Genomic DNA, 115,343 nt, shown 5'->3' with positions numbered 1-115,343 from the left:
AATAGGATGATTAGCGCCAGGCCTGCAAAGCATACATCGAATATACGTTTAGCCAAGCCGGTATGATAGATTGATCTGGTGTGAACCGGTAATTCTTTAATTAGTGAAGTCCAATTCCGGATAAAGAAAAGCACACGTTTTTCTAAACGGTTTTGTTGTAAAGGAAGCCTGAACACATCAGAAATGCCTGCTGTGAGTGCTAATTTTCTTAAATTGGAATTGAGCTGCCTTAAAATTAAAAAAAAAGGTACCGGGGGCATCTTCTTGTTTTTAAGGGTCTCTATTAAGGAAAGGCCACCATTGGATAATATTTCGCTATGGCAAATAATGGCTGCTATTGCCAGTTTTTTAGCTTCCCATTCTTGCACCAATATCATTCCGTTATCAAAATGAACCAGCTGTCTGCCCTCAAAGTCATAATGATCCAGAAAAGAATGCAAGAAATCTTGATCAAAGCCTACAAGTGCTATGATTTGAAGATCAGCTTTTATGCTACCAGGATTTTCCATTAGCTTGTACTTTTTCCGGCCCGTCTTAATACCATCTTTATTCTTGCCTCTAATTCTGCCGGGTTAAAAGGTTTAACAACAAAATCATCGGCACCTGCATCAAGACACTTAATCCGTTTATCGGAACTTTCTTCTCCAGATAAGATCATGATTGGAAGAGAACTAAAAAAATCACTTACTTTGAGTTGCTCTATTAATTCAAGTCCATTCATATTTGGCGTGTTCAGATCTGAAATAATCAGGTCTGGAATGTTGCCACCCTGTAGGAAAGCCAATGCACTTAAGCCATCGGGTCTTATATCTATGCGATAATTTACGTTAAGAATTTCGTCAAGTACGGCTTGCATGAACTCATCATCTTCTACAAGGAGAATGTGTATTTTGGGATTATTATTTTTACTCATTTGGAAAGACGTGTTATAGAGATTTTTTCTAGGTAAACACCAAAAAGTTTAGTAAAAAATAGTGATTAATGCTACGTTACACAAAACTGATCTTAATTACCTGGATCACCTAAATGAGTAATATATATAAATACATTTCAAATCCGGGAAATCCTATCAAATGTTTACTGGTTACGTACAATAATAAGAAAAAATTAATCGTCAATCTCTGCGTTATTCCCTTAAGGAGTAACATATTTTGAATGTTTTCATTATGATGACCTATCGGCAAACCTGCTTAGCAATTACAAAGCTTAAAGTGGTATGTGTAGGATATTTTTTATACAAAATATTTTTAATTGGTATTTTTATGGAGACATAAAACAATAAATTTTGAAGGTCATTAATTAACAGATGTTAATACTCAAATCTAGTACGAGGCTGGTTTAGCAGATCAAGATGAAAAAATGAGAAGTAAGGAATGAATAAAATGGTTATTAACCTGAATTTAAATCTCTGTTAGCCTTTAGAATTGCTTAATCGCGAATAATATCGTAATACTGAGGCGACATTATTTTATTATGGACATTTAATTCTGATTTTATGGGTATTTTTATACATTTAGGTATATTATAACCATCAAATTAATGGAAACCAATTTTTTGTCTTTCGGTATTGCCCAGTTAAACAGGCTTTTTCCTTGCTTTATATTGTTGGATACCAATATGAATATCACACAAATGGGTGAGGTATTGAAAAATATTTGTGGAGATTGCATTGGAGAAAATTTTTATGCTCATTTTGAGCATTTCGATCGAAAAGATAGTCTTGATCCACAAACTTTTGGAATAAGCACAGACATTAATCTAAAAGTTGTAGATGGATCGGTTATTGGAAAGTGGGAGGAGATTGGTTTCCAAAAATCATTTTTATTTGCCGGAGAAAAGGTTTTGCTAAAGAACAGCCAACTGCAAACACAAGAGCTGATCAGCGCAAAAATAGATACGGAAAATACTCCAGACATCAAGGAGCTGTTTTTGGTAAATATGAGCCATGAGATTAGAACGCCAATGAATGCAATTATTAGTATGGCCAATCAACTTTCCAGAACCACGCTTACTAATGAACAGGATTATTTCACTCAGACCATACAAACGGCCTCGAAAAATTTATTGGTAATTATTGACGATATTCTGGATATCTCCAAAATTGGTGCTGGAAAATTAGATCTGGAATACATTGGTTTCAATCTTACTATTATTCTTTCTGAGGTAATGCAGTTGATGATGCACAAAGCTGAAAAAAAGGGCTTAGAGATCGACTATATTCTTCCAAAGGACATTCATATTTCACCAGTATTGATGGGTGATCCTCATAGAATCAATCAAGTGATATTGAATTTATTAAGCAACGCCATTAAATTTACAGACAAAGGATCTGTATTATTAACCGCTGTTGTTTTACAAGATGACGAAGACAGCCAGGAAATTCAAATTTTAGTCAGGGATACAGGAATTGGAATGGATCCAGAATTTGTAAACCGTCTTTTTGAGAATTTCAGCCAGGAACATGAATCTATATCGCGTGAATATGGCGGGATCGGGTTGGGGATGAGCATTTCACAGAAATTAGTTAGTCAAATGGATGGGCATTTCAAGGTGGAAAGTGAAAAAGGAGTTGGTTCAGCGATTTCTTTTGTAATTAAACTTAAAAAAGGATCTAATACCGACCTCCCAAAAGCGGTAAAAACGACTTACAATGAGGAGTTATTTACAGGGAGAAAAATTCTTATTGTTGATGATAATGAAACGAACAGATTGGTGGCCAGTACAATTTTGCTGAGCTATGGTTCGCAGGTGCTAAATGCTGAGGATGGGGATATGGCGCTGGAAATGGTTAAGGAAGATGCGTACGATATTATCCTGATGGATATTCAAATGCCTATACTTGACGGATACGAAACGACCAGAATGTTAAGACAGAAGGGATACTCCGGCACGATCATCGCCCTTACTGCTTCTGTGGTTGCGGGAGAAAGGGAAAGGTGTATTGCTGCGGGTATGGATGACTACCTTACCAAGCCTATTGATGAGGAGCTTCTTATCGATGTGATTAATAGTTGGATGAATAAGAAACCTGTTCCAGAACCTGAATTGAATCAGCCTTTATATAGTTTAGAAGGCCTTAGATTGATTAGTAAGGGGCGAGAAGATTTCGTAACTAAAATGATCGAGTTGTTCTGTGGGCAGGTGCCCGATGCATTAACTAATCTTAATGCTTGTTTCCAGGAAAATGATCTTCTTCAGGTTTCGAAATTGGCACATAAATTAAAATCAACTATAGATCATCTGGAAATTAAATCGATTCAACGTACCATCAGGAGTATTGAGGCGGTAAGTGAGGAAGGAAGTAGAGCTGAGCTGATTCCTATGATTGATGAAGTTAATCGTGTGCTTAACCAGGTAATGAAGGAGCTTCAGTTAGAAATTGAAGAAAGAAACCAATAGATTAAATTAACTTCCTAACCTTCGATTATTATTTACTGCTCTTTACACCCCGGTCTGCGACCACCCTTTTTCGAAGGGCTATCTTGTTGATGCTATTAATTTATAAAGATTTTTTGCCCGCTCTTTGCCGCGGAGGCATGGTAATTTTTCACAGTTAATATTGTTTTTAGCGGTGTTCAAGAATGCTGCGCATTTTGGAGCGCCAAAGTATCCAAAGCGCTTTGTCAATCCAGCTATGGGCCTTTCGCATATCCCACACACATCAAAAAAACAGCGGGCACTTCGTTTTGTGTTCATATTCTTATAAGCTTCGAACCTGAAATTATGAACACAAAACTACTGCGTTTAAGGTTTGTTAGTGCTGTTATGTACTATTGTACAACTGTTTTTTTGATTTCCCTGGCCCTTTGGATTGACGGCGATCTTCGGTAAAGCTTATGCTTTATTAAAGTTAGTTAGCAAAATGCATAAAAAACCATTCCTGGAAAATGTTTTTACTTGATAGTCTTTCAGGGGGAATGGCGATTGCTATAACTAATTAGCAAGGCCAAACCACTGTTTCTTCGTTCTGCTTTTGGACCGGCATGGTCAATTTTTCGGGATGGCACTGACCGAGCCTACCTACTGACTTAGATAGAAAAATTGCGAGCCGGCAACTTTGCTTCTTTGGTTGCCCAAAGAAGAGAGGCCGTCCGGCTAGGACTAGATAAATCTCTTCTAATAAAGATAATAAGGTAAATCAATGCTTTATGGTGACCAACCCCGCCTTTCAGGCACTCCTTCAACGGATTACCATGTTGACACCATAGATTTGTAAAGATTCTTTTCCCGCTCTATGCCGCGGGGGCATGGTACTTTGGAGCGCCAAAGTACCCAAAGCGCTTTGTCAATCCAGCTAGGGGCCTTTCACAAAACCCCACACACATCAAAAAAACAGCGGGCACTTCGTTTTGTGTTCAAATTCTTTTTAGAAATTGAATCAGCATTCATGAACACAAAACCACTGCGTTTAAGGTTTGTTAGTGCCATTTATACTATTGTACAACTGTTTTTTTGATTTCCCTGGCCCTTGGGATTGACGGCGCTCTTCGGTGAGGCTTATGCTTTATTAAAGTTAGTCAGCAAGATGCAGAGAAAACCATGCCTAGAAGTAGCCTTTGTTGTGGGAAATACTTCGAAAGTTTTATGAGATACTATCGTCAAAACTTACGAAATTCTTCAGCGCACAGGCTTTTGAAATTTCGTAAGTTGATTGATAAAGTTTTTCGTAATCCTTAACTCCGAAGATTCCGGTAGTGTTTAGCTAAAAAATCAGAAACTCTTTTACCTAATAATAAGTTGGCCAATTTGCCTATCGGGCTATAAGTGGAATGCTGTAGCCAGGAGGCTGCGAAATGGTGGATGCTATACGTATTTTCAGTGATATTTATTTTTAGCGTTTTCCAACTTTTCGGACTGAAATAATCACTTGGATAAATGGTACAATAGTTTGGTAAGACTTGTAAAGTATTATCCGTTTTGAGGGATTTTTTTGCTTTCATGAATGCGGTTATGCTCTCCGTATTTGGATTAAGATCTAACTTTCCATTCGCCAGGTAAAAGCTTCTGTTTTGATAATAAGATAATAATTCATTAATCCATTCGCTCTCGCTGACGCTTCCCATAATAGCCGAAGAGAGTAAAAAATTATCTTCGAATCCTGTAAAAGCGACATTGGCAAGCATCGCATTATCTAATGGTTTCAGAAACTCTACGTCAGTATCCAGATAAATACCGCCTATCGTTTTAAGTGCATATAATCGGCAAACATCAGAAACGAATGCAAACTTACGTTCATGGTATGCTTCCCTGGAATATTGATATTGGTTAACATCGAAGTTTTCTTCATTCCAAACTTTAATTTCGTATTCTGGCAGATAACGATTCCAGGAGGCCAGGCACTTTAATACCAGATCAGGCATTTCTCCTCTTCCAAACCAGCAGTAGTGTATAATTTTTGGTATCATCTTATCGCTTTACTTTTTATCCTCTTATAACCTTCATATAACTCTGTACGTTCAAACTTCATGAATAAGGAAATTATTAAAAGTATCAAACCGATCATAAAACTATTGGTTAAAAAGGTAATCCAGGAATCTATGGTAAACAGATTGAGTCTCTTCCAGCCATAGGCAATTAATAAGAGTAGCATAAATCCGGCAAGACCTTTAATCATTTTGACGAAAAAGTACCATCGTTTTTCTTCCAGGCAATACGCTGCATATAATGGCGTAAATGTCAGGTGGCTAAATACACCACTAATTAAGGCTGCCACTGGTATGGCATATACACCCAGGTTACTATACAAGCAAAGTATAATCACTAAAACGTAATTCAAAATAGAGATAAAAATTCCCCATACGGAGGCCATTTTTAATTTATTGGTGATTACAAAAACGTGATATACGGTTTCAACCGTTCCATGAACGATAAAGGGCACCAATGTAATAATAGAAAGTAGGTGCAGTCCTTTGGCATCTTGAGTTGGCAACCACAGATGGAAAAAATCTTCACCATAAACAAAGAAGACGGCTAAGGGGACTAAAACCACCAGGAATATTGCTTTAAATGATTGATCTAAAGTATGTTTTAATTTCTCCATATCGTTTCGGGCATAAGCCTTAAACATTTCTGGTAAAAATATGGGCACAATGATCCCGAGAAGGATATAGATTGCATTAGGGATGAATTTGGTAAGGGACAAAAAACCCATACCAGAGGCTCCAAAAAAATGATTGGCGATCAATAAATCTAATTGGGTGTTAATTACATTCGAGAGGGCCATGATGGAATTCCAGATTCCGGCACCAACAACTACGGATAGTGTGCTTTTAGAAAAAAAAGCCCAATCGATAGCGATTTCGGGCAATAGTTTTTTGGTAAGCCTGTAGTTTGCAATGAGGGTGTAAAGTGACAGGACGGCTGTAACTAAACCGAGAAAGTAAATTTTAGGGGTGAAGAAATAAAACAGCAGTATGATAGTGCCCAGTTTTATGATGTTAGAAGCAATATTGATGTAGGCTAACTTGTCAAATCTATTCAGGGCAAATGCCGTTACGGAAAAAACTGCCGAGGAGACATTAATGATTAGGCTGATAAACATGAAGATGAAGAGTAATCTTACATCTGCAAACAGGTGGCTGGGGATATCGAGAATGTTACTGATGAAATAGCAGAATAATGCGCTCACCAGAATGAAAAAGAAAGAAATCAGCAGGTTTCCGAATAGTATCGAATTGAAATAGGTATTTACTTCTTTAATTTCTTTTTTTTCTAAACTAATGGTAATGTACCGACTCGACATTGAGTTTAAGGCAGTGGTTATAATGCCTGCGTACATGATGAAGTTATTGGTTAATGGAAAAAAGCCATAAGCTTCTTTACCCAAATGCTCTACAATGTATGGGGTTAAAAAGAAGGAAATCCCTATGCCAGAAAGGGCACTAAAAAGATTGGAAACCAGGTTAATTACAAAACGTCTTCTATCCATATAAACAGCCTGACTAAAGTAAGGTTTTTATTTAATTTATATAACCGCTTAAAAGGTTTGTAATAATTTTCTATTTTAGTCCTCACGCATCAGATTTTAAAATAAATCACATTGGAACCACTCGTATCGATTATTGTACCCTGTCATAATTCTGCTAAGTTTATTACGGAGACCTTGAATTCAGTAGTTGCTCAGGATTATAAGTCATGGGAATTAATCATCATCGATGATCAATCAAAAGATGATACCTGTGCCATTGTAGAAGTGTTTGCCAGCAAGTACAGCAACATACAATTTATTCCTTTGCCGGGAAATAAAGGGGTTTCAAATGCCAGAAACCTTGGGATGACCAAGGCCAAAGGTAAGTATATCGCATTTTTAGATAGTGATGATATTTGGCTGGAAAATAAACTGAGCCGCCAGGTAGCCTACATGGAAGATAAAATGCTCCCCATGACTTTCTGCGCCTATAATAGAATTAATGAAGATGGAGCCATCATTTCGGGAGTAACTCCGGCTCCTTTTACTTATAGCTACCATCAATTGTTATCGCATAATATCATTATATTTTCAACCTCAATGGTGTTGAAAAGTGCTATCGGAGATATACAATTTTCGCCGGCAGGCCATGAAGACTGGATTTTTTTTCTCCAGTTATTTAAGAAATGTAAGCTGGGATACGGAATTAATGAGCCGCTGGCTTTGTATAGAATCAGAAAGGACTCGCTGTCATCCAATAAACTGAAGGCTGTTGTTAAAACCTGGAAGATTTTAAGGGAAAGTGAGAAGATTGGCTTGGTGATGTCGATGTATTATTTCAGCAGGTATGCGGTTTTAACCGTTTTGAAAAGGTTAAGGTAGATTGAGTTACTTCTGTAAGTTGAATCCTAAAATCTTGCTGTTCTTATGATGGGTATAATTCCATAACAGGCCCTTTATTACCCATTTTGCCAGATGAGATTGATGATTAAATACATATTTCAACACAGCTTTCGGACAAGCAATGAGCGTATAATAGATAGAAAAGAGAATGGTATTGATTAAACCTGTATTCTTCCTGATGAAGAGCATTCTGTTGCGGGTGTGGAAATAGATTTTCAAAGGGCTGTCTATACCAACACTTATTGATTCTTTGTGGTATACCTGGGTTTTGCCCGTAAACCAAACTTGCTTACCAATTCTTTTAAATCTTTCGCACCAATCCAGTTCTTCGTAATACAAGAAATAGCCTTCATCCATTAATCCTGCTTTAAGCAGATCTTCTTTACGGCACATCATTGCAGCACCATGGCAATACCCGGTTTGATAACTTTTATTATCGTATTGGCCTTCATTTTGGTCCAGTTCTCCAATGGTGGAATTTCTACCAGTGAGGTGATTTACAGGTGTAAAGCCTGCATACTGAATCACATCCTTTCGGTCAAAATACAATAGTAATGGCGACAAGAGTCCGATATTTTCATTATGTTCGAATTCAGCGCAAAGGGTTTCGATACAACCGGCAGGCAATTCGGTATCGTTATTTAATAAAAAAATATAATCGCCACTGGCTTGCTTAATCCCTAAATTATTGCCGCCAGCGAAGCCCAGATTTTCTCTGGATTGGATATATTTAATATTTTCGAAGTGAGGTTGAAAAATATGTTCCTGATTTTGCTCAGCCCCGTTATCTACAATGATCACTTCAACATCTTTTCCGTTATAAGATTTACCAATCGACTGGAGTAGTGCAATCGTTACGGCTTCCTGATGAAAATTGACAGTGATAATGGATGTAGTAAGCATTCTTTCTATGAAATATTTATGTGATTCTGATTGGTAAAAATTAATCGAAATGCTATGGGATAGGTTCTAAGGTTTCAACACTAAATTTATCTCCGCTGACCACTTTCCACTTCATTTATGGCTTGGTAAATGTCTTCGGCATTTTTTTCCCAGGTATGGGTACGTGCAAAGTTAATTCGTTCAGTGGCCAACGCTGCACTATGCTCAATCAATGCTTTTTCTGCCAATATCACATAGTCTTCTTTTGTTTCTGCCAGGTATACATGTTGCTCGAAAATACTCATGGCTTCTGTTTTTGTAGCTATAGTGGGTTTCCCCATCGCCAGATATTCGTCAATTTTTCGAGGGTAATTGCCTATGGTTAGCGGATTTATCGCCTGTGGATTTAAACAAACATCAAAACCCTTAATATACGCAGCCAGTGTTTCAGTACTCTTGCTTCCTAAAAAGTGTACGTTGCTTAACTGATGAAGTTCACTTCTTTTGAAATCATCATCTTCTGGTCCAACCAGTACAATACTCCAGTCTGGCCGTGCTTTTGCCAGGTGTAAAAGAATCTCTTCATCAAGTCGTATCAATAAGATGGCACCCACATAGCCCAGTATCGGACCTTTAATTGCTGAAAGATCATCAGGTATAGGGATCTGCTTATCATTTTTAAAAAGCTTGAAGTCACAACCCTGCCCAACATAAAAAGAATTCGGATTATATTTTCTGCAATAATTAGCCAGGAAAACAGAATTTGCTACGCAGAGATCACTTTTTTTAATTAACTGTGGCTCCATGTATTTGCCATGATATTGCCAATAGGGGGTAGCAATAATATAGTCTCTGGAATAATAAACACTTATAGCTGGATTTAAAAGTTCTTTTAAATGGAAACTCCTGAAGATATCATTGTCATTGAACAAGATAAAATTATCAAAGTTCAGTGTTTTTGAAGCAACATTAATATCTCTGGCAAATTTCTGATTGTTTAGTTTATTTAACCAGCGAAATACGGGCATGACTTTGATCCAGTTAATGGATTCAATTATAATTTTAGGGTAATAAACCCAGAGATTCGTCGATACCTGTTCCAAACCTTCTTCTTTACCGGCAATAATGCGCAATCGTTTCTTTACCGTTTCTGCATTTTTTTGTTGCAGACTCGTCCTTCTGTCTAAAGGTGCGTTGACGTACAAAACCCGGTTGTTTTTGCTAAACTCCAGGGCGAGATCCTTGCAATTACTGCCAATAGCGGTATCCCAGGGTTGTTGGCCAACGATAATAATGTCTCTGTTCTTTAAAATCGACATTTCCTACTTTTTTATGGTATGTTTTGAAGTGTTAATTCCCCTGATGAAACCGAGGATTCCAAACAGGATGCCTATGATGGCGAGCAATTCTATTGGCATGGTTAGTTGTTGTCTTTTACCGTTTTATTATGGTGTGGAGTAGCCATAAAAGATTTTTTGGCTTTGCCAATGCTGAATAATGCGATTACCATTCCGATCATCGCCCTTGGGATTTGTAATATGGCCAAATAAAGCCGCTTATCTACGTAGAATCTTCTGGGTACAGCAATGAGCAAGGTGAAGCAAAGACTTAGGAATAATGTTATCCAGAATTCATTGCTGGGTCCGATAGGGTTAAAAAATGATTGGGCGGCCATGATAAACAGGAATGCCAGCAGCAATATTCTTGGCACTAAAAAAGTTTGGAATGTTTTATTGAAAAATTCTATGTTTCCCTTAAATAACTTCACCAACCCTTCCAACGCATATTCTTTTAGAAATTCGATTTGAGATGCAATCCACCTCGTCCGCTGATTGGTAAACACCTGGGCATTCTCTACCTTTTCGTCATAAACAAATACATCATTTAAATAAGCCACTTTGATTTTATCATTGGCCATAATAAAATCTATTTTTTTATCTTCTCCAACAGTTTCTCCGACATCATCTAATACTTTATGAAAATATGAAAAATCGAAAGCCATTCCTGAACCAATAAGTGTGGCAGATAAGCCCACAACCGCATGGCCTTTGCGATAAATCTGGTTATTCACTTCTTCATTACAAGCATCTAAAAAGGCAAAACTGGTGTCTACATCTTTAGCCGTGCGGTGTACCTGAATAACCTTGTTTCCTTGTTGAAACGAGTTATTGATGTAATGTAAACAGTCTGACCCTAATACATTATCAACATCTAATACCATTGCAATATCGAAACCTTTATCCTTAAGCTTTTCCATTGCAAAGCGAAGCGCCTTACCTTTGGTACTTTTTTCAAAAAAAACCTCGATGACATTTGCACCCATTTCTTTTAGCATGGCGTTGGTTTGCGGCAGTAAGCCATCGGAGATTACAACAACCTCAAACAATCCATTATATTGATGCCTTAGTGAAGATTTTACGCTTTCGATAATGACACTGTTTTCCCGATAGGTTGGAAACAATAAGGCAAACTTTTTATACTCGCTGGCATGTTTTTGCGATTTAGGTAAAGCAAACAGACCAGCAATGGCGAAAAAAGCCAGATATAAACAGTTTATAAGTAGGTAAATGCCTAAAATCCAGAATAATATGTTTAGAATATTAATTATGATCAGTTCCATCAGATCCAGTTTGTTTTAGCTTCTTATCTAACCATGGTGCAATATACACAAAGGACCATGACATAAACATAATTACCGATGAAGGCATTCCATTCATCACTTCGTTGCCATAACTACAAATAAAACAGGCAACCGTTCCGGCGGTGAGGGCAATCATCTTCGCCTTTAATCTGGGGTCGTGAATCTTCCACACAATACCACTACATTTACCAATAATATAGGAAGTGATGGCAAACCAGATGATGAGGCCAACGATTCCGTACATGGCCCAAACTTTTACCCAATAACTATCGGGTTGTATATTGGCTATGGCTTTATCAGCATTATAGGTGGTTCCATTCATTCCGCTCATTCCTAACCCTGCACCAAAAGGCAAGTCTTTTAATATAGATTTTAATTTTACTTGATTATCAAGCCGCACTTTAAAAGAAGCATCTGCCGGATTTAATGCGCTGCGTAAACGGCTGATCTGAAATATATTTTCGCCAATGGTTGTATACTTTAACACCACAAAGCCACTTAAACTAAACAAAATGCCTACAATTAATACCTTAAAATTCTTACTTAAAAATAAGGCAGTTGCTATGCCGGCTGCTAATGCAAATAGTGCACCCCGGGTTCCTGAAATGGCCATTCCATAAATAAACAGAAGGGTGGCTAAAGCGAAGATTATTTTTTTACCAAAACTGAAAGGGCCAGTGAGCAAGGCCATTGAGATAACAGCCATAATGGCTTGTGAAGCGCCGAATTGACCCGCATCAGAATAAATGGAAAATACCCTGAGTTTACCTTTGATCATATGGGTGACTTCGTTTCCCATACCCATCCATTGTTGCTCTCCACTGGTGAGCCCAAAATAAAGTTGTTTTACGCCATATAAACAGGCCACAGCTGAAAAAAACAAAATGAATGTAATAAACCGGTTTAAGTCTGCCGGTTTGTTAAACATTAAAAATACCAGTGGCGCTATGAGTAACCAGCTTAAAGCAACAAACCTCAGTTCGTTAAACCAGCCGACCAAGCTACCACCATTGGGGTTTAAAATTTGGAGAAAACTGATGGCAAACCAAATCACTGATAATAGAACATGGTCATTTTTTAAGTTTTGCCAGTTGAATTTGTTCATATTGATCAGGATGCTGCACCAGGTGAGCAGCAGGATTGCTTCCAAAGCAAGTCCCACCGGAATCTGCAGGAAGGTTTTAACCAGAAATCCTAAACAAAAGCAATAGGCAAAATAGGCCCAGAAAGCGAGCCGGGGATCTTTGAAAGCAGACACTAAAAATGTACCCAACCCTGCTACAGCTACCGCACAAAATGGCCCTAGAAAACCAAATTTGCTGATGGAGCCAGCAACAACAATAGAGAGGCACATGGCAATAATAAAAAAGATGATCTTTTTTTTATTGTCAATTAGCCAGGTGTTTAGTATATCAAGCATTGGCCTGCTTATTAAGCTTTAACACCGCTAATGATCCATCCAGCAAACTTCTTATCTTCATTCAATTGCGCAAGTTTTTCCTGTTCCAGGTTGTCAATTGAATCGCCGGCCATAAATAAAGCAACGTATTGATCTGTAAAATAGATCCATTCTTTGATGGCAGATAAACTGTTAACCGGATCTAAATACACAAGAATTAAATCAAACTCTGTGCTAAACGCATTAAATATTTGATCAATACCTTCCTGATGTCCCTTTTCCAGTAGCGACTTACCACCCAAATCATTGCTTAAAAAAGTAATGGATTGGTCTGCTACAATTGTTGATCCTGCTAAAACATTGCCAATAGACTGATTAGTAGAAATTTTTAACTTTTCCAGCTCCAGGGCTATTTCAGCATTACCAATTAGTAGAATTTTTTTGCCTAACGAAGCAAATGAGTAGGTTAGGCCAATTAGGGTAAAAATTGGAGATCTGGATGACTTTAAACTGGTGATTCCTAAAACTTTTTGATGCGCTGTGGTGAGCGAATGATCGATTTCAAAGCGTAGCGTTCGCATTTGATCCTTAAATAAGGAAATTCCTTGCTCTGGATGTTCCTCTTCCCAGATTTTGGCAATATCTCTGTTTTTAGGTTTGATGAAATTTAACTCACCAATCACTTTGCCTTTAGTAGCCAACTTTAGTTCTTTCGCATTATTAATAGAATGATCTAAATAGTAAATCATCAATAAGAGGAAGAAACAAATCGCGAAGCTGGCCACCATACTCAACGCCATGTACAATGCTTTTTTCGACGATTCCGGTATGGTAGGCACCCCTTCCTGTACCAGTTGTAATCGCAAACCGATATTTTTATCCAGGCTGGTTTGGTTGTATCGACTTAATATCTCAAGATATTCTTTGGTCGCTACATCGGCATTGCGTTCATAGTTCTGAACCCCTGCATCAAAAGGAACCATTCCGGTAAATTTTGCATTTAATTTATCTAATTCGCGGTCGATGTCTTTTATGCCTGCTGTTGTTTTTTCTAAGTCTATCCCCAAAGATATGCGTCGTTGAACCAGCGTTTGCTTCGCTACAAGCGGGTCGCTTACGTAGCGGTCATTTGATTTTAGCAATTTTGAGCTCAGCAAAAGTTGTAAGGAATCTACTTTCTTTTTATCAGTAGCTTTATAGCCTCCATCCAGATAAATGTTCTCTGCAACCTCGATTTTGTTTTTTAAATTAATGATATCCTGATTATCTGAGATGACTTCGGCCCCAAGATATTTATCACTGTAGCGACCATCTAACTTTTCGTTTACACTTTTTAATGCAGCTAATGCAGCTTGCCTGTCAATTAAAGCCTGGCTTTTTTTATTTTCATTATCTGTAATTTGCTGATAGATAATTTGCGATTGCTTATCAAGATTCAATACCCCGTTCTTAATTTTGTAATCTTTTAACTGTCGTATCCGATCATTCATCACCGCCTCTTTTTTCTGCAGGAGCGAATCTAACACCAGGATGGATGTATTTTTATTGCTGATCTGATCTAAACTGTAGTTATTAATAAAATCGTTGGCGAGGGTATTCACCACAAAAACTGAAAGTAAGGTATTCTGAGAAAGAAATTGTACTGAAATAAAATCACTGTTTTGCTCATGGGATATACTCAGCTTTTTGTTCAGGCTTTCTTCATCATAGGCCATAGATTTAACCAGGTCATAAAGCATTAACCTGCCATTATTATCCAAAGGCGTTAATACCTCTCTTTTAATCAAACGGCTTTCGAATAAATTAATGGCCTCTTGTTTTTGGGCAGCACTTAGGTTTTTAAGATCGGCACTTAATGGTTTGAAAGGTGCTTGCGGATTTTTGAGGTCGTGTAAAATCAATCTATAAGACAGAAGACTCATGTTCTTCGGCATTCTCATGACATCAATAATAGTAGTGAACTGTTGGTTCAGTTTGATGATGATATCGGGTCCAGAATAACCTTGCAACTCGGATGCCACCTGCCGGGATGGATCTAGCAAACCGGTAGAAATCTTTGCTTCAGATTTATATTCTTTCGGGAGATTTTTGACGAAGAAAAACGTGATAATTAGCGTTAGGGCAGGGACTGAAATAATCAGCCACCTGTATTTTCGCATGAGATTTAAAAATTCTTGAATGTTCATACTTGCTTATTTCACGTTTTCTAATGACACACCAATCAATGCTTCTAAGGATTCTTTGGCTTTTAATAAATTAAGCTCTGCCAATAACCGCTCCGAATTGGCATATGATGTGATCGTCTTCGCTTTGGTATAATCATCCAGACTTGTTTCACCTTTCTCAAATCTATATCTAAGCCCATCACTGGCCGCTTTATTATCTGTATAGGTTTGTGCCTTAACTTTTAGGTCTGCAGCTTCACGCAAATATTCATAATAGGTTTTCTTTACTTCAGAGGTTAACAATATATCGTACTCCTGGGCCTGGTAAAGCTTCTCGTTATGTTCTTCTTTTGCTTGTCTGACAAATGCGGGTGTTCTGAAGATAATCCCTATGTTGAAAAAAATACCTAGCTGCAAGCCATTTAATGTATAATTATTAGTGGTGTTGATTTTAGATGCATTGGTTGGACTATAATTATAAGAAGCGGTAAATGCATCTAAATAAGTAGCCCTCGCCACTCCAATTTTAGCTTTTGCACTCAGCTCACTGGCTTTATACATTTTTCTTTTGGGATAATTTTGTTTGGCCAATTCAACGTACTTTTCCAAAAGCATATAGTTAATATTTCCAATAAAGCTCTCCTGTGCACAGGTACTTAATGAAATCAATAGAATAGTGAAGAATAGGGAAATTCTGATCATTTGTTGGTATTCTACCTTTTTGTTTGGGGATGTAAAAATTTTGATAAAAATCGAATCTCAAATCTAATCAATTAGAATATTCTTTTCTAAAACTAAATATATTTATTCCGCTTAGTTGTAAGATTTTAATTGTCCTGAATTTGGTGAGTAAGCGACTGTTTAAAACCGTACGTTTTAACAGCTCACCATCAGAAAATAGTGGATGATTTTAGGTTTGTTAAGGCGTTAGGAATAACAGATAATCGGCTAAATAATCTTTACAAATTTTAGCTAATGGGATAGGTAAAAGGGATTATGGAAGATGGAAAAGGGATTATGGAAAATGGGATGGGTAAAATGGATTATGGAAAATGGGAGATAAAACCTTCTGGTGTATATCAAGGTTCAGAAATGTTTGGTGATTTGCTTGCGCGAATAAAAATAATTGTTTACCTATAGTAACTTGAGTTTGCCATTTAATGAAATGTTTTAACATAAAAATATTTCATTAAATCTTATGCGAATGCAGATTATTAATTGAATTCAGTTTGGCAACTATTCGGTTTTTCCAATCACCACTAAATCTTCGTCTTTATTGATGGGTGGGGTGTTGATGATCATCAAGATTAATCCTTCTTCCGGGGCATAAATGCTTTGAATGGTCTCACCAAAATAATCAGTTATATGTCCCAACTTCATGCCTTTTTTAACGAAATCTCCAGCTTTTTTTGTGGGATAAAATATTCCATCAAATTTAGCAGACAGGTATATTCTATTGGTAATCATCGTATGTGAATGGGTAACTGCTTTTTTTGTATCAGGCAGGAAATGAAGGTGATGGAGCAGGTTTGAAACGCTTTGCTCTACTTTATTTATTTTATCTTCTTCTATAATACCGAGCCTACCGCACTCAATATCTATAGATGGAATACCTCTTTTAAATGCCTCAGCTGTACAATACAAGCTCTTCTCACTTTTTTTAATATAATCTTTCTTATCAGTGTCAAAGTTTACGATATAATCGAAGCCAAGAGCAATGGCCATTTCCTTCCCGGTTGAAGAACTTTCCGGCATTTTACTGTTGCTATAATATGCTGCATAAGAAATGAGATCTTCGGGTGCGTCTCCCGAGTGCATATCTAAAAAATAGTTCGATTTAGCGATGATTTGTTCGGAGATGAAATTTGCAACTTTTTCTGTATTGGTGCCATTACTATTACCAGGAAAAGACCGGTTCAGATTTTTTTTATCCACCGGACTAACATAAGGCGATCTGCCCAGAAAACTTTCCAGGCCCGCGATCTGAACCAAAATGACTACACCTTGTAATTTCTGCGGATCAATAACTTTAATTAATCTTTGCGCAGCTAAAATCGGTGTATACTCATATCCATGTACGCCAGCGGTAATGCCTAAGGTTTTCCCGTTTTTGCTTCCGTTAAATATCGTAATGGGAATTAAGGTAGAGTCTTGATTTGTTGCAATTGGGATCATAAAATGCTGTTTAGTTCCAGATTTGATCTCCTTGCCCAGAAAATAATAGGGTGATTGTGCTATAGTCACTTTTGAAAATGATAACAGCAAGAATATTGAACAAAGTATTTTAATCATTTTTGACGTTGATTCTTTTTGTAGAAAGGCAAAAGTATGAATACCTTAAATATTCTGCAACAATGTTGCGAAATAATGGATTTGTGTATTGCTCTGATGCTATCCGGAAACTATTTAGTTTATCAAAAAAGTAGCTGAAAAATGCATACTAAAAGCCTATCCCAATTCCGCCACTAAACATGCCGTAACCGCCAGAAAAACCATAAGAACCATAAATTCTCAGCACTGGAAGTTTCACCTGAAAGCCAACGTCTCCACGGAATGTTCTTAAGTATGTCCGTTCTAATGCAAATGGATTTGAATAGGTGATGTAGGCAATTTTTTCATCTCTTATGCTGTTCGCGATTGGGTAATTTCCTCTTAAGCCCAGTTGTGCTTTGGAAATGCTATATCCCAGTGAAACAAATGGTGTAAAGAAAGAAAGCTCTTTGGATAGCGTGGCTTGAATGAGGTAATTATCAAATTTAGCGTAAACCTCCTGGGTTGTAAAATCTGTAACCTGATCCTCATTTTCAGGGATCATCCCATCTAATGGAAGCAGTTTTAAATTCCTACCATATTTCACAGTATTAAATCCGGCAAGTAAAGAAAAATCAAAGGGTATTTTTTCTCTATCCTTCGGGAAAAAGTCTTGAGCCAGGTTATGTTTGATGCCGAAACCCAGCAAAGATACTGAACCAAAACGTTCTCCCAGCCTAATCTTCGGTGCTGCCCTAACCATCACTTCCGTATTGGCAAATAGCCCCACATTGAGCTGAAGTTGAGGCGTTGGCACCACCCTTTTTATCACCGCACCCGGTAGTTCAAAACTGATGAGTTTATTATTATTTGCATCGAAAAGATCCATCCACGGCCCATTGTTCTGGGTATCTCCGGTAAATGTGGGGGATAATACCCTGGAAGGATCTGAAGGGCGAAGGTTAGGGGAAAGGCCTATGCCGGATACATCAAAGGTTTGTTTCGAGGTGGGTACTACTGATCCTGTGCCAATAACCCGTACATCAAAATGTAATGGTTTCAGTGCCTGGGCGGTATTGGTCCAGCCACTGTTCATACCTAAGCCAAAGCCATAAAGAAGGGGGTTGGCATAGGCTTCTACCAGTTTTTCTGCATCAGCCGGACCTGACCTGATTAAATTTTCAAAATTTAATTGTGCATGTACAATTTGTGGTGCTTGCAGAAGGAGAAAAGAAAAAATGGTGATGACAGTTTTCATGAATTTAAGGAGCGGCATGTTCTACAGATATTAAAACCCAAACCTTGGTAAACTAAAAAAGTTTGGTGGTTTATTGATAGATAAACTTCAGTAACTGGCAAGGATAAAAGCTTTTTTAAGTATGTTGATGCAGAATCGGGCGTCAGTTTAATAAAGATCCAACCTATTTTTTGATAAATAAGTTGGATCGAATTGTACTCATAAGTTAAACTTAAAATGCTTGTAAACTATTTTGAAGCGAGGATAGCAATCTTTAATGCTTCCAAAGCATCTTCGATGGTTATCTGTAACTCATGGTCTTTGTTTTCTATTTTTTGAATCATATCAGATAGAATTGACTGCACGCACTTACCATATACTTCACCTTTGGTTTGATGAATTTCAAAACTGCCAGACACTAATTCATCAACCTGGTAAACGATCCCGCCACAATATATTAATTGGCTATCATCCGGATTGGAAGGGTCAGCATCACCCCAGCCTTCCGGACGGGAAACATCTTTAGATTCATTAATCCTTTCAGTATCGGTAACTTCCCAGCCTGGAATGCTTTTTAACTGTTCTTTGGTTTGCTTATTTACCAGCGCCTTTACCGTTCCCTTTATTGGCATCCAACCTTCAATTACCACTCTACCCAAATCATAAGCTAAATTAATAGTCGTTTGCTCAAATAAACCCGGACCTGAAAACGCATGGTAATAACTGGCGATCAAACCTTCATCATACATAACCATAGCGGCAACCCGGTCGCGTTGAGATTCATTCCGATGATGGGAGCAGCCATATACCTTGCTGTATTGCTGTCCGCTAAGCGCATTAACGATATCGAAAAAATGTACACCGTGTTCTATGAAAATGCCGCCAGACATTTCTTCATCCCAAAACCAATGATGTGGTGGCAGGGAAGCATCCTGAGCATAATTGTTTACCACTACATGCCTAAGTTGACCCAATGCACCACTTTTGCCTAATTCCATTAAATTCTGGATGATGGGATTATAGCGAATCATATGATCAACAGTAATCACTAAACCAGTTTCCTGCTGCACCTGTAAAATTTGCTGGGCACTTTCTTCGGTAATCGCCACTGGCTTTTCGAGCAATACATGTTTTCCTGCTTTCATCGCTGCACAAGCCATTTCGGCGTGCATGCCTGGTGGTGTAACTATACATACTAGTTCTACTTCCGGATTTTTGAGTAGCTCTTTCCAGTCACGATACGACGTACAATGCTCATCACCCTTGAAATGATTACCAGAATCAGAAATAGCATTGACTTCTACGTTCTCCATTTGAGCAAACCAATGATGAAGAAATTTTCCAAATCCTCCATAGCCAATAATTCCTACTTTATATTTTTTCATGTTAATTAATGTATGGTATTGCTTATTTAATTACCTGGTTTATTTTATAGTTACGAATATAACAGCCCTATAGCGGGATGGTTTTAGCTAAAAGTATAAGCGTTGTCGCGACAAGTTAGTGGTTTTTAAATAAGCATTATCACTATGGGCTTGTTAGCGCTAACCAGGCGCAGGAATGAAGGGTTTTAGTTTGTAGGGATCAGAGCATGTTCTCGGATGGATGTTCAAAGAGCAGAAAACTAAGGCGCTAAACTAACCCGGTTGTCATTAAGAGGCACTAAGGAACCTTAATGCAATCGCTATATGAGTTGAGTCGTAGCGAGACGCTACAACCAGATTTTTTAAAAGATATCTTAATACGATCGTCATTGCGAGAAACGGTTTTTCTCCGTTTCATGGCAACCTCCTTGCTGCCTATGCTATAGTAAATAGGAGATTGCCGCGAACATTACCGATGAAGGATCGGAAGATGTTCTCGCAAGGATGCTCGAGGGGGAACTAAGGTTTTAAACTTACGAAGTTTTGCGTCGCACAGGCCAACTAAACTTCGTAAGTTGATTTACCGTCACCTTTAAAGATTAATGAAACCTTACTTTACGATTTCTCTATTTTCCTTTATCCCTATCTTACTTTCTGCTTAGTGAACGCTTTGCCTTTAATAGTAGCATTTCCCCGGGTAGCGTTTTTCGTGCTTGCATGGAATCAAAAGCAACATCCGGGCGTTAAATATCAACTTTATCCTTTTTCTCTGGCTCTTTATATTGCGCCATTGCAGTAGAATTGATCAAGATACGCTGTAATTGATTAAGCCCTGTAAGCTTTCAGAAATGGGGCTGTTCGGCTGGAAGGATGTTGCGCAAGTTCTTCAGGTGTTCCGGTAAAAACAATCCTGCCGCCCTGATTACCAGCGCCCGGACCAATGTCGATAATCCAATCGCTTTGGGCAATCACCTGCATGTCATGCTCCACTAAAATAACGGTATTTCCTGCATCTGCCAGTTTATTAAGCTGGATAAGCAGCCGTTCAACGTCTGATGGATGGAGTCCGGTAGTTGGTTCATCCAGCACATAAAGGGAAGATCCCTTTTGGCTTTTTTGGAGTTCGGTAGCTAGTTTAATTCGCTGTGCTTCTCCGCCAGAAAGTTCGGTAGCCGCCTGCCCAAGTCGCAGGTAACCCAATCCAACTTCTCTTACAATATCCAATGCCCGGTAAATTTGTGGATCTTCATCAAAAAAGTTGCAGGCTTCTTCTACCGTCATCTGCAAAACCTCCGAAATATTTTTTTCTTTATAGGTTACTTCCAATGTTTCTTTTTGGTATCGTGTGCCGCCACAGGTAGGGCAAGGGGTGTAAACACTGGGTAGAAAAAGCAGTTCGACCATTACAAATCCTTCTCCCTGGCAATGCGGACAGCGACCTTTAGCTACATTGAATGAAAACCGGCCTGCATCGTATTTCCTTTTCTTTGCCAATGGTGTGTTTGCAAAACGGCTTCTTACATGGTCGAACAAGCCGGTGTAAGTAGCGAGATTTGATCTCGGCGTCCTCCCGATCGGGCGCTGATCTACCACCACCAGCCGGGAGATTTTTTCAATTCCGGAGGCGATTACTCCACTAATGGGAAGGATATCGTCTACAAGTGGAGCGTCGCTCTGGTTATCGGTTTCTGGTTCTGCTTTCTGCCCGAGTGAAGCGGCAAGTAACTCTACTAATACCTGGCTAACCAGACTGCTTTTTCCCGAGCCAGAAATACCCGTTACGCAGGTCACTACGCCCAACGGGAAATCTACATCTACGTTTTTAAGGTTATGTCTGCTTGCGCCGCGAAGGCTAAGCGTTCCAGCTGGTGTTCTTAAAATATGATCCAATGGTTTTTCCTTTTGGTAAAGGAAGGTTGAAGTATGAGAGCCTTTGGTTTTGCTAAATCCCTTCAAAGGACCATTGTAGAGGATGTGTCCACCTTTTTCACCGGCTTCCGGACCTACATCTACAATCCAGTCTGCATGCCGGATCACTTCAAGCTCATGCTCCACCACAAAAATCGAATTGCCTGCATCTTTAAGTTTATCTAGGATCTGAAGAAGTGCCTGCGTATCGGCCGGATGCAAGCCTGCTGAAGGTTCATCGAGTACGTACACCACGCCAAAAAGGTTGGAATGTACCTGCGTAGCCAGTCGCAAGCGCTGTAATTCTCCGGGAGAAAGGGTGGGCGTGGTTCGTTCCAGACTGAGGTAACCCAAGCCAAGATCAAGCATCACCTGGATGCGGGCCTGTATATCGGAGGAAATTCGTTGTCTGATGATATTCTTTTCAGACTGCTTTGAGCCTATTGATGTCTTCGCATGTTTGCCGAATATTTCCGCAAGTGATGACATTGGCAGGCGTGAAATTTCAGCAATGTCCTTTCCTTCAAAAGTAATGGAGAGTGAGTCTTTTTTAAGGCGTTTGCCATTACAAAGCGGGCAGGTGGCACTGATCATATATTTTGAGACCCGTTTTTTCATTAGCGCCGACTGCGAGGTAGAAAATGTTTTGAGAACATAAGCCTTTGCGCCGATAAAGGTTCCCATATAATCTGGTGGTTGATTTCTGGCAATGGCTTTGGCCGTTTGTTCTGGCGAAAGTCCGGGATAAACTGGTGCAGATGGGGTTTCTTCAGTAAAAAGTATCCAGTCCCGCTGCTTTTTTGGAAGTTCCCGCCAGGGAATATCAACATTATATCCCATCGAAACCAATATATCCCGTTGATTCTGCCCCTGCCAGGCTAACGGCCAGGAAGCTACCGCACGTTCACGGATGGTGAGGCTGTCATCAGGAACCATGGTCTTTTCCGTCACTTCAAAAACACTTCCCAATCCATGGCATTTTTCGCATGCACCTTGTGGTGTGTTGGGCGAAAAACCTTCTGCATAAATGATAGATTGATTTTTCGGATAATCTCCCGCCCGGGAAAAAAGCATGCGTAAAAGATTAGATAAAGTGGTTACACTTCCTACAGAAGAACGGGTAGAGGACCCACCACGTTGTTGCTGCAGGGCAACTGCAGGTGGAAGGCCATCAATTGAGTTAACTTCGGGAACACTCATCTGATTAAAAAGCCTTCTCGCATATGGCGATACTGAATCCAGATAGCGGCGTTGCGCTTCTGCATACAGCGTTCCGAAAGCGAGCGAGGATTTTCCAGAACCAGAGACACCCGTAAATACCACGAGCTGATCTCTCGGAATATCCAGGCTAACATCCTTTAAATTGTGTGTATTTGCTCCCCTTACCCTGATCATTTTATTGTCTTTGCTCATTGCCATCTTGCTTCGCGCCTGTTTTTAAAGATTAAAGTTATGCAACATTCTAACGGGTGCTTAAGTTTTTATTTGTATAAATCTCACCATAGGTACTGGTAATGTATTTAAATTTCAAATGTATAAGGCGTTTTTTTGACAAAGAAATTTTTCGTATTATCAACCACCGAAAAAGAATTACAGTGAAAAAGCTACAGGAATTTAAAACATCATTAAATGCAGAAAGTCCCGAGAGTGGGATCTCTATACAATTAAAGTCACTCTGGTATGATGGTAAAGGCGATTGGGAAAAGGCACATCAGGAGGTTGATCATTTAAATGACCAGGCATCTGCAAGAATCCATGCGTACCTCCACCGCAAAGAAGGCGACATTTGGAATGCTGATTATTGGTACAGAAGGGCAGGAGCATCCCGGCCAGATTGTTCCCTTAACGAAGAATGGGAAGAGCTGGTACTGCAGTATTTGGCTCATTGATCGTGAGGTAGGTTTAATGGCGTAGATAAAACTAATAGTCATTAAATAAGCTAGCCAATCAGGTTAAGCGTTCTGTTTTGAGTTTTGTAAGCGCCTGGGGTAAGCCCGGTTAATTTTTTAAAAACCCTCGAAAAATATTGGGCATTGTCAAAGCCAGTCATTTCGGCAATTTCATCCTGTTGCTTATTGGTGGTAATGATCAGGTATTGCGCCCTTTCTATTCGTTTCTGGAGAATGTAGTTGAGTGGACTCCGACCAGTGTAACGGTGGAAAACCCTGGAAAAATAGTCTGTATTGAGGTTCGCCCGATTGGCAAGCTGGCTAATTTTTAAAGAGGAGCCAAGATTTATCTGGATGAAAGCGATCGCATCTATTACCACTGATGGCGTAAGTGTAACCTGATCATTCTGGAAAATCTCTGGCTTGAGAAATTTCGAAATTAACTGAAGAATAATGCCCTGTGTTTCATATTGTACCGAAATACTTTGCTGGTTGTTTAATTCGGTATACTCCTTATAATAAATGTCTTTTTCGTAAACTTGCGGATTATCAGAACGATTTATCCCTCTGCCTGGGTTAATTGCAATGATTTGTTTAAAATTTGCAATATCATCGGGATTTGCTTTCACTTCCAATATTTTTCTGCAATTGGAAAACAGGGAAATTCCATCAGGAGATTCTTCGAAAAACTGAATGAAGTACTGGCTCAGAAACAGATCACAAGAAAGGTTACACAAAGTAAAACTCGGAACGATATAGATAAAACCCGGGCGTAAATTTAAACCACCATTCTGGTCGCCGATAAATCCTTCGCCCTCATCTATATAATATAACCTGTAATACGGACTGATAACATTCCTGAAGTTCCACTTTTTATTGAGTTTAACATAGTCTGCATTCAGTAATTGAAAAGAATGTTTAATAAGCCCCTTATTCACGTTCGAGTTGCATCATGGTTTTCTTAGCTGATTTTTAAGGGATTGGCATACGAAGCGGCGGGTTTTTCGGCAGGAAAGTAGACCTTTAATCCATCGGTATTTCTTTCAAATTTCAAATTCTGCCCTGTGGCCACCAGCTGTACGCTATTTATTTTTTCAGGATAGTGGGTACTGCCATCCTTTAAGCTCGTAATTAGTACCAATCCGTTGGCTGGCCAGGCCATTACCGTTGCAAAAAGAACTTTGTCTTTAACCGCAAAGCGGATATCGCGCTCTCCAAACGGAGCACCTTTACCTTCATTAAATCCCTGAGCGGTTAGTGCTGCAGATTTATTTTGAGCAGGTCCTTCACCAAAGATTTTCCAGGGCCGAGTGGCGTAAATACTTTCACTATTTGCATTCATCCATACACCAATATCCTCCACAATCTTACATTCCAGTTCATCAATAGAACCATCGCCACGAACGGGTACATTTAACATTAAATTGCCGTTTTTGCTCACTACATCCACCAGGGTGTGGATAATTTTTGAAGCACTTTTGTACCCTTTACGGTTGTAAATGCCACGATCATAATGCCAGTCGCCAAGGCAGGTGTCTGTTTGCCACGGAAGCGGCTCAATGATGTTGCTCTGGCCCCGCTCAATATCCCAAACCATTGCTTTCCTTTGTTCCTCATCCAGGATTTTCCCAGTAATCACCGCAGTGAGTTTCCCTTTTTCTTTAATGCTTTTATTGTACAGGTGTGCGGCAATTCGAAGACCGGCATCGCTAACGGGCCATAAAGGAAACTGAGAGTCATCGAAATAAATCATATCCGGATTGTATTTATTATTTACCTGGTGGAGTAACGCCATTGCCCCAATTCCACTGTTTATGAATAACACCATCATCCAGGCTGTTTTCACTTAACTGATGATTTTGGGCGTAAAGCTCTTGTGGATCAAGTCCATCCCACCATTTACCTTTACCATCTTTCTTTGTTAATTTTCCATCATAAGGTACGCCAGCCAATGGTCCATTTTTATCAGCACGCTGGGCTGTTTCTAACCAGCTCCAGGTATGTGCCGCATGTACACTTACGGCAAAAGGAAGGTCGTGTTTTTTTGCAGCAGCAGCCCATCCTCCAACAATATCTTTTTTCGGTCCCTGTTTTGTTGAGTTCCAATCTTTCTGGTATTTGCTATCATAGAGGTCGAGATTATCGTGGTGATTGGCCAAGGCCATAAAATATTTTGCACCGACACTTTTGTATAACGAAACCAAGGCTTCAGGGGCCCATTTTTCTGCTTTCCAGGTATTAATCACATCTTTAAAACCAAACTGAGAAGGATGACCATATTTTTCGAGATGAAATTTATACTTCCTGCTTCCTTCCATATACATTTCACGTGCATACCAATCTCCGGCTTCTGGCTGGCATTGTGGCCCCCAATGCGCCCACATTCCAAATTTTGCATCTCTGAACCATTCTGGTGTTTGATAGCCAGATAAAGATTCCCAGGTAGGTAAAAAAGGACCAGCTAAAATTTTCTCTACAAATTCTTGTGCGGCATCTTCATTAATGGAGCATGCAAAAAGCTTACTGGAAAAAAATAGTGTGGGTAAACCAATGGCAAGGCTTTGAATGAGTTTTCTACGATTCATATACATTTGGTTAGCATGTTCTAATATAGAAAACAAATTTATTAGTGCAGATCTGAAGATCTTTATATTAAAGAGACTTCTTTTTGTACAAATCAGACTTTTATGGTGTGAAAATTAGCATTTGCTGATCAGCTCTCAGGGTAGTGAGTGAAACTTATTAATCAATATTAAATGTCAGAATAATCAGTTGGATAAATAAACCTGGTGTCGTTTTTAGATACATTGTTTTGATAGTTCTGCATTGCAGAAAGTTTTTTCCAATGGTCATCAGCGGAGAAAGCCTTCCAATGTGCATCACGATCGGCCTTATTTTCAAAAGTAGTTAAATACATCAGGTTGGGCATGTGGTTACCTGCAAGCACCTCACCATAAAAAACGGCATTGAAACCAAGTCTTTTAAACAGGCCGATTTCATCGCCTTTATTAAACATATCAACTTTATTCTGAAAATACTTTTCGGTAGGTGCCTCATAACTTCGCAATTCATAAATCCGTTCTTTCATTGGCGATTTTAATTTCGGTAACATGAAATTCGGCGCATCAGCGAAAGCTTTGAGCACGATAGATTCCAACCTTTCATAGGGTTCGTCATTATATAGCGCATCCAGATATGCTTTGCCATCAGCAGCATACTGCTTATCTTTAACGAGATTCTCATTCAAAGCCAAGATGCTGTTAAAAGATTTTAACGGGATGAAAACATAAATCAACTTTTCAGTAGGCATAGCCGGATCACTCATTACAGGCTTAAAAACACCAACCTTTTCAATTCCGAAGCGATGAAGTGCTGGTAAATAGGCTTTTTGTAAATAATCATCTACTACTTTTTCCTGTGCATCAGATTTTAAATGGTAAATCTTAATCTGATAGAAATCCCGTTTAGCCGCTGTGGCATTAAACAAATTCGTTAAAAAGATTAACGAAAACAAAAGGGTTGTTTTAATTCTTTGCGACATGTGAATAGATAATCAAAATATTTATAGGTGATGTCTAAAATAGGGATTTATTCAAATTATCCGGTAAGCGACTATTTTTAAAAAATGATTTATGTTTACTGAATATGTTTGCCAACATATAGGTGTGAAGGAAAGAATTAAATCCTAGTGAACATTCATCTTATTAATTATCTCCGATTGTATCACTTCGTAATTGTCAATCTCACTGATGATTTTCTTTTGTAAATATTCCAGTACGCAGGTTCTTCTGATGGTAACTTCAACCATGTTATCGTGCGCCTCAACAGGCAACTTCAAAAAGTTTTTATGCAAAAAGGGCTCAAAAATTTCTTTATAAGTAATTTCGTCCAGCTGTATTTTATATGTATTAACCATCTCTATTTCAGTCTTATTAATTAAATAACTGAATGGTTATTGTTTTTGTTTTGGAAATTCAGAAAAAATAATGTATTGCTCTTAGCTCTTAAAAAATAAGTGGGAAGCATGTATCTAGACAAATCAAATCATTAATTAATGAGGGACCAGAAATCACTATTCTTCACTCCCTGAAGTTGAATTGACTTCAGTTCAAACGATTTAGCATGGTGAATGTTAATATAAAAAAGGATATTAATTTGGAAAACTCACGCCCGCATGACCTGGCCGTTCTGGTATACGATAAGCTCAGGCTAACCAAGCAAAAATTCCCGCTTCCAGAACTTCAGGTACTTGATGATTTTTTTGATTGCCTGTTTTTTTTGAGCATGTGCAAGGAGGAAAGCGATCTGATCAGGGTTACGGTAACCTTTATCGATCCTTCCAATCCAGATCCGGCGCCTCCAAAACATATCGTTCCAGAAAGATGGAGTTGTATTGCTTTCGAACAGCCGATAGCGATGAACACCAAGGCTTTGGCTAAACTTTCTAAAGCTGCTGATCCGGCAAGTTCCTCGCTCGCAGTTTATTATGATGAAACAGGCAGTCTTTTCATTTGGGGAATGATTGATCAGGCCATGCACTATCAAAATTTTTTAAATTATGAATCTGATACTGGTTCAGAGCAACCCGGCCTGTTTCAGGTTTCGGTGAGTGATATCGGCACACTCCATGTGCTATTTGATTATGAACTCCTCGCCACGCTGAAGCAAAATGTGCTTGTAAAGCGCTATCTGGATGTGTTAACCATAGGGCCCATCTCAAAAATCCTTCGGAAAAATGCGGAATTTTTAAAAGTCAACTTGCGGAATTACATCGAAACGGCCCACCCCAATGAGCAATATGGTGACTGGGAAGATTTTTTAGATGGCCTTTGGATCCAGACATTCTCCAGGTTGTTACTTAAAATTCAAAACTACCAGCACGGTGGAGCGATTTTGATTGCCGATGATAGTATAGATTTAGACGTGAAATACAGAATTCATTATGAGCGATTAACCCTTTCAATGGTCGCTCATGCGAAGGCAGCCATAGATAATTTCGTTTCGGAAAGTACGATTGAAGGCGGCATACACGCAGGAAAGAGATCTATTAGTAAGGCGCTTTATTTAAGAGAGTCCGGGTCTTTTTACGATAAGCAAGGCACGGGCGATGAAATTAAGGGAGCCATTAACTTTATCGCTTCGCAAACCTGTGTAGATGGTGTGGTGCTTTTCAATAGAAATATGGTTACTAATGGCTTTGGGGCAGTTTTGAGGTCGAAAAAAATGCCTAGAAAAATTTATGTTTCTTCCACAGCTACAGCTACGTCAAAATCGTTGGCCGCTCATGATCCCAGGCATTATGGAACCAGGCATAGGTCTATGATCGCTTATTGCTGGAATCATCCTACCTCACTTGGCCTGGTAATTTCGCAAGATGGAGACATCAGGGCTTTCTCTAAAATTGAAGATAAATTAATTATGTGGGAAAACATCAAAACCCAGCAATACCTTACAGATCGGTCTCAAAACCGGAAAAAGTGACAAAAGAGGGGATGGGATTAAGTAGAATTGTTTGGGGAATGGTGTCTCACTACCGAAAGATTTATACGAGTAGATTCTATTTATTAACAGATTGACGAGATAAAACTTAGGCTGGTTGGTGATATACCAGCCAGTAGGTTAATCAGCAATGAGGTTGCCACGAAACGGAGAAGAACCATTTCTCGCAGCAATGACGACTTGTTGAGAATATCTTTTAAAAAATCTGGTTGTAGCGTCTCGCTACGACTCATCGTGCATAGCGATAGCATTAAGATTGCTTCGTACCTCGCAATGACGATTCCGCGAGAGATGTACTAAATAAATCCTCATGCTGACCTGTAGCGCAGCGGAAAGCTACGCAGTAAATTTATTTCAGCATCTCACTATGATAATATCCTGAATCAAGTTCAGGAGGACGATCCCTTAATAAAAAATTGTTCTTGAGAAAACATTCTCCGATCCTTCATCGGTAATGTTCGCGGCAATCTCCCCTTTGTTTTTACACTTTTCTAATCGCAATGCGGTTGCCACGAAACGGAGAAGAACCGTTTCTCGCAATGACGACCGTGTTAGTCAAAAGAACTGTGTTAAAAAACGAATCGGTTACAGTGGTAAAGAAATATAAAATGTACTTCCTTCGTTAATTTTGCTTTCGAACCAGATATCGCCATGGTGCGCTTCTACAATTTGTTTGGAAGTGGCAAGACCGATACCAAAAGAATGTTCTCCTGAGGTGCCTACCCGTCTGGCGTCAGTAAAAATATCAAAAATTTTGTCCCTGTGTTCGATGGGGATTCCTATTCCTTGATCTTTAATTTTGATCGTAACTTTATCTTGTGTTTTAAACATTTCAATTTCAATATTTCCGCCTATCGGGCTAAATTTAATAGCATTAACAATTAAATTGCTTACCAACCGCCAGATTTTTGCAGGATTTGCCTTAATTGTAACATTTATGCCAGAGAAAATTAAATTCTGCTCTTTTGCTTTTGCCTTAAATTGAAGTAATTCAATACAGTACATAATTAAAGATTTCAATACAACAGATTCTGTTTTTATATCATTAGCATTGGTATTGATGTTTAATAAATCGGCAATCATCTCCAGTGAATGAGTGCAAGACGTTTCCAGCAAATCAACCATCTTATGCTCATCTGTTGTAAGATCAGCATCTTTGAGTAGTGAAGTAATGCTAATGGCCGCAGCTAATGGGCTGCGAAGGTCGTGCGCAACAATTTGCATCATGCGCGTGTTTTCATACTGACTTAGCTCCAATGCTTTGAGTAGCTTCTGCATCTGAATATTTTGTTCAGTGGTTTGCCGATTAAGCATTTTAAGTTTTTTCCTGCTATGAGATAAAAAGAACAAAGTGATAATAATAACGACTGAAAAAACAATTAGTGAAAGCAGGTAGTTCTGTTGTTTTTCTTTCTCTTCACTTAAGGAATTTAGCTTATATTGTTGCTCATTGTTTTTGAAAAACATATCTATATCACTCGCTTTAAGCGCCAGACTTGCCTTATTGAAAGAATCCTGCTTGTTATAATAAAGTTGCAGGTTAGCATACGCCTTGGGGATATTCCCTGTTTTATCATAATACATCCACTCCAGCTGATACAACTTTAATTGGGTCTCTATCGGCATAGCCTTCTCAGAATACTTGACAGCTAATTTTCGCCTCAACCCTTTCAACACACGATCAGTCTTTTGTAAATGATTAAAGTTGAGGTAAAGTTTGGCCAGTTTAATTTTTGCTGTTAGGGCATCCACTTCATCAAATTCGGGCCGGTCATTAATAGCAATACTTTTTTTTAAGTAGTATTCTGCCTGATCATATTGACCTAATTTAGCATATACTCCCCCAAGATTGCCGTATACTATACCCATAGAAGTAAGAATATAATCCTCTTTTAACTGATGCATCTGTGGATATTGGTTGATTAAATTTACAGCCTTTTTATAGTAAAGTGTTGCACTATCTAACTTACCGATAAGTTCATAGCAAATGCCGATAGAATTTAGATAGTTGTTCTTCGATAAGTAAGTGTTGTAGAGTGTTTGCTTATCATTACACTTTTCACTATCATGATAAGCCTGTTTAAAGAAATGAATGGCCTGCTGATACTGCTTCTGTTTATATCTAACTTCACCAAGGCGATAGGTGAAACCATAAGCATGGCATTTATCTAGATTTTTGGCAGCAAAGTACTGGGCTTTGTAATAGTAGTGAAATGCAGTATTAGACTGTTTATTCATTAATGTGGCATCGCCTTTGGCAAATAGCGCATCTATGTACTCAAGCTTATATTGGTTTTGCCAATTATTTAAAAGAGCCAGCATACTATCGGCATATAAATTTGTTTTTGCAGCATCTTCCTTTGTTGTACGATAATGCATGAATTTAACGTTTAGCCGCTCAAACAAATCCTTTACACTGGGATTTTTTATGGTATGATAGGTAGAATCAAGATAATTTATTGCTTGATCGCTCATCTTGTAACGCCTCATGGTATCTACTTTTCCTAATATTTGTTTTGCCTGATTGGATAAACCGGGATCGGTTTGTTGGGATGGTTTTCTGTTGCAGGAAGCAAAATAACAAAGAATGATTAGACTAATTAAGATTTTATGCATAGGGAGTTTATCTGGGGATGGCAGTTATCTATAAATTCTTATTGGCACTGGTAAATGGGTCAGATTCATATTTAACCATGTAAAAAATGGCTACATAAAAAAGTATTTATCTGGACTTTAATAATGCAATATTTGTTGAAAAAATAAATCTATAAGGATCAAATTGTTTGGGCGGAGCATTTAAACTTATCTACATTATATGGTGTTTTTTTTTGTCTAAACAATTGCACCTGCATAACCAATTTTTAAACCTAGCTTAATAAGTTGTTTAGGCGTGGTGCAAATTTTAAATTATTGATCTTTCTTAAAATGCCACATTTTCGTATCCTAATTATAAAAGGTAGACGGGGAAAGGTTGTAGAAATCAACCATAATGTTCTTTGCCCCTTATAAATTTTAGCAATACTTAAAACCTTTGTTCGTTCAGTGTGCGGTTCAGTCAATTCAAGCTTGCTTTGTGCAGGTTTTTTGCCTCGTAACCTCATGGGCAATGTTCGTAGCAGTCTACAAATGGCTATAGCATTAACTGCAATGAGGGTGCTTCTAAACGGAGAAACCTCTCTTTCTTTTAATGACGGAACCAATTAAAAAGTTTAGTCGGCCTGTGCGACTGAAAACTTAGTAAGTTTAAGTCATATTCTTTCTCCTTGAACGTCCTGGCGTGAATATTTTTCAATCCTTCACCGATAATGTCTGTAGCAATCTTCTATTTGCTATTGTACTAACAGCAATGAGCTTGCTTCGTTTTACCTCCTTGCAATGAAATTCAGAAGTTTTTAATTCAACGGACAAAATCCCTATTTTATGGAGTGATAATGCCTTTCTATCTATTGGCTATTCTTCATCATATTTACTTGTAATACATTCGTTGCAAGAAAAAAATAAACGGCTTAACTGGTCTTTTATCTGAACAAAAATTTTTCAACTATTATATCATTAACGCTATTAACCTTCCTTAATACTTTGCAATAATTTATGCCAAAGATAATCAACAAAATACTGCCGTATTTAAGATTGAAATATATCCTAATGATTTATGTCATTAAGATAAGTATAAACAGATGCTGAATACATCAAATAAATTAACATACTAATTCACCAATGAGTAGAAATAAGTGCTTAAAAAACTTTGCTTTTACTTAGCCTAAATATCATCAATACCCATCAGGATCGTACCCAAGTTTAATACTGCATTAAATATGAAAAAACTTTACCCGTCTTCATGCACCAAAAAGGATCTATCGATCTGCCAGATATTTTCAGGAGAATTACCCCTTAAAATCCCTCCAACTAAAGAAAATAAATCTTCCTTTGATTTTATGATGAAACTGGCATTCTTATTTTTGCTGGTTTTTGGCATGCAGATAGGGTTTGCACAAGCGCAAACTAACCTAGCCCTGGGTAAAACGGTAACCTCATCTAGCAATTTAGATGCTTCACAATATCCTAATTCAAACCTTGTAGATGGGAGTTTCAGTACTTTTGCGAATACTAATAATACATTTAACCCCACCAATGCAGAGTGGTTTATGGTCGATTTGGGTTCTGATGTTTACATTAATAGTGTGAAAATCGGAGACCGTGCGGGTTCTAATCGGGCGCGTCGTTTTATGATTGTAACCTTTCCGAGTATAGTAGCTACCCAGAATCCAAGTCTCTTTCCGGCACAAGGTGGTGCAGTTAATCCAAGAGACTACATGGACGGTTCCAATTCATCCCTTTATAATCGCCTTATTTATACCGATGCATCTACTACTTCGAATACTAATTTTTTTGGAGGACCTGATGGTGGTACAATACCAGGGCCTGCTGGTCAAAATTTGGGTCCAGTATTTCCGGGAAAAACAGCAAGCGTAGGCGGACAATTGTCGCTAAATGTGGGTTTGCATAAAGCCCGCTATGTAATGATCATCAATCTACAGGATGACTACTTTGATCCGACAGAATTACAGGTTTTTGAAGCGGCATCACCTTTTATCCGTGCCTTTGTAAACGGAAGTTTTGAACAAGGTAGTAATAGTTCAGGAGCTGGGAGTCAGGTAAGAGAGAATCTTGTTCCTGGCTGGAGTACAACGGAGGCCGTTGGTATGTCAAAAGACAATGGACAGGATTCTCCAACGAATGGTAGCTTTATAGAGTTTTGGTCATCAGCATCTGGTGTCCCGGCTAAAGCAGGGAATTATTTCGTGGAGTTAAATGCCTTTACCAATGGCATGCTGGAGCAGAGACCGATTTGTGTACTCAATGGAGAAACCTTTACCTGGTCTTTTGCCCATAGGGGTAGGGGCGGGGTAGATGTAATGAGTTTGCGGATTAATGATATAGACGTTGCTAATTTTTCAGATAACAACGCTGCTGGCGGAACACATAGCGCCAGTATATTAACCCCGGCTAACACCACTTTAACCTCCCAGGCAACAGATGCCAATGGCTGGACACAGTATACCGGTACCTGGCGAAATACTACGGGTTCCATTCAAAAGGTAAGTTATGGTTACCGGGCGGTAAGTTCAGCAGGTGGAAATTTATCAGCGGGTAACTTTATAGATAACGTCAGCTTAACTTCTTTATCAACTTTTGTATCAATAAGTTCTGCAACTGCCACAGGACCGGAAAATACACCCACGGCCAATTTACCAAGATTACTAATTTCTGGTACTACTACTACGGCCACTACTATTGAGCTTATCGTGAATGGAACCGCTACAAGAGGTTCAGATTATACCACGCCAACGGCCTCAAGTGGCAACATTACAGTCACTGTCCCGGCCGGTACTTATGATGGTACAACGGCAACCGGGATTAGTCTGGCGCCTTATCTCAGGGTCAGCACCGATCTGGTTTCACCAGAGCCTGATGAAACCATTACGCTCACTTTAGCTAATCCATCTTCGGGATTAGCAATCGGTGAATTAAGTAGTTGCACAGATGGGCAGTCTACTTCTACCTATACCATTACCGATTCTTGTATTCCGGCTACCGTAACCGGCCCGGCCTCTGGCTGTGTGGGCGGTTCTACGCTTCAGCTTACAGGATCAGATACCCCAGCTACCAATAATCCCTGGGTATCTTCAAACCCTGGTGTAGCCACTGTTGATAATACAGGTTTGGTTACGCCAGTTTCTGCAGGTAATACCACCATTACTTATACCAATAGCACAGGTTGTACCGCTACAATTGTGATTACCATAAATCCCCAACCCACCATTACCGGCACCACCAGTGCATGTATCGGGTCAACTTCGAAACTTACAGGTTCTGCTACGGCAGCTACCAATAACCCATGGGTATCATCTAACACGGCAATAGCCACGGTTAGCAATACGGGTTTAGTTACCGGGGTTGCAGTAGGAACAGCGGTTATTACTTATACCAACAGCAATGGTTGTTCGCAGCAAGTCACTTTTACCGTAAATGAATTGCCAACTATTACCGGCACATCAACTGTGTGTGTAGCTGGTACTACTCAACTTACGGGCTCTGCCACAGCAGCCACTAATAATCCTTGGGTATCATCTAATACTGCAATTGCTACGGTAAACAATACGGGTTTGGTTACTGGGGTAGCTGCGGGTACAGCCACCATTACCTATACCAATAGTAACGGATGTACTAAGCAATTAACAGTTACTGTAAATGCCTTACCAACCATTACCGGAACAACAACTGTTTGTGTAGCTTCGACTACGCAATTAACAGGTTCAGGCACGGCAGCGACTACGGATCCATGGGTTTCATCCAATACTGCAATAGCCACGGTAAATAACACGGGTTTAGTAACTGGAATAGCCGCAGGATCAGCTGTAATTACCTATACCAATAACAATGGCTGTACCAGGCAGGTAACGATCACCGTAAATGCCTTACCAACTATCACTGGAACAACAACAGTATGTATTGGTGCTACTTCGCAACTTACCGGATCTGCTACAGCAGCCACCACAAATCCTTGGGTGTCATCCAATACCGCTGTAGCTACAGTGAGCAATACTGGTTTGGTCACCAGTGTATCGGCAGGCACCACTACCATAACTTATACGAATACGAATGGATGTTCGCAACAGGTAACCTTTACGGTAAACGCGCTGCCCTCCATCACCGGAACAACCACTGTATGTATAGCTTCAACTACTCAATTAACAGGTTCAGGTACGGCAGCAACCAATAATCCATGGGTATCATCCAATACGTCAATTGCCACAGTAAGCAATACAGGGTTAGTAACTGGTGTGGCCGCTGGAACAGCAACCATTACTTACACCAATGATAATGGATGTACCCGTCAGGTAACCATTACCGTAAATGCTTTACCAACCATCACCGGAACAACACGAGCCTGTGTAGGAAAAACCAGTCAGCTTACTGGCTCAGCTACGGCAGCAACCACAAATCCGTGGGTATCATCAGATACCGGAATTGCAACTGTAAGCAATACAGGTCTGGTAACCGGAGTGTCAGCAGGTACGGCTACAATCACCTATACCAACAGCAATGGCTGTTCTAATCAGGTTACTTTCACCGTAAACGCTTTACCTTTAATTACCGGAACAACGGATGTTTGCATCGGTTCTACCACCCAGTTAACGGGATCGGGTACACCAGCCACTTCAAATCCATGGACTTCATCGGCAACATCAATAGCCACCGTAAGCAATACGGGTTTAGTAACCGGAGTAGCTGTGGGTACAGCAACCATTACCTATACCAATAATAATGGCTGTTCACAACAAGTAACGGTTACTGTAAACGCCTTGCCAACCATTACCGGAACAACAACTGTTTGTGTAGCTTCAACTACGCAGTTAACAGGTTCTGGTACGGCAGCCACTACGGATCCATGGGTATCATCCAATACTGCTATAGCCACGGTAAATAACACGGGTTTAGTAACCGGAATAGCCGCAGGATCAGCTGTAATTACCTATACCAATAACAATGGCTGTACCAGGCAGGTAACGATCACCGTAAATGCCTTGCCAACTATCACCGGAACAACACAAGCTTGCGTTGGAAATACAACCCAACTTACGGGTTCAGGTACACCAGCCAGTACTAATCCATGGGTATCTTCAAATACGGCAATAGCCACGGTAAACAATACCGGTTTAGTAACTGGAATAGCTGCTGGAACAGCAATTATTACCTATACCAATATTAACGGATGTAGTTCAACTACCAATGTAACTATTAATGCGCTGCCAGCTGCGCCAACCGTATCTGCCGTACAGCCAACCTGTACCACTGCAACAGGCACGATTACGGTAAATGCGCCAACAGGTTCGGGATTAACTTATAGCATTGATGGTACGAACTATCAGGCTTCCACAACTTTTAATAATGTAGCTTCGGGTACCTATTCGGTAACGGTAAGAAACAGCAATGGCTGTACTTCTGCTACAACCAGTGTAACCATCAATCCACAACCTGCAACACCAGCTGCGCCAACGGTAACCACTGTGCAGCCAACTTGTACCACTGCAACTGGTAGTATTACGGTAACTGCTCCAACAGGATCGGGATTAACGTATAGCATTAATGGTACGAACTATCAGGCTTCCACAACTTTTAATAGTGTAGCTTCCGGTACTTATTCGGTAACGGTTAGAAATAGTGATGGCTGTACTTCTGCTGCAACCAGTGTAACCATCAACCCACAACCAGCCACACCAGCTGCACCAACGGTAACTACTGTACAGCCAACCTGTACCACTGCAACTGGTAGCATTACGGTAACTGCGCCAACAGGATCAGGATTAACGTATAGCATTAATGGTACGAACTATCAGGCTTCCACAACTTTTAATAATGTAGCTTCGGGCACTTATTCGGTAACGGTAAGAAACAGCAATGGCTGTACTTCTGCTGCAACTAGTGTAACCATCAATCCACAACCTGCAACACCAGCTGCGCCAACTGTAACCACTGTACAGCCAACCTGTACCACTGCAACTGGTAGCATTACGGTAACTGCACCAACAGGATCGGGATTAACGTATAGCATTAATGGTACGAACTATCAGGCTTCCACCACTTTTAATAATGTAGCTTCGGGCACTTATTCGGTAACGGTAAGAAACAGCAATGGCTGTACTTCTGCTGCAACCAGTGTAACCATCAACCCACAACCAGCCACGCCAGCTGCGCCAACTGTAACCACTGTACAGCCAACCTGTACCACTGCAACTGGTAGCATTACGGTAACTGCACCAACAGGATCAAGTTTAACTTATAGTATTGATGGAACCAACTACCAGGCATCGGCAAGTTTTACCAATGTTGCTTCGGGTACTTATTCAGTAACGGTTAGAAATAGTGATGGCTGTACTTCTGCTGCTACTAGTGTAACCATTAATCCACAACCTGCAACACCAGCAACTCCAACGCTTGGTACGGTTGTTCAGCCTACCTCATGTACACCAAGGGGTAGTTTTGTCATCACAAATTATAATGCAGCTTATACTTATACCGTAAGTCCGTTTGCTGGTGTAACCATTACTGGTAACCAGGTAACGGCCCCTGTAGGAACCTACACCGTTTCAGCAACACTTGGTTCATGTACTTCTGGTGCGTCAGCTAGTGTAACACTAACACGTCCGGCTACTTTAACAGCCGTGATCAGCTCTTCAAATAACGTAAACTGTTTTGGGGCAAGTACAGGTAGTGCAACCGTTTCAGTAACCGGAGGTACCAGTCCATATACCTATTCATGGAATTCTAATCCGGCACAAACCTCTGCGACAGCAAATAATCTGGCAGCCGGTACCTATACGGTAACCGTAACGGATGCCAGTGGTTGTTCAACCACTCAGGATGTAACCATTACACAACCTGCTGCCGGATTAAGTATTACCGGAACAGTAATCAATTCAACCTGTGGAGCCACTAGTAATGGGTCTGTTGATATTACACTTTCAGGTGGAACAACGCCATATACTTATCTATGGGACTCAGGCGAAACCACGCAAGACATCAGCAATAAAGGAGCTGGTACTTACACGGTAACGGTTACTGATGCTAAAAGCTGTTCTACATCATCATCGTTTACAGTTACAGCAGGTAATTGTCAGCCAATTGCAGTTAATGATTTCGGAAACACGACACCAGGTGTTCCAGTTTCTGGAAATGCATCAACAAATGATACGCCAAGTGGTGATGGTGGTAACGTATGGTCTTTAATTGGTACCGATGGTGGCGCAACGCTAGGTTCGGTAACGATGAATACAGATGGATCATTTACCTATACACCAAAACCAAATACCAGCGGAACAGATACCTTTACTTATCATGTATGTGATGTAGACGGGGATTGTTCTATAGCAGTGGTGACCATCACCATTGATGCATCTACGCTAAGCATCAGCACAACAGGTACAAATGTAAAATGTTACGGAAATACAGATGGTTCGGCTACAGTAACTGCAACAGGCGGTACAGCACCATATACTTATTCATGGAACACCTCTCCAATACAAACTACTGCGACAGCAAATAATCTTGCAGCTGGTAGTTATACCGTTACGGTTACCGATAACGTTGGTACCATCAGAACGGAAAATATTACCGTTAGCCAGCCATCAAGTGCATTAGTAGCGAATGTTGATATTCCACCTGTAGATGTAAAATGTTTCGGACAGAATACGGGAAGTGCAACAGCTTCAGCTAGCGGTGGTACTGGCCCATATACTTATTCATGGAACACTTAGCCAGTACAAACCACTACTACTGCAAGTAATCTTGCAGCAGGTACTTATACCGTAACTGTTACTGATGCAAATGGTTGCACCAGCAGCAAAAATGTAACCATCGCACAGCCTTCTGCTGCATTAAGCATCAATATCATATCGCAAAATGTAATTTGTTACGGTTCTAATACAGGAAGTGCAACTGCTTCAGCAAGTGGAGGTACCAGTCCATATAATTATTCATGGAATACCAATCCGGTACAGGCGTCGGCAACGGCCAATAACCTTACTGCAGGTACCTATACAGTTACTGTTACAGATGCAAATGGCTGCTCAACAACTCAAGATGTAACCATTACAGAGCCATCTGGTCCGGTGCCTGCTCCAACGGTTACCTCAGTACAACCAACCTGTACCAGTGCTACGGGCAGCATTTCGGTCAGTGCACCAACAAGCTCGGGTTATACCTATAGCATTGATGGTACCAGCTATCAGGCTTCAACCACTTTCACAGCTGTTGCGCCAGGTACTTATCCGGTAACGGCAAGAAACAGCGATGGCTGTACTTCTGCCGCTACCAATGTAACCATCAATTCACAGCCGATAACACCTGCTTCGCCAACAGTATCGGCAATACAGCCTACGTGTACTACCGCAACAGGAACAATAAATGTTACTGCACAAAGTGGAACAGGAATAACTTATAGTATAGATGGAATAAATTATCAGGCTTCAACCAGTTTTACAAATGTAGCATCAGGCACCTATTCTGTTACAATAAGGAATAGTGATGGTTGTACTTCTGCAGCTACCAATATAACCATTGATCCACAACCAGTAACACCAGCTGCGCCTACGGTGAGCGCTGTACAACCAACCTGTACTACTGCAACCGGTACCATCACCATTACCGCGCCAACAGGTTCAAATTTGGAATATAATCTTAATGGAGGTACATATCAGGCTTCAACAGTATTTAATAATGTTGCGGCTGGTAGCCATACTATCTTATCTAGAAATACAAATGGTGGTTGCGTTTCTTCACCAACAACTATTAATATCGATATAGCTAATTGTCCTGCTCTCCGCTTGACTAAAACCGGAACATTCGCTGATGCAAACAATAACGGTAAGGCCGAAATAGGAGAGACCATTACTTACACCTTTAAAGTAGAAAACACGGGTAACGTAACGGTGAGTGACATCCAGATCACAGATCCGAAAGTTACAGTTACAGGTGGTCCAATTACTTTGGCTTCTGGTGCAGTAGATAATAATACCTTCACCGCTTTATACACGATTACGCAGGCTGATGTGGATGCAGGCAGAGTAGACAATTTGGCTACGGCTACAGGTAAAGATCCAAAAGGTAACCCAGTTACTGATGATTCAGAAAGCGGTAACCCTGCAGATCCTAATAACCCAGCTAACCCAACTTGTCCGACCTGTACGATTACACCATTAACACCAAGCCCTGCTATCCGTTTGACAAAGACTGGAACATTCGCCGATGCGAATAATAACGGGAAAGCAGAAGTAGGTGAGAAAATCACTTATACCTTCAAGGTAGAAAATATAGGTAACGTAACGGTAAATGACATCCAGATCACGGATCCGAAAGTTACGGTAACAGGTGGCCCAATTACTTTGGCTCCTGGTGCGGTTGACAATAATACGTTCACTGCTTCATACACGGTTACGCAAGCCGATGTTGATGCAGGCAGGGTAGACAATTTGGCTACGGCTACAGGTAAAGATCCAAAAGGTAACCCGGTTACTGATGATTCAGAAAGCGGTAACCCTGCAGATCCTAATAACCCGGCTAACCCAACTTGTCCGACCTGTACGATTACGCCATTACCTTCAAGTCCAGCCATCCGTTTAACAAAAACCGGAACATTTGCTGATGCGAATAATAACGGCAAGGCAGAAGTAGGTGAGACGATTACTTATACCTTCAAGGTAGAAAACACAGGTAACGTAACGGTAAGTGATATTAAAATCACGGATCCGAAAGTGACCATCGTTGGTGGACCAATCACGCTTGCACCTGGTGCAACTGATAATACCACTTTTACTGCGGCTTATACGATTACGCAAGCTGATGTTGATGCAGGTAGGGTAGACAATTTGGCTACTGCTACAGGTAAAGATCCAAAAGGTAATTCGGTTACTGATGATTCAGAAAGCGGTAACCCTGCTGATCCTAATAACCCGGCTAACCCAACTTGTCCGACCTGTACGATTACACCACTACCATCAAGTCCAGCTATCCGCCTGACTAAAACCGGAACATTTGCTGATGCAAATGCCAACGGCAAAGCAGAAGTAGGTGAGACGATCAACTATACATTCAAGGTAGAAAATACCGGTAACGTAACGGTAAGTGATATCAAAATCACGGATCCGAAAGTGACCATTGTTGGTGGTCCGATCACTTTGGCACCTGGTGCAACAGATAATACCACGTTTACTGCGGCTTATACCATTACACAAGCTGATGTAGATGCGGGAAGAGTAGACAACATGGCTACGGCTACAGGTAAAGATCCAAAAGGTAACCCGGTTACTGATGATTCAGAAAGCGGTAACCCTGCAGATCCTAACAACCCGGCTAACCCAACTTGTCCGACTTGTACAATCACGCCATTACCATCAAGTCCTGCTATCCGTTTGACAAAGACTGGAACATTCGCTGATGCGAATAGTAACGGCAAAGCAGAAGTAGGTGAGAAAATCACTTATACCTTCAAGGTAGAAAATATAGGTAACGTAACGGTAAGTGACATCCAGATCACGGATCCGAAAGTTACGGTAACAGGTGGCCCAATCACGCTTGCACCTGGTGCAACGGATAATACCACTTTTAATGCGGCTTATACGATTACGCAAGCTGATGTGGATGCGGGAAGAGTAGATAACCTGGCAACAGGTAAGGGTAAAGATCCAAAAGGTAATCCGGTTACTGATGATTCAGAAAGCGGTAACCCTGCAGATCCTAACAACCCGGCTAACCCAACTTGTCCGACTTGTACGATTACGCCATTACCTTCAACCCCAGCCATCCGTTTAACAAAAACCGGAACATTTGCTGATGCGAATAGTAACGGCAAAGCAGAAGTAGGTGAGACGATTAACTATACGTTCAAGGTAGAAAACACAGGTAACGTAACGGTAAGTGATATTAAAATCACGGATACTAAAGTTATGGTAACAGGTGGTCCGATCACTTTGGCACCTGGTGCAACAGATAATACCACTTTTACTGCGGCTTATACCATTACGCAAGCTGATGTAGATGCGGGAAGAGTAGATAACCTGGCAACAGGTACGGGTAAAGATCCGAAAGGCAACCCGGTTACTGACGATTCAGAAAGCGGTAACCCTGCAGATCCTAATAACCCGGCTAACCCAACTTGTCCGACCTGTACGATTACACCATTACCATCAAGTTCTGCTATCCGCCTGACTAAAACCGGAACATTCGCTGATGCGAATAATAATGGTAAGGCAGAATTAGGTGAGACGATTAACTATACGTTCAAGGTAGAAAATACTGGTAACGTAACGGTAAGTGATATTAAAATTACGGACACGAAAGTCACGGTAACAGGTGGCCCAATCACGCTTGCACCTGGTGCAACGGATAATACCACTTTCACTGCGGCTTATACGATTACGCAAGCTGATGTAGATGCGGGAAGAGTAGATAACCTGGCAACAGGTAAGGGTACAGATCCAAAAGGCAATCCGGTTACTGATGATTCAGAAAGCGGTAACCCTGCAGATCCGAACAACCCGGCTAACCCAACTTGTCCGACTTGTACGATTACGCCATTACCATCAAGTCCTGCCATCCGCCTGACTAAAACTGGAACATTCGCTGATGCGAACAATAATGGCAAGGCAGAAGTAGGTGAAACAATCAATTATACATTTAAAGTAGAGAACACAGGTAATGTTACGGTAAGTGACATTAAAATCACGGATCCTAAAGTTACGGTAACAGGTGGCCCAATTACTTTGGCTCCTGGTGCGGTTGACGCAACGAGTTTCACCGCTTCATACACGGTTACGCAAGCAGATGTTGATGCAGGTAGGGTAGACAATTTAGCTACGGCTACAGGTAAAGATCCAAAAGGTAACCCGGTTACTGATGATTCAGAAAGCGGTAACCCTGCAGATCCGAACAACCCGGCTAACCCAACTTGTCCGACCTGTACGATTACACCATTACCATCAAGTCCTGCGATCCGTTTAACAAAGACTGGAACATTTGCTGATGCGAATAGTAACGGCAAAGCAGAAGTAGGTGAGACGATTAACTATACGTTCAAGGTAGAAAACACAGGTAACGTAACGGTAAGTGATATTAAAATCACGGATACTAAAGTTATGGTAACAGGTGGCCCAATCACGCTTGCACCTGGTGCAACGGATAATACCACTTTTACTGCGGCTTATACCATTACGCAAGCTGATGTAGATGCGGGAAGAGTAGATAACCTGGCAACAGGTAAGGGTACAGATCCAAAAGGTAATCCGGTTACTGATGATTCAGAAAGCGGCAACCCTGCAGATCCGAACAACCCGGCTAACCCAACTTGTCCGACTTGTACGATCACGCCATTACCATCAAGTCCTGCTATCCGTTTGACAAAGACTGGAACATTCGCTGATGGGAATAATAACGGTAAAGCAGAAGTAGGTGAGACGATTACTTACACGTTTAAAGTAGAAAACACGGGTAACGTAACGGTAAGTGACATTAAAATCACAGATCCGAAAGTGACCATCGTTGGTGGCCCAATCACGCTTGCACCTGGTGCAACAGATAATACCACTTTTACTGCAGCTTATACGATTACGCAGGCTGATGTAGATACGGGAAGAGTAGATAACCTGGCAACAGGTACGGGTAAAGATCCAAAAGGTAATCCGGTTACTGATGATTCAGAAAGCGGTAACCCTGCAGATCCTAATAACCCGGCTAACCCAACTTGTCCGACCTGTACGATTACACCATTACCATCAAGTCCTGCGATCCGCCTGACTAAAACCGGAACATTTGCTGATGCGAATAGTAACGGCAAAGCAGAAGTAGGTGAGACGATTACTTACACGTTTAATGTAGAAAATACAGGTAACGTGACGGTAAGTGACATTAAAATCACGGATCAGAAAGTAACCATCGTTGGTGGCCCAATTACTTTGGCTCCTGGTGCGGTTGACAATAATACGTTCACTGCTTCCTACATGGTTACGCAAGCAGATGTTGATGCAGGTAGGGTAGACAATTTGGCTACGGCTACAGGTAAAGATCCAAAAGGTAACCCGGTTACTGATGATTCAGAAAGCGGTAACCCTGCAGATCCTAACAACCCGGCTAACCCAACTTGTCCGACCTGTACGATTACACCATTACCATCAAGTCCTGCTATCCGCCTGATTAAAACAGCTGCGTTTGCTGATGTAAATGGAGACGGCAGAGCGCAGGTAGGTGAGACGATTAACTATACGTTTAAAGTAGAAAACACTGGTAATGTAACGGTAAGTGGTATACGTATTACTGACGCCAAGGTTACCGTAATAGGAGGTCCAATAACACTGACACCTGGTGCAACTGATAATACCACTTTTACTGCGGCTTATACGGTTACGCAGGCTGATGTGGATGCGGGAAGAGTAGATAACCTGGCAACAGGTTCTGGTAAAGATCCAAAAGGCAACCCGGTTACTGATGATTCAGAAAGCGGTAATCCTGCTGATCCGAATAACCCAACTACGCCTGCTTGTCCAACCTGTACGGTAACACCATTGCCATCAAGCCCAGCTATTCGTTTGACCAAGACCGGATCATTTGCTGATGCGAATAATAATGGCAAGGCAGAAGTAGGTGAGACCATTAACTATACATTTAAAGTAGAAAACACTGGGAACGTAACGGTAAGTGATATTAAAATCACGGATACTAAAGTGACCATTGTTGGTGGCCCAATCACTTTGGCACCTGGTGCAACAGATAACAGTACCTTCACAGCAGCTTATACGATTACGCAGGCTGATGTAGATGCAGGAAGAGTAGATAACCTGGCAACAGGTACGGGTAAAGATCCGAAAGGAAATCCGGTAACTGATGATTCAGAAAGTGGAAACCTTGCTGATCCGAACAATCCAGCGACCCCAGCTTGTCCGACTTGTACCATTACGCCATTACCTTCAAGCCCGGCCATCCGCCTGATTAAAACAGCTGCGTTTGCTGATGCAAATGGAGATGGCAAAGCGCAGGTAGGCGAGACGATCAACTATACATTTAAGGTCGAAAACACGGGTAACGTTACGGTAAGTGACATTAAAATCACGGACACTAAAGTGACCATTGTTGGTGGCCCAATCACTTTGGCACCTGGTGCAACAGATAACAGTACCTTCACAGCAGCTTACACGATCACCCAGGCTGATGTTGATGCTGGAAGAGTAGATAACCTGGCAACAGGTATGGGTAAAGATCCGAAAGGAAATCCGGTAACTGATGATTCAGAAAGCGGTAATCCTGCAGATCCGAACAACCCGGCTACCTCGGCTTGTCCAACCTGTACAGTTACACCATTACCATCAAGTCCGGCCATCCGCCTGATTAAAACAGCTGCGTTTGCTGATGCAAATGGAGATGGCAAAGCGCAGGTAGGTGAGACGATCAACTATACATTTAAAGTAGAGAACACAGGTAACGTAACCGTTAGTGATATTAAAATTACGGACACGAAAGTTATGGTAACAGGTGGCCCGATCACGCTTGCACCTGGTGCAACGGATAATATCACCTTCAAGGCGATATATACCATTACACAAGCCGATGTTGATGCAGACCGTGTAGATAACCTTGCAACAGGTTCTGGTAAAGATCCAAAAGGGAATACGGTTACTGATAATTCAGAAAGCGGCAATCCTGCTGATCCGAATAACCCGGCTACCCCGGCTTGTCCGACCTGTACGGTAACTCCATTACCTTCAAATCCGGCCATCCGCCTGATTAAAACAGCTGCGTTTGCTGATGCAAACGGAGATGGCAGAGCGCAGGTAGGTGAGACGATTAACTATACGTTTAAAGTAGAAAACACCGGTAATGTAACGGTAAGTGGTATACGTATTACTGACGCCAAGGTTACCGTAACAGGAGGTCCAATAACACTGGCACCTGGTGCAATGGATAATACCACCTTCAAGGCAATATACACCATTACGCAAGCCGATGTTGATGCAGGAAGAGTAGATAACCTGGCAACAGGTAATGGTAGAGATCCAAAAGGAAATCCGGTTACTGATGATTCAGAAAGCGGCAATCCTGCTGATCCGAATAATCCGGCTAGCCCGGCTTGTCCAACCTGTACCATTACGCCGCTTCCACAAATTAGTAGCATTGCGCTGGTTAAAACGGTAACGAATACAGGTACTGGCTTGAACGGAAGTTTTGTGCTCGGAAATAGTATTGAATATTCATTTACCATCACCAATACCGGAACTACTGTATTAAACAATATCGTTTTGAATGACCCAATCATAACAAATACAGCAATTAATATACCTGGAGTTTTGGCTCCAGGTGCTGCTGTAACGGTTAAACGAACTTATTTGGTTACATCAACAGATATTAATCGTGGAAACGTAACAAATACGGCAACTGTAACTTCAAAAGATGGATCAGGTAAAACGGTTACTGATGTTTCTGGATCGGGTGTGAATAATGATAATCCAACAGTTACCCAACTAGAGCGTCCACCGGTTGCCACGAATGATAATGCGGCCACTAAACAAGGTGTTCCGGTTACGATTCCAATATTGACAAACGATACGCCTGGAAGTACACCGCTGGATCCGCTTACCGTAGTTATTGTTACGCCTCCGGCACATGGTACTTTAACCATCAACAAAGATGGAACAGTTACTTATGTTCCAGATCCTAATTATAGCGGACCGGATAGCTTTGTTTATACTGTGAAAGACCAATCTGGTGTAACATCAAACCCAGCAACAGTAAACATCACGATTACAGCTACTATACCTGTTGCAGTTAATGATGTAACTAAAACCGGGTTTAATACGCCTATACAAATGGATATATTAGGTAATGATAGCGGAAATGGCGCTACAATAGACCGAAGCAGTATCCAGATTATTACCCAGCCAAAAAATGGTACGGTAAGGGTAAATACCGATGGTACAGTATTGTATACGCCTAATCCAGGTTTTACAGGAGTAGATACTTTCATTTATCGTGTAAAAGATGCCAACGGAAACTGGACTAATGATGCTATCGGAACCATCACCATAGAAGGGTTCTTTATTCCAAATGTTTTCACACCAAATGGTGATGGTAAGAATGATACCTTCTTCATTGTAGGGCTGGAAGCATTTGATTCGGTAGATATCGAAATCTACAATCGTTGGGGTAACCAGGTTTACAGAATGAACGGATATAAAAACGACTGGACAGGTTATGGGCTTAATGAAGGTACTTACTTCTATAAGATTACGCTTAAAAAAGGGAACGATTCACAAACAGTTGCCGGACCGGTTTTATTAAAAAGATAATACTAAACAGAATCAAAAATGAAGAAGCCTGTTATAAAAAAAGCCTTACTTGCAGTAGCGATAGTTTTATTGATAAAACTGCCGGTAATGGCGCAACAGAACATCCAGTTTACGCAGTATATATTTAATTCTCTTAGTGTAAACCCTGCCTATGCAGGTTATAAGGAAGAACTCTTTGCACAACTTGCGCTCCGCACACAGTGGACGGGGCTGAAAGGCGCACCGCAAACGGGACAGCTTTCTTTGGATGGCGTAACAGAGAGTACAAAAAAGAATGTTGGTTTAGGTGTTCAGATCACTGCAGATAAACTAGGTTCACAAACGGCCAATTCCATTTATTTAAATTATGCCTATAGAATAAGGTTAAATGGTGATGATACCGAACGACTAAGCTTCGGCTTAGGTGCCGGAGTAACCAATTATGCTATTGATGGTGCATCTCTACGTCCTGTTGAGGTGGATGATCCTACGGTTACCAATGGCAACCTCAGTAGTTTTATCCCTGATGCCCGATTCGGTGTTTATTATAGTAGTCCCCGGTATTATGTCGGGGCCTCTGTAATGGATTTGTTCTCTGGTGATGTATCCAATGATGTATTTCAATGGGATACTGCAACGCAACAAAACATTAAGCGCAAACGCCATTATTACATCATGACAGGAGCCTTGTTTGAACTTTCTGAAGGATTAAAACTAAGACCGAGTTTGCTATGGAAGGAAGATTTTAAGGGGCCAAGTAGTCTGGATTTGAATGCGATGATCGTATTTGCGGATAAGTTTTGGATTGGCGGCGGATTTCGCACAGGTGTAAACCTATGGGATAAGGATTTCAGACGCGGTCAAACATTGAGTAATTCCAATTCACTGTCGGGTATTGTACAATTTTATGCTTCCAATCGGTTCAGGATAGGCTATTCTTATGACTATATCACCAGCGGATTGAGTAGTGTACAAAATGGCTCACATGAAATTACCCTTGGCTTAACCTTCCCCTCAAAGTTGAACCGCTTGCTTAGTCCACGCTTCTTTTAATTCTGTATAATAATAAGATACGTCATGAATATAAATTTTAAATATATCTTACTGCCTCTTTTTGCAGCCATGTTACTTTGTAATGAAGGCAAAACGCAGGAACAACTTTCGCTAAGGGAAAGGGCCAAACTTAAGTATGACAGTTATGATTATGCTCAGGCCATTCCTGCCTATCTTAAATTGGTGGATGTGAAAGTTCCAAGAATGGCAGATATTGAAAAACTGGCTTACTGTTATACTCATATTAATGATTATGAAGCAGCCGAAAACTGGTTTTCACGATTGGTTACCTATCCGGAAAGCAAGAATGAAAATCTGCTGGCTTACGGTGCAGTACTCAAATCGAATTTCCGTTACAAAGAGGCTAAAAAGGTATTTGAAACCTACGCACAGAAAACAGGCGATGGTAAAAAAGTGCTTAATGAAATAATTGGATGTGATTCAGCACAGGTATGGCTCTCCAAACCTACCGCACATGTCATCAAAAATGAAGCGCTGGTTAATACGGAGAATTCTGAGTTCAGCTTATTTCCGATTACTGGAAATGCTTATTATACCGGAGAGGCGGAAACAAAAGAATCCGTTAACATATCGGGTAGAACAGGTCATTCATATCTGCGGATATTTAAGGCCGATAGGGTAGAAAATAGTACACTAAGCTTACCTACGTTGGATGTTGCTTCGTATAACAATGGAAGTTACCATATTGGGCCCATAGTGAGCAACAAGGCTGGAGATATGCTTTTTGTTTCGCGTACATATGTGGGCAAAAAAGATAGTGAGATAGAAATAGTAGGCAAAAGAAAGTTCAGAACAAACAACATCGAACTTTATATCTATACCGCAAAGGATGGTAAATGGGAGATGAAGCCCTTTGCCTATAATAATGTATCAGCCTATTCGCTGGGGCAAGCTAGCCTGAGTCAGGATGAAAAAACACTATATTTCTCATCTGATATGCCGGGCAGTCTCGGTGGTACAGATATCTGGTACAGCATCTTACAAAGCGATGGCAACTGGAGCAAGCCTGAAAACGCAGGGAAATCTGTTAATACCAGTGGTAATGAAATGTTCCCCTCAATAGGAGTAGATGGTGTGCTGTATTATTCCAGTAATGGTTTACCAGGCATGGGCGGACTTGATCTGTTTGTAACCCAGGGTGAACGAAATAGCTGGACTAAGCCCGTCAACCTGCATTACCCCATTAATTCTCCAGGCGATGATTTTGCATTTATTAAAACGTCTTTACCTTCAGCAGATCTCGGTACAGGTTACCTGTCATCTAACAGGAAGGGTGGAAAAGGAGGCGATGATATTTACAGTTTCGGCAATCAAAAACCAAAGATCATCCTCGCTTTAAAAGGGATCTCATTTAATAAAACCACAGGAGCTATACTTCCGCTAACCGATGTAACACTCCTGACTGAAGAACGCCGATTAGTTGGAAAACAACTTACGGCAGATTCTGGTAAATACTTCTTCGAACTGGATCGAAACATGAACTATACCCTGCTGGGGCAGAAAGCACGGTACTACAGCGACTCTGCAACTGTAACAACTGTTGGCCTCACAAAATCTGATACACTGGAAGTAAACCTCTATCTACAGCCACTTTTTGTAGTTGGAACTAAGATAGAGATCAAAAATATTCATTATAATTTCGATAAAGACAATATCAGGCCAGATGCTGCCAAAATACTTGATGAAACAGTACGTATTATGCGGGATAATCCCACTCTGGAAATTGAAATGGGATCGCATACAGATAGCCGGGGCTCAGATATTTATAATATAGATCTTTCTCAGCGGCGTGCACAATCTGCTGTTAATTATCTGGTTAGCCGGGGTATTGAAAGAAGCCGCATGAAAGCTAAAGGATATGGAGAAACGCAATTGCTAAACAGGTGCAAGAATGGTCTCGCCTGCTCTATTGCCGAGCATCAGGCAAACAGGCGAACGGAGTTTAAAATTGTGAAGTATTAATTTGATATGGGGAAATCCGGCCGATCAAACAGGCAGACAGAAATAATATTCTGATTACTGAATGGTATGATCTTGCATCCGGGTGGCCCCATATTAAAGCTAAGTATTAATCCTTTAGGAGAACCTTCAAAGAAGATGAATCACTTTAACTAAAACTCAATCAACAGATCATCAAATAGTCGCTAAAATCAAATTTTCCTATTTTAAAAATTAAAGAATAATCTGATTAATTTCTGCGATCAGATTGTTTTTACTTAAGTTATGACCTTATTTTATCATACTGTTTATGTATGTTTATAATACGTCAGCAGGAACCATTAGCATATCCTGTTGAGGAAATAAATTTACCATAGATTTGTGCTTATATATTCTTTTGTTATAACCGTATTTTGTAAGTTAGTAGGAAAAAAATACGCTTAATGAACTGCCTGATTGTTGATGATAACAAGATTTTTAGACTCCTGATTAAAAAGTTAATATCTCTGGATACCTCACTTATCCTGGTTGCAGAATGTGAGGATGCCATCGAAGCACATCAGCAAATCATGGAAAATAAGATCGATCTTATCTTTTTAGATATTCTGATGCCCGGTATGAGTGGACTGGAACTGGCGAAAATTTTGGAGGATAAACCACCCTTAATTATTTTTACCACATCTATAGCAGAACACGCTGTTGAAGCCTTCAGTTTGAATGTAGTCGATTTTTTGCTCAAACCAATTTCAGCTTCGCGGTTTTTAAAAGCCATTGAAAAAGCTAAAGCCATTGCAATTAGAAATCAGAACACTCAAGAAGTTAATTTTCCTGAATTCATATTTATCAGAGATTCTAATATTGTTCGCCGGGTGAAAGTTATTGATATTTTATATTTTGAAGCCATAGGCGATTATGTAAAAATCCAATTGGTTGGAAATGTTGATTACTCTATCCATTCTTCTTTAAAAAATATTGAACATAAATTACCACAGCAGTTTTTTTTACGGATTCACCGGTCTTTTATTATCAGTCTGAGTAAAATAGACGGTATTGAAGGCAAAACGCTCATCATAGATAAGCACCTCGTTCCTGTTTCCGATAGTTACAGGGCCAATCTCAACAAATCTATGAAGTTTTTATAAGGGAACGGTTGTTCACCCTATCTAATCCATGTAGAAAAGTGCTGATTAATATTTACGACCTGCATTGGTTAGTATTATCCTTTTTATACACCGCACCGGTTTTCAATAAAAAAGTTAGGATGATCACAATTAACATAAATTCCTTCCAGCATTTTACAGATAAATACGGAAGCATTTAACGGATACGGCATATCTTCTAAACGCTCTTTCAATCCTTATTCATTATGATCATATAAATTAAAATGATTTTTTTTGTAAACGACTTCACTGTAATAATATACAGATTTGATTTTCATTTATTTGGTTTGGATTGAAAACTAATACGTTTTTAATCTGTTATATGGTTGTCACCAAACAAATGTTTGTTTAAATCTAAGTATTCTATTTTAGTATTGAAACCCCGGCTTTGTTTAATGGGCAGTTTACAATAAATGATATTATTCATACATTTAGTTTTTAACAAAAAATGAATGGCTAAAAACACTAGCAAGTCCAGGTCTGAATTAATGACTGGCATTTCAAAAACCCGAACAGGAATATCAGGTCTAGATGAGATCACATTAGGAGGTCTTCCGTCAAATCGTCCCACACTTATTTGTGGTGAGGCAGGATCTGGTAAAACACTTTTTTCCATCGAATTCATCGTTAGGGGAGCATTGGATTATAATGAGCCTGGTGTGTTTATGGCATTTGAAGAGAAGGCCGATGAGCTTAAAACAAATGTAGCTTCTCTCGGCTTTGACCTTGAGCAACTGGAAAAAGATAAAAAAATTCGCATTGATTATGTGCATATCGACCGTTCGGAGATAGAAGAAACCGGGGAGTATGATCTGGAAGGTCTTTTTATTCGCTTGGGTTATGCCATCGATAGTATCGGAGCTAAACGCGTTGTACTGGATACCATAGAAAACCTTTTTTCAGGATTAAATAATGATGGTATTCTTCGTGCCGAAATCAGAAGGCTTTTCCAATTTTTGAAATCAAAAGGAGTAACAGCTATCATCACTGGTGAAAGGGGAGAGAAAAGTTTAACAAGACAAGGATTGGAAGAGTATGTTTCAGACTGTGTGATTCTTCTCGACCATAGAATTATTAATCAAATTTCGACAAGAAGACTAAGAATCGTTAAGTACCGTGGTTCTGTACATGGCACCAACGAATATCCTTTCCTTATTGATGAAGAGGGAATTTCTGTGTTGCCCGTTACTTCACTCGAACTCAACAAGGAGGTTTCATCGAAATGCATTTCATCCGGCATTCCGGCTTTAGATAAAATGCTTGGTAATAAGGGATTCTATAAAGGGAGCAGCATTCTCGTTTCAGGTACAGCAGGAACAGGTAAGACCAGTATTGCCGCCAGCTTTGCCAATGTTACCTGTCTTAGAAAAGAGAAATGTCTCTTTTTCGCTTTCGAAGAATCTCCAAAGCAGATCATCAGAAATATGCTATCCATTGGAATGGATTTGCAAGCTCATATAGATAATGGTTATTTATCGTTCTATGCTTCAAGGCCAACACTTTACGGCTTAGAAATGCATTTGGTAGCCATCCATAAGGCAATTAAAAAGTTTAAACCAGACGTTGTTATTCTTGACCCGATCACAAACCTGATCACGATAGGTTCTGTGAGTGAGGTAAGAACGATGCTGGTTCGTTTGATCGACTTTTTACAAGCTGAACAAATTACAGTAATGTTCACGGCGCTTACACTTAATAGTATTGTGAATGAACAAACCGATGAAGGTGTTTCCTCATTGGTTGATGCCTGGTTGCTGATCAGGGATATCGAGAACAATGGCGAGCGAAACCGGGGTTTGTATATCATGAAATCCAGAGGGATGAAACATTCTAATCAGGTTAGGGAATTTGTGATTACAGATGATGGTCTTGATCTGGAAGATGTCTTCCTGGCAGAAGACGGCGTATTAACCGGATCTGCACGTGCCACCAGGTTATTGCTGGAGCAAACGAGTGAGTTGATTCATGCTCAGGCCATTAGCCGGAAAGATCGTGAGTTAATTCGTAAGAAAAAAGTTTTAGAATCTAAAATAGATAGTCTGCGATCTGAATTTGAATCCGCAGAAGAAGAATTAAATAAAGTTTATGTGGAAGAAGCCTTAAAAAAACAAATCATGGGTGATACCCTATCGAAGATGACCGATTTACGCGGAGGGAATACAGGCTTTTCATCAAATGCGCTGTCAAATAAAATAAAAAAATAGTGGGTAAAACTTATGAGCTGCGACTTTATGTTGCGGGCAAAACGACAAAGTCTGTTGTTGCCCTGGAAAACCTTAAACGAATTTGTGAAGACCATCTTGCAGGGGAATATAGCATTGAAGTAGTCGATCTGTTGGAAAAACCACAACTTGCTGAAGGAGATCAGATTCTGGCGATTCCAACCCTGGTTAAAAAGGTGCCTGAACCTGTTCGAAAAATCATCGGCGACCTCTCAAATGTTGAAAAAGTGTTGGTTGGGTTAGATATTCGTCCCAAACCAACAGTTTAGTTAATTTAAGATACGGGAGACAATTTAAATGGAGCAGGAGCAGGGTGAATATTTTATTTTAAGACTTTTTATTGCCGGGTCGTCGCCGGTTTCGGTTCGTGCTATAAAAAATCTGAGGGAAATTTGCGAGGAATTTCTGAAGGATCGCTATGAACTTGAAATTATCGATGCGCACCAGCAACCCTTGCTCGTACGAGATGAAAATGTAACTGCAATCCCAATGTTGCTGAAGAAAAAACCAGATCCTTGCAGGCGGATTATTGGTGACTTCTCCGATCGGGAAAAGGTTTTAAGGGGCTTAGGCATTAGGATTAAGTAAATGGAAAAGTCGAGAGAAGTTCTTCAACTTGAGGCAGCTAACCGCGAATTGCAAATCCAGCTTGAGGAGGCCAATGATATTATTCACGCCATCCGCACTGGTGAAGTAGATGCCCTGGTGGTAAATGGCAAAGACGGTCATCAGCTTTTTACCCTAAAAAGTGCCGATCAAACTTACAGGATTTTTATTGAGCAAATGACTGAAAGTGCGTTGACACTCGATCAGGATGGCCGGATTTTATATTGTAATTCGCGTTTTGCAGCACTGTGTACCGTTCCACTTGAAAAGGTAATCGGGATGAAACTCCTTGATTTTATTTTGAAAGAAGATTGGATTTTCGCTCAGGAGGTGATTGATGCAGCCTGGGAGATTGACACCAGAACAGAGTTGAATCTAGTTAATCGTGAGCAAGAAAAAATCGCTGTACAACTATCGCTAAAAGTCTTAAAACTTGATGAGGGCACTGCATTAAGTATCATCATAACAGATTTAACAGAACTTAAAAAACATCAGTTACTACTGCAGATTAGAAATGAACAATTAGAGGAGGCCAGACAAATTACAGATGAACTTAATAGCAACCTGGAAAATATTGTAAAACTTCGTACGGCTGAACTGGAATTAAAGAATGATGAGTTGAAAATGGCGAATGATTTTCAGCTAAAGATGAATACACAGTTGAGCATTGCGCTTGAGGGGTTAAAGGAAAGTGACGATAATCTTCAGTCGGCATTTAATGCAGGCGAACTGGGAAGCTGTCGGGTGGATCTGAAGACAGGTAAGGCAGATATGTCTCCACGGTTTAGGCTGCTGTATGGTTTGCCTGAATTTGGAGATATTGACTGGCACATGGTAGTGAGTGCGATAGAGCCGGAATATGTTGCAGAGGTAAACCAGGTGCTCGAAGCTTGTGCGAAATTAGGAACACCATTGGATACTACTTATCCGATTAAACACCTTACCTCAGGAGAACGTAAATGGATGCGTGTTGTGGGTAAAGTGAAAAAGGATAAAGAAGGTAATTTTGCCAGTGTATATGCTGTGATTATGGATGTAACGGCCCAAAAGCAGGATGAGCAGCGTAAAAATGATTTCATTGCGATGGTGAGTCATGAATTAAAAACGCCACTCACTTCTATGAAAGGATATATTCAGGTGATGCAACTGAAGGCAAAAGGTAATGATAATGGATTTGCAGTAAAGGCGCTGGATGGAGCAGAACGGCAGATTACCAAAATGACTAACATGATTAACGGCTTCCTGAATATCTCCCGGTTCGAATCCGGGAAGATGTTTATGGACCTGCAGCGCATAGAATTATCTGCAATAGTAGAAGAAATTATCGAGGAGTATACAACCACCGGATCTAACCATGAAATTTCCTATAAGGGTCAGCCGGGGCTATTTATTAATGCAGATCTCAATAAGCTCGGCCATGTGATTAATAATCTGATTGGAAACGCAGTCAAATATTCTCCCATAAAGAGCAAAATATTTATAGAATGTCTGGCTTGTGATCAGAACGCAATCTTTATGATAAAGGACCAGGGCATGGGGATTCCGAAAGATGACTTACCTAAACTTTTCGAAAGGTTTTATCGGGTAGAAAGTTCACAAATGGCTACTGTTTCTGGTTTTGGTATAGGGCTTTACTTATCCTCTGAGATTGTTACCAGACATAATGGTAAAATCTGGGTTGAAAGTGAAATGGGGATCGGCTCAACTTTTTACTTTAGTATTCCGCTTGATCAGCGTTAATTCAAACTGCGCAAACTTTTTATCACTGTTCCATGTCGCTGTCTTCCTGAACCGATTCAGGATCTTTTCACAAATTATCTTTCCGATTCCAGCAACTTTACCGTAGCTGAGTCAATCTGATCACTATAAAAATGATGTAATATTTCCTTAAAAACTGTAGGTGCATCCTCAAGGCTGGAAAATAACGTCATCGAAGATTGAAGTTTCAAATCATCGGGCGATCCCAGAATTGCGTAAGCACTTTTGTCTTGATGTTTTAATAGTGCAGAAGATATTTCTTCCAGCCGTTTCCCAAGTACAGGATGTTTAAGATACTCTTTGGCTTCTTGAGAATTAGCAATACTGTAATATTTGGCCATTTCACTTTTACCTAATCCGGAGAGCTGAGGGAATACATACCACATCCAGTGCGTTGTTTTTCTTCCATTCGAAATTTCAGCGAAGGCATCTGCATAATTAGCATCCTGCGCTTTTAAAAATCTCTCTAAAGTATTTGTTTCCATGGCTAAATATAGGATCTTCCAAACAGCGTTTTAGTTTTTATCTGGCATTTTTAATCTTAAGGTTAAAAAAGCATTGCCCATATAGTTGATTTGAAATTCTCAAAAGGCAAGAATCTCGTAATTTCTGCTACTGCTTCTTATAGATAAGTTAGTAAGTTTGTTTTTATGCGAATTAAACTTTTAATGGTGTTTCTGCTGCTTAATTTTGTACGTGCGCCAATGGTGCAAAGTCAGGATTTAAAACAAAATATAAGTGCGCACGATCCGGTAATGATGCAGCAAAACAATCGCTATTATTTGTATTGTACCGGTAAGGGAATTACAGTATGGTCATCTAAAGACCGGATCAATTGGAAGGCTGAACCACCTGTTTTCGATACTGCACCCCAATGGGCGGTAGATGCTGTGCCGGGTTTTAAAGGTTACATCTGGGCGCCCGATATCTCCTTTTCAAATGGACGTTACTATCTGTATTATTCTGCATCAACCTTTGGTAAAAATACGTCGGCAATTGGAGTAGCGACCAATGTTACCCTTAACCCTACGGATTCCGGATATAAATGGGTAGACCATGGTATGGTAATTCAGTCTAAGGTTGGTAAAACCAATTGGAATGCTATAGATCCAAATTTTATTACCGATAAAAACGGCATTCCTTATTTGGTATTTGGATCTTTTTGGGATGGGATAAAAATTATCCAACTTAAGGCCAGCCGATTGGAGGTTGAGGGTTCTACACAAAATTTAGAGACTATTGCTAGTCGGGGAGATAAAGCCAATGCCATTGAAGCGCCGTATATTTTTAAGAAAGGGAATTATTATTATTTATTTACCTCGATCGATTATTGTTGCAGAGGCAAAGAAAGTACTTACAAAATGATTGTTGGGCGATCCAAAGTGGTGACTGGACCATATCTTGATGATCAAGGGAAATCTATGGTAACGGGTGGTGGAAAGCTGGTTTTGAGCGGTAATGAAGATTGGTATGGCGTTGGACACAACGCGGTGGCTACTTTTGAGAAAAAGGATTACCTCATATTTCATGGCTATTCTGCCAAACAGAATGGTGCTCCAAAGTTATTACTCCGACAAATAAGCTGGAAAAATGGCTGGCCCGTAATCGAAAAATTATAGGGGCTTAACTTTCTTGAAAAGATGTTCGGTGAGGAGGAAATTAATCCGCTAAACTAATGCGGTCTTTATTAGTTTTTTCCGGTTTTTTTTGGAAATAATGGTTTGATTAACTGCTACAACGGCCATTTCCATCAACCTTAAACTGGATTCGTATCCGGACTTAAAATAGCCTTATCACTTTATTGAATGCACCTTTTCTGACAAATGCACCTATTTGCTCAGAATGTTATTTTTTATAGATTTTTTGTTAATATCTTGCCCTGCGGTAATGTGTTTTGAAAGAATCTCAGCCATAAAAGAATAGAAAAAAATGAAATCTGAAAGAGAAAAGATGCTTGCTGGTGAGCATTACAACATCAATGATCCTGAATTGGTTGAAATCAGATATCAGGTGAGGGAGCTTGTAGATTTATTTAACAATACTAGTCCGAGAGATACGAAAACCAAAGAAAACCTGCAACGACAAATATTTGCAGAAGTTGGAGATAATGTTCATATCGAAAAAGCGATTAGAATTGATTACGGATGCCATACCAAAATTGGCAGCAATGTGTTTATCAATTTCAATTTTGTGCTACTGGATTGTTGCCCCGTAACCATCGGGAATAATGTTTTTATTGCGCCGAATGTTCAGATTTATACGGCCAGCCATCCGGTTAATCCGGTAGATCGAAATAAGCACATTGGTTTTGCCAAACCTGTCACCATTGGAAATGATGTTTGGATAGGAGGGGATTGTATCTTGCTTCCTGGCGTAACAATTGGTGATGGTTGTTCAATTGGTGCAGGAAGTGTGGTTACCAAAAGCATTCCACCTAATTCTTTGGCAGTAGGTTCTCCTTGTAAAGTGGTTAAGCAGTTAGATTTTCTAAAATAGAGGTATATTTTGAACTTGTGTAAAGCACATCCCTATTTCTACAACTGGAATGTATTTAACTTTAATACTAGTTTAGTAAATTTCTGAAAACCATACCCGTTACTTTTCCTGCCGGGTTATAAAATTATGGTTTTATAATCTCCAACTTATTAATGTAAGTAAGCTTGCAATTTTCATTTACGTGGCTCTGCTTTATCTTGAATTTTCTTAATTCTAATAAAGTAATTTAAAATATTACTTAACTTAAATGTTTATTTAAGTTTATTTATATATCTATTTATAAGGTAATTATGTATTAATACTAACTTAATGTCAGTCTTTTATCTTTATTGAATGAATTACAGTACCTATTAAACATTTTTTTATTTTATGATAGTTAACAAAGAAGATATTGATGACAGTGATGAGTTTAGCTTATGCCCATGCGGCAGAGGTGATAGCTTTGATCTTCAACGAATCCCACGCACCAAGCTGATGAAAACTATATTATTTTGGCTGACGATAAAACGCTACAGGTGTTATCGTTGTATGCGGAACCGATGGATTTTAGGTTGATCAGCAATATAGTTTAGTTAGTTTTGATCTTCTTTAGTTTATGACCTCATTTGTTAAAAAAAATGGGGATTGCCGATGTAGCTTCCCCATTTTTATAATATAATTTTTTACTGAAAATATTGAGATAGATCAGTCAACTCTCCAGATAGAGCAGTGCCTCTAGGCGTAGTGGTTATCAAATTGTTTTTATCTCTTATCAAGAACAATTTAGATTTACCTGCCTCAAAAGTAAGTGTTCCAAAACGACCGTTATTCGCAACAAAAGGAAACCCGGAAGTAATTAACGGAGTAGTTAAACTAGAATAGGGTACGGTATTGGTGCCTTTTTCTAAAATATCAAAACTGTAAATATAATTTGTGCCTGGGAGAGGTGGAAGTTCGATGGTGTTAAAACTTCCATCTTTAGCTAGTGTTAACCTTATTTCAGGAGAGATTTTAGTAGCTACTTTTGTGGTTTGGTTATTGGCATAAAAAACAATATCCACATCAACGTTTTTAAATTGAGCCGGGTATCTGGTTTCGAACTTAGCACTAATCATCATGTTGGCCGAATTTGCGGGAGGATCTAGTTTTACATTATCAACGATCTTTACGCCATCGAAAAAGAACTGAATATTCTGTTGTTGAATATTTGATGCTATTGTTTTTTTAAATAAAACGGTAGTTTCACCTTTTTTTCGAATCTGAATTTCTCTTGAAGTACCTTTATTGATTAAAATAGAAGATCGGTTATCTACCACTCCGCTTTTAGAAAGGATGATATTTCCATCCAATAAAAATTCAAGCTCTCCAGTTAAGGCATAACCCTTAATCAGTAAGGAAATGGCCTGATCATATACTTTTAGGCCATCGTAAAAAATAGCGATGTTTTGGTTGAAGGGGGCAGGCATCACATCCTTGCTTAGTATAATTTCTGTACTTCCTTTTTTTCTAACTAAAAGCTGGGCATTTTGATCTTTTACTGAGAGTAGTGTTTTAACATTTATACTACCAGTACCGGCTTTAGTTGTTGCAATTACACTGTCTCTGTAAAGGTATTCCAAATCTACAGTAGTACTTCCGGTCACCGTAAACTGAATTACTTTTGGTTGTTCAGGCTCCAGAAGTTCTGCCTTGCGACAAGATAAACTTAGTAAAAGAACTAAAGAAAGAAACGAGAGGGTAAAAATTTTAAGTTTCATATTTAATAATTAGCATTTAAAACAGCGTAATACTGTGTTTAATAAAGAAACTATACCCAATTGGGTATAGTTTCTTTTGTTAAGAGAGAAAATTAGAATTCAAGTTTTGTCCAGCTACTAGCCCAAGTTGGAAGTGTAACCGTAGAAGGAGAACCCGGAGTATTGTACCATGGTTGGCTAACACCAAAAGCATCAGCATTAGAATTCACAACAAATGAATTGCCGCCACCATCATTAAAGCTACCTGATGCCACAGTTACGGCATTAACGAAGCCATGAACGGAAGTGTTGGTAATTGTAGAAGGACCAGCAGGGGCATCTGCATCAAATGCGATACCTGTATTGTAGCCAGATACAATTACATTAGCCAATTCAACCTCAGAACCTCTACGCTCACGGATACCATTACGATAACCTGAACCTGCTATATTACTCGTGTTTTCGGTTCCGAAAATGCTCACGTTAACTAAAATCGGGTGGGTTTTTGGAGTTAAACTAAAAGATCCGTCTTCTGCAGGGGCATTGTTGTCAGATTCGATACCGTTTGAATCGCTATTACCACCACTAACGCTATGTGTAGAATTTCTATCAGCAATGGCTACTGCATCTGCCAATACGCCTGTAAAACCGTTGTCAAAATCAAACTGATCATCATCAGATGCCAATGCCACCAAATTGCTTGGGCTCACTGTTCCACCAAAGAATTCAAATCCATCATCAAGGCCATAAGAAACTTGAACGTGATCGATTGTAGTTCCACTACCTACGCCACCCATTGTTAAACCATTAACTTCAACGTTAGGTGCCAATTGAAAACCTGCATACTCAATACGTACATATTGAAAGTTACCACGGTTATCTGCATCATTTGTTCCTCCGTAATGAAACTGAGGCTGATCAGCTAAACCTTCAATTAGTTTATCACCAACATTGATTGTGGCATTACCTAAAATAATCACACCACCAAAATCACCAGGGGCGCCTGTTGTGCTGGCATTGCCATCTAATAGGTTACGGCTAGTAAATACGATTGGATTTGATGAATTACCAACAGCATTGATATTGCCATCTTTTGCAATTACCAATACACCATTTTGTACACCTGCTGTGTTTACGCTTGATTTGATATAAGTACCTGGTTCGATGGTTAAGGTTGCACCACCTCTAACCGTTACTATACCGCTTAATTCGTAAACGTTTCCTGCTGTCCAGGTAACAGAGCTGGTAATGTCTCCGCTAACAGCAACCACTGGTAAAGATGATTGCGAATAATCTGCTGCTGAAGTGCTGCGGTTGTTAAATGAAGCTGATCCACCTTCATTTTTTTTACAAGCTGTAAAAGAAACAGCAACAACTGATAAAAGACCGATTAATTTTTTAAAATTTTTCATGGTTTTTGATTTTTTTCAAAGTTGATGAAGCAATCATGATTGATTTATCTTATTTGATGATAAAGAAAATATCATGATGGTTTCGTTTTTCACAGGACCTTTTCAGGATCCATATTTATAGGATGATTTTTTTTACAAACATTCAGGTGTACATAGCCACGCTATTTCTTTATTGATCAAAATAAAAGCCTGTTTATACCCAAATGAGATGATTTTTTTTATCTTAGCATTTTAGCTAAGAACAGTCTGTTAATACCCCTGGGGTTTTAACAGTATGATCAGATAGATTTCAGGGTTATTCCTGGATGCACGCCGACTTCCCACAAGAAATTATCGGTATAAACGGAAGGTTCTAGTACAACCTTTCGTTTTTTTTGCATTTAGGAAATGATTATTTCTCCTTTCTTTTTAAAATGTTCAACCATATTTATATTTCGCATTTTTTAAAAATTATAGCTAATAGAGGTGCTATAGGTACGACCGAATACTTGTCTGTATCTAAGTTCATCGCCCTCTTCAAATTTATTGGTAAAACCTGGCTTTAAGCGCAACCGTTCACTAATGTCATCTCTTCCGGCCGCGTAATCAGGATTGTTTTCATAACTGCCTGTATTTATATAAAAAGCAGATGCCCTGTTAAGAAGGTTACTTGCATTTAATTTGATTTCGAGTTTTTTCTTCAAGAACCTGTAGCTAATCTGCAAATCAATCTGCGCACGTGGCTGTTCGTATTCTATCTGGTCGAAATATGGGCTCACGATATAGGTTTTGTAGCCAGATTTGTTATAAATAATATTGAGGCCCAGGAAGTCTCCGGTATACTGTAAACCTAAATTAACCAGATAAGGCGACTGGCCATACATGGGCCTGCTTTGTTTCGTTGGAACGGAAATATTTGGCAAATTGAGCCCATCCGGGTTAGTGATTTTATAGGTGCCCACCACGCTGGATTTTTGTAAAGTCACATTGCCATAAGCAGTAATCTTGCTTAAAATCTGGTTGTCGGTAATAAAATTTAAATTCTTTCTTAATTCAAATTCTAAACCATATACTTTAGCCTGATCTGCATTTTTGATGTAATAATTGATATTACCATTCACCAGGATAAAAGTTAATTCTGTTGGCTGATCAAAACGTTTGTAAAATGCACCAGCTGAAATAATTTCTCCTAATCCTGGAAACCATTCTGCTTTAAGGTCATAGTTATTGATTTTAGTACTCACCAACCCTTGATTACCAAATAGCGAACCCAGGTTTGGATCATAACGGAAAAACTGACTATTATCCATCAGCTCCGGTCTGATTACTGTACTGGAAGCCGCCGCTCTGATGTTTAGGTCTGTTATCGGACTATAGGTTAAATTTGCAGAAGGCAACCATTGCCATTTTTTTTCGGTTGGCAGAACAAATTCACTTCCACCTCTGATATTGATGTCGTTTCTAAGTTCGGTATATTTATAATATTCACCCCTTACTCCCCAAACCAGCCTGATTTCATCTGAAAAACGGTCATCGAGCATGATATAACCTGCATGGGTTTTGCTGTTTCCTTCGTATCCATTCAAGAAATAAGAATTAATGGCATAATTGTATCCATTCGCACCGAAATTTGCTGGATTTGCCATTTCACTAATAGGAATATACCTCAAGCTATCCGCCAGGTTAGCGCTATTGGCAAGTGCAGCAATCTGCCAGTTAAAAGTGCCTTTCTTGGTTACACCGAAATAGCCAGTTTTCAATGTATTTCTTAGCTTCCCGATATTAAATGGTGTTGAAGCATCTACGCTCCAGGAGTAATTACGTTCGCTATTGGCATAATTATGACGGGAAGTAGGTAAGATATTTCCCTGGATAAAGGGAGAAGTATCATAAAAATACAGGTATTCATTGCCAATTAATCTTGGTACACTTGTAGCAATTCCAATATCTTTTTCTTTCCGTTCTATTGCCGTCCGAGCCAGATTCCACTCTAATTTTACTTTGCCAAGCTGATGCTGACCATTTAATTTATTTTGTAGAAGATCGGTAAATGTAGGGTCATCTACTTCTTGTATTCGGCTCGGTGGTATCCCTGCCGAAATAAAATTAGCCCCGTCATTATTATCATACCCTGTTATTCTAAGCAACTCATTATTGTAAAAATGGGTATACGTATTACGCAAACTAAAACGGTTGCTGCCCAGTTTTAAGCCGACATTAAGTAATGCACCTAAGGTGGTATTAAAGATGTATTTAGCGCCAGCGTTATTATAGTTTAAATACCAATCGCTTCTACGTACCTGATCAATCTGATTAATGGTTTGCGTATTCCTGTAGGTAACTGATCCAATAATGCCTAATCTGTTCTGATTAGCGGTATCCAGCTTAATAAGCCTGCCGATACTGAATTGATAATTTTGTGTTGGCGCCGTTTTATATTTATAGATACTAAAGTTATCGTTCTTAAACTTTTTACTTTGATCATCTATCTTTTTCTGATAGTCTTCATTTGATAAATTGGTATTAGGTGCCGTTCCTCTGTCAGTTTGTTGCAAGCCTTCAGGAAAATCACGTCTGCCATCATCAAAACCTAAATAATCGTATTTGCCTCTTTTATGGCTGAGGAAATCTTTTCCAGTACTTTGGTCGTTGTAGGATGTACCTGCTGTAAAACCGATAAAGTTCTCTGCCGGTATATCTTTGGTGTTAATCTGAATAAGACCGCCACCAAAACTCGTGTTCATATCAGGCGTTGCTGTTTTGCTTACAACCACATTGTCTACCAAATTGGAAGGGATCAGGTCAAAAGAAAAATTGCGGGTTTGTGCTTCAGTGCTTGGAAGGGTAACGCCATCTAATTGTGCGGAATTATATCGCTCACCAATTCCCCTTACGATTACAAATTTATTTTCTACCGTGCTCACTCCACTAATGCGTTTTAAACTTTCGCCAATGTTTCTGTCGGGTGTTCTTGAGATTTGTTCGGCACTGATTCCATTACTGATCTCTGATGCATTTTTCTGGCGGGTTAATAAGCCTTCAACTGATGCCTTTTTATAACTGGCGGTTACCACAACTTCTTGTAAACCCTTCGTATCAGGTTTTAAGGAAATATCTAAAGGCGTGTTTTTATCGGCCCTTACATTTACATCGCTAATGCGTTGAGTAGTAAAAGAAATATAACTAATTTCCAGTGTATAGTTACCCGGCTCAACACTTAAACTATAACTTCCATCGCTGGCGGTTTGAGTAGCTTTACCTGTTTCTATTACCTTAACTGAGGCACCGGGAAGGGTTTCGCCCTTTTCATCGAATATTTTACCTGATATCAGACCAGGTTTTACCGGATCTGGAAGTTTGTAAAGTAAGATGGTTTGGGAATCTGCAAAGCGGTAAGCTACCCTTGTACCCGAAAGGATTCTTTTCAGAATAGGCTCAAAGGCCATGTTTTTAATATCCAGGTTTATTTTATCTTTCGGACTAAAGATTGATTTATTGTAGTTGATTAAAAAGCCTGATTTTTTTTCAAGCAAAGCAAGGGCTTCCGGAATGCTAAGTTCGGTTATTTTAAGACTTAAACTTCCTGATGTGGCGTTCTGTGTAAGTCCTCTAGCCGTTGCCAGATTAAAGCATAAGGTAAATAGCAGTAGTGTTGCCAATCCTTTACTGTAATTCAGGTTGATAATATATTTTTTTATATTTTCGTAAAATCCTATTTTAATAGGATCAAGATGTTTTTTAATTCTCACGGGTTAAAAACTTTTGTTGAGGGGCTGGGTTGTTCGAGCAATCCGGCTCCTTATTTATATTAAGAGATTTAATTTTTTCGTAAATATTTTCTAGTCAGTTTTGCGCATTTCTATTGCGGCTTTTAAGTAGTTAACTCATCATTGGCAGCCCTTCCCCCATACGGTAATTGTTTTAGTATTGTTGTCTATTTTATATTTAATGTGTTTTCCACTCATGATGTGGATTTCTTCCATTACATCATTAATGCTTTTGTTAGAAAAGGTTGCATTGAATCTGCATTTAGAAAGTTGGTTACTCTGGAGTTCAATGTTTACATTATAATACCTTTCTAATGATCTGAGTATGTTTGGAAGGCTTACATCTTTAAACACAAAGCTATTTTTGATCCACGAATTGATATCTGCAATGCGTTCGGAACCTACACTATAATTTTGCTTATTTAAATGGTAGAAGAGTTTCATACCAGGTGTAAGCAGTGAAAGTTGTTTCAATTTGCCCTGGCTATTGGCAGAAACGCTTACTTTTCCGGTGCGTACAGCTACACTAAAGGTATGATCCTGAGGGTAGGCATAAATGTTAAACGAAGTACCCAGTACCTGTGTCTGCATTTGTCCGCTATGTACAACAAAGGGGCTGGTAGTATCACGTTTCACCTCAAAAAAAGCTTCTCCCTCCAGCCGGATGTTTCTAAGGCTGCCTTTAATAAAATGAGAGGGCCAAATCAGCTTACTGCCGGCGCTGAGGTATACGATTGAGCTATCTGGTAAGATCAGTTTTACTTTTTCACCTTTTAGGGTCGTTTTTGTGAGATAGGCGATGGCGATTTGTGTTGGCTTTTGTACTTTTTGATAATTATACCAAGCCAATGCAGCAGAAATGATTACCACAATAGCTGCGGCATATTTGAATATGGCCGATAGTGGGAGGCTTTTGTGTTGGCGTTCTTCTACCTTCGACCAAATTTGTACCAGACCTTGTTCTGCTTCTGCAGAATGATCGGTTTTTTTAGCCTGCTTATCCCAAACCTTTTCCATTACCTGATGAAATTCGCTGTCTTCATTTGCCTGATCGGCCAGGTAATCCAGCACAATTTTTTCTTCCTCCAGATTGGTTTTACCTTCCAGATAGCGTTCAAATAATATTTTAATATTTTCTTTTTTCACTTTTAATCGTAGTTCTTTAACGCCTTATATGCTGTGCACTATGGTATATATGTTTGAAATGCTGGATACAGCTATACAGAATGTAATTTATTTTTAAATAATAAATAAAATCTTGTTTATCAGGTGTTTATTTTTTTTTATTAGGCTGGTTGTAAATGAAAAATGCCCTGAAGGGCATCGCATATCATCAATCAATATAAAGATCAGTTTAGCAGTAAATGAAAGCGATTAAGGATAAAATCGTTTCCGGAGAATAAGTTTTAAAATATTTCCTCATGATGCTTAATGATTTTTTGAGGTGGTTATTGACGGTGTTTTTTGAAATCCCCATCAGTTGCGATATTTCTTCATGCGTATGATGGTCATCTCTGCTCATTAGGTATATTTTTTTTACCTGTGGAGAAAGTGTTTCTATCGCGTTTTGTGCTATCCGTTTAGATTCTTTGGCATTTAGTTCATCTTCTATAGCATTGAAGGATTCCTGCTGGCATAAGTTCTCATTGCTATAGGCTTTTTCCCTTGCTTTTTTGCGAAGTACCATTAAGAAATTGTTACGAACGAGGGTATAAAGAAAAGCATCAAAATTTCTTTCCGGATTTATTTTAGCCCTGTTCTCCCAAAGCCTTACAAAAGTATCCTGTGTAAGTTCTTCTGCCTCTTCCTTACATCGGGTGAAATGATGCGCATAACCGTATATCTTTTGGCGATACTGGTAATAAAGTTCATTAAAAGCAGCTGAATCGCCATTTTTGACATTGTTCAGGAGTTTTATAGGGTTAAAACTTTCCAACTTTTCCATGAGTAGCAGTTATGGGAGGCAAGTTAGCCGTCGTGTTTAAAGTTAATGTTAACACAATGAAACCTTTTTCCTTAACTTACTTATGGGTAATGGCTATGGTGTTTTGTGTGGATTGGAGTCGCGAATCCATTAAAATATTTCCAGCTTTAAAACCTCCTGTATGGGCATTGTTAATGCCTATACCATTTTTAGTAATCTTTCCTGTTATTCTGTTTATAGCCGTTTGTATGAGCAGATCATTAGGATCGCCTAAAGGAAGTAATGGTAAAGTATTAATCTCATTAATTTCCATATCTGGTTTTATTCCATCGCTATATGATCCATTTCCCTGTGCGTTAAATAGTTTATAAACAATGGGATGCATTTCCCAATTTACCTGTTTTGGGCTCCGGGTATCAAAGATCCTGAATGAGGCTTCGTCTTTACCTCTTGTTTTTTCACCAATCTGTATCACCTGCATAAAGGGTTTCAGGTTATTGATGATGATTTCTGCCGCAGATGCCGTAGTTTTAGTAGATAAAACATAAACCCGGTTTAATCCAAGATTCTGTTGAATGAGGGTGTTAAAGTTTGCAGTGCGATCAAAAGTGGAAGCAATACCGATGGATTCTGTCTTGTTGCCTCCATTTTTATTGCCCTTATAGGTAATAAAAGGTTTATCGTAAGTGATGTTTTGAGCAATCATTGCACAAATTCCTGCTGCTTCCGCTACCTGTCCGCCCGCATTATAACGAAGATCAAGGATTAGATCAGAAATACCTTGTGTTTTAAAATTGTTAAAAACCGAAGTGAGTGAAGAGGCCAGACCTGCATTGAAATCAATAAAAAACAGGTATCCAATTTTTTTTCCATCACTTTCTATTATCCTGCTGATTTCTTTCTGATCAAGGATTATACCTTTATTGATTTCAATTGTTCGGGTATCTGTCCAGGTATTATTATTTGGCTCTGCCAAGGTCAGTGAGAAGCGGTTGCTGCTTAATATTTCGTCTTGGAGGGTTTGAGCATTGACTGATGTTAGCGTTTTACCATTGATTTTCCCGACATAATCTCCACGTTTTAAACCTGCTCTCGAAGCTGGAGAATCTTTTAAAACGACTTTTATAATGCCAATCACTTTTGTGCTGATCTGGTCGCTAACGCTGGTGTAGTCAAATCCAAAATCTCTGTTGGCAGGCGTTATGGTCGTGGCATCACCTGGCAGGTTAATATAAGAGAAGCGATCCGCTGGAGTGCGAAGAGCATTAAAAAAATCTTTTGGCGGCAAGCTGATGTTGATGTCTGCACGTAGCTGTTCATTCCAGTAATAATACCGCTTAAGGCTATCCAGTATCCAGGTGTTGATGTTTTCATTGCTCCCTATAGGGTAATCTGGCCTTTTCTGATCTTTCTTGCAGGAAGAAAGCACCGCCAAAAATAGCAGTATTATACAGGTAGAGTAAAAAGCCGTTCGTTTTAATGGGTTGGAGCGTTTTATCATGATGGTTTTGGATTTAACATCAAAATTAAGCGTACGCTTGTTAACTCTACATTAAATATCAGCAAGTTATCATAAGTGGAGGGATAGGCTTGTTGCCAGATGCTAAAATTGGCTAAACCCGCTCTATTTTGCAGATATAACAACAAGCCTCGGCATTTCTGGCATGTAGATAGTCGATTTCCGGGTGTTGATCAAAAATTTCACCAATTAAATGATCAACATCCGCATTGCCCACCAATTGGGTATACATCATTTGCTGATCTTTAGAATAGCCAATTAACGATAATGGAAAATTGTTTTTATCTGCCTTGATTTCTGGCGGGAATTGATAGATATTACCATAGGGTTCAACATCTTTTTGATGTATAAATATTGGGCCAGGTTGATTAAAGACATTATCAATGGTAAATGGGCTATGGCTAAATAATAACCGGATATCCTTTCCAACAATGAAAGGTTTTAAAGAAATGCGGCAAGGACCAAAACCAGTGGCTACCTGTTCAATCACTTCATGACCAAAATCATCTTTTAAAGTTTGTTTAATTTTATTTGCGTATGCCGCAGAGATGGGAACAATTTTAAATTTATTCATTTTATAACTTGAAATACAAATAAATTGAGTTTTTAGCTTGCAAACAATCCGAAACTTGCTGATTTATTGAAATAACTACCTTGTTTTTCAATTAACATTCTCAAAACATAAAAAAGTAAGATTGCTTTCCTGCTTCTAAGAGTAGGGATCAGATTGACCTATATTAGTATAAGTTCATGGACCTTCAAGGGGGGGCTTCTCCTCCGGTAAAGACATATAGAACCTTCAATATGTGATTTCGGTCTCCAAAGTAGCGCTTTCTTTTATCAAATTTACTTAACTTATTGGGAATGTTTTCCTAAATTCATAAGCAAAAAAAAATGGACAATCTGAATTGCCCATTTTAATTTATTTATTAAATCTTAAAAATCTGTATTTTAAGATTATCCTTCATTAATGTGTCTGTGCATATATTCCTCAACATTGATCAAGTCATTGTCAACCTGTTCTTTTGCTGTCATAGAGTTGTAGTGCAAAGAATCTTCATCAAATTCACTGAGTAAAGTAACTTTTAATTCTTCTTCACCGGTGGTTGATTCAACGGTTTGGCTTTGACCAACAATCGTACAGATACCTTCTATACCATCATGTACGAAACTATATTTCACTTCGAATTTACTTTCATCAGTCACTGGAACTTCGGCGATCTCAGTATACTCACGGTCTTCTACGGTTTCTAAGCCTTGTTTTAATAATTTGATGGCTTGTTGTCTTTTATCTTCTGTCATTATTTTAGGTATTTGTTTAGCATACTAACAGCAATCGGCAAGCATAGTTTTAAATATAATGGCGTAGTGCTGGTTGTTGTGCCGGTTGTTAATCTTTCTGCTGCTTAAACGATTCTTTATCAGTATCTTTTCTAAATGCCAATTCAATCTTTCCTATTACTGATCTTTGATTTAATTATTTTCTAAACCCTGCGTACGGCAGTTAAAATAAATTTGTTTTTTTGATGAGCTTTGACAGGATAATTAAATCAAAGTTGTTAAAGCTGAAAATAATGAAATAGTCATTATTGCGATCGTTCAAATAAGTGTGCTTAGTTTCAAACATACACCTAACATCTTTGTTCCATACGCGGTGAATCAAATTTAATGTTACCTCATGAATGAACCTAGCTTAGCCATCCGTTCGATATTGAAATCGGAACATGCCAGCGTTTTGCAGCTTTGGGAGGAATCGGTGAGGGCGAGTCATGATTTCATCACCGAAAAAGACATTGATCATTATAGGAAACTGATTTCTGATAGCCTGGTTAATCTGGATCTTTTCGGTGTGGAGGAAGCAGATCAGCTGCAGGCTTTTATTGCACTATCTAATCACAAAATTCAACTACTTTTTGTTCGTCCGGATGCCTTTCGTAGAGGCTTCGGCAAATGCCTGATTCAGTTTGCTGTTAAGGAACATGGAGCGTGGCTGGTAGATGTAAATGCTCAGAATGAGCGGGCGCTTTCGTTTTACCTGAGTTTGGGTTTTGAAGTATACCAAAAATTCCCACATGATAGCGCGGGCAAGCCGTATCCGGTCTGGAGTTTACGGCTCAGCAGACATCTTGCAGGCAGAAAAAAATGGATGGGGTGGCGAAATATGTTTTCTTCCCTTTTTAAGACCTAACAATTTTTTATGTTTACGGTTTAAATTTCACCTTACCATAATTAACCTATGAAATTATTACTTACAGTGCTCACGTTAACACAACTGGCAACAGCTAGTTTAAGTAAACTCATCCCTCAGGAAGACGAAGTAAAAGTTCCCACAGCATTAAAAAAATACATTCCGGCAGGCTTTGAAGCGTTGAATTTAACCAAAGGTGACCTGAATCGGGACGCTTTTGGAGATATCATATTGGTATTAAAGAAAAAAGGCGAGGAGAAAACTTCAGATGTAAATGACCATCCTGAAAAAAGGCCTTTGCTGATCTTATTGGGCCAGGCAGATCACTCCTATAAACTCGCAGCCAGGAGTAACAACAGTGTATATTGTGTGGATTGCGGTGGCCAGATGGGCGATCCATTTATGAACATCACCATTAAAAATGGTTATTTTTCTGTTGAACATTATGGCGGGAGCGGCCAACGCTGGACGAGGATTGTAACATTTAAATATTCACCTGCCGATAAAAATTGGTTCCTGTTTAAAGATGGAGGTGAACGTTTTCATGCTACAGCACCCGAAGAAGTCAAAACAGAAGTGAAAACAGCTAAAAATTTCGGTAAAATTTCATTTCAGCAATTTGATATTTATAAGGAATAAAGCAATTAAGTTTATCAATAAACAGGAAATATATAAATCGATATTTTAAATCCATATAAGATGATCAAAAAAATAATTAGTTGCGCTTTATTAATATTTGCCGCTCATAATACTTTCGCTCAGGATGAATTTAATGTGGAAGTGCCGAAGGATATCATTATTGTTAATAGTACTAAGGATTATAAGCTGGCCTTATCGACTGCAAAAAAAGCATCGGCTTCGCTTCACAAAAAACTAGATCTACGAGGATTAATGCCAAACAACAAAATTGGCTTATCCATGAGTAAAGGTGATTGTATGGAAGATGCTGGTGGAGATGAAACCGGTTATCCATGTTATTATGCACGCGGCGACGGCGCTGCTATTAATGATGATTATATTTCTGTAGAATATTCCAATGCATATAAAGGATTTACAAAAGGATATTACATTGTAGTTGCCGCCATCACAGATGTAAAGTCACAGGATATGGAAAATAAGCTGGCCGCCATTAAGAAAAAATATCCTGATGCTTATGCAAAACGTACCTTCATCTGGAGGGGATGTATGCATTAAGTGTGTTGAATAGGCAAGAGAAAATGGGAAATAGAAATGGGAGATGGGCAGTAGGAAATGGGAAATGGTTTGTTCGTGAATAGGTGGCAGCGTAAACCCGATGTTTGGATAAGCATTGAGGCAAAAAAAAGTAGAATTAATATTTTCAGTACTGTTCTGGTATAATAAATTTATTTAATGAAGTAGTTTAATTTAATATTGAGTTAATATAGCGCTGTTAATTTTGTGCTAAATCTATTCTCCTAACAAGTTGTCTTTTAATCTGATCAATTTAAAACCTTTATGGTAAAGTACCAGTTCAAAAACGATTCATTGGAAGACCGAATAATTTTCGATCAGATTTACGTTCATTATCACCAGGTTATTTACGCCAACATATTCAAACTGATCAAGGATACGGCCATTGCAGAAGATATTCTTCAGGATGTATTCTTTGCGCTTTGGGAAAACAGGGCCAAAATAGATCCTGAGCAATCAGTATCGGCATGGCTCTTCGTTGTCAGCTATAACAGGTCTGTTTCTTACCTGAGGAAAAAGCTTAAACAGGGCATTCAGTATGTAGATAGTTATGATCCTTTTCACGCTGTTGCGGAAGAAATTTTTCCAGATAAACGCCTGATCGAGGCTGAACTTAATATGTTGGAGGAAGCCATCAATGCATTGCCTCCGCAAAGGCAAAAGGTATTTAAGCTCTGCCGTTTCGAAGGTAAATCTCAAAAAGAAACTGCACAACTTTTAGGCCTTTCGATAGAATCGGTGAAGGATTATCTCAAACAATCTAAAAATTTCATAAAAGAATACATCATGTCCAGACATTCTTCCGGCGAGATGATCTGCATTCTGCTTTTGGTGATAATGATGAACCTTTAATTTACTTAACGGTAAGTTAATGTTTTAATAACACATAACGGCACCCCCAAAAGATAGCTTAGGGCGTATTTATAATCAGATGAACGAAATTAAAGAACTGATTAGTAAATTCTGGGCAAAACAAATAAACCCTGAAGAACAGCGCAAACTTTATGAACTGATCAATAAAGAGTCAGATGATTTCAAAAATGCATTACAGCAGGAATTTGAAAGCGAAAGTCATCTTCATAAAGAAGAAATTTCGGAGAAACGTTTTCAAGATCTTTTGGAAAAGCTTCATGTCCGGATAGCCAGGCAAGAGCAAAAACCACCGATGAAAACCCTGGTGCTTTATCATTGGTTAAAATTAGTTGCCGCTGTATTGGTGCTTGGCCTGGGAATAGTTCTTTCCATCAACTGGCTGCATACACACCCTAAACAAGAAGTAACGGTCAGTAATTTAAAACCTGCAACACAAACCCTTCATCAGCCTTATAATTCAGGGAAAACGGAAATGAGGATCTCCCTTAAAGACGGTTCGATCGTAACCCTTCAGCCCGGCAGTTCATTAAGCTATTTTGAACCTTTTAGTGGTAAAAACAGGAGCATTAGTATGGAAGGGGTAGTTACGTTCAAAGTAGCTAAAGATAAAAAACACCCGTTTATTGTAACTGCCAGAGGTTTCACCACTACTGCTTTGGGTACAGCGTTTACCATCAACACCACCAAAAAGGATCGCATACTAGTAAATTTGCTGGAAGGAAAAGTAGTGGTTAAATCTACTTCAAAAAGTGGAATGGATTTAAAGGATGTTTACCTTGTTCCCGGACAGCAACTCGCCATCAATACAAGGCAGAAGGAACAAGTGGTCACTCATTTCAATACTACCAGAAATTCTGCCGAAGTGAAGCCAGCTGTAAAAATGCCCGTACCTGAGCCATTAATATTTAACGAAGCACCATTAGATCATGTTTTCGATCGCCTTGCCAAACGCTATCACGTTCAGATCAGCTATGAAGGGATGGATGATGCTGATCTCCAGAAGCTATACTTTACCGGCACATTTGGTGGCACGGAAAAACTGGAAATGATGCTACCAACCATCTGCAATATGAATGAATTAACCTATAAACGGAACGCAAATAACATCGTCATAAGCAAACTAAAATAATTTTAACGATCAGTTTTTAAACAACCAGCTATCCTGAAAATAGGATAAGGGAACACTATTGCCTAATTTTTTTAACTATATCATGCAAACAAACAAACTTAAAAAGACACTTAAAAGGTTAAATTGCTTCATTGCATTTGTACTGCTGAACATTATTGCCTTAACTGCACAAGCACAGCAAACGGCTTCCGTTAAAGGAACGGTGGTTGATGAGAAAGGCGCAACCTTGCCTGGCGTATCGGTACTGATGATGGATCCGGCCACGAAAAAAACCGAAAATTCAGTTACAGACACAAAAGGGATTTTCGTTTTCAACAACGTGAAGGTAGGCAACCGATACGACTTCACATTCAGTTATATCGGTTATGAAAAGAAAACATCACCAGCTTTTTTAATTAATTCTGGTGCCAATAATTCCATCCTGATCAGAATGGAATCCAGTTCTTCCGGTTTAAACGATGTAGTAGTGGTGGGTTATGGTAGTCAGAAAAAAACCAAAATTACGGGTGCCATTTCCCAGGTAAAATCAGAAGAGCTTAACAAATACAGTGGAAGCAATTTCGCACAGCAGCTTGCCGGAAAAGCAGCGGGTGTGGTTATTAATGATGCTTCGGCACAACCCGGAACCGATCCTCAAATTGTAATCCGTGGCATTGGTACCCTTACCGCTGGTGTAAGCCCTTTGGTGGTGGTTGATGGCTTTCCACTATCAGAAGGAAGCTCTCTGAATACTGTTAATCCACAGGATATTGAAACCATTGACATTTTAAAAGACCCTGCATCAGCAGCCATTTATGGTTCTAGGGCAGCAAATGGTGTGATCTTGATTACTACTAAAAGCGGCAAGTCGGGCAAAAATACAGTCTCATTCGATTTTTACACCGGGGCACAGCGCCGATCGGATGGTGTAGATCTGGTAGATGGATATCAATTTGCACAACTAAATACCGAAGCCCGGGATTGGGGTTATGTCTCCAGAAATCCTTCCCTTAGAAACGTAGCAGATGATTATGCAACGCGGGTTGCCAAAGGTGCGAACAAGAGAGATTTGAGATTGAACTATATTCAACCTTACCTGAACAACCAGCCAGGTTTAACCAATACCGATTGGCTCGATGAAATTTTCCGTACGGCACCCATTAGCAGTTACAATGTGGCAGTTTCAGGCGGAAATGAAAAATCGAAGTATTATTTCTCTGGTAATTATTTTGATCAGGATGGAATTGTGGTGGAAACCGGCTTGAAACGGTACAGCATGTCGTTCAAATTTGATACAAAAATTTCCAAATCTTTTGATATCGGTTTAAACGTTAATCCGAGTTACAATATGCAGAAATTTTTCCAGAATGATGCCAGCAGGAGTAGCGATGCCATTGGGTCTGCACTGATTATGTATCCTTTCTTCCCAGCCAGAAATGCCGATGGTTCTTTAGCCATCAGTCAGCAGATTATAGCCAATACAGCAGAAGATGGAGCGCTGGGCGAAAATCCGGTAGCCATTATGGAAAAAACAAAATTTAACAAAAATCTCTTCCGCACTTTTGGAAATGCCTATGTAAATTTTAAACCTGTGGAGGGGTTAACCTTTAAATCATTGATAGGTGGAGATTACAGCAGTAATTTTGTAGATTTCTTTACACCATCTGATGTTGGTGAATACCGCACCGCGGCACCAAAACCTGCCAGAGCCAGCGAAACAAAAGGTTCGGTAATTAATTACCTTTGGGAGAATACCTTAAATTATGAAAAGACTTTTGGTAAACACGATTTTAACATCTTAGCCGGAACAACTTTTCAAAAAGAATCGGGTAACAGTACAGTGGTTTCCGGAACGGGAATACCAGATAACAATATCGATAATATTGCAGGTGCTTCGTCTTTTGCTGTGGTTCCAACCCGCTACGTTTGGACACAACTATCTTACCTGGCCAGGTTGCAATATGCTTATGCAAATAAATATTTATTCTCTGCAGCCATCAGAAGAGATGGTTCTTCTAGATTTGGGCAAGATGCAAAATGGGGTAATTTCCCTTCGCTAACCGCTGGATGGATTGTGAACCGGGAAGACTTTTTTCCAAAAACCAGTTGGATAGACTTGCTTAAATTACGTGCAACATATGGTAAAGCAGGGAATAATCAGATCGGTAATTATAGTTCCTACGCCTTAGCCAACCCGTTAAATTATGTAAGTGGTGCAACACTGCTTCCGGGTTTCGCAGCGGTAAATCCTACCAATAGTACACTTTCCTGGGAAACCAAAACGTCGTACAATTTCGGATTCGATCTGGGTTTCCTGAAAAGCTTAAATCTCTCTGCCAATTACTATTCTATGATCACATCAGATTTATTACTACAGGTTCCGGTACCGGCCCAATCTGGTTATGATAGTGCATTGCAAAATGTAGGGCGGGCCAGTAATAAAGGTTTTGAACTGGAATTATCAGGCAGCAATATTAAATTAGGCCCCTTAAGCTGGAACTTTGGCGCCAACATCGCCACAAATAAAAATAACGTGCTTGAGCTAGGTCCAGGGCAGAATCAGATCGTAACAGGTTCAAATAGTGCGTTTAGAACAAAAGTAGGCGGACCCATTGCAGAGCTTTATGGTTATAACGTAATTGGGGTCTATAAAAATCAAGGCCAGATAGATAGTAGTCCGCATATTACAGGCACTTTATTAGGTGATTATATTGTGCAGGATGTAAATAATGATGGTAAAATAACGCCAGATGACCGCATGGGGTTTGGTACCTATGCACCGAAGATTACCTACGGATTTAATAGCAGTTTTGCTTATAAAAGCTTTGAATTGAGTTTCTCCATCAATGGCATTTCCGGAAGAAAAATTTATGACAATGGTTTGGTAAATATGGAATCGGGCGAAGGCTTCTCTATGGCAGATCAGTATTATTTCGAAAACCGATACCATCCGGTAAATAATCCAGATGGATTTTTGGCACAGTCAAATACTAATTATTCCGCCAATAGATTAAATACCAACGCCTCCAGTGTTTTCTTCCAGAAAGCAGATTATATTCGTTTGCGCAATGTTCAGTTAACCTATAATTTTGCTTCAAGCTTACTTTCTAAGCTAAAAGTATCCAGAGCGAGTGTGTATGTAACAGGCAATAACCTGCTCACCATTACCAGTTTCCGCGGCTTTAATCCAGATGCAACAAGCGACAATGTACTTACTTCCGGATATTCTTATTCTAATTATCCGGTGGCCAGATCTTTTGTAGCAGGCTTTAACCTAACTTTTTAATGTAATGTATTCCAATATCAATCAAATGAAAAAGATCATCAATAAAATAGGGTATACCGGAAGCCTGCTTTGTCTTCTGGCTATTGCTTCCTGTACCAAAGAATTGAATCAACAGCCCATCACCTCAAAATCTCTTGGTAATTTTTTAAACACAGAAACTGAAGTGGAAGAGTATATCAATGCCGTATATGGTACTTTACAATCGAACGGACTTTATGGGCTTTATTTGCCTGCTATCGGCGAAATTCCTTCAGATAACACATTTGATGAAGTACCGGCAAACGATGGTGGAATGTACGGTCAGCTGGATCAATTTACCACCGTTGCTTCTAATGGTATGCTTTCAGATTTTTGGAAAAATTCATATCAGGGTATTCAACGTGCCAATACGGTTTTAAACAGGGTTGATGGAATTGCTTATACAGTTTCTGCAAATAAGCAAGCCAGAAAAGGAGAAATGCACTTCATCCGTGCGCTTCTTTATTTTAATTTGGTAAGGGTTTTCGGTGATGTTCCATTGGTTACCAAAGAAACCAGCAATCCAAATGAGTTTTTTGGACAAGGACGCACGAGCAAAGATTTGGTATATGCCCAGATTACTACAGATTTAACCAATGCCATCCAGGAATTACCGGTAAATACCAGTACGCAGGGAAAAGCCATCAAAACGGCTGCCCAGTCTCTTCTCGGGAAAGTATACCTCACCTTAGGTAAGTTTAGCGAGAGTAAAAGGGTACTGACCGATGTGGTGGCTTCTGGAAAACACCAGTTATTAAATGATCCGGCAGATATTTTTTCATTAAACAACAAGAACAATAGCGAAATTATTTTTGCTGTTCAATTCGCTTCCGGCTTAAATGGCAATAGCGAAGGAAGTTCAGCCTATCAGCAGTTTAGCCCTTCCGGTAGTATTAGTGGCGCTAAAGGACATAATCTACCGACGAAAAGTTTTTATCAGCTCTATAATGCTGGCGATAAACGCAAAAATGCTTATGTCGGGGTTACTACCGCTGGTACGCCTTTTTCAACAAAGTTGAAAGCATCAACAACCACTCCTGTTGATGGTGGAAGTAATTTCGTGGTGTTACGTTACGCAGATGTACTACTGATGCTTGCCGAGTCTGAAAATGAGTTAGGCAATCAGGAAAATGCAAAAAACTTCCTCAACCTGGTACGGAGAAGGGCTGGTTTGGCAGATTTTACCCAACAAGGCCAAACGGAATTAAGGGCAGCCATTATGCTGGAAAGAAGATTAGAGTTGATCGGGGAAGGAGACCGCTGGTTCGACTTATTGCGAACAAATACGGCTATTACGGTGATGAATGCGTGGTTTGCTTCGCAAAATATAACAACCAGAATTGCTTCCCGCGATCTGTTGCAACCCATTCCACAAGATCAAATCGATACAGACCCATCTATTAAACAAAATCCATAATCTTAAATAAATATTAAAATGAGAAAAGTTATTCTGCAGCTGTCGTTCATGCTGATCTGCCTGAGCGGATTTGCGCAATCTAAACCTGAGTTGAGTCTTAACCAGGTATTTAATCCTAAAAGTAAAACGGTATTGGTGACAGCGCACCGTGGCGACTGGCGTAATACACCAGAAAATTCTATTCAAGCACTCAAAAACTGCATCGCAATGGGAGTGGACATCATGGAATTGGATTTAAAAAAGACAAAAGACGGATATCTGGTGATTATGCATGATCGCGATATCGACCGCACGACTACGGGTAAGGGTGATGTTTCTGATTACACCCTGGCAGAAATTCAAAAATTCTTTCTTCGTTCTGGTTCAGGGCATCCTACTAAACATCAGGTACCCACTTTTAAAGAAATCCTTAGCATTGCAAAAGATCACATTATCATTGATGTAGATAAAGGTTATGATTATTACCCACAAGTGATTAAGGAACTCAGGGAAGCCGGAATGATTGGGCAAGCCATAGTGAATGTAAAAAACAGTACTCCGCTTACCACAATTGAACAGGAGCAAGGCAAAATTGATGATGATATTACCATTATGCCTATTGTTGATATGAAAAGGCCTGATGCTTTACAAATTATAAACAGCTATAAACTGCATAAGCGTACGGTGTTACAGGCAAATTTTAATACTGATACTTTAGCCATTTTGAAACATCTTGGAGAATTCAGGTCAAATTATGGCCTTTGGATTAATAGTTTATGGCCGGAACAAAATGGAGGTCATGATGATGACCGTGCAGTGGAAGAAAATAGAAAAGATGAAACCTGGGGTTGGTTAGTAAACCAAAAGGCGAATATGATCCAGACAGATCGGCCAAAAGAGTTGATAGAATACTTAAAAGATAAAAAACTGCACCTTTAAAAGAAGCAAGATTCATTTGATGTAGTGGAACTATCGAATCAAACGTACGCCTCATATTGTAGCCTATTTGATACGAAACATTAAGTTTTTGAAAAAAATGTAATCATAGATGGATCAAATTAAATAATGTTTTACCTGCTTAAGGTTTGAAATGAGGTGATAATGAGTAAATGAAGCGTTTTCAGCTATTTACACTTCAATACAGTATTTTGAGTTTTAGTTTTGTATTCCTGGAACTACTCAAACGCATGTATATAGTAGGTGATTTCTTCAGGTAATATTACCCTTAATGATTTGCAACTCGTCTCGGGCATCATAATTGATATTTCGAACCCGTTAGAATTAAATCAACGGGACGATTTAGATTAACAATGGAATGTATTAAAACTGATTTAATACATTTTCTATCATCAGATATCTGGATGGATATCCGATGATAGAAAAACCTTGCAGTTATGCAGGGTTTTTTTATTTCCAAATATTTTGCTTTAATAATGCCCGCTACCGTACGTCTTATCGAAAGCTTTCAGTGTCTGAAAACAATTCTTAAAAAGATGCCGAACTGAATTATTAACTTCAATCTCCAAAAGTGAATGATTATCAAATAGAAATAAACCATGAAGGGAGTAAAAAAAGAAAACTTACCGAGTAAAGTTTGTCCGGTTTGCGAACTCTCCTTCAATTGGAGAAAAAAATGGGAAAGAAACTGGGATAATGTTATTTACTGCAGTAAGAAATGCGCAAGCACAAAAAGAAAATAATTAAATTAGCCTTTGCTAGGCAATCGATATTAAGAGCAGAACATCTCTTTTATAAAGTAGATTAGCTCTTGTAGCGTTGCTATATGCCAATATAAGAATCTTAAATATGCTAATTGTCGGATGCCAGATGATCAGAACAAAAGAAAAGCGCCACAATCAGACTTAACTGATTGTGGCGCTTTATTTATTTATTTATTTACAATGATTTTAACCATGTAATTACCTCATCGCGGGTTTTTCCGGTTTTTTGTTGTATTCTTCCGTAAAGCTCGTCATCTTTACCTTCTTCATGTTTCAAATCATCATCAGTAAGGTCGCCATAAGCTTGTTTTACTTTTCCTTTGAGCTCATTCCAGGCTCCTTTTAATTCTAGCTTGTCCATATGTATATGAGTTATGTTGTTTAATTAACACGTTGCACTATCTAATGTTTTTCAATCGTGTTAAAAAAGCCTACTCCATTTTGCTCTAAAATCATTTTCAACATAGGCATATATTGGAAAATTCAAATTCATTTTTTAAGATGTTCCAGGCATAAAATATTTTATTCAACCCATCAGGTTTAAAATTATCACCTGGTTTTTTGCTCTTTAAAAACTAAATAATGTTTTTTTAGTTAATCTATCTATCAATTCGTCTGCATTTTTTCATTTTTGAAAAGGCATGACATTTGTAAATCAATGAATGAGTTAGTCGATTATAGAACGGAAAACCATTTAGAATAAATTGATAGGAAAGACTAAAAAGACAAATGAATATACTCGATAAAGAGAAATCTTCTTTCTCAAATAATAACATTCGCCAAGATTTAGAATTGCTTAAAAGAGCAATAGACGCCTCCGTATCCGGTATTATCATTACCGACAACCGGGAGCCAGACAATCCAATTATTTATTGTAACAGTGCTTTCGAGGAAATTAGTGGATACTCCAGATCCGAAATTATTGGACATAACTGTAGGTTCCTGCAACAAGATGATCGCTCACAAAAGGAAAGAGCGATGATTCGTGAAGCCGTTTCGCAGGGGGAAGGCTGTAGGGTAGAAATCCGCAATTACCGTAAAAACGGTGATCTTTTCTGGAATGAGCTTCTTATTTCACCGGTTCTTGATGAAAATAATAACGTCACTCATTTTATTGGTGTTCAGCAGGATGTTACCCAGCGAAAGAAAGCAGAGCAAGATTTGAGACAACAACAGGAAACTATGGAAAAGCAGATTGCAGAACGCACCCGGAACCTTCGGGAAAGCGAACTTTTTCTTTCCAGTATCATTCAAACCGTTCGTGAAAGCCTTCTTGTTTTAGACCCTGACTTCTGCGTAGTCAGTGCAAATGATCACTTTATTAAAACATTTAAGGTGACTTCAGAAGAAACCGTTGGGACCAATCTATATAAATTGGGTAATCACCAATGGGATATTCCGAAACTTAGAGAGTTGCTCGTCGATATTCTTCCAACAAATAACCCCGTTGAGGATTTTGAAGTAGAACATGATTTTCCACATATCGGGAGAAAGCTGATGTTGCTTAATGCCTACCGGATAGAGCTTGAAGGTCAGTTTAAAGATCAGATTTTGCTGGCGATAGAAGACATCACCGAGAAAAGAGAAATCGAACGGAGAAAAGATGATTTCCTTTCCATTGCGAGCCACGAACTTAAAACCCCGCTCACCACAATTAAGGGTTATGTGCAGGCTATGGAAAGGATGATTCCGGAAAATGCAGGCGAAAGATTTGAAAATATGTTAGGTAAAACAGCTCAGTATCTGGATCGCCTCAACAACCTGATTGCCGAATTGCTTGATGTATCCAGAATCCAGACTGGTAATATCGAGTTGCATAAATTGCCTTTTGATTTTGATGTAATGGTGAAAGAAACCGTAGATGCCATACAATCTGCCTCAAGTAACCACCAGATCCAGATTACCGGGAGCTCCGGGATTTCAGTTTCAGCAGATGAATCTCATATTATACAAGTGCTAAACAACCTTTTATCTAACGCTATAAAATATGCACCTGAAGCCGAAAAGGTACGTGTTCATATTTCCAAAGTGAGCGAATTTGTGAAGGTATCTGTAACCGACGAAGGTATGGGAATTAGTCCTGAAGATCAGAAAAAGATCTTTGAACGCTTTTATCGTGCAGGAGAAATTCAACAGCGTTTCCCAGGAATGGGCATCGGACTATACATTTGTGAGCAAATCATTAAGAACCATAATGGTACCTTATGGGTAAAAAGCGAGAAAGGTAAAGGATCTACTTTTAGCTTCACTTTACCAATTAATACCACTAATTAGAGCAGCATAATGAATGATACTAAGAAAATTTTAATATGTGATGACGACGAGGGAATTTTAGATATGCTGGCAATGGTATTCGAAGATTCTCCATATACCATAATTGCAGAGCAAAATAGCTTAAATGTGAAAGGCTTAGTGGAAAGTCAATCTCCAGATCTGGTGTTGCTTGATTTGTGGATGCCAGTGTTATCAGGAGATCAGGTGCTGAAAATGCTCCGTAAAAACCCTGTAACCGAAGATCTTCCTGTTATTATTATTTCTGCCAGTAGAGAAGGGCAGCAGATTGCTTCCAAAGCTGGCGCTACGGGCTATATCTCAAAACCCTTTGATTTTGAAGAGTTAATGAGTATGGTTGACCGTTTAATTAATTAAAACTCACAATGCCAAAAATCCAGCTGCTTGACAGTGGAAAATCTTTTTAAGTCATAAAAATGAAGGATGTAAGTTTTAGAACATTCATCCAAAATAAGATGGTAATGAAGAGAGAAAGTGTTACCCAAGCTTTGTGGCATAGTTTTTATTGGAATGACGATAAGTAAATCATCAGTATAAAGAAGCTGATGCTACACAATATTTTTGAAATTAATATCTATAACTAAATATGCTGCTAAATAAAACTATTCCAGCTAATTACATTTTAAAGAAAATAAAATTCGAAGTACTATATGTACTGATCATCGGCCTGATGGTAAATTACCTTACCGGAGAATATAGAAATTTGATTCCGGAAATGCCCATCGCCATCCCAACATTTATCGGTACGGCAATTTCTGTTATCCTATCTTTTAAAATTAACCAATCTTACGACAGGTGGTGGGAAGCCCGGAAAATTTGGGGGAGTATTGTAAATGATAGTAGAAGTTTAGTCTTGCAATTACAATCTTTTTTATCTGCCGGTAATAAAGATGAAATTAAAGAAATAGCCTATCGGCAAATTGCCTGGTGTTTCAGTTTAGGCCAAAGTTTAAGGGGAAATGATCCTGTAGAAAACCTCGATAAATATATTGGTGAAGCAGATCTAGCCAGCATTAAAAAACATAGTAATAAGCCATTGGCCTTACTGCAGTTAAATACACTTCAAATTGCAAAACTTAGGGAAAAAGGCGCATTGGAATTATTCAGTCATGTACAAATCAATAATACGCTGGTTAATTTTTCTAACTGGATGGGCATGGCAGAACGAATTAAGAGTACAGTCTTCCCTAAAACATATCGCCTGTTTTTACATTTTTTCATCTATATATTTGTGGTTACGCTTTCCATTGCATTAAGAAACATTGATAGTTTTTTCGAAATTCCGTTATTATTGGTTATATCTTCAGCATTCTTTTTGTTGGAAAAATCGGCTACTCATTTACAAGAGCCTTTTAATAATAAACCTACAGATACGGCCGTGACAACCATCGCTACCACTATCGAAATCAACATTAAACAGTTGCTTGAGGAAAAAGATGTGCCTGAACCGTTGGCGCCTCAAAGTTATTATGCGCTTTAACTATTTGTTATTTCGAAATTTATAAATACCATTCTTATTGGGCTTTATCATAAATCATAAAAATGTTATACTGAACCTGTCGAAGGACTCGTAAGAAAGCCCCTATCCGCCTGGCAGCCCCTTTTCCCGGGATGGAAAGGGCGCAAGACAAAATCATTTTTTGCACCTAGGGATTAGCACATTGCTATTGCCGCCCTGCTCGCTTAAATAATTTTCCCGCAGATTAAGAAGATTTCCGCAGAAGCGAGCGGCAAAAATCTGCGGTAATCATTTAGATCTGCGGGACCTACCTTTGCATTATTCTGGAGCACGAATCTAATAGTAAATTCGTCATTGCGAGGAGGTACGACGAAGCAATCTATTTTGAAGATTCTTCAATGAAGAATGCTTCAGCTGATGAAGACCCTATAATGACGGTTTTCTTTAGGTCCAGAATCAAGTTCAGGATAACGATCGCTTTAACCTACCATTCATGCAAATGCGAAAAAGGGTTCGGTGCTAAACGAAGGTGTTGTATAGAAACGCAGGGATCCTTCGCTGCGCTCTGGATGACAATCCTACTATTTCCTCCCAACAATCGCCACCCTGCTATCCGGCATAGGAGATGATGGAAGGAGAAGCCGTTGAAATTTTTGTACCCACATTCAAATACTTCAAACCCAAGGTAGCGCGAACGGCTCTTAAAATAAAATCTTTATTAAAAACAAATCGAGCCCTTGCGCTACCGCCAATCAAATTTCGACGAGCTAATTCGACATCAGATCCAAGCCTTGATTTTTGCTTCTTTTCATTAAGGAAAAGAAGAAAGCCATTCGGCGGCTAGCCGAGGCAAGCCAGCGCAGCGGAAAAAGACGGCCTCTATTCGCCTAGCGGCCCCTTTCTCCGGGAGAGAAAGGGGCACAAGAAAAAACATTCTTCGCGCCTAGCAATCAGCACTATGCTATCGCCACAAAATACAAAATGGTTGGTGAGCCACCACACTATGGTTTCATTGATAGCGAACAATGTTGAAAGTGGTTGGTGAGCCACCAACCACTGGATGAGAGTATTTCCCAGAACAAAGGCCACCAAAACTTCGCAAGTTGATCTTCACTCATGAAATTTAGATAGTTTCTTAGATTATAAAAATAAAAAACGTTATTTGGACGTTTATAAATTTAATCATTATATTTGATTCTCCTATGAGAGATCGCCACTTAAAATCCTGTAATAAAACTTGATTTTAATGGTTTTTCAAAAAGGGCTAACCAAATATACTGCTATGAAATTAACGTTCTTGTTGATCGCAATTCAATTTTTTGTTTTTGAATGTGCTCAGGCACAATCTGTGGATAGTAAAAATCCAGAAACTGGTCCAACTACTTTCCAGACTTCAGGAAACCCATTATTTAAACATAAATATACAGCTGATCCTGCAGCTTTAGTAGTTGGAGATACCTTTTATATTTATTCAGGTCAGGATACCGGAGAAGGGAAAGGCTACGAGATGCCAAACTGGCTTGTTTTTTCTTCTAAAGATCTTACCAATTGGACAGAACATCCTATTCCACTTCGAAATAAAGATTTTAGCTGGTCTGTTGGGCAAACCTCCTGGGCATCGCAGGTAATTGCCCGCAATGGTAAATACTATTTCTATGTTTCCACAGAACACAAAAATGAAAATGGAAAAAAAGGAAAAGCAATAGGAGTAGCGGTTGCAGATGGCCCTGTTGGTCCGTTTAAAGATGCGAAAGGAACGGCGCTCATCACCAATGAGATGACCACCAAATGGACAAACATCAGCTGGGACGATATAGATCCTACAGTTTTTATAGATGATGATGGACAAGCTTATCTATTCTGGGGAAATACCCAATGTTATTACATCAAGCTTAAAGAAAATATGATTGAAACCGAAGGTGAGATCATGCCTGTTACCTTGCCGAAGTTTACAGAAGCACCTTGGGTTCACAAAAGAGGCAAGTCATACTATTTATCTTTTGCTACAGGATTCCCGGAGAAAACTGCATATGCCATGAGCAATAATATTAACGGCCCATGGGAATATAAAGGGATTTTAAATGAACTTGCTGGCAACAGCAATACCAATCATCACGCAATTGTACAATTTAAAGGCAATTGGTATTTTGTTTACCATAATGGAGGGGTAGAAACAGGCGGCGGCAGTTTCAGGCGATCGGTGTGCATAGATCGTTTATACTATAATAAAGATGGTACAATGAAACGTATTCAGATGACTTCTGAAGGGTTATGGGGAAAAGCAAAGTAACCAAATACTGACTAAAGTAACTACTTGGTCTTTTTTGAAGCCTTCATCAGTTCTTTGTATGATGTATTGCTTACGAGTAACGTTATGTCAATCAGTGTCTAGCACTGGTTAACAATAGTTCGTATTCATCATTTTGAATTAACCAATATAAACCAATAAATCTTATCTTATGAAAGTCTTTATCTATGAAAGGACGTTTTTTAAAACGATTTTAACCGTCGTACTGACGTTTATTTCGTTTGCTGCGTTCGCCCAGATTTCTGTAAAAGGAAAAGTACTGGATGAAAAGGGTGTAGGAATGCCAGACGTGAATATCCTTGTAAAAGGTACCACTAACGGAGTGAAAACTGATCCCAGTGGAAACTATACCATTAATGTACCAAATCCACAAACTACCCTCGTATTTTCCTACATCAGCTTTAACACACAGGAGATTGTGGTCGGTCAACGCACATCTATTAATGTTTCTTTAATTGCACAAGAAAATTCACTGGAGCAAGTGGTGGTAGTGGGTTATGGCGCCCAAAAAAGGTCTACAATTACCGGAGCCGTGAGTGATATCAAATCTGACGCACTGATGCGTACGCCTGCTATTACCACTTCAGGCGCACTTGTCGGGAAAATTCAGGGCGTAAATACCCGCCAGACAGATGCCCGTCCGGGGGGTGCTACAGGCTTGCAGATCAGGAACATGGGCGAGCCGCTGTATGTTATCGATGGTGTACCATCAGATGCCGGGCAGTTTAATAACCTCGGGCAAAACGATATTGAAAGTATTTCCATCCTGAAAGATGCATCAGCTGCTATATATGGTTTACGCGCCGCGAACGGCGTGGTCTTGGTAACCACAAAAAAAGGCCGTTCAAATCAGCCAACGGCTATAAATGTATCATCTTACTACGGACTTCAGAATTTCACCCGCATGCCAAAGCCAGCCAATGCTGGTGATTACGTAAGGGCATTAGCCGAGTCTGATCAGAATTTAAACAGAACAACCATCTGGACTCCGGAGTTACTGAGTAAATGGAAAGCAGGTACAGAACCAGGTTTTCAGAGTTTTGATTATTATGATTTTATTGTTAGACCAAACGTTCCTCAGCGATACCTTTCTGCCAATGCATCAGGTGGATCTAACAATACCAATTTCTTTATTTCTGCTACGCACCTGAATCAGGAAGCCGTAATTAAAGATTTTAGTTTTAACCGTACCAATATTCAGGCGAATTTAGATGCGGGTTTAACAAAAGGATTAAAAATCGGAACCCAGATTGCAGGTAGATTGGAACGTCGTCATCAGTCTGGCGTACCAGGTTATGATGACTATTTCAACCCACTGCTCAGTTTGTATACTAACTGGCCAACTGAACGCCCGTATGCAAATGATAATCCAAATTATATCAATGCCACGCACAATATTAATGTAAACCCGGCAACTTATGAAGAAGACATTTCTGGCTATGCCGATAATGATTGGCGAGCTTTAAAGTCTAACTTTTATGCTCAATATAGCTTTCCCTTTGGTTTGGTTGCGAAGGCTACCTACTCTTACAATTACACCACTTACGTAGGGGAAAACTTTGAGTATACTTATAATGCTTATACTTATGATCCGGCTACGAATACCTATAATATTAATGGTGGAAATCAAAATCCATTCAGAAGAAAAGAAAGAAGAGAGATTGCAGAAAATTTCGGGCAGTTTCAGTTAAACTACGCTAAAAGCTTTGGTGATCACGCATTCGATGTGGTAGCCGCTTACGAGCGCTATGATTCAACTGATGATTATGTAGAAATGATCAGCAACCCACCCAACAATACGGTGCCATTAATCTATTTTGCTGATCAGACTTTTTTAGGGAATACTTATGGTGTTTCTGCCAGGGCAGGTTACATTGGCCGGGTAAATTACAATTACAAACAAAAATATCTTTTAGAAGCATTAGGCCGGTATGATGGCTCCTTTTTATTTAGAAAAGATAACCGGTTCGGCTTTTTCCCTGGTGTATCTGCAGGCTGGATCGTTTCAAAAGAAAACTTTTTTCGCAACATCAAATTTGTAGATAACCTGAAACTTCGCGTTTCTTATGGGCAAACCGGTACAGATCGCCAACCGTATGGTGATACCAGTCAGCCATTAGTTGCGCCATTCAGTTATTTGCAGGGATATGATTATGCCAATGGTGGTGCGGTTTTTAATGGTTCACTCGTTACCGGAGTTTCACCAAGAGGTTTACCCATTACCAATTTATCATGGATTACCAGTATCTCTAAAAATATTGGTGTAGATTTTGCCCTCTTCAATAATAAATTAATAGGTTCATTCGATTTCTTCGAGCGTAAAAGAACCGGGTTACCTGCACCAAGATATGATATTCTCCTGCCAAGTGAAGTTGGGTATTCCTTGCCAGATGATAACCTGAATTCTGACGCTAATCGTGGGATGGAAGGAATTGTAACTTATCGGAGCAAAACTAAGGAGGTTGAATATTCCATCGGTGTAAATGCTACATTATCACGCTTACGTACCCTCGATTATTACAAACCACGTTTTGGTAATTCGTGGGATGAGTACCGCAATTCTGGTGTAGACCGCTGGGCGGATGTAAATTTTGGCCACCATGTGATCGGCCGTTTTCAATCACAGGATGAGATAGATAACTACCCAATCAATAATGATGGACAGGGAAATCGCACCCTCTTGCCAGGAGATCTTAAGTTTGAAGATACCAATGGTGATGGCATTATCAATGGCATGGATCAACGCCCGATTGGTTATGCTCAGGGTGGCCTGCCTTATTTAAATGTGGGTATTAATGGAAGTGTGATCTGGAAAGGCATTACCTTACAGTTCGATTTTGCGGGCGCAAGTATGCAAACTTTTCAACGTGAGTATGAGTTGCAGATTCCATTCCAGAATAACGGAAACTCACCGGCGTATATGCTAAATGATCGCTGGCACCGTGCCGATCCGTTTAATCCAAAAAGTGAATGGATTCCAGGAACTTATCCGGCTTTACGTAAAGATAATCCGGGACTTTCCAATTTCTCTTACCGCAACGATTTCTGGATCACCAACGTAACTTATCTCCGCTTAAAGAACTTATTATTAGGTTATTCGTTGCCAAAAAGCTGGATCGAGAAGGCAGGTTTCAAAAATGTATTTGTATACGCCAATGGAACCAACCTGATCTCTTTTGATAATTTAAGAAAATTCGAAATTGATGGTGAAATTTCTTCAACTAACGGAATTGTTTATCCGCAACAGCGATTATTTAATTTCGGTTTTAACGTTACACTTTAAGATTTTTACGATGAAAAATATTAAAATTTATATTGGGCTTATCACTATCCTATCGGTGTTTTCGGCCTGTAAAAAAGATTTCCTGGAGCGCGAACCGCAAAGCATTGTGGTAGAGGATCAGGTTTATGGAGACCCCAAACTTATTGAAGGCGTACTGGCTAATTTATATAACCGGATTCCAACGGATGCTTCTTTAACAAACCGCTGGACTGAGCACACTGCTTATGATGATGCAGTATGGTCTGGCAGCGGAAATTCAGGAGATGAATACCGAAATAATATCATTTCTTATCCGGTAGACCGATGGAGACTTTGGGATTATGGTTTCATTCGGGATGTAAACCTCGGGATTGAAGGTGTGCAAAAGAGTGCCAAATTAACGACACAGCAGAAAGATCAGTTTAGTGCAGAGTTTCGTTTCTTGCGGGCGTACGACTATTTTGAAATGGTAAAACGGATGGGTGGTGTTCCATTAGTAACCTCACCACTTGTTTATGATTATAGTGGTGATGCGACCAGTCTTCAATTACCACGAAGCAAAGAGGTGGATGTATACGATTTTATTGCCAGCGAACTTGATGCAATCGCAAATATCGTAGGTAATAACGGAAGTACATCACGTGCGAATAAATATACCGTACTGGCTTTAAAATGCAGAGCGATGTTATATGCAGGCTCTTTAGCGAAATACAATAGTTTAATGGCGAGTCCGATAACGTTGCCTGGTGGTGAAGTTGGCATTCCGGCACAACGCGCAGCAGATTTCTATAACAAAGCTTTAGATGCAGCAAAACAGGTAATCGCTGGTCCATACTCGCTGTATAAAACAAACGCCTCCAACCTTGGTGAGAATTTTTATGAAGCGCTGACGAAGAAAACCGGGAATCCGGAACTCATTTTAATTCAGGATTTTTTACAATCGAAAGGATTTAAGCATGGCTTTAGCTACGATAACATTGCCCGCTCATTGAGAGAAGATAATCTGGCATCATCTGCCATTGCCCCAACCTTAAATCTGGTAGAAAAATATGAATATCTAGATGGTACAGATGGAACGCTAAAAACCAGAACACCAGATAATAGCGACTACATTTACTACACCAATACGCAGGATGTTTTTGCCAATAAAGATGCCCGCTTATATGGAACAGTGATTTATCCGGGAACAAGTTTCAGAAATTTACCTGTTAATATTCAGGCAGGTGTGGCGTTATGGAATGGAAGTTCTTATCAGATTATTGAGGGCGATTTAGGTGCAAGGTATACGGATGGAAAGCTGCTAACTGGCCTGGATGGGCCACAACGTTCTGCGCTTGATTTATCAAATACCGGTTTTTATCTGCGTAAATTTATAGATAATACACCTTTAGCCAGCACCCGTACCCGTGGAACGGATATTGCCTGGATCAGATTCAGATTAGGAGAAATTTACCTTAACGCTGCGGAAGCTGCTTTTGAACTTGGCCAAACGGCGAGTGCTTTAACCTATATCAATACCTTACGGGAAAGAGCAGGTTTTGGCACGAATAGTTTAAGTACATTGACCATCGACCGACTCCGCAACGAGCGCAGGGTAGAATTGGCTTTTGAAGATCACCGTGTTTGGGATCTGGCTCGCTGGCGCATTGCGGATAAAGTTTGGAATGGTAGCACGAGCAGTCCTGATGCGATGCTTTATGCCTTGTATCCATATCGAGTTGTACGTCCGGGTGATGCTGCCCGCAATGATAAGTATATCTTTATTAAACAAGTAGCACCCAGATTTAAAGCGCCACGCTTTTATCAGATCGGGAATTACTATTCTTCAATCAGCCAGACTGTGCTCAATAACAATCCTAAAATCGTTCGTAATCCATTTCATTAATCAATCGTCATGAAAAATATAAATTATATCATACTGTTCTCCCTGATTGCACTTTTCTCTTGCAAAAAGGATAATTACGAGGCGCCAACATCCCGACTTTCTGGTCGGGTGATCTTTCAGAATCAGCCTGTTGGCGTCCGCTCTGATGGTGTACAGCTGGAATTGTGGCAACGTGGTTTCTCTCTTTTTACTAAAATTCCGGTTTATGTGGCCCAAGATGGAACATTCTCCGCAACACTGTTCGATGGCGATTATAAGCTGGTGCGTTTACGTGGAAATGGTCCGTGGATTGACAATACAGACTCAATCTCGGTTAAAGTAAGTGGTAATACTCAAATAGATGTTCCGGTAGTGCCGCATTTCAATTTGAGCAATGTATCCTTCAGTAAATCAGGAACTACTGTAACAGCAACATTTACCGTGCAGCAAGTAACGGCAGCAAGCAGTTTGGAGCGTGTGAATCTATACCTGGGTACAACCATGATTGTGGATAATACCAGGCAAGATGCCAGTGCCGAAAAAGTGGCAGCAGATGTAGTGATCGGGCAGCCTGGCACAATTTCAGTGACTATTCCGGCAGCGTTAGCCTCTAGAAATTTTATGTTTGCCAGGGTAGCCGTGAAAACAAATGGGGTAGGAGAAGCATTATTCTCCGCACCCCAACGGATAGAATTTAAGTAGTGGTTTATCGTTTTTAGCTGATCACTATTTTGTGTTATTTTTTCAAGCTGAGTCGTTTTTTAAGCGGCTCAGCTTTTTTTTGTGATAGCTGATTCAAAAAATTAGCATGGCGCAAATAGTTTCCCGCAGATTTGGCAGATTTTCGCAGAAGCGATGGTTTATATCTGCGGTGATCATTTTAATCTGCGGGACAAACCCTTTATGATGATCGCTTAAAGTCTATAGGTTGGTGTCTCATAAATAAAGTTACTAACTCTACACGCAGAATAATCTTCGGAGTTAGTAACTTTCTATCGTTTGGTTTCTTCCCAACCGAAAAACTCATGCCTATAAATTCAACCACATTAACTTAGTCTGATTGGTGAGGTACTGGCTAGTAAACCAGTATGTTAGTTTCTAACCCTAGCTAAAAATTCTGTTAAATCAGCTACAAATTGCTGTGGTTTTGCATAATGGATATTATGCTCAACGCCTTCATATTCTTTTCTGATAATAAACCTAGGGTGGGCTGCCGCCAGTTGAATATTTGCTGAAGTAAATGGCATAGGGTCGTTATCGGATACCGGATCTAAAATCAACACTGGAACATTTAAATTTCTAAATATAATCCTTGGTTCTATGTAAGTAATAGAGGCCGCGTACAAGGGCGAAATGGCGGGACGTAAAACCAAATTCCTGAATTCCTTATCATTTGCCATAGAGAAGTAATCCATCAAACCCTGATAAATAATCCATTTATCACCCGCAGGTTTGATCACAGCCAAAAGATCAAATTGATCTCCGCCTTTCTCGCTATCATATAATTGCGCATAGGCTTCGAAATCAGATGAATAACTTCCGTTGTATAATGATTTGATTTCTGGGGAGAGATTCATTGTTTTGGCTTTAGCATCTAGTTCCTTTTCACTCATTTTGTGGTAAAAAGCATTAAAGGCTACAGAACCACCATCCTCCAAAATCAATGCCTCAACCCGGTCAGGGTATGATTGATAAACGACAGAAGCCACGTAACCACCTCTCGAAAAACCTCCAATAACAGCTTTCTTAATCTGGAGTGAATCCATCATTACTATAATATCATCAGCAATATGATACAGCGAAACTTCCTTCTCTGGAATAGGCGTTTTACCATGTCCATAATAATCAATAGCAATTAAATAATATCCAGCATCAGTTAGGAATTTAGCAATTGGTGCAAGCTCATAGGTATTCATTAAACTACCGTGAATCCAAATTAACGGTGTACTTTTCGGATTACCCCAGCTTAGGTAATGCATTAAGACGTTCTCAGTTTTTACATAATGACCATGCTGTTCTTCGAAATTTTCATAGGTCTTCTTATCTTTCTTAAACTGTTTAAAAATCGAGCTTTTTTCGCCCTGAGCGAAGCTGAAAAAGTTGAGTAATAGCAGCTGAAGAATAATAAATGGCCTACAGATCAAAATTCTTTTTTTATGGTTCATCAAATAAAAATACGAATTGTACATTGGGTAATTTATGCCGTTCTGGATTTTTATAATTTGCTGAGCAGTTGCTCATGCCTTTAATTCACCATAGCAGATTGAAGAGATAAACTTAAGCTAGTTGGTGAGACAACAACAGTAGTATGGCTCAAATAATTTCCCGCAGATTTAAGAGATTTCCGCAGAAGCGAGGGTTAAAATCTGCGTTTATCATTTCGATCTGCGGGCAAACCTTTTTATAACGATCGCTTAAAGTCTATAGGTTGGTATCTCATAAATAAAGTTACTAACTCTACAGACAGAATAATCATCTGAGTTAGTAACTTTCCATGTATCGATATCTCAGCAGCCGAAAACTCTTGCATATAAATTCCATGTATTTACAGATTGAAGAGCCTAAACTTAATCTGATTGGTGAGAGACACCAACCAGTAGATTATTAGGTTAATAAAACTTAACTAACCCTAAGGTTTTCATTACTTGTTTTTGGTACTGGTCTCAAAGATTTCCTTGATTTGCTATCCATTCGCTGGATCATTAAAATCATCTCTATGCTGGCAATAAAAATCAACAGATAACCATAGGTTTCCAGAGATTCTTCGGAGATATTTTTTACATCCCGCATGTAATCCTTCTCCATCGCCGCCATCCAGAAGATTTTTCTACCGTATAATCTCGAAAAAATATAAGTGGTGAGAACGCCAGAAATCATCATTCCAAAAGCAAACAAAGAAGTGTAAACTTTTAGATTTTCCAGTAAAAGTTTACGATTTCTGATTGCATAATAGATAGGAAAAGGCAATGAAAATAAAACGATCATTTGCCATGCACCATCAAAATAGTGAAGATCCAGGTAGGCATCCTGCTCGCGCACAAAGGAAGCGAATAAAAATTCAGCAATTAACAAAAGCAGGGGGCGCCAGTTTTTGTAAATCAATATCCCATAGGTTAGGGCGAAGATCGAAAACAGAAGCAATAGACTTTGTAAGGTCTCTATGGGCGAATCTTCCGAGAATTTCATTTCCTGTGGCTCCAGGCCTACTTGCCGCATCAGGAATTCTGCTACGGCCACTATAGCTAAACCGTAAAGGATAAATTTGCCGAACATGGCAATTAAGCTTGAAGAATTTGTCGTATCACAATTAAACTTATTTTGGGTATGGTATTGTGGGTCGACTTTGGGTAGCTGGCTAATCATTTGATAAAATTTTATGCCAAAATTCCATAAAAATGTGCTCGTCATCAAGGTCTGTATGTAGTAGATATTGGCCTTTTTGTATTAAAATGACGATTACACTTTTTAGAAAAATGTTTGGCGGGGTAATCGGTTTGCCATTCTGTAAACAGAAGGGGATAGGTTTGTATTTTTTTTAAAATATTTTCCGAAGAAAGAAGAATTGGAGAAGTTTAACGCCTCTGCAACACCTGATATATTAAGCGAATGATTAGCAAGTAAAATCTTAGCTTCTCCAATCACAATCTCATCTATCAGTTCTCCGGCAGTTTTTCCGGTAACTGATTTGACTACCTGAGATAAATGTCTGGGTGTTATAAATAACTTACTCGCATAAAAAATGACTTGCCGTTCGGTTCTGAAAAATTTAGAAAGCAGGTCAAGGAATCTGGTGGTGAGCTCAAATTTACTATCCCGTCTCGGTGGCTCCAGATCTTTACGGTTGTTATTCGAAAGCAGTAAATCATAAAGGATTTCAATAAAACTATTCCTGATTACATCGTTTCGATAAGGCATATCGCCCGGAATTTTCAGCTTCTTCTCCAGCGCAATCACGTTGTGGTATATATCATGGTATTCGTCTTTCGTTAAGAAAAACTTATTGATCGATTTTGCCTGAAAAATAGTGTATTGCTGCGCAGCAGTAAGAAAAAGTCCCTCTTTCGATAGGTAATCTTTGCTTACAGTAATCTTAATAAATGAAAAATCCGTATGATCAAGAACCTCATAAACGGAATCTGGGAAAATAAAAAAGATATCACGTTCCTTCAGAATTTCGTTTCTCACACTCGTTTTTACACTGATCTTGCCCTTCAACATCAGAATAAATCCATAAGAGGTTGCCCTGAATGGCTGATTACAAGACACATCAGTATTAGCCTGACTAATCCTCACAACTTCTATCCCCTCAACACCAGGTATACTTTGTTTAAGATTAATTTTTTTAGGAGGATTATGATTTAACTGTTCTTGCATGAGACTTAATTTAACATTCCAGCGTCAGCAAACATTAAAACCGTTACTTTCTGCACAGTTAACCAATTGGATGATGCCGAATTGTATTAAATGTAAGGAACGAAGTTAGACCCGAATATCTGATGTTATTGACTGCAACAAATCTAATATTCCATTACATATTTTAGTTTTTTTTCGAAAAATATGACGATTCGCTGATTAGAAAATTTAAATTTGATTAACAAATATATTTCTCAAATAACTGATAAACAGTTTTTTAGTATGTTTTTTATTAATTTTAAACCGTTTTACTTTTTTGTTATAAAAGTCAGTAAGTCGAAAAGTCAATTCATCTGAATGTCAAATTTCGGGCATCCCACATATTGACCAATAATTCCCACATTTTAACCTTTTTTAAGGTGATAATCTAGGTTAAAATTGCGTTATCAAATTGTTGCAAAATTATTACCGGAATCAGGCCGTTTTATTTCAGATAAAAATACCGTGTAATCCACTAAGTATTATTGGGCAAAATTTGCTAAGAACAAACATTTAGAATACACGCATGCGCAAAAAATTAATAGATAGAATCGACGCGTTTAAAGATGCTACCCTGATAAAAGAAAAGGGTTTGTATCCATACTTTAGATCTATAGAGTCTGCACAAGATACTGAGGTAATCATCGATGGAAAAAAGGTACTCATGTTCGGCTCAAATTCTTATTTAGGCTTAACTAACCACCCCAAAATCAAAGAAGCAGCAAAAATAGCTATCGATAAATACGGAACGGGATGTGCAGGCTCCAGGTTTCTTAACGGATCTCTTGATATTCATATTCAGCTTGAAAACCGATTGGCAGAATATGTTTCAAAGGAAGCAGCCGTATTGTTTAGTACTGGCTTTCAGGTTAACCTTGGCGTAATCTCCTGTTTGCTGGATCGGAATGATTATCTTATCTTAGATGAATACGACCATGCGTCGATTATTGATGGCAGTAGACTTTCCTTTTCAAGGACAATCAAGTACGCCCATAACGACATGGATGACCTGAGGAAAAAACTCAGTCGTTTACCAGAAGATGCAGCGAAACTGATCGTTTCAGATGGTATTTTTAGCATGGAAGGTGATTTAGTAAATCTTCCTGAACTGGTACAGATTGCAGATGAATTCGGTGCCAATGTGATGATGGATGATGCACATAGCTTAGGTGTGATCGGATTTAATGGCTCTGGTACGGCTTCGCACTTCAACCTGAACAACAGTGTGGATTTGATTATGGGAACTTTCAGTAAATCACTCGCTTCATTAGGTGGATTTATTGCAGGTGATGCTCAAACCATAGAATATATTAAACACCGCGCCAGATCATTGATGTTTAGTGCAAGTATGCCACCATCAGCAGTAGCTAGTGTTATCGCCGCCTTAGATATTATCGAATCTGAACCAGAACGTATTGATAAGCTGTGGCAAAATACGAACTATGCTAAAAAATTATTGGTAGAATCTGGTTTTGATATTGGACATAGCAATAGTCCGATCATTCCTGTTTACATTAGAGATAACATGAAAACATTTATGATTACAAATATCTTGCAGGAAAATGGAGTTTTTGTAAATCCTGTGGTTTCCCCGGCAGTACCATCAGATTCTTCTTTAATAAGATTTTCTCTAATGGCAACACATAGTTTTGAACAGATTGAAATTGCAATAGAAAAGCTTACAGCCGCTTTCAAGGCTGTTGACGTTAGTTTAGTTAGCGCACAATCATGAGAGAGATCATCAAGGTTTCTACGAAGAAACAGCTTGCTTCCTTTATAGATTTTCCGCATGATTTGCATGCGAATGATGTGAATTACGTTCCAGAGCTTTTTATAGCGCAACGTGATCTGCTCACTCCGGGCAAACATCCTTTCTATGAACATTCTCAAATCCAGTTATTTCTGGCTTATGAGAATGAGAAAATTGTAGGACGTATTGCCGCCATTAACAATACCAATCATAATAAAGTATATGAAGGCAAAGATGGTTTTTTTGGATTCTTTGACTGTATAAATAACCAGGAAATAGCAAATTTATTGGTTCATGCTGCAGAAGAGTGGTTAACTGAAAAAGGACTAACAAAAGTTTTAGGTCCGGTAAATTTCTCTACCAATGAAACCTGCGGATTACTGATTGAAGGCTTCGATGGGCCACCAGTATTGATGATGCCTTATAACCCGCCGTATTACCTTACCCTTTTGGAGCAAATCGGCTTTGTGAAGAATGTAGATTTACGTGCTTACCGCTACACAGCTGGAAATTATAACGATCGCTCTGTCGGTTTGATTGATAAAATTGAAGAACGCCTGCAGCGTAATGATATCGTTATCCGTAAAATAAACATGAAAGACTTCAAAAATGAACGTGAAGCCATTCGTGCAGTGTACAATAAAGCCTGGGATAAAAACCTTGGTTTTGTGCCATTAACCGATAAGGAATTCGATTATATGGCAAATGATATGAAGTTAATTCTTGATCCGGATTTCTGTATCTTAGCAGAGCAGAAAGGACAGATAGTTGGTTTTGCTTTGGCACTTCCAGATATTAACCAGATTCAGATTAAAATTAAGCGTGGTCGTTTGTTCCCTACAGGTTTAATTAAACTCTTAACCGGAAAGAAAAAGGTAAATGGGATTAGAATTTTACTTTTAGGCGTAATAGATGGTTACCGTAAAATGGGCATTGAAGCTTGTTTGTACGGAAATATTATCAAAAGTTTCGCTGCAAAAAACATGAAATACGCAGAAGCCAGCTGGACACTTGACCATAACGAAATGGTGAATAAGCCAATTGAAAATATCGGCGGACAGTTGTATCGGAAATACAGAATTCTCGAAAAAGAAATATGAAAAAGCGGGTATTGATTACAGGAGCAACGGGTTTTGTTGGATATCATTTAATCCAGGCAGCCTTGGCCAGTAATCTGGAAGTTTACATCAATGTGCGTAAATCGAGCGTAATATCACACCTTGCAGGTTTAGCAGTAAATCAAGTAGAACTGGATTTTGAATCTATTTATCAGCTTAAACAAAACATAGAAGAAAATAAGTATCATTACATTATTCATGCTGCGGCAACAACGAAAGCAAAAAACCGGGAAGAATATTTCCACACCAATGCCACTTATACCAGAAACCTGGCCGTAGCTTCAACATTATCAACGCATAAAATTGAGAAGTTTGAGTTTTTAAGTAGCCTGGCAGCTCGTGGACCTTTAAAAAATGATATCGACGTTAATTCGTCGAATCCAGTTACCAATTACGGCAGAAGTAAAGCCCTTGCAGAAACGTATCTAAATCAGATTTTAAATCTGCCGTTAATTGTTTTCAGGCCAACTGCAGTTTATGGACCAAGAGAGAAAGATATTTTTATCCTGATTAAGGGAATTAATTCAGGTGTTGAACTGCACGCGGGGAAACAGGAACAGCAGCTTTCTTTTATATATGTAACTGATTTGGCAAAGGTGATGATTGAGGCACTGGCATCTGATGTAGTAAATAAAACCTATAACCTCTCTGATGGCAATGTTTATAGCAAGTTTTCGCTTGCTGCTTACGTAAGAAAGGCACTTAATAAAAAGCCTTTCGTGTTGGAAATACCTATGCCGGTAATTAGAGGACTTGCCTGGACTTTAGAAAAAACACTTGGCTTTTTCGACAAAGTACCGGCACTAAATATTGATAAAGTTAACGAAATCACTGCCGCGAATTGGGTTTGTGATATCGATAAAATACAAAAAGACCTTGGCTTTGTGCCAAAGTACCAATTGGAAACCGGGTTAAATGAAACCATTGCCTGGTACAAAGAAAATAAATGGTTATAAATTAAAAGCTTAAATAGAAAATAGAATGAAAGAAGACGTAAAATCGGCCGATGGCAAGCTTGGGATTTTAATGCCCGGACTTGGTGCTGTTGCAACAACGATGATTGCCGGCGTAGCTGCAGTTAAAAGAGGCCTGTCAAAACCAATTGGTTCATTAACACAAATGGGAACCATTCGTATTGGTAAAAGAACGGAGAAAAAAGAGCCTAAAATTAAAGATTTTGTGCCCTTGGCCAACTTAGAAAATCTTGTTTTCGGTGGTTGGGATGTATATGAAGATAACGTATACGAAGCAGCAATGAACGCAAGAGTTTTAGATGCGAACCTTTTGCGTGATGTACGTGAAGAATTACAGGCAATTAAGCCTATGAGAGCGGCATTTGATCATAACTATGTTAAGAATCTAACCGGAACATATGTAAAAGAGGCTGCAACAAGGCACGAGTTAGCGCTTGAAGTGATGGAAGACATCAAAAACTTCAAAGCCACAAATAATTGCGATCGTATTGTATTGGTTTGGTGTGGTTCTACAGAAATCTATTTTGAGCCATCTGCTGTGCATGAAACACTTGCATCATTTGAGCAAGGCTTAAAAGATAACGATCCACTGATTGCGCCAAGTATGATTTATGCTTACGCGGCCTTAAAATTGGGTATCCCTTTTGCAAATGGTGCACCAAACTTAACAGTTGATATTCCTGCATTAATTGAGTTGGCAAAAGAAACCAATACACCTATTGCCGGTAAGGATTTCAAAACTGGTCAAACGTTAATGAAAACCATTTTAGCGCCAGGTTTAGCAGCCCGCTCATTGGGTGTTAATGGTTGGTTCTCTGATAATATTTTAGGTAACCGTGATGGTTTGGTACTGGATGATCCGGATAACTTCAAAACTAAAGAAGTTTCTAAATTAGGCGTACTGGAAGATATTTTCAAGCCTGATGTTAATCCTGATTTATATGGTGACATGTACCACAAAATCAGAATTAATTATTATCCGCCACACGGTGATAACAAAGAAAGCTGGGATAACATTGATATTTTCGGTTGGTTAGGCTACAAAATGCAGATTAAGATTAACTTCTTATGTCGCGATTCTATCTTAGCTGCCCCAATTGTTTTAGATTTAGCTTTATTTATGGATTTAGCTAAACGTGCAAACATGTCTGGTATTCAGGAGTGGTTATCTTTTTACTTAAAATCGCCACAAACAATTCCGGGTGTACCTGCAGAAAATGATATTTTCAAGCAATTGATGAAACTTCAAAATACGTTGCGCTATATAATGGGTGAAGATTTAATCACACATTTAGGCCAGGATTATGAAGAAGAAACTGTAGAAACAGCATAGTGTTAATTCATAAAATTATATCAACCAGTCTGGGAATTGGTTACATTGGCAAAGGGGCAGGTACTTACGCTGCTATAGCGACCTGCATTTGCTGGTACTTTTTCCAGACTGGATATAATTATCCCGGACTTGATGCAGTTCTGATTACCATTTTGATTACGCTGCAAGGCGTTAGAAGTGCAGATGTTGTAGAAGAGATTTGGGGAAAAGATCACCAAAGGGTAGTCATAGATGAAGTTGCCGGAATGTGCATCACGTTGCTATGTGTGCCTGTAAGGTGGGAGTATATTGTTTTAGGCCTGATTCTTTTTCGTTTTTTTGATATTTTAAAACCGCTCTATATCCGCAGGATGGAAGATTTACCTGGAGGTTTAGGCGTAATGGCTGATGATGTTCTTGCTGGAGTTTATGCCAATGTAATTCTTCAGTTAATAATCATATTCAAGATTTTTTAAAAGCCATGCTTCAGTTTCTTAAGGCCCAGGCATCATCATTAACCGCCTCGGCTGCAGATTTTCTAGTAACGCTTGCTGCTGTAAATTTATTTGGTTTATGGTACCTAGCTGCGAGCATTACAGGAACAATTGTTGGTGGAATTATTAATTTTTCCATAAACAGACATTGGGTTTTTGCTGCAAATACCAAGGCATTAAAATGGCAGGTGCTCAGGTATATTTTAGTTTGGCTCGGAAATTTAGCCCTGGTAACCGCGGGTGTCTATCTACTTACAAATTTCTTTCATCTCAATTACATGCTTTCCAAAGTGCTGGTATCAGTAGCTATTGGCACTAGCTACAATTATATAATGCAAAAACAGTTTATTTTTTCTCGTTAAATGAAACGTCCATCTAGTATTCGATTTTCTACTATTCTGCTCTCAATATTTACTTTATTGCTAACAGGAAACGTTTTAGCACAATCAACCGTGGTTTCGGGCACCGTTCGCGATGCCAGTACCAAAGAAACCTTACCATACGTGTCAGTGTTTTTTAAGGATACCAAAATCGGCACGCAAACCGATATCAATGGTAAATACACCATTAGCTCTTCAGGGCCGCAAACGGCATTGAGTTTTAACTATGTAGGCTACCAAACCATTACAAAAAATGTATTGCCTTCTGGTACCCAAACGCTTGATATATCACTGGCACCGAGTGCCAATTCTTTAGATGAAGTTGTTGTGGTTGGAGGAAAGAAAGTAAGATACCGCAATAAAGATAATCCAGCGGTAGAGTTGATCAGGCAGGTTATTGCGCATAAGGATGCGAATAGAATTAAAAGCTATCAAACGGTAGCTTACCAGCAATATGAAAAAATGCTCTTCTCGGTGAGTAACGTTTCTGAAAAGTTTAAGAGTAAGAAAATGTTTCGTAATTATCAGTTTCTGTTTCAGGAACAGGATTCGACCTTAATTGGTGGAAAAAACCTGCTGCCTGTTTATATTCAGGAAAGTTTATCTGATAACTATCTAAGTAAAGATCCGTTAAAATCGAAGTCAGTAGTAGTAGCACAGAAACAAGTTGAGTTTGATGCTAAATACATTGATAATAAAGGTATGAAAGCTTATTTCGACAGGATGTACCAAGATATTGACATCTATCAGAACAACATTTCTGTAATCAGCAATGACTTTTTAAGTCCTATTGCAGATGGAGCCCCCACTTTTTACAAATTTTTTATCACCGATACGCTTAAAAACCAGAAACCTCAGGTAATAGAACTTTCTTTTACGCCGCGAAATGCTGGTGATATGTTGTTCGAAGGAAAATTGTACGTAACCAATGATGGGCAGTATGCAGTAACTGGTGCAACATTTGGCGTTAATAAAGCAATTAACCTGAATTTTGTAAGGGCATTAAAAATCGACCTGAATTTCGAACCAAATGCTGTGGGGAAATATAACCTCTCTAAAAGCAAATTGCTGGCAGATTTTGGGATTGGTAAAACCAAAGGCATTGGTTTTACCGGCGAGCGGACAGTCACTTTTAAAAAGTATCAATTCGATGCTAAACTACCCGATACCATTTTCCAGGGAAAAAGTAAGGTAGTTTTGGCCGATGCAAATAAACGGAATGATTTATACTGGAAGCAAAACAGGTTGGATACCATATCTGCCAATCAGTTGAAAATTTACGGCAATATTGATACATTGCAAAATCTCCCTTCCTTTAAAAGAACCATGAAAATTGTAACGCTGCTTTTTGCCGGTTATCAAAATTATGGCCCTTATGAAATCGGACCGGTAAACACTTTCTATAGCTTTAATAATGTAGAAGGATTTCGTTTGCGACTAGGCGGACGTACTACTCCAGAATTAAGTAAACGGTTCTATTTTGAAAATTATGCCGCTTATGGCTTTAAAGATGAAAAATGGAAGTTTTTCCTTTCCGGAACTTACTCCATTAATAATAAATCCATTTACGAATTTCCTCAGAATTATATCAGAGCCAGTTTTCAAAGAGATACTAAAATTCCGGGTCAGGAGCTTCAGTTCGTACAGGAAGATAACTTTTTATTATCTTTCAAACGTGGTGTAAATGATATGTTGCTATACAACGACTTTTACAAAGTTGATTATATTAAAGAATATGAAAATCACTTTTCTTATGCGTTAGGTCTGAAAAAATGGAGCCAGACACCTGCTGGTGGCTTATCCTATCAGAATGATGCTGGACAATTGGTAAACAGGCTTACAACCAGTGAGGTTTCTCTGGCATTGCGTTATGCGCCGAATGAGAAATTTTATCAGGGTAAAATTTATCGGGCGCCGATTATAGACCGTTATCCGGTATTTAACTTAAGGTATACCGCAGGTTTAAAAGGCGTATTGGGTGGAGAATATAACTACCATAATATTATGGGAAGCATTGATAAAAGATTTTACCTTTCTCAATTGGGATATAGTGATGTTACTTTTGAAGGAGGATACGTGGCAGGGAAAGTTCCATTTCCATTGCTCGATATCCACAGAGCCAATCAAACTTATGCCTATCAGCTAACTTCTTATAACTTGATGAACTTTTTAGAGTTTGTAAGTGATCACTATGTGAGCATCAGTATAGATCATAACTTTAATGGTTTCTTTTTCAATAAAATTCCATTAATAAAGAAGTTAAAATTAAGAGAAGTTTTTACTTTTAAAGCTTTATATGGTGGATTGCGTGATGAAAATAATCCGGCAGTAACTCCAGGGTTGTACAGGTTGCCAGATTATGAAGATGGTTCTAAACGGACTTATTCCTTAGGCAAAGATCCTTACATTGAAGGTAGTGTTGGTGTCGGAAATATCTTTAAATTGCTCCGTGTAGATTTAGTTAAGCGTTTTAACTATTTAAACCATCCATCTGTATCAGAATGGGGGATAAGAGCAAGGGTAAAATTCGATTTTTAAAAATTGATTATGAAAGCAAATTTAAGAGATAGTTTACAACTGGGGATTTATAAAGTAATTAATCCTTTTGTTAGAGGCTTGATTAAAATAGGATTAACACCAAATGCCGTAACCACGATCGGCTTAATCCTGAACATCGGCGTGGCAGTCATTTTTGTATTGGGGGCAGAGAAGTCAAACCGTGGCGACATGTCTTATATTGGTTGGGGTGGTGCTTTGGTACTTTTTGCAGGTCTTTTCGATATGCTGGACGGACAGGTGGCCCGTTTAGGGAACATGAGCTCGAGATTCGGTGCTTTATATGATTCTGTATTAGATCGTTATAGTGAAATGATTATGTTCCTTGGGATCTGCTATTACCTGGTTTCCCATCATTATTTTTTGAGTTCCTTATTCGCATTTATCGCGTTGATTGGTTCTATGATGGTGAGTTATACCAGGGCAAGGGCAGAAGGGCTGGGTGTAGAATGCAAAGGCGGTTTAATGCAACGCCCGGAGCGGGTGGTAACCATTGGCGTTTTCGCAATCGCTTGTGGTATAGCCGGTCAGTTTTTAGGCGGCGATTATAAAATCTATGTCCCTGGAATTTCCTTTCACGTTTTCGAAACGATGTCTATTTTTACCATTCCCATTACCATAATGGCCTTATTAACCAACATCACGGCAGTGAAAAGGTTGCAGGAAGCAAAAAAAGGATTGGAAGCGCAAGAATTGGCAGAGAAGAAGATAAATAATAAAGCTGCTTTAATTGTTGGTTTTAGTTTGTCAGTGGCTTTAATAGGCTTAGGTGCTATGCCAGTGCAAGCTCAGGATCCTTCACCACTTCATTTTCCGGTTCCTAAAGACATCAGTAATCAATTATTTTACTTGCAACGCGATCCCAATACCAACACCATTATCTGCCAGTTAAATGTAGATAAAAATGGGGAAGTGAATGTTAAAGAACCAGTTAATGTGTTTTGGATGCGTTATGGAGATCAGGGTGAGAAAAAAGACCTGAGTTACATTCAACGCAAATTTGCTTATGGAATTTTGACCAAAAGTTTAGGTAAAGGAGAATTCGAGCTTCGCTTTACTTCTCACAAAAATCTTCCAATGTATCTGAATAAATCGGCGGCAGATAAAAAGTACCATGTTTTTGCAACTATAAACAATAAGAAGATGCAAATAGATAGAATTTTTTTAAGAATAGAAGGGGGATCCTTCTGGTTACCCAATGTTAAATATGTCGAAATTAAAGGTTTAGATGCTAATAATCCAACCAAAGTTTTAATTGAGCGAATAAAAGTTTAAAATTATGAAAAAGAATTTTGTTTCGAATTCATCATCATCCATCAGGATGTTTAAGAACGATCTTCTGGAAAGCCTGTCAAAGGTTAAATACTACGTACCATTAATCGTTTATGTCCCCGTTATTGGCTTCCTGTTTTATAAGTCATTTTGGGATGTAGAAATGTCACTTATTAGCTTCATTGGATGGTTTTTAAGTGGTTTGGCCATCTGGACCATTACCGAATATATTTTACACCGTTATGTATTTCATTTCGAACCCGATGCAGAATGGGGTAAAAAGATTCATTTCATTTTTCATGGCGTGCACCACGATTATCCGAACGATGCAAACCGGTTGGTGATGCCGCCTTCTGCCAGTATCCCTATGGCATTAGGTTTTTATTTCCTTTTTGATTGGCTACTGCCTGAAACTAAAGTTTATCCTTTCTTTTCTGGCTTTATATTAGGCTATCTTTTTTACGATATGGTTCACTATGCGTTACACCATGCCAATTTTAAAAGTGCTTTTTGGAAACGGCTAAAACAACACCATATGCTTCACCATTATTCAGATTCTACTAAAGGCTATGGCGTAAGCTGGACTTTTTGGGATAAAATTTTCCAATCAAATTTTGAGAAAAAATAAAATGCAAGAAAATAACCTTCAGGGAAATCCATTTTTCGCGCCGAAGACCTTATACACTACAACACTTATTTCCCTTGCATACCTGCTATTATCAATTTTGCTGGTTGGCTTTAAAACCGATCAACTGGTATTGATATTTATTTTTAATGCCCTTTTTTATATATCGGTAGGAACCAGAAAGTTCATTCTTGGCTTTTCTATTTTCATCGTGTATTGGATTATTTTCGATTACATGAAAGCCTTTCCAAACCATCTTTACAATACGGTCCATATTGAAGATTTATATCAAACGGAAAAAAAGTTGTTTGGCATTAACTTTAATGGCCAATTGCTTACGCCTAACGAATATTGGAAACTGAATACCAATCACTTTTTAGATGTGATAACAGGATTCTTTTACCTGATGTGGGTTCCTGTACCTTTGGCATTCGCAGCCTATTTGTTCTTCAAAAATCAGAAACAATTCGTTTATTTTTCCCTTACCTTTTTATGGGTTAATCTTTTAGGTTTTGTAATTTATTATTGTTTTCCGGCGGCACCACCATGGTACGTACAGGAACATGGCTTTCAATTTATCTCTGGCACAGCTGGAAATACGGGCGGGCTAGCCCGTTTTGATCAATTTTTTGGCATTCATCTCTTTCAAGGCATTTACAGCAAGGGTTCAAATGTGTTTGCGGCGATGCCATCACTGCATTCTTCCTATCCGTTAATTGTATTATATTATGGTTTAAAGAATAAGTTGGGAGCGGTTAACATCTTCTTTGCACTTTTAGCTTTCGGAATTTGGTTTGCAGCTATTTATAATAGTCACCACTATTTATTGGATGTGATAGCGGGAGTTCTGTGCGCTACAGTCGCCATTGCAAGTTTTAATCATTTTTTAACCAATACCATGTTCAGGGATAACCTGAGGTGGTTAATTAACAAAATTCGCTAGTTGCCTGTTAATAGAAATTCTGGCTTTAATTGCCATTTGATTCAAAAAAAAATGCCGCTCTCGCGGCATTTTCTCATTATTGAATCTCAATTTGTCTGGAGATCGCTTTAGCTTCTTCTTTTTTCGGCAAGCTAAGTTTGAGTACTCCTTCCTGATAGCTCGCCTGAATTCGATCTACATCCGCACTTTCAGGCAAGGTGAATGAACGGGTAAAAGCAGCATAACTAAACTCTCTTCTGGTGTAGGATTTTTCGCTTTCGCTACTCTCCGTTTTTTTCTCAGTAGAAATGATTAGCATATCCCTTTCTACACTCACTTTAAAATCTTCTTTTCTAAGTCCGGGTGCTGCTAACTCAATGTGATAAGCATCTGGCGAATCTGAAATGTTTACCGAAGGAACATTACTGATCCGGCGGCTTGAAAAGAAATTGTCTTCTAAAACCGATTCGAAAATGTCATTAAAGCCTGGCAATAATACATTGTTCTTTTTTTCTGGATTGAATTTAACCAATGTCATAGTTTTTCTCCTTTTAATGGTTTAATAATAAATGGACTATAAATCAATTAATTTTAATTTGCTCGCTTCTCGCAAGCACGATAAGGCTAAATCAATTGTTGTGCCAAGCGTTATTTCCACTTAAATTATTGGTGACACCTGAAAAATTTTCATTTTTTGTGAAATATTTTCAGATCCAGACTGAAAATATTTCAGATTTGAAGATGAAATCAGTTAAAAAGAATTGATTCCATCTATCGGCTGGTGTCTCACCAACCGAAAAACTCATGCCTATAAATGCAATGGTATTGACAAATTGACAAGATAAAATTTAGGCTGGTCGATGAGGTGCTAATAACTAGATTAATGAACTCTTTAATAGCTATAGTTGTAAGATTGCTTTGTCGGCTAAAAGCCTCCTCAAAATGACGACTTATCTATTCCATCTATTGGCTGGTGTCTCGCTAACCAAAAAAACTCAGAGGTTCATGGCATTGATGCTTAGATAAACAAAAATCCCTCTTAATTAATGATTAGGAGGGATTTGTAGTTTGTACTCATTAGTTACTTTCATCCGAAAGAGGAAAGATTGTCATCGTTAATCTTTCAGGCTGAACTGCCTGATGCAATTATAGTAATATTCAAATATAAAAACAATATTTACTGAATAAAATAAGACAGGCCTACAGAATCCACTGCAGACCTGTGATTAGATTAGTCATCAATCTAATTTAAAGAAAGTAAATGTAACAAAAGAGTTAAGTGTATTTAATGATATTTTAAAATAAATTGCTTATTTGTTTCGTGTAAATTCTATAGGATATGTAGTCTATTGATAAAATTAAGGCTATTAAATCCAAATATGTTCAGTATTTGATACTTTAGTTTTTATGCTTAGGTTTAATTAAAGTTGTTGAGATTTGTCAACAAAATAATTTGTGGGATGCTATAAAAAATCCCATTTACTTGCATCAATATGTTGCGGGAAGCCATACATTATTCCTTTAGTGTTTAATGAACTTATTTGGCGAATCAGTAACAAAAATTTTATAAGGCTAAATAGCCTAATTTTCTAGATTTATCACCGCTCAAAAATTTTATTGGTATATCCAGTATATTTCAAGATATTAGAAAGATCTACACATAAGAAATAAAACATGCAGGAATCCATCCTTCCAAAATTAGAAGCGTCGAGAAAAGAATTGCTGGATTTAGGTATGCGCAACACACTCCTGAATTATAAAATGCCAAAAGCACGTGGCATCCATGTAATTCAGGAAAAGTCGGTCTCTATCTTTGAAATTATTGTTCGCCAAAACAAGGCGATGACTTTTCTGAGCAGGCCCGGTAAGGACGATGATGATACCATAGAATGGCCGGAGGTTACTAAAGAGGAACTCGAAAACGCTTACAATGATACCCGCTTGCAAACCAGTGAAACCGAGCAGAAACTTCAAACCAAAATTCTAAATACTTACTATTTTGCGCGTACAAGCATAGAAGAGCAGGGGGTAAATATTCTGTATTTATCGTTGGGGATGCTGAACTGGTATGAACAGGGAAATACTGACGAGCCACGCCAGGCACCACTACTTTTAATTCCGGTAACGCTAGAAAGATCAAGCGCCAGCGAGCGTTTTAGACTAAAGTATACCGGTGGAGAGATTGGCGCCAATCTTTCGCTACAAGCTAAAATGATGGCAGACTTTAATATCACCATCCCAGATCTGGGTGATATTGAAGATTTCGACCTTCAAACCTATATAGACGATGTAGCAGTAAGGGTAAAGCACCACAAACTATGGAATATAGATCAGGATGCAATAGAACTTGGTTTCTTCTCCTTCGGTAAATTTATGATTTACGACGATCTGGATAGTAACAAATGGCCGGAAGATGGGAAACCAGATGCGCATGCTATTTTGAATTCGCTTTTTGGTGCAGGCTTTACTGATGCTGAACCTACAGCCAACGATGATCATAATTTAGACAAAGAAACAAATGCACATGAGCTTTTTCATGTGGTAGATGCAGATAGTTCTCAGGTATTGGCAATGCTCGCCGTACATGAAGGCCGGAATTTAGTTATTCAGGGTCCTCCGGGTACAGGCAAATCGCAAACAATTACCAACCTCATTGCTAATGCAGTGGGCCAGGGGAAAAAAGTGCTGTTTGTGGCGGAGAAAATGGCTGCCCTGGAAGTGGTGAAACGCCGTCTTGATTCTATCCATTTAGGAGAAGCCTGCTTAGAACTCCATAGCCATAAATCCAATAAAAAGGAATTACATGCAGAGTTGAAGCGCGTTCTTGAGCTTGGAAAACCTGCGCTAACCCATTTGCAGAATGAGTTAGTGGAATTAGATGCTTACCGTGGAAAGCTAAACGGTTACTGTAATTCAATTAATGGCGAAATTGGCAAAAGTGGGTTATCCGGACAGAAAGTGATTGGTTATCTGCTGCAAATTGCCGATATCTACAATGACATTAAACTCGTTAATATACCGATTACTGATCTGGAAGCTTGGGATATGATCCGGATGAGCAGCGCAGAAAAAAGGGCTGAAGAGATCTCAGCCCGGTTAAAGGAAATCGGTATTCCGTCTAAATTGATATTTTACGGAACAAAACTTAAAGTTTTGCTTACTCACGAGCAGGAGACTTATCAATCGCTAATCAGTAACGCACTAAGTGCCACAAAAACTTTAGAACAGGTTGCAAAAGATGCAGCCTCCTGGTTATTAATGCAAATACCTGAAATTTCTACAGAAATTGAAAGACTGATCTCGGTGGCTAAAGTTATTGCTTCACGACCTGATTTAAGAGAAATAGCAATTAAGGATTCAGCGTGGAGTACCAATTATGAAGATATTCGCGATTTGCTCGAAACAGGCGAAAAACTCGCATACTTAAAGCAATCTTATGAGGAGATTTTATTGCCGGAAGCGTGGGGTCAAAATGTACTCCAGATTCGTCAAAACTTAATCTTACATGGTCAAAAGTGGTATAAATTCATTATTGGAGACTACAAAAGAAGTGTTAAAGAACTGGCTTCTTTTGCTAAAGGGTCTTTACCTGGCGATCTGGACGGTAAATTAAAGTATATCGATGATATTTTGGAGGTTAATAGATTAAATGCTGAACTGGCGGAATATGAACCACTGGCACAAAGGCTTTTTGGAAGCCGATGGCAAAAATTGAAAACCCGCTGGCAGGAGTTAAATCAAATTCTTCAATTTATTTCCAAAGTACAAAAAGACATCTCTAACAGGATTTATCCCGAAACATTATTAAATATATTGATTAGAAATGATCATCCTGGACTTGCTTCTGATTGGATTGAAAAACTTACAAATGCTGCTTCAAATCAGCAAGCAAACTTTGCTACGCTTTTAACTAAACTCAATTTTGATGATCACCTGGTTTCTCAAGATCAAAGGCTTGCGCTTCTGAATTTTAAAGCACAAATAAATTTATTGCAATTATGGTCCGATCATTTTGTAGAGATTCATCATGCCATTCAATGGAATAATCTGGTAGAGGTGAGTGAGACGGAAGGCTTTAGTGAGTTAACAAAATTTGCCACTACCTGGGAACATGCGGCTTCCTACTTAAAGGTTGCCTTGCAGAAAACCTGGTATGAGCATTTGATTACGCAGGTAATTACAGAAAGACCGCCTCTACGTGGTTTTGACCGCGCAAGTCATGAAGATAATATCGAAAAGTTTAAGTCGCTTGATGTGCTTAATCTCGTTTACAACCGGGCTCGTGTTGCGCTGAAACATTATGAATCGTTACCTAAATCAGAAGGTGGTGGACAGATGAGCGTTTTGCGGACAGAATTCAATAGAAAAGCCAGGCATTTACCTATCAGAAGATTGATGCAGGAAGCAGGCCTGGCCATTCAGGCCATTAAACCGGTATTCATGATGAGTCCGATGTCGATCGCCAGCTTTCTTCCGCCAGGCGAAATTGAGTTTGATCTCGTTATTTTTGATGAAGCCAGCCAGGTACGTCCGGTAGAGGCTTTAGGTGCGATATTAAGAGGGAAACAATTGGTAGTAGTGGGGGATACAAAACAATTACCGCCGACCAGTTTCTTTGATAAGTTAAATACCGAAACGGAGGATGAGGATAATGTAACAGCAGACATGCAGAGTATTTTAGGCATGACTGATAGTCAGGGCGCACCACAACGGATGTTGCGCTGGCATTACCGGAGTCGGCATGAATCTTTGATCAGCCTGTCTAACCACGAATTTTACGAAAATAAATTGGTCGTATTCCCAAGTCCGGGATCGAAATATAAAATGGGTTTGGCCTTTCATCACCTTCCGGATGCAGTTTACGATCGTGGTAAAACCAGAAGCAATCCGAAAGAAGCAGAAACGGTTGCAGAAGCCGTGATTCAGCATGCGCTTCAAAACCCGAAACAAAGTCTTGGTGTGGTTGCCTTCAGTACTTCGCAGATGCAGGCCATACAAAATGCACTTGAGTTGAAACGGAGGAAAAATCCGGAGGTGGAGAACTTTTTCAGAAGCCACAGTGATGAACCTTTCTTTGTGAAAAACCTGGAAAATGTTCAGGGTGATGAGCGGGATGTGATTTTCATCAGCATTGGCTACGGCCGGATTGAAGACGGAAAAGTGCCAATGAGTTTTGGCCCTTTGAATAATGAAGGTGGGGAAAGACGGCTAAATGTTTTGATTACCAGGGCGAAATACAGGTGTGAAGTTTTTGCTAATATTACTTCAGACGATATTACGACCACCGCCACCACGAAATTTGGTATTCGTGCTTTAAAGAGCTTCCTTTATTTTGCACAGCATGGGAAATTTGATGTGGATCAGGATGTGCCAATATTAACCGAACGTCCGTTTGAACAAATGGTCGCCGATCGGTTAGCCGGCGCAGGTTACACCGTGAGAAACAAGGTAGGATCTGAAGGTTTTTACATCGATTTGGCGGTTGTTGATCCAGATCATCCCGGGAGGTATTTAATTGGAATTGATTGTGATGGAGAATCTTATGGAAAATCTAAATCAGCCCGTGATCGCGATCGGTTGCGTAAACAAGTTTTGCATGGAATTGGCTGGAAAATGATCCACCTTTGGAGCACGGAATGGTACCGCAACCCAAATAGAGAATTTCAACGGCTGCTCGAATTTATTTCAGCAGTTAAAGCACAAATATCGCTAGATGATCAGGTAGAGGAAGAAATTCATCCTGAACTAAATACGCTGATCAGGGAAGTACCAGAAGAGGTAGATTTGAGTATTCCGGTTTATGAAATTGCCAGTCTGGTAATTGATCAACCGGTTGATGAGCTACACCTTATTCCGTTCGGTAAATTGGGAAACTGGATAGCAACGATAGTGGAAAAGGAGAGTCCTGTACATTTTGAGGAGATGACCAGAAGGATTGCTGAAGCAGTTGGTATTTCTAAAATTGGTTCAAGAATTCGTTATACGCTGGAAGCCGCTGTCAATTACGCAGTAACTGAAGGTCTGATTACTAAAAAAGATGATTTTTTGTGGCATCCTGCAATGGAGAAAGCGACTATTCGCGATAGATCAGGCTTAAGCAGCGCATCTAAAAAATTGGCATACATTGCCCCGGAAGAAATGAGTTTGGCAATTGCTAAAGTAGTAAGTGAATCCATTGCCATTCAGCCAGATGTAGCAGCAACTTTGATTGCGAGATTGTTTGGCTTCAGCAGAGTTACTGAAGAAATGAAGAAAGAATTACTGCGCATACTGGAAGTAAATGTGAGTTCGGGTGTGATCAGGAAAGATGGAGAGGTGTTAAAAGAAAATTTGGCTTTTTAAACGTTTGTTTATCATTTTAAATCGTTAAGCCTAAGTAGTTATAATAAACTTTATATAAACGGTCGTCATTGCGAGAAACGGTTTTTCTCCGTTTCGTGGCAACCTCCTGGCGGCTAAAGCTATAACAGATAGGAGATTGCCACGAACATTACTGATAGAGGATCGGGAAATGTTCTCGCAAGAACGATTTTTTATTGAGGGATCGTCCTCCTGAACTTGATTCAGGATCTTATCATAGTAAGGTGCTGAACTAAATCCGATAGCTATCGGATCAGCATGACGATTTATTTAGAGAATCTCTCGCGGAATCGTCCTTGCTAGAAACGGTTTTTCTCCGTTTCGTGGCAACCTCATTGCTGTTTCAGTTTGATTATCGATCTTTTAATACATTGAATTTATAGGTATGAGTTTTCGGTTGGTGTCTCACCCAATGCTATTAACTTATCGATATAAATATTTGAAAATCAAATATTTATATCAATATTTAATTATTAAAAAAGCAATATAAAGATGAGTATAATTTCTTCAAATCAAAAAGGGGAGCAACATAAAGTGGCTCCTAAAAAAAACATTTGATTTCATTCAGGATAAAAATAATTTTTCTCAATATTTTAAAGAGCCAATCTTTTTTACACGCACACGAAGTTTAAGCTTTCCGGTTGTTGTTTCTACTATATTAAATCTTTTTAAAGAATCTGTAGCGTATAATATTTCTACAATTTTGCCCAGTTTATCA

General features: G+C 39.2%; 77 protein-coding genes and 1 pseudogene (1 of these 78 running past the window's edge). 44 read left to right on the top strand and 34 right to left on the bottom strand.

What is annotated here, in order from left to right:
- Both ACN1CD_RS20510 and ACN1CD_RS20505 read right to left on the bottom strand, forming a co-directional pair.
- Positions 1-509, bottom strand: partial view of a sugar transferase gene (locus ACN1CD_RS20510; protein ID WP_419132279.1) — the beginning only. 691 nt of this gene lie to the left of the window's left edge; the window shows 509 of its 1,200 coding nt (coding positions 1-509); its start codon is at positions 507-509; its stop codon lies off the left edge, out of view.
- Positions 509-913: a response regulator transcription factor gene (locus ACN1CD_RS20505; RefSeq protein WP_419132278.1), complete on the bottom strand. Its 405-nt coding sequence runs from the start codon at positions 911-913 to the stop codon at positions 509-511. Before ACN1CD_RS20505 ends, ACN1CD_RS20510 begins: the two co-directional genes overlap by 1 nt.
- 626 nt (positions 914-1,539) lie before the next feature.
- On the opposite strand from ACN1CD_RS20505, the gene ACN1CD_RS20500 reads away from it, so the two are divergent.
- Positions 1,540-3,399, top strand: coding sequence for a response regulator (locus ACN1CD_RS20500; RefSeq protein ID WP_419132277.1), 1,860 nt, complete (start codon positions 1,540-1,542; stop codon positions 3,397-3,399).
- Between the two features lie 1,274 nt (positions 3,400-4,673).
- Here ACN1CD_RS20500 and ACN1CD_RS20495 read toward each other — a convergent pair.
- Positions 4,674-5,405 carry a glycosyltransferase family 32 protein gene (locus tag ACN1CD_RS20495; protein WP_419132276.1) on the bottom strand — a complete coding sequence of 244 codons (732 nt, stop codon included), beginning with the start codon at positions 5,403-5,405 and terminating at the stop codon, positions 4,674-4,676.
- The gene (locus ACN1CD_RS20490; protein ID WP_419132275.1) at positions 5,402-6,928 is read right to left on the bottom strand and encodes a lipopolysaccharide biosynthesis protein; all 1,527 of its coding nucleotides are present in this window, start codon (positions 6,926-6,928) and stop codon (positions 5,402-5,404) included. The genes ACN1CD_RS20495 and ACN1CD_RS20490 overlap by 4 nt, the downstream gene beginning before the upstream one ends.
- A gap of 111 nt (positions 6,929-7,039) precedes the next feature.
- On the opposite strand from ACN1CD_RS20490, the gene ACN1CD_RS20485 reads away from it, so the two are divergent.
- Positions 7,040-7,789, top strand: a complete 750-nt coding sequence (locus ACN1CD_RS20485; protein ID WP_419132274.1) for a glycosyltransferase family 2 protein — start codon at positions 7,040-7,042, stop codon at positions 7,787-7,789.
- Positions 7,790-7,795: 6 nt separating this feature from the next.
- Here the strand turns inward: ACN1CD_RS20485 and ACN1CD_RS20480 are convergent, their stop codons facing one another.
- From ACN1CD_RS20480 to ACN1CD_RS20455, 6 genes are all read right to left on the bottom strand, one after another.
- Positions 7,796-8,713, bottom strand: a complete 918-nt coding sequence (locus ACN1CD_RS20480) for a glycosyltransferase family 2 protein (protein WP_419132273.1) — start codon at positions 8,711-8,713, stop codon at positions 7,796-7,798.
- An 86-nt stretch (positions 8,714-8,799) separates the two neighbouring features.
- A complete protein-coding gene (locus ACN1CD_RS20475) occupies positions 8,800-10,011 on the bottom strand; it encodes a glycosyltransferase (RefSeq protein WP_419132272.1) in 1,212 nt (403 codons plus the stop codon).
- A 101-nt stretch (positions 10,012-10,112) separates the two neighbouring features.
- On the bottom strand, positions 10,113-11,312 hold the full coding sequence (locus ACN1CD_RS20470) for a glycosyltransferase (RefSeq protein WP_419132271.1): 1,200 nt from the start codon (positions 11,310-11,312) through the stop codon (positions 10,113-10,115).
- Positions 11,293-12,753 carry an O-antigen ligase family protein gene (locus ACN1CD_RS20465; RefSeq protein WP_419132270.1) on the bottom strand — a complete coding sequence of 487 codons (1,461 nt, stop codon included), beginning with the start codon at positions 12,751-12,753 and terminating at the stop codon, positions 11,293-11,295. The genes ACN1CD_RS20470 and ACN1CD_RS20465 overlap by 20 nt, the downstream gene beginning before the upstream one ends.
- 11 nt (positions 12,754-12,764) lie before the next feature.
- A complete protein-coding gene (locus ACN1CD_RS20460; protein ID WP_419132269.1) occupies positions 12,765-14,918 on the bottom strand; it encodes a GumC family protein in 2,154 nt (717 codons plus the stop codon).
- Between the two features lie 6 nt (positions 14,919-14,924).
- The gene (locus tag ACN1CD_RS20455) at positions 14,925-15,599 is read right to left on the bottom strand and encodes a TolC family protein (RefSeq protein WP_419132268.1); all 675 of its coding nucleotides are present in this window, start codon (positions 15,597-15,599) and stop codon (positions 14,925-14,927) included.
- Between the two features lie 294 nt (positions 15,600-15,893).
- Here ACN1CD_RS20455 and ACN1CD_RS20450 point away from each other — a divergent pair, with 294 nt between their 5' ends.
- The gene (locus ACN1CD_RS20450) at positions 15,894-16,037 is read left to right on the top strand and encodes a hypothetical protein (RefSeq protein WP_419132267.1); all 144 of its coding nucleotides are present in this window, start codon (positions 15,894-15,896) and stop codon (positions 16,035-16,037) included.
- A 96-nt stretch (positions 16,038-16,133) separates the two neighbouring features.
- Here the strand turns inward: ACN1CD_RS20450 and ACN1CD_RS20445 are convergent, their stop codons facing one another.
- The 4 genes from ACN1CD_RS20445 to uvrA all read right to left on the bottom strand — a co-directional run bounded on the left by ACN1CD_RS20445 (position 16,134) and on the right by uvrA (position 23,069).
- Positions 16,134-17,072: a M14 family metallopeptidase gene (locus ACN1CD_RS20445; RefSeq protein WP_419132266.1), complete on the bottom strand. Its 939-nt coding sequence runs from the start codon at positions 17,070-17,072 to the stop codon at positions 16,134-16,136.
- Positions 17,073-17,337: 265 nt separating this feature from the next.
- Positions 17,338-18,405, bottom strand: a complete 1,068-nt coding sequence (locus ACN1CD_RS20440) for a DUF6588 family protein (RefSeq protein ID WP_419132265.1) — start codon at positions 18,403-18,405, stop codon at positions 17,338-17,340.
- Between the two features lie 227 nt (positions 18,406-18,632).
- The gene (locus ACN1CD_RS20435) at positions 18,633-19,769 is read right to left on the bottom strand and encodes a Gfo/Idh/MocA family protein (RefSeq protein ID WP_419132264.1); all 1,137 of its coding nucleotides are present in this window, start codon (positions 19,767-19,769) and stop codon (positions 18,633-18,635) included.
- An 804-nt stretch (positions 19,770-20,573) separates the two neighbouring features.
- A complete protein-coding gene (gene uvrA, locus ACN1CD_RS20430) occupies positions 20,574-23,069 on the bottom strand; it encodes an excinuclease ABC subunit UvrA (protein ID WP_419132263.1) in 2,496 nt (831 codons plus the stop codon).
- A gap of 182 nt (positions 23,070-23,251) precedes the next feature.
- On the opposite strand from uvrA, the gene ACN1CD_RS20425 reads away from it, so the two are divergent.
- On the top strand, positions 23,252-23,545 hold the full coding sequence (locus ACN1CD_RS20425) for a hypothetical protein (protein WP_419132262.1): 294 nt from the start codon (positions 23,252-23,254) through the stop codon (positions 23,543-23,545).
- A gap of 50 nt (positions 23,546-23,595) precedes the next feature.
- Here ACN1CD_RS20425 and ACN1CD_RS20420 read toward each other — a convergent pair whose 3' ends face one another.
- The 5 genes from ACN1CD_RS20420 to ACN1CD_RS20400 form a co-directional block, all read right to left on the bottom strand.
- Positions 23,596-24,483, bottom strand: a complete 888-nt coding sequence (locus tag ACN1CD_RS20420; RefSeq protein ID WP_419132261.1) for a helix-turn-helix domain-containing protein — start codon at positions 24,481-24,483, stop codon at positions 23,596-23,598.
- Positions 24,484-24,506: 23 nt separating this feature from the next.
- Entirely contained in the window at positions 24,507-25,376 is an 870-nt protein-coding gene (locus ACN1CD_RS20415; RefSeq protein WP_419132260.1) for an alpha-L-fucosidase, read from the bottom strand.
- Positions 25,315-26,130 carry an alpha-L-fucosidase gene (locus ACN1CD_RS20410; protein ID WP_419132259.1) on the bottom strand — a complete coding sequence of 272 codons (816 nt, stop codon included), beginning with the start codon at positions 26,128-26,130 and terminating at the stop codon, positions 25,315-25,317. The genes ACN1CD_RS20415 and ACN1CD_RS20410 overlap by 62 nt, the downstream gene beginning before the upstream one ends.
- 167 nt (positions 26,131-26,297) lie before the next feature.
- Positions 26,298-27,086 carry an NIPSNAP family protein gene (locus ACN1CD_RS20405; protein ID WP_419132258.1) on the bottom strand — a complete coding sequence of 263 codons (789 nt, stop codon included), beginning with the start codon at positions 27,084-27,086 and terminating at the stop codon, positions 26,298-26,300.
- A gap of 144 nt (positions 27,087-27,230) precedes the next feature.
- Complete coding sequence (locus tag ACN1CD_RS20400) at positions 27,231-27,461, bottom strand: hypothetical protein (protein ID WP_419132257.1); 231 nt, start codon at positions 27,459-27,461, stop codon at positions 27,231-27,233.
- 206 nt (positions 27,462-27,667) lie between these two features.
- Here ACN1CD_RS20400 and ACN1CD_RS20395 point away from each other — a divergent pair, with 206 nt between their 5' ends.
- Entirely contained in the window at positions 27,668-29,026 is a 1,359-nt protein-coding gene (locus ACN1CD_RS20395; protein ID WP_419132256.1) for a putative sensor domain DACNV-containing protein, read from the top strand.
- A gap of 603 nt (positions 29,027-29,629) precedes the next feature.
- On the opposite strand, the gene ACN1CD_RS20390 is transcribed toward ACN1CD_RS20395, so the two are convergent.
- The gene (locus ACN1CD_RS20390; RefSeq protein ID WP_419132255.1) at positions 29,630-31,660 is read right to left on the bottom strand and encodes an ATP-binding protein; all 2,031 of its coding nucleotides are present in this window, start codon (positions 31,658-31,660) and stop codon (positions 29,630-29,632) included.
- Between the two features lie 1,199 nt (positions 31,661-32,859).
- Here ACN1CD_RS20390 and ACN1CD_RS20385 point away from each other — a divergent pair.
- From ACN1CD_RS20385 to ACN1CD_RS20340, 10 genes and pseudogenes are all read left to right on the top strand, one after another.
- Complete coding sequence (locus tag ACN1CD_RS20385; RefSeq protein WP_419132254.1) at positions 32,860-39,363, top strand: beta strand repeat-containing protein; 6,504 nt, start codon at positions 32,860-32,862, stop codon at positions 39,361-39,363.
- A gap of 99 nt (positions 39,364-39,462) precedes the next feature.
- Positions 39,463-39,585 (top strand): annotated as a pseudogene (locus ACN1CD_RS20380) (hypothetical protein); the annotation flags it as partial.
- A gap of 132 nt (positions 39,586-39,717) precedes the next feature.
- Complete coding sequence (locus tag ACN1CD_RS20375) at positions 39,718-47,934, top strand: DUF7507 domain-containing protein (protein ID WP_419132253.1); 8,217 nt, start codon at positions 39,718-39,720, stop codon at positions 47,932-47,934.
- A gap of 18 nt (positions 47,935-47,952) precedes the next feature.
- Positions 47,953-48,966 carry a type IX secretion system membrane protein PorP/SprF gene (locus ACN1CD_RS20370; protein WP_419132252.1) on the top strand — a complete coding sequence of 338 codons (1,014 nt, stop codon included), beginning with the start codon at positions 47,953-47,955 and terminating at the stop codon, positions 48,964-48,966.
- Positions 48,967-48,990: 24 nt separating this feature from the next.
- Positions 48,991-50,949 carry an OmpA family protein gene (locus tag ACN1CD_RS20365; protein WP_419132251.1) on the top strand — a complete coding sequence of 653 codons (1,959 nt, stop codon included), beginning with the start codon at positions 48,991-48,993 and terminating at the stop codon, positions 50,947-50,949.
- A gap of 419 nt (positions 50,950-51,368) precedes the next feature.
- Positions 51,369-52,067: a LytR/AlgR family response regulator transcription factor gene (locus tag ACN1CD_RS20360; RefSeq protein ID WP_419132250.1), complete on the top strand. Its 699-nt coding sequence runs from the start codon at positions 51,369-51,371 to the stop codon at positions 52,065-52,067.
- A 470-nt stretch (positions 52,068-52,537) separates the two neighbouring features.
- On the top strand, positions 52,538-54,289 hold the full coding sequence (gene kaiC, locus ACN1CD_RS20355; protein WP_419132249.1) for a circadian clock protein KaiC: 1,752 nt from the start codon (positions 52,538-52,540) through the stop codon (positions 54,287-54,289).
- Complete coding sequence (kaiB, locus tag ACN1CD_RS20350) at positions 54,289-54,576, top strand: circadian clock protein KaiB (protein WP_419132248.1); 288 nt, start codon at positions 54,289-54,291, stop codon at positions 54,574-54,576. Before kaiC ends, kaiB begins: the two co-directional genes overlap by 1 nt.
- A gap of 28 nt (positions 54,577-54,604) precedes the next feature.
- Positions 54,605-54,895, top strand: coding sequence for a circadian clock KaiB family protein (locus ACN1CD_RS20345; protein WP_419132247.1), 291 nt, complete (start codon positions 54,605-54,607; stop codon positions 54,893-54,895).
- Positions 54,896-56,653: an ATP-binding protein gene (locus ACN1CD_RS20340; RefSeq protein WP_419132246.1), complete on the top strand. Its 1,758-nt coding sequence runs from the start codon at positions 54,896-54,898 to the stop codon at positions 56,651-56,653. It abuts the gene before it with no gap.
- Positions 56,654-56,727: 74 nt separating this feature from the next.
- On the opposite strand, the gene ACN1CD_RS20335 is transcribed toward ACN1CD_RS20340, so the two are convergent.
- Positions 56,728-57,156 (bottom strand): DUF1810 domain-containing protein, encoded by a 429-nt coding sequence (locus ACN1CD_RS20335; RefSeq protein ID WP_419132245.1) that lies wholly within the window; start codon positions 57,154-57,156, stop codon positions 56,728-56,730.
- 165 nt (positions 57,157-57,321) lie between these two features.
- On the opposite strand from ACN1CD_RS20335, the gene ACN1CD_RS20330 reads away from it, so the two are divergent.
- The gene (locus ACN1CD_RS20330) at positions 57,322-58,290 is read left to right on the top strand and encodes a family 43 glycosylhydrolase (RefSeq protein ID WP_419132244.1); all 969 of its coding nucleotides are present in this window, start codon (positions 57,322-57,324) and stop codon (positions 58,288-58,290) included.
- A gap of 310 nt (positions 58,291-58,600) precedes the next feature.
- The gene (locus ACN1CD_RS20325; protein WP_419132243.1) at positions 58,601-59,167 is read left to right on the top strand and encodes a sugar O-acetyltransferase; all 567 of its coding nucleotides are present in this window, start codon (positions 58,601-58,603) and stop codon (positions 59,165-59,167) included.
- Positions 59,168-59,829: 662 nt separating this feature from the next.
- Here ACN1CD_RS20325 and ACN1CD_RS20320 read toward each other — a convergent pair.
- The 8 genes from ACN1CD_RS20320 to ACN1CD_RS20285 form a co-directional block, all read right to left on the bottom strand.
- A complete protein-coding gene (locus ACN1CD_RS20320; RefSeq protein ID WP_419132242.1) occupies positions 59,830-60,903 on the bottom strand; it encodes a hypothetical protein in 1,074 nt (357 codons plus the stop codon).
- A 92-nt stretch (positions 60,904-60,995) separates the two neighbouring features.
- Entirely contained in the window at positions 60,996-62,294 is a 1,299-nt protein-coding gene (locus tag ACN1CD_RS20315; protein WP_419132241.1) for a hypothetical protein, read from the bottom strand.
- Between the two features lie 443 nt (positions 62,295-62,737).
- Positions 62,738-66,022: a TonB-dependent receptor domain-containing protein gene (locus tag ACN1CD_RS20310; RefSeq protein WP_419132240.1), complete on the bottom strand. Its 3,285-nt coding sequence runs from the start codon at positions 66,020-66,022 to the stop codon at positions 62,738-62,740.
- Positions 66,023-66,160: 138 nt separating this feature from the next.
- Positions 66,161-67,186, bottom strand: a complete 1,026-nt coding sequence (locus tag ACN1CD_RS20305) for a FecR family protein (RefSeq protein WP_419132239.1) — start codon at positions 67,184-67,186, stop codon at positions 66,161-66,163.
- 208 nt (positions 67,187-67,394) lie between these two features.
- The gene (locus ACN1CD_RS20300; protein ID WP_419132238.1) at positions 67,395-67,985 is read right to left on the bottom strand and encodes an RNA polymerase sigma factor; all 591 of its coding nucleotides are present in this window, start codon (positions 67,983-67,985) and stop codon (positions 67,395-67,397) included.
- Positions 67,986-68,061: 76 nt separating this feature from the next.
- Positions 68,062-69,465, bottom strand: a complete 1,404-nt coding sequence (locus ACN1CD_RS20295; RefSeq protein WP_419132237.1) for a S41 family peptidase — start codon at positions 69,463-69,465, stop codon at positions 68,062-68,064.
- A gap of 112 nt (positions 69,466-69,577) precedes the next feature.
- Positions 69,578-70,057: a DUF1203 domain-containing protein gene (locus ACN1CD_RS20290; RefSeq protein WP_419132236.1), complete on the bottom strand. Its 480-nt coding sequence runs from the start codon at positions 70,055-70,057 to the stop codon at positions 69,578-69,580.
- A gap of 383 nt (positions 70,058-70,440) precedes the next feature.
- Positions 70,441-70,785, bottom strand: a complete 345-nt coding sequence (locus tag ACN1CD_RS20285) for a hypothetical protein (RefSeq protein ID WP_419132235.1) — start codon at positions 70,783-70,785, stop codon at positions 70,441-70,443.
- Between the two features lie 376 nt (positions 70,786-71,161).
- On the opposite strand from ACN1CD_RS20285, the gene ACN1CD_RS20280 reads away from it, so the two are divergent.
- From ACN1CD_RS20280 to ACN1CD_RS20240, 9 genes are all read left to right on the top strand, one after another.
- On the top strand, positions 71,162-71,671 hold the full coding sequence (locus ACN1CD_RS20280; protein ID WP_419132234.1) for a GNAT family N-acetyltransferase: 510 nt from the start codon (positions 71,162-71,164) through the stop codon (positions 71,669-71,671).
- A gap of 48 nt (positions 71,672-71,719) precedes the next feature.
- Positions 71,720-72,310 (top strand): hypothetical protein, encoded by a 591-nt coding sequence (locus tag ACN1CD_RS20275; protein WP_419132233.1) that lies wholly within the window; start codon positions 71,720-71,722, stop codon positions 72,308-72,310.
- A gap of 60 nt (positions 72,311-72,370) precedes the next feature.
- Positions 72,371-72,865, top strand: coding sequence for a hypothetical protein (locus tag ACN1CD_RS20270; protein WP_419132232.1), 495 nt, complete (start codon positions 72,371-72,373; stop codon positions 72,863-72,865).
- Positions 72,866-73,147: 282 nt separating this feature from the next.
- The gene (locus ACN1CD_RS20265; protein ID WP_419132231.1) at positions 73,148-73,735 is read left to right on the top strand and encodes a sigma-70 family RNA polymerase sigma factor; all 588 of its coding nucleotides are present in this window, start codon (positions 73,148-73,150) and stop codon (positions 73,733-73,735) included.
- Between the two features lie 79 nt (positions 73,736-73,814).
- Positions 73,815-74,885, top strand: a complete 1,071-nt coding sequence (locus tag ACN1CD_RS20260; RefSeq protein ID WP_419132230.1) for a FecR family protein — start codon at positions 73,815-73,817, stop codon at positions 74,883-74,885.
- A gap of 82 nt (positions 74,886-74,967) precedes the next feature.
- On the top strand, positions 74,968-78,150 hold the full coding sequence (locus ACN1CD_RS20255; protein WP_419132229.1) for a SusC/RagA family TonB-linked outer membrane protein: 3,183 nt from the start codon (positions 74,968-74,970) through the stop codon (positions 78,148-78,150).
- A 25-nt stretch (positions 78,151-78,175) separates the two neighbouring features.
- A complete protein-coding gene (locus ACN1CD_RS20250) occupies positions 78,176-79,585 on the top strand; it encodes a RagB/SusD family nutrient uptake outer membrane protein (RefSeq protein ID WP_419132228.1) in 1,410 nt (469 codons plus the stop codon).
- 18 nt (positions 79,586-79,603) lie between these two features.
- Entirely contained in the window at positions 79,604-80,503 is a 900-nt protein-coding gene (locus ACN1CD_RS20245) for a glycerophosphodiester phosphodiesterase family protein (protein ID WP_419132227.1), read from the top strand.
- Between the two features lie 617 nt (positions 80,504-81,120).
- Positions 81,121-81,264, top strand: a complete 144-nt coding sequence (locus ACN1CD_RS20240) for a DUF2256 domain-containing protein (RefSeq protein ID WP_419132226.1) — start codon at positions 81,121-81,123, stop codon at positions 81,262-81,264.
- A gap of 196 nt (positions 81,265-81,460) precedes the next feature.
- Here the strand turns inward: ACN1CD_RS20240 and ACN1CD_RS20235 are convergent, their stop codons facing one another.
- Complete coding sequence (locus ACN1CD_RS20235) at positions 81,461-81,646, bottom strand: CsbD family protein (RefSeq protein WP_419132225.1); 186 nt, start codon at positions 81,644-81,646, stop codon at positions 81,461-81,463.
- A 368-nt stretch (positions 81,647-82,014) separates the two neighbouring features.
- On the opposite strand from ACN1CD_RS20235, the gene ACN1CD_RS20230 reads away from it, so the two are divergent.
- The 7 genes from ACN1CD_RS20230 (at position 82,015) to ACN1CD_RS20200 (ending at position 93,172) form a co-directional block, all read left to right on the top strand.
- Positions 82,015-83,559, top strand: a complete 1,545-nt coding sequence (locus tag ACN1CD_RS20230; RefSeq protein WP_419132224.1) for a PAS domain-containing sensor histidine kinase — start codon at positions 82,015-82,017, stop codon at positions 83,557-83,559.
- 9 nt (positions 83,560-83,568) lie between these two features.
- Positions 83,569-83,934, top strand: a complete 366-nt coding sequence (locus tag ACN1CD_RS20225; RefSeq protein ID WP_419132223.1) for a response regulator — start codon at positions 83,569-83,571, stop codon at positions 83,932-83,934.
- 229 nt (positions 83,935-84,163) lie between these two features.
- Positions 84,164-85,057 carry a bestrophin family protein gene (locus ACN1CD_RS20220; RefSeq protein WP_419132222.1) on the top strand — a complete coding sequence of 298 codons (894 nt, stop codon included), beginning with the start codon at positions 84,164-84,166 and terminating at the stop codon, positions 85,055-85,057.
- A gap of 1,261 nt (positions 85,058-86,318) precedes the next feature.
- Positions 86,319-87,326 carry a glycoside hydrolase family 43 protein gene (locus tag ACN1CD_RS20215; RefSeq protein WP_419132221.1) on the top strand — a complete coding sequence of 336 codons (1,008 nt, stop codon included), beginning with the start codon at positions 86,319-86,321 and terminating at the stop codon, positions 87,324-87,326.
- Positions 87,327-87,495: 169 nt separating this feature from the next.
- Positions 87,496-90,627 (top strand): SusC/RagA family TonB-linked outer membrane protein, encoded by a 3,132-nt coding sequence (locus ACN1CD_RS20210; protein WP_419132220.1) that lies wholly within the window; start codon positions 87,496-87,498, stop codon positions 90,625-90,627.
- A gap of 10 nt (positions 90,628-90,637) precedes the next feature.
- Positions 90,638-92,491 carry a RagB/SusD family nutrient uptake outer membrane protein gene (locus ACN1CD_RS20205; protein WP_419132219.1) on the top strand — a complete coding sequence of 618 codons (1,854 nt, stop codon included), beginning with the start codon at positions 90,638-90,640 and terminating at the stop codon, positions 92,489-92,491.
- A gap of 9 nt (positions 92,492-92,500) precedes the next feature.
- Entirely contained in the window at positions 92,501-93,172 is a 672-nt protein-coding gene (locus ACN1CD_RS20200) for a DUF3823 domain-containing protein (RefSeq protein ID WP_419132218.1), read from the top strand.
- A gap of 389 nt (positions 93,173-93,561) precedes the next feature.
- Here ACN1CD_RS20200 and ACN1CD_RS20195 read toward each other — a convergent pair whose 3' ends face one another.
- From ACN1CD_RS20195 to ACN1CD_RS20185, 3 genes are all read right to left on the bottom strand, one after another.
- Positions 93,562-94,635: an alpha/beta fold hydrolase gene (locus ACN1CD_RS20195; protein WP_419132217.1), complete on the bottom strand. Its 1,074-nt coding sequence runs from the start codon at positions 94,633-94,635 to the stop codon at positions 93,562-93,564.
- Between the two features lie 454 nt (positions 94,636-95,089).
- Complete coding sequence (locus ACN1CD_RS20190) at positions 95,090-95,833, bottom strand: hypothetical protein (RefSeq protein WP_419132216.1); 744 nt, start codon at positions 95,831-95,833, stop codon at positions 95,090-95,092.
- A 102-nt stretch (positions 95,834-95,935) separates the two neighbouring features.
- Positions 95,936-96,844 carry a helix-turn-helix domain-containing protein gene (locus tag ACN1CD_RS20185; RefSeq protein ID WP_419132215.1) on the bottom strand — a complete coding sequence of 303 codons (909 nt, stop codon included), beginning with the start codon at positions 96,842-96,844 and terminating at the stop codon, positions 95,936-95,938.
- Between the two features lie 544 nt (positions 96,845-97,388).
- Here ACN1CD_RS20185 and spt point away from each other — a divergent pair.
- Genes spt through ACN1CD_RS20135 form a run of 10 tightly spaced genes read left to right on the top strand, consistent with a single transcriptional unit; the run spans position 97,389 to position 108,286 of the window.
- Positions 97,389-98,594 (top strand): serine palmitoyltransferase, encoded by a 1,206-nt coding sequence (gene spt / locus ACN1CD_RS20180; RefSeq protein WP_419132214.1) that lies wholly within the window; start codon positions 97,389-97,391, stop codon positions 98,592-98,594.
- Positions 98,591-99,712, top strand: a complete 1,122-nt coding sequence (locus ACN1CD_RS20175) for a hypothetical protein (RefSeq protein ID WP_419132213.1) — start codon at positions 98,591-98,593, stop codon at positions 99,710-99,712. The genes spt and ACN1CD_RS20175 overlap by 4 nt, the downstream gene beginning before the upstream one ends.
- On the top strand, positions 99,709-100,686 hold the full coding sequence (locus ACN1CD_RS20170) for an NAD-dependent epimerase/dehydratase family protein (RefSeq protein WP_419132212.1): 978 nt from the start codon (positions 99,709-99,711) through the stop codon (positions 100,684-100,686). Before ACN1CD_RS20175 ends, ACN1CD_RS20170 begins: the two co-directional genes overlap by 4 nt.
- A 25-nt stretch (positions 100,687-100,711) precedes the next feature.
- On the top strand, positions 100,712-102,037 hold the full coding sequence (locus tag ACN1CD_RS20165; protein ID WP_419132211.1) for an inositol-3-phosphate synthase: 1,326 nt from the start codon (positions 100,712-100,714) through the stop codon (positions 102,035-102,037).
- Positions 102,037-102,492, top strand: coding sequence for a phosphatidylglycerophosphatase A (locus ACN1CD_RS20160; RefSeq protein ID WP_419132210.1), 456 nt, complete (start codon positions 102,037-102,039; stop codon positions 102,490-102,492). The genes ACN1CD_RS20165 and ACN1CD_RS20160 overlap by 1 nt, the downstream gene beginning before the upstream one ends.
- A gap of 5 nt (positions 102,493-102,497) precedes the next feature.
- On the top strand, positions 102,498-102,872 hold the full coding sequence (locus ACN1CD_RS20155; protein ID WP_419132209.1) for a GtrA family protein: 375 nt from the start codon (positions 102,498-102,500) through the stop codon (positions 102,870-102,872).
- On the top strand, positions 102,873-105,428 hold the full coding sequence (locus ACN1CD_RS20150; RefSeq protein ID WP_419132208.1) for a DUF5686 family protein: 2,556 nt from the start codon (positions 102,873-102,875) through the stop codon (positions 105,426-105,428).
- Between the two features lie 9 nt (positions 105,429-105,437).
- The gene (locus ACN1CD_RS20145; RefSeq protein WP_419132207.1) at positions 105,438-106,721 is read left to right on the top strand and encodes a DUF4833 domain-containing protein; all 1,284 of its coding nucleotides are present in this window, start codon (positions 105,438-105,440) and stop codon (positions 106,719-106,721) included.
- A 4-nt stretch (positions 106,722-106,725) separates the two neighbouring features.
- Complete coding sequence (locus ACN1CD_RS20140; protein ID WP_419132206.1) at positions 106,726-107,346, top strand: sterol desaturase family protein; 621 nt, start codon at positions 106,726-106,728, stop codon at positions 107,344-107,346.
- Between the two features lies 1 nt (position 107,347).
- The gene (locus ACN1CD_RS20135) at positions 107,348-108,286 is read left to right on the top strand and encodes a phosphatase PAP2 family protein (protein WP_419132205.1); all 939 of its coding nucleotides are present in this window, start codon (positions 107,348-107,350) and stop codon (positions 108,284-108,286) included.
- Positions 108,287-108,362: 76 nt separating this feature from the next.
- Here the strand turns inward: ACN1CD_RS20135 and ACN1CD_RS20130 are convergent, their stop codons facing one another.
- Complete coding sequence (locus ACN1CD_RS20130) at positions 108,363-108,803, bottom strand: Hsp20/alpha crystallin family protein (RefSeq protein WP_419132204.1); 441 nt, start codon at positions 108,801-108,803, stop codon at positions 108,363-108,365.
- A gap of 1,136 nt (positions 108,804-109,939) precedes the next feature.
- Between ACN1CD_RS20130 and ACN1CD_RS20125 the strand changes: the two genes are divergently transcribed.
- Entirely contained in the window at positions 109,940-114,607 is a 4,668-nt protein-coding gene (locus tag ACN1CD_RS20125) for a DUF3320 domain-containing protein (protein WP_419132203.1), read from the top strand.
- Positions 114,608-115,343 lie beyond the last annotated feature (736 nt).

The organism is Pedobacter sp. N23S346, assembly GCF_048515415.1.
GTDB lineage: Bacteria > Bacteroidota > Bacteroidia > Sphingobacteriales > Sphingobacteriaceae > Pedobacter.
The sequence above is the reverse complement of the archived record's forward strand: the minus strand, read 5'-3'. Positions and strand labels throughout refer to the sequence as shown.

What these genes read in the sequence shown, in the direction of transcription:
- ACN1CD_RS20505 (WP_419132278.1), bottom strand. Translation starts at nt 913, where the DNA reads ATGAGTAAAAATAATAATCCCAAAATACACATTCTCCTTGTAGAAGAT.
- ACN1CD_RS20500 (WP_419132277.1), top strand. Translation starts at nt 1,540, where the DNA reads ATGGAAACCAATTTTTTGTCTTTCGGTATTGCCCAGTTAAACAGGCTT.
- ACN1CD_RS20495 (WP_419132276.1), bottom strand. Translation starts at nt 5,405, where the DNA reads ATGATACCAAAAATTATACACTACTGCTGGTTTGGAAGAGGAGAAATG.
- ACN1CD_RS20490 (WP_419132275.1), bottom strand. Translation starts at nt 6,928, where the DNA reads ATGGATAGAAGACGTTTTGTAATTAACCTGGTTTCCAATCTTTTTAGT.
- ACN1CD_RS20480 (WP_419132273.1), bottom strand. Translation starts at nt 8,713, where the DNA reads ATGCTTACTACATCCATTATCACTGTCAATTTTCATCAGGAAGCCGTA.
- ACN1CD_RS20475 (WP_419132272.1), bottom strand. Translation starts at nt 10,011, where the DNA reads ATGTCGATTTTAAAGAACAGAGACATTATTATCGTTGGCCAACAACCC.
- ACN1CD_RS20470 (WP_419132271.1), bottom strand. Translation starts at nt 11,312, where the DNA reads ATGGAACTGATCATAATTAATATTCTAAACATATTATTCTGGATTTTA.
- ACN1CD_RS20465 (WP_419132270.1), bottom strand. Translation starts at nt 12,753, where the DNA reads ATGCTTGATATACTAAACACCTGGCTAATTGACAATAAAAAAAAGATC.
- ACN1CD_RS20460 (WP_419132269.1), bottom strand. Translation starts at nt 14,918, where the DNA reads ATGAACATTCAAGAATTTTTAAATCTCATGCGAAAATACAGGTGGCTG.
- ACN1CD_RS20455 (WP_419132268.1), bottom strand. Translation starts at nt 15,599, where the DNA reads ATGATCAGAATTTCCCTATTCTTCACTATTCTATTGATTTCATTAAGT.
- ACN1CD_RS20450 (WP_419132267.1), top strand. Translation starts at nt 15,894, where the DNA reads ATGGAAGATGGAAAAGGGATTATGGAAAATGGGATGGGTAAAATGGAT.
- ACN1CD_RS20445 (WP_419132266.1), bottom strand. Translation starts at nt 17,072, where the DNA reads ATGATCCCAATTGCAACAAATCAAGACTCTACCTTAATTCCCATTACG.
- ACN1CD_RS20440 (WP_419132265.1), bottom strand. Translation starts at nt 18,405, where the DNA reads ATGAAAACTGTCATCACCATTTTTTCTTTTCTCCTTCTGCAAGCACCA.
- ACN1CD_RS20435 (WP_419132264.1), bottom strand. Translation starts at nt 19,769, where the DNA reads ATGAAAAAATATAAAGTAGGAATTATTGGCTATGGAGGATTTGGAAAA.
- uvrA (WP_419132263.1), bottom strand. Translation starts at nt 23,069, where the DNA reads ATGAGCAAAGACAATAAAATGATCAGGGTAAGGGGAGCAAATACACAC.
- ACN1CD_RS20415 (WP_419132260.1), bottom strand. Translation starts at nt 25,376, where the DNA reads ATGATGGTGTTATTCATAAACAGTGGAATTGGGGCAATGGCGTTACTC.
- ACN1CD_RS20410 (WP_419132259.1), bottom strand. Translation starts at nt 26,130, where the DNA reads ATGAATCGTAGAAAACTCATTCAAAGCCTTGCCATTGGTTTACCCACA.
- ACN1CD_RS20405 (WP_419132258.1), bottom strand. Translation starts at nt 27,086, where the DNA reads ATGTCGCAAAGAATTAAAACAACCCTTTTGTTTTCGTTAATCTTTTTA.
- ACN1CD_RS20400 (WP_419132257.1), bottom strand. Translation starts at nt 27,461, where the DNA reads ATGGTTAATACATATAAAATACAGCTGGACGAAATTACTTATAAAGAA.
- ACN1CD_RS20395 (WP_419132256.1), top strand. Translation starts at nt 27,668, where the DNA reads ATGGTGAATGTTAATATAAAAAAGGATATTAATTTGGAAAACTCACGC.
- ACN1CD_RS20390 (WP_419132255.1), bottom strand. Translation starts at nt 31,660, where the DNA reads ATGCATAAAATCTTAATTAGTCTAATCATTCTTTGTTATTTTGCTTCC.
- ACN1CD_RS20385 (WP_419132254.1), top strand. Translation starts at nt 32,860, where the DNA reads ATGAAAAAACTTTACCCGTCTTCATGCACCAAAAAGGATCTATCGATC.
- ACN1CD_RS20370 (WP_419132252.1), top strand. Translation starts at nt 47,953, where the DNA reads ATGAAGAAGCCTGTTATAAAAAAAGCCTTACTTGCAGTAGCGATAGTT.
- ACN1CD_RS20365 (WP_419132251.1), top strand. Translation starts at nt 48,991, where the DNA reads ATGAATATAAATTTTAAATATATCTTACTGCCTCTTTTTGCAGCCATG.
- ACN1CD_RS20360 (WP_419132250.1), top strand. Translation starts at nt 51,369, where the DNA reads ATGAACTGCCTGATTGTTGATGATAACAAGATTTTTAGACTCCTGATT.
- kaiC (WP_419132249.1), top strand. Translation starts at nt 52,538, where the DNA reads ATGGCTAAAAACACTAGCAAGTCCAGGTCTGAATTAATGACTGGCATT.
- ACN1CD_RS20345 (WP_419132247.1), top strand. Translation starts at nt 54,605, where the DNA reads ATGGAGCAGGAGCAGGGTGAATATTTTATTTTAAGACTTTTTATTGCC.
- ACN1CD_RS20340 (WP_419132246.1), top strand. Translation starts at nt 54,896, where the DNA reads ATGGAAAAGTCGAGAGAAGTTCTTCAACTTGAGGCAGCTAACCGCGAA.
- ACN1CD_RS20335 (WP_419132245.1), bottom strand. Translation starts at nt 57,156, where the DNA reads ATGGAAACAAATACTTTAGAGAGATTTTTAAAAGCGCAGGATGCTAAT.
- ACN1CD_RS20330 (WP_419132244.1), top strand. Translation starts at nt 57,322, where the DNA reads ATGCGAATTAAACTTTTAATGGTGTTTCTGCTGCTTAATTTTGTACGT.
- ACN1CD_RS20325 (WP_419132243.1), top strand. Translation starts at nt 58,601, where the DNA reads ATGAAATCTGAAAGAGAAAAGATGCTTGCTGGTGAGCATTACAACATC.
- ACN1CD_RS20320 (WP_419132242.1), bottom strand. Translation starts at nt 60,903, where the DNA reads ATGAAACTTAAAATTTTTACCCTCTCGTTTCTTTCTTTAGTTCTTTTA.
- ACN1CD_RS20315 (WP_419132241.1), bottom strand. Translation starts at nt 62,294, where the DNA reads ATGAAAAATTTTAAAAAATTAATCGGTCTTTTATCAGTTGTTGCTGTT.
- ACN1CD_RS20300 (WP_419132238.1), bottom strand. Translation starts at nt 67,985, where the DNA reads ATGGAAAAGTTGGAAAGTTTTAACCCTATAAAACTCCTGAACAATGTC.
- ACN1CD_RS20295 (WP_419132237.1), bottom strand. Translation starts at nt 69,465, where the DNA reads ATGATAAAACGCTCCAACCCATTAAAACGAACGGCTTTTTACTCTACC.
- ACN1CD_RS20290 (WP_419132236.1), bottom strand. Translation starts at nt 70,057, where the DNA reads ATGAATAAATTTAAAATTGTTCCCATCTCTGCGGCATACGCAAATAAA.
- ACN1CD_RS20285 (WP_419132235.1), bottom strand. Translation starts at nt 70,785, where the DNA reads ATGACAGAAGATAAAAGACAACAAGCCATCAAATTATTAAAACAAGGC.
- ACN1CD_RS20280 (WP_419132234.1), top strand. Translation starts at nt 71,162, where the DNA reads ATGAATGAACCTAGCTTAGCCATCCGTTCGATATTGAAATCGGAACAT.
- ACN1CD_RS20275 (WP_419132233.1), top strand. Translation starts at nt 71,720, where the DNA reads ATGAAATTATTACTTACAGTGCTCACGTTAACACAACTGGCAACAGCT.
- ACN1CD_RS20270 (WP_419132232.1), top strand. Translation starts at nt 72,371, where the DNA reads ATGATCAAAAAAATAATTAGTTGCGCTTTATTAATATTTGCCGCTCAT.
- ACN1CD_RS20265 (WP_419132231.1), top strand. Translation starts at nt 73,148, where the DNA reads ATGGTAAAGTACCAGTTCAAAAACGATTCATTGGAAGACCGAATAATT.
- ACN1CD_RS20260 (WP_419132230.1), top strand. Translation starts at nt 73,815, where the DNA reads ATGAACGAAATTAAAGAACTGATTAGTAAATTCTGGGCAAAACAAATA.
- ACN1CD_RS20255 (WP_419132229.1), top strand. Translation starts at nt 74,968, where the DNA reads ATGCAAACAAACAAACTTAAAAAGACACTTAAAAGGTTAAATTGCTTC.
- ACN1CD_RS20250 (WP_419132228.1), top strand. Translation starts at nt 78,176, where the DNA reads ATGAAAAAGATCATCAATAAAATAGGGTATACCGGAAGCCTGCTTTGT.
- ACN1CD_RS20245 (WP_419132227.1), top strand. Translation starts at nt 79,604, where the DNA reads ATGAGAAAAGTTATTCTGCAGCTGTCGTTCATGCTGATCTGCCTGAGC.
- ACN1CD_RS20240 (WP_419132226.1), top strand. Translation starts at nt 81,121, where the DNA reads ATGAAGGGAGTAAAAAAAGAAAACTTACCGAGTAAAGTTTGTCCGGTT.
- ACN1CD_RS20235 (WP_419132225.1), bottom strand. Translation starts at nt 81,646, where the DNA reads ATGGACAAGCTAGAATTAAAAGGAGCCTGGAATGAGCTCAAAGGAAAA.
- ACN1CD_RS20230 (WP_419132224.1), top strand. Translation starts at nt 82,015, where the DNA reads ATGAATATACTCGATAAAGAGAAATCTTCTTTCTCAAATAATAACATT.
- ACN1CD_RS20225 (WP_419132223.1), top strand. Translation starts at nt 83,569, where the DNA reads ATGAATGATACTAAGAAAATTTTAATATGTGATGACGACGAGGGAATT.
- ACN1CD_RS20220 (WP_419132222.1), top strand. Translation starts at nt 84,164, where the DNA reads ATGCTGCTAAATAAAACTATTCCAGCTAATTACATTTTAAAGAAAATA.
- ACN1CD_RS20215 (WP_419132221.1), top strand. Translation starts at nt 86,319, where the DNA reads ATGAAATTAACGTTCTTGTTGATCGCAATTCAATTTTTTGTTTTTGAA.
- ACN1CD_RS20210 (WP_419132220.1), top strand. Translation starts at nt 87,496, where the DNA reads ATGAAAGTCTTTATCTATGAAAGGACGTTTTTTAAAACGATTTTAACC.
- ACN1CD_RS20205 (WP_419132219.1), top strand. Translation starts at nt 90,638, where the DNA reads ATGAAAAATATTAAAATTTATATTGGGCTTATCACTATCCTATCGGTG.
- ACN1CD_RS20200 (WP_419132218.1), top strand. Translation starts at nt 92,501, where the DNA reads ATGAAAAATATAAATTATATCATACTGTTCTCCCTGATTGCACTTTTC.
- ACN1CD_RS20195 (WP_419132217.1), bottom strand. Translation starts at nt 94,635, where the DNA reads ATGAACCATAAAAAAAGAATTTTGATCTGTAGGCCATTTATTATTCTT.
- ACN1CD_RS20190 (WP_419132216.1), bottom strand. Translation starts at nt 95,833, where the DNA reads ATGATTAGCCAGCTACCCAAAGTCGACCCACAATACCATACCCAAAAT.
- ACN1CD_RS20185 (WP_419132215.1), bottom strand. Translation starts at nt 96,844, where the DNA reads ATGCAAGAACAGTTAAATCATAATCCTCCTAAAAAAATTAATCTTAAA.
- spt (WP_419132214.1), top strand. Translation starts at nt 97,389, where the DNA reads ATGCGCAAAAAATTAATAGATAGAATCGACGCGTTTAAAGATGCTACC.
- ACN1CD_RS20175 (WP_419132213.1), top strand. Translation starts at nt 98,591, where the DNA reads ATGAGAGAGATCATCAAGGTTTCTACGAAGAAACAGCTTGCTTCCTTT.
- ACN1CD_RS20170 (WP_419132212.1), top strand. Translation starts at nt 99,709, where the DNA reads ATGAAAAAGCGGGTATTGATTACAGGAGCAACGGGTTTTGTTGGATAT.
- ACN1CD_RS20165 (WP_419132211.1), top strand. Translation starts at nt 100,712, where the DNA reads ATGAAAGAAGACGTAAAATCGGCCGATGGCAAGCTTGGGATTTTAATG.
- ACN1CD_RS20155 (WP_419132209.1), top strand. Translation starts at nt 102,498, where the DNA reads ATGCTTCAGTTTCTTAAGGCCCAGGCATCATCATTAACCGCCTCGGCT.
- ACN1CD_RS20150 (WP_419132208.1), top strand. Translation starts at nt 102,873, where the DNA reads ATGAAACGTCCATCTAGTATTCGATTTTCTACTATTCTGCTCTCAATA.
- ACN1CD_RS20145 (WP_419132207.1), top strand. Translation starts at nt 105,438, where the DNA reads ATGAAAGCAAATTTAAGAGATAGTTTACAACTGGGGATTTATAAAGTA.
- ACN1CD_RS20140 (WP_419132206.1), top strand. Translation starts at nt 106,726, where the DNA reads ATGAAAAAGAATTTTGTTTCGAATTCATCATCATCCATCAGGATGTTT.
- ACN1CD_RS20135 (WP_419132205.1), top strand. Translation starts at nt 107,348, where the DNA reads ATGCAAGAAAATAACCTTCAGGGAAATCCATTTTTCGCGCCGAAGACC.
- ACN1CD_RS20130 (WP_419132204.1), bottom strand. Translation starts at nt 108,803, where the DNA reads ATGACATTGGTTAAATTCAATCCAGAAAAAAAGAACAATGTATTATTG.
- ACN1CD_RS20125 (WP_419132203.1), top strand. Translation starts at nt 109,940, where the DNA reads ATGCAGGAATCCATCCTTCCAAAATTAGAAGCGTCGAGAAAAGAATTG.